The 114505-nt window shown below is 54.5% G+C and carries 98 protein-coding genes and 1 pseudogene; 40 read left to right on the plus strand and 59 right to left on the minus strand.

Annotated elements, in window-relative coordinates:
- The coding region (locus ACRRUX_RS12830) for a recombinase family protein (RefSeq protein WP_432530902.1) at positions 1 to 1310 on the minus strand (1310 nt) is incomplete at its 3' end.
- Positions 1311 to 1369: 59 nt separating this feature from the next.
- On the minus strand, positions 1370 to 1648 hold the full coding sequence (gene ppiC / locus ACRRUX_RS12835; protein ID WP_432530904.1) for a peptidylprolyl isomerase PpiC: 279 nt from the start codon (positions 1646 to 1648) through the stop codon (positions 1370 to 1372).
- 918 nt (positions 1649 to 2566) lie between these two features.
- Here ppiC and ACRRUX_RS12840 point away from each other — a divergent pair.
- Positions 2567 to 3223: a DNA-methyltransferase gene (locus tag ACRRUX_RS12840; protein WP_432530906.1), complete on the plus strand. Its 657-nt coding sequence runs from the start codon at positions 2567 to 2569 to the stop codon at positions 3221 to 3223.
- A gap of 148 nt (positions 3224 to 3371) precedes the next feature.
- On the opposite strand, the gene tldD is transcribed toward ACRRUX_RS12840, so the two are convergent.
- From tldD to ACRRUX_RS12995, 31 genes are all read right to left on the minus strand, one after another.
- Positions 3372 to 4820 carry a metalloprotease TldD gene (gene tldD, locus ACRRUX_RS12845; RefSeq protein WP_432530908.1) on the minus strand — a complete coding sequence of 483 codons (1449 nt, stop codon included), beginning with the start codon at positions 4818 to 4820 and terminating at the stop codon, positions 3372 to 3374.
- Between the two features lie 30 nt (positions 4821 to 4850).
- Complete coding sequence (locus tag ACRRUX_RS12850) at positions 4851 to 5708, minus strand: carbon-nitrogen hydrolase family protein (protein ID WP_432530911.1); 858 nt, start codon at positions 5706 to 5708, stop codon at positions 4851 to 4853.
- Positions 5632 to 9810, minus strand: a complete 4179-nt coding sequence (locus ACRRUX_RS12855) for a YhdP family protein (protein ID WP_432530913.1) — start codon at positions 9808 to 9810, stop codon at positions 5632 to 5634. Before ACRRUX_RS12855 ends, ACRRUX_RS12850 begins: the two co-directional genes overlap by 77 nt.
- Positions 9810 to 11318 (minus strand): ribonuclease G, encoded by a 1509-nt coding sequence (gene rng, locus ACRRUX_RS12860; protein WP_432530915.1) that lies wholly within the window; start codon positions 11316 to 11318, stop codon positions 9810 to 9812. Before rng ends, ACRRUX_RS12855 begins: the two co-directional genes overlap by 1 nt.
- A gap of 114 nt (positions 11319 to 11432) precedes the next feature.
- Positions 11433 to 12032, minus strand: coding sequence for a Maf family protein (locus tag ACRRUX_RS12865; protein ID WP_432530917.1), 600 nt, complete (start codon positions 12030 to 12032; stop codon positions 11433 to 11435).
- Entirely contained in the window at positions 12033 to 12521 is a 489-nt protein-coding gene (gene mreD, locus ACRRUX_RS12870) for a rod shape-determining protein MreD (RefSeq protein ID WP_432530919.1), read from the minus strand. It lies immediately after the preceding gene.
- Positions 12518 to 13393 carry a rod shape-determining protein MreC gene (gene mreC / locus ACRRUX_RS12875; protein ID WP_432530921.1) on the minus strand — a complete coding sequence of 292 codons (876 nt, stop codon included), beginning with the start codon at positions 13391 to 13393 and terminating at the stop codon, positions 12518 to 12520. Before mreC ends, mreD begins: the two co-directional genes overlap by 4 nt.
- Positions 13394 to 13428: 35 nt before the next feature.
- Positions 13429 to 14478 carry a rod shape-determining protein gene (locus tag ACRRUX_RS12880; protein ID WP_432530923.1) on the minus strand — a complete coding sequence of 350 codons (1050 nt, stop codon included), beginning with the start codon at positions 14476 to 14478 and terminating at the stop codon, positions 13429 to 13431.
- 360 nt (positions 14479 to 14838) lie between these two features.
- Positions 14839 to 18375, minus strand: a complete 3537-nt coding sequence (locus tag ACRRUX_RS12885) for a DUF6701 domain-containing protein (protein ID WP_432530925.1) — start codon at positions 18373 to 18375, stop codon at positions 14839 to 14841.
- A 284-nt stretch (positions 18376 to 18659) separates the two neighbouring features.
- The gene (locus ACRRUX_RS12890) at positions 18660 to 23111 is read right to left on the minus strand and encodes a DUF6701 domain-containing protein (protein ID WP_432530927.1); all 4452 of its coding nucleotides are present in this window, start codon (positions 23109 to 23111) and stop codon (positions 18660 to 18662) included.
- Between the two features lie 113 nt (positions 23112 to 23224).
- Positions 23225 to 27454: a DUF6701 domain-containing protein gene (locus ACRRUX_RS12895; RefSeq protein ID WP_432530929.1), complete on the minus strand. Its 4230-nt coding sequence runs from the start codon at positions 27452 to 27454 to the stop codon at positions 23225 to 23227.
- Positions 27455 to 27524: 70 nt separating this feature from the next.
- A complete protein-coding gene (locus ACRRUX_RS12900; protein WP_432530931.1) occupies positions 27525 to 27983 on the minus strand; it encodes an MSHA biogenesis protein MshP in 459 nt (152 codons plus the stop codon).
- 7 nt (positions 27984 to 27990) lie between these two features.
- Complete coding sequence (locus ACRRUX_RS12905; RefSeq protein WP_432530933.1) at positions 27991 to 28836, minus strand: PilW family protein; 846 nt, start codon at positions 28834 to 28836, stop codon at positions 27991 to 27993.
- Complete coding sequence (locus tag ACRRUX_RS12910) at positions 28836 to 29345, minus strand: type IV pilus modification PilV family protein (protein WP_432530935.1); 510 nt, start codon at positions 29343 to 29345, stop codon at positions 28836 to 28838. Before ACRRUX_RS12910 ends, ACRRUX_RS12905 begins: the two co-directional genes overlap by 1 nt.
- Positions 29332 to 29826, minus strand: coding sequence for a pilus assembly FimT family protein (locus ACRRUX_RS12915; RefSeq protein ID WP_432530937.1), 495 nt, complete (start codon positions 29824 to 29826; stop codon positions 29332 to 29334). Before ACRRUX_RS12915 ends, ACRRUX_RS12910 begins: the two co-directional genes overlap by 14 nt.
- Before the next feature lie 144 nt (positions 29827 to 29970).
- Positions 29971 to 30486 (minus strand): type II secretion system protein, encoded by a 516-nt coding sequence (locus tag ACRRUX_RS12920; RefSeq protein WP_432530939.1) that lies wholly within the window; start codon positions 30484 to 30486, stop codon positions 29971 to 29973.
- Positions 30487 to 30562: 76 nt separating this feature from the next.
- Positions 30563 to 31174: a pilin gene (locus ACRRUX_RS12925; RefSeq protein ID WP_432530941.1), complete on the minus strand. Its 612-nt coding sequence runs from the start codon at positions 31172 to 31174 to the stop codon at positions 30563 to 30565.
- A gap of 70 nt (positions 31175 to 31244) precedes the next feature.
- Positions 31245 to 31772 carry a hypothetical protein gene (locus ACRRUX_RS12930; RefSeq protein WP_432530943.1) on the minus strand — a complete coding sequence of 176 codons (528 nt, stop codon included), beginning with the start codon at positions 31770 to 31772 and terminating at the stop codon, positions 31245 to 31247.
- Positions 31773 to 31775: 3 nt separating this feature from the next.
- Positions 31776 to 32999 (minus strand): type II secretion system F family protein, encoded by a 1224-nt coding sequence (locus ACRRUX_RS12935; RefSeq protein ID WP_432530945.1) that lies wholly within the window; start codon positions 32997 to 32999, stop codon positions 31776 to 31778.
- Positions 33000 to 33001: 2 nt separating this feature from the next.
- Positions 33002 to 34741, minus strand: a complete 1740-nt coding sequence (locus tag ACRRUX_RS12940; RefSeq protein WP_432530947.1) for a GspE/PulE family protein — start codon at positions 34739 to 34741, stop codon at positions 33002 to 33004.
- Complete coding sequence (locus ACRRUX_RS12945; RefSeq protein WP_432530949.1) at positions 34738 to 35964, minus strand: tetratricopeptide repeat protein; 1227 nt, start codon at positions 35962 to 35964, stop codon at positions 34738 to 34740. The genes ACRRUX_RS12940 and ACRRUX_RS12945 overlap by 4 nt, the downstream gene beginning before the upstream one ends.
- A complete protein-coding gene (locus tag ACRRUX_RS12950; RefSeq protein WP_432530951.1) occupies positions 35961 to 36860 on the minus strand; it encodes an ExeA family protein in 900 nt (299 codons plus the stop codon). The genes ACRRUX_RS12945 and ACRRUX_RS12950 overlap by 4 nt, the downstream gene beginning before the upstream one ends.
- Positions 36861 to 36863: 3 nt before the next feature.
- On the minus strand, positions 36864 to 38561 hold the full coding sequence (gene mshL / locus ACRRUX_RS12955; RefSeq protein WP_432530953.1) for a pilus (MSHA type) biogenesis protein MshL: 1698 nt from the start codon (positions 38559 to 38561) through the stop codon (positions 36864 to 36866).
- A 10-nt stretch (positions 38562 to 38571) separates the two neighbouring features.
- Entirely contained in the window at positions 38572 to 38910 is a 339-nt protein-coding gene (locus ACRRUX_RS12960; protein WP_432530955.1) for an MSHA biogenesis protein MshK, read from the minus strand.
- Positions 38897 to 39541, minus strand: a complete 645-nt coding sequence (locus ACRRUX_RS12965; RefSeq protein WP_432530957.1) for an MSHA biogenesis protein MshJ — start codon at positions 39539 to 39541, stop codon at positions 38897 to 38899. Before ACRRUX_RS12965 ends, ACRRUX_RS12960 begins: the two co-directional genes overlap by 14 nt.
- Positions 39538 to 40155, minus strand: coding sequence for a fimbrial assembly protein (locus ACRRUX_RS12970; protein WP_432530960.1), 618 nt, complete (start codon positions 40153 to 40155; stop codon positions 39538 to 39540). Before ACRRUX_RS12970 ends, ACRRUX_RS12965 begins: the two co-directional genes overlap by 4 nt.
- Complete coding sequence (locus ACRRUX_RS12975) at positions 40152 to 41033, minus strand: MSHA biogenesis protein MshI (protein WP_432530962.1); 882 nt, start codon at positions 41031 to 41033, stop codon at positions 40152 to 40154. The genes ACRRUX_RS12970 and ACRRUX_RS12975 overlap by 4 nt, the downstream gene beginning before the upstream one ends.
- Positions 41034 to 41271: 238 nt before the next feature.
- The gene (csrD, locus tag ACRRUX_RS12980; RefSeq protein ID WP_432530964.1) at positions 41272 to 43170 is read right to left on the minus strand and encodes an RNase E specificity factor CsrD; all 1899 of its coding nucleotides are present in this window, start codon (positions 43168 to 43170) and stop codon (positions 41272 to 41274) included.
- A 518-nt stretch (positions 43171 to 43688) separates the two neighbouring features.
- Complete coding sequence (locus ACRRUX_RS12985) at positions 43689 to 44936, minus strand: malic enzyme-like NAD(P)-binding protein (protein ID WP_432530966.1); 1248 nt, start codon at positions 44934 to 44936, stop codon at positions 43689 to 43691.
- 416 nt (positions 44937 to 45352) lie between these two features.
- Positions 45353 to 45568, minus strand: coding sequence for a 50S ribosomal protein L31 (rpmE, locus tag ACRRUX_RS12990; RefSeq protein WP_432530968.1), 216 nt, complete (start codon positions 45566 to 45568; stop codon positions 45353 to 45355).
- Between the two features lie 142 nt (positions 45569 to 45710).
- Positions 45711 to 46454: a hypothetical protein gene (locus ACRRUX_RS12995; RefSeq protein WP_432530970.1), complete on the minus strand. Its 744-nt coding sequence runs from the start codon at positions 46452 to 46454 to the stop codon at positions 45711 to 45713.
- A gap of 72 nt (positions 46455 to 46526) precedes the next feature.
- Here ACRRUX_RS12995 and priA point away from each other — a divergent pair, with 72 nt between their 5' ends.
- On the plus strand, positions 46527 to 48719 hold the full coding sequence (gene priA, locus ACRRUX_RS13000) for a primosomal protein N' (protein WP_432530972.1): 2193 nt from the start codon (positions 46527 to 46529) through the stop codon (positions 48717 to 48719).
- A 179-nt stretch (positions 48720 to 48898) separates the two neighbouring features.
- Positions 48899 to 49075, plus strand: coding sequence for a hypothetical protein (locus ACRRUX_RS13005; RefSeq protein WP_432530974.1), 177 nt, complete (start codon positions 48899 to 48901; stop codon positions 49073 to 49075).
- Between the two features lie 173 nt (positions 49076 to 49248).
- On the opposite strand, the gene ACRRUX_RS13010 is transcribed toward ACRRUX_RS13005, so the two are convergent.
- The 3 genes from ACRRUX_RS13010 to ACRRUX_RS13020 all read right to left on the minus strand — a co-directional run bounded on the left by ACRRUX_RS13010 (position 49249) and on the right by ACRRUX_RS13020 (position 51249).
- Positions 49249 to 49911 carry a DedA family protein gene (locus ACRRUX_RS13010; RefSeq protein ID WP_432530976.1) on the minus strand — a complete coding sequence of 221 codons (663 nt, stop codon included), beginning with the start codon at positions 49909 to 49911 and terminating at the stop codon, positions 49249 to 49251.
- 259 nt (positions 49912 to 50170) lie between these two features.
- Complete coding sequence (locus ACRRUX_RS13015; protein WP_432530978.1) at positions 50171 to 50821, minus strand: DedA family protein; 651 nt, start codon at positions 50819 to 50821, stop codon at positions 50171 to 50173.
- A 59-nt stretch (positions 50822 to 50880) separates the two neighbouring features.
- Positions 50881 to 51249 carry a hypothetical protein gene (locus ACRRUX_RS13020; RefSeq protein WP_432530980.1) on the minus strand — a complete coding sequence of 123 codons (369 nt, stop codon included), beginning with the start codon at positions 51247 to 51249 and terminating at the stop codon, positions 50881 to 50883.
- A 382-nt stretch (positions 51250 to 51631) separates the two neighbouring features.
- On the opposite strand from ACRRUX_RS13020, the gene argS reads away from it, so the two are divergent.
- The 6 genes from argS (at position 51632) to ACRRUX_RS13050 (ending at position 59128) form a co-directional block, all read left to right on the plus strand.
- Complete coding sequence (gene argS, locus ACRRUX_RS13025; protein WP_432530982.1) at positions 51632 to 53395, plus strand: arginine--tRNA ligase; 1764 nt, start codon at positions 51632 to 51634, stop codon at positions 53393 to 53395.
- Between the two features lie 3 nt (positions 53396 to 53398).
- Entirely contained in the window at positions 53399 to 53977 is a 579-nt protein-coding gene (locus ACRRUX_RS13030; RefSeq protein ID WP_432530984.1) for an SPOR domain-containing protein, read from the plus strand.
- A gap of 172 nt (positions 53978 to 54149) precedes the next feature.
- Positions 54150 to 54674, plus strand: coding sequence for an ATP-dependent protease subunit HslV (hslV, locus tag ACRRUX_RS13035; RefSeq protein ID WP_432530986.1), 525 nt, complete (start codon positions 54150 to 54152; stop codon positions 54672 to 54674).
- Positions 54675 to 54698: 24 nt separating this feature from the next.
- The gene (gene hslU, locus ACRRUX_RS13040) at positions 54699 to 56030 is read left to right on the plus strand and encodes an HslU--HslV peptidase ATPase subunit (protein WP_432530988.1); all 1332 of its coding nucleotides are present in this window, start codon (positions 54699 to 54701) and stop codon (positions 56028 to 56030) included.
- A 205-nt stretch (positions 56031 to 56235) separates the two neighbouring features.
- On the plus strand, positions 56236 to 56838 hold the full coding sequence (locus tag ACRRUX_RS13045; RefSeq protein ID WP_432530990.1) for a histidine phosphatase family protein: 603 nt from the start codon (positions 56236 to 56238) through the stop codon (positions 56836 to 56838).
- Positions 56839 to 57319: 481 nt separating this feature from the next.
- A complete protein-coding gene (locus tag ACRRUX_RS13050) occupies positions 57320 to 59128 on the plus strand; it encodes a tectonin domain-containing protein (protein ID WP_432530992.1) in 1809 nt (602 codons plus the stop codon).
- Between the two features lie 118 nt (positions 59129 to 59246).
- Here ACRRUX_RS13050 and ACRRUX_RS13055 read toward each other — a convergent pair whose 3' ends face one another.
- The 3 genes from ACRRUX_RS13055 to ACRRUX_RS13065 all read right to left on the minus strand — a co-directional run bounded on the left by ACRRUX_RS13055 (position 59247) and on the right by ACRRUX_RS13065 (position 64149).
- A complete protein-coding gene (locus ACRRUX_RS13055; RefSeq protein ID WP_432530994.1) occupies positions 59247 to 60230 on the minus strand; it encodes a diguanylate cyclase in 984 nt (327 codons plus the stop codon).
- Positions 60231 to 60541: 311 nt separating this feature from the next.
- A complete protein-coding gene (locus tag ACRRUX_RS13060; protein WP_432530996.1) occupies positions 60542 to 60898 on the minus strand; it encodes a DP-EP family protein in 357 nt (118 codons plus the stop codon).
- Positions 60899 to 60921: 23 nt separating this feature from the next.
- A complete protein-coding gene (locus ACRRUX_RS13065; protein WP_432530998.1) occupies positions 60922 to 64149 on the minus strand; it encodes a winged helix-turn-helix domain-containing protein in 3228 nt (1075 codons plus the stop codon).
- A 183-nt stretch (positions 64150 to 64332) separates the two neighbouring features.
- Between ACRRUX_RS13065 and ACRRUX_RS13070 the strand changes: the two genes are divergently transcribed.
- On the plus strand, positions 64333 to 64716 hold the full coding sequence (locus tag ACRRUX_RS13070) for a gamma-butyrobetaine hydroxylase-like domain-containing protein (protein WP_432531000.1): 384 nt from the start codon (positions 64333 to 64335) through the stop codon (positions 64714 to 64716).
- A 148-nt stretch (positions 64717 to 64864) separates the two neighbouring features.
- On the opposite strand, the gene ACRRUX_RS13075 is transcribed toward ACRRUX_RS13070, so the two are convergent.
- The 3 genes from ACRRUX_RS13075 to ACRRUX_RS13085 all read right to left on the minus strand — a co-directional run bounded on the left by ACRRUX_RS13075 (position 64865) and on the right by ACRRUX_RS13085 (position 66946).
- Complete coding sequence (locus tag ACRRUX_RS13075; RefSeq protein ID WP_432531002.1) at positions 64865 to 65947, minus strand: MJ1255/VC2487 family glycosyltransferase; 1083 nt, start codon at positions 65945 to 65947, stop codon at positions 64865 to 64867.
- 34 nt (positions 65948 to 65981) lie between these two features.
- Positions 65982 to 66446 carry a phosphatase PAP2 family protein gene (locus ACRRUX_RS13080; protein WP_432531089.1) on the minus strand — a complete coding sequence of 155 codons (465 nt, stop codon included), beginning with the start codon at positions 66444 to 66446 and terminating at the stop codon, positions 65982 to 65984.
- Positions 66447 to 66706: 260 nt separating this feature from the next.
- Positions 66707 to 66946, minus strand: coding sequence for a YgjV family protein (locus ACRRUX_RS13085; RefSeq protein ID WP_432531004.1), 240 nt, complete (start codon positions 66944 to 66946; stop codon positions 66707 to 66709).
- A 276-nt stretch (positions 66947 to 67222) separates the two neighbouring features.
- On the opposite strand from ACRRUX_RS13085, the gene rraA reads away from it, so the two are divergent.
- The 13 genes from rraA (at position 67223) to ACRRUX_RS13150 (ending at position 78664) form a co-directional block, all read left to right on the plus strand.
- On the plus strand, positions 67223 to 67708 hold the full coding sequence (rraA, locus tag ACRRUX_RS13090; RefSeq protein ID WP_432531006.1) for a ribonuclease E activity regulator RraA: 486 nt from the start codon (positions 67223 to 67225) through the stop codon (positions 67706 to 67708).
- Positions 67709 to 67850: 142 nt separating this feature from the next.
- The gene (locus ACRRUX_RS13095) at positions 67851 to 68852 is read left to right on the plus strand and encodes a formimidoylglutamase (RefSeq protein WP_432531008.1); all 1002 of its coding nucleotides are present in this window, start codon (positions 67851 to 67853) and stop codon (positions 68850 to 68852) included.
- A gap of 274 nt (positions 68853 to 69126) precedes the next feature.
- Complete coding sequence (gene ubiE, locus ACRRUX_RS13100) at positions 69127 to 69882, plus strand: bifunctional demethylmenaquinone methyltransferase/2-methoxy-6-polyprenyl-1,4-benzoquinol methylase UbiE (RefSeq protein ID WP_432531010.1); 756 nt, start codon at positions 69127 to 69129, stop codon at positions 69880 to 69882.
- A complete protein-coding gene (locus tag ACRRUX_RS13105) occupies positions 69882 to 70502 on the plus strand; it encodes a ubiquinone biosynthesis accessory factor UbiJ (protein WP_432531012.1) in 621 nt (206 codons plus the stop codon). The genes ubiE and ACRRUX_RS13105 overlap by 1 nt, the downstream gene beginning before the upstream one ends.
- A complete protein-coding gene (gene ubiB, locus ACRRUX_RS13110; protein ID WP_432531014.1) occupies positions 70499 to 72148 on the plus strand; it encodes a ubiquinone biosynthesis regulatory protein kinase UbiB in 1650 nt (549 codons plus the stop codon). Before ACRRUX_RS13105 ends, ubiB begins: the two co-directional genes overlap by 4 nt.
- Positions 72149 to 72211: 63 nt before the next feature.
- On the plus strand, positions 72212 to 72487 hold the full coding sequence (gene tatA, locus ACRRUX_RS13115; protein WP_432531016.1) for a Sec-independent protein translocase subunit TatA: 276 nt from the start codon (positions 72212 to 72214) through the stop codon (positions 72485 to 72487).
- Between the two features lie 6 nt (positions 72488 to 72493).
- Positions 72494 to 72928 (plus strand): Sec-independent protein translocase protein TatB, encoded by a 435-nt coding sequence (tatB, locus tag ACRRUX_RS13120; protein WP_432531018.1) that lies wholly within the window; start codon positions 72494 to 72496, stop codon positions 72926 to 72928.
- 3 nt (positions 72929 to 72931) lie between these two features.
- Positions 72932 to 73681 (plus strand): twin-arginine translocase subunit TatC, encoded by a 750-nt coding sequence (gene tatC / locus ACRRUX_RS13125; RefSeq protein ID WP_432531020.1) that lies wholly within the window; start codon positions 72932 to 72934, stop codon positions 73679 to 73681.
- Positions 73682 to 73728: 47 nt separating this feature from the next.
- The gene (locus tag ACRRUX_RS13130; protein ID WP_432531022.1) at positions 73729 to 74238 is read left to right on the plus strand and encodes a hypothetical protein; all 510 of its coding nucleotides are present in this window, start codon (positions 73729 to 73731) and stop codon (positions 74236 to 74238) included.
- A 2-nt stretch (positions 74239 to 74240) separates the two neighbouring features.
- Positions 74241 to 75041: a TatD family hydrolase gene (locus ACRRUX_RS13135; protein ID WP_432531024.1), complete on the plus strand. Its 801-nt coding sequence runs from the start codon at positions 74241 to 74243 to the stop codon at positions 75039 to 75041.
- A gap of 41 nt (positions 75042 to 75082) precedes the next feature.
- Positions 75083 to 76930 carry a sensor domain-containing diguanylate cyclase gene (locus tag ACRRUX_RS13140; protein WP_432531091.1) on the plus strand — a complete coding sequence of 616 codons (1848 nt, stop codon included), beginning with the start codon at positions 75083 to 75085 and terminating at the stop codon, positions 76928 to 76930.
- Positions 76927 to 77937, plus strand: coding sequence for a porphobilinogen synthase (gene hemB, locus ACRRUX_RS13145; RefSeq protein ID WP_432531026.1), 1011 nt, complete (start codon positions 76927 to 76929; stop codon positions 77935 to 77937). Before ACRRUX_RS13140 ends, hemB begins: the two co-directional genes overlap by 4 nt.
- Before the next feature lie 193 nt (positions 77938 to 78130).
- Positions 78131 to 78664, plus strand: coding sequence for a thioredoxin family protein (locus ACRRUX_RS13150; RefSeq protein WP_432531093.1), 534 nt, complete (start codon positions 78131 to 78133; stop codon positions 78662 to 78664).
- Between the two features lie 70 nt (positions 78665 to 78734).
- Here the strand turns inward: ACRRUX_RS13150 and ACRRUX_RS13155 are convergent, their stop codons facing one another.
- Entirely contained in the window at positions 78735 to 79664 is a 930-nt protein-coding gene (locus ACRRUX_RS13155) for an exopolyphosphatase (protein ID WP_432531028.1), read from the minus strand.
- Positions 79665 to 80984, minus strand: a complete 1320-nt coding sequence (rhlB, locus tag ACRRUX_RS13160; RefSeq protein ID WP_432531030.1) for an ATP-dependent RNA helicase RhlB — start codon at positions 80982 to 80984, stop codon at positions 79665 to 79667. It abuts the gene before it with no gap.
- A gap of 255 nt (positions 80985 to 81239) precedes the next feature.
- On the opposite strand from rhlB, the gene trxA reads away from it, so the two are divergent.
- The gene (trxA, locus tag ACRRUX_RS13165) at positions 81240 to 81566 is read left to right on the plus strand and encodes a thioredoxin TrxA (protein ID WP_432531032.1); all 327 of its coding nucleotides are present in this window, start codon (positions 81240 to 81242) and stop codon (positions 81564 to 81566) included.
- Positions 81567 to 81787: 221 nt separating this feature from the next.
- Positions 81788 to 83053 (plus strand): transcription termination factor Rho, encoded by a 1266-nt coding sequence (gene rho / locus ACRRUX_RS13170; RefSeq protein ID WP_432531034.1) that lies wholly within the window; start codon positions 81788 to 81790, stop codon positions 83051 to 83053.
- Between the two features lie 547 nt (positions 83054 to 83600).
- On the opposite strand, the gene ACRRUX_RS13175 is transcribed toward rho, so the two are convergent.
- Genes ACRRUX_RS13175 through ACRRUX_RS13185 form a run of 3 tightly spaced genes read right to left on the minus strand, consistent with a single transcriptional unit; the run spans position 83601 to position 87118 of the window.
- Positions 83601 to 84338 carry a fumarate reductase iron-sulfur subunit gene (locus ACRRUX_RS13175; RefSeq protein ID WP_432531036.1) on the minus strand — a complete coding sequence of 246 codons (738 nt, stop codon included), beginning with the start codon at positions 84336 to 84338 and terminating at the stop codon, positions 83601 to 83603.
- Positions 84335 to 86332 carry a fumarate reductase flavoprotein subunit gene (locus tag ACRRUX_RS13180; RefSeq protein ID WP_432531038.1) on the minus strand — a complete coding sequence of 666 codons (1998 nt, stop codon included), beginning with the start codon at positions 86330 to 86332 and terminating at the stop codon, positions 84335 to 84337. The genes ACRRUX_RS13175 and ACRRUX_RS13180 overlap by 4 nt, the downstream gene beginning before the upstream one ends.
- Before the next feature lie 60 nt (positions 86333 to 86392).
- Positions 86393 to 87118, minus strand: coding sequence for a fumarate reductase cytochrome b subunit (locus ACRRUX_RS13185; RefSeq protein WP_432531040.1), 726 nt, complete (start codon positions 87116 to 87118; stop codon positions 86393 to 86395).
- A 340-nt stretch (positions 87119 to 87458) separates the two neighbouring features.
- On the opposite strand from ACRRUX_RS13185, the gene prmA reads away from it, so the two are divergent.
- From prmA to fis, 3 genes are all read left to right on the plus strand, one after another.
- Positions 87459 to 88340, plus strand: a complete 882-nt coding sequence (prmA, locus tag ACRRUX_RS13190) for a 50S ribosomal protein L11 methyltransferase (protein WP_432531042.1) — start codon at positions 87459 to 87461, stop codon at positions 88338 to 88340.
- 149 nt (positions 88341 to 88489) lie between these two features.
- Positions 88490 to 89485 (plus strand): tRNA dihydrouridine synthase DusB, encoded by a 996-nt coding sequence (dusB, locus tag ACRRUX_RS13195; protein ID WP_432531044.1) that lies wholly within the window; start codon positions 88490 to 88492, stop codon positions 89483 to 89485.
- The gene (gene fis, locus ACRRUX_RS13200) at positions 89478 to 89783 is read left to right on the plus strand and encodes a DNA-binding transcriptional regulator Fis (RefSeq protein WP_011761333.1); all 306 of its coding nucleotides are present in this window, start codon (positions 89478 to 89480) and stop codon (positions 89781 to 89783) included. The genes dusB and fis overlap by 8 nt, the downstream gene beginning before the upstream one ends.
- 60 nt (positions 89784 to 89843) lie before the next feature.
- On the opposite strand, the pseudogene ACRRUX_RS13205 reads toward fis, so the two are convergent.
- A pseudogene (locus ACRRUX_RS13205) lies at positions 89844 to 90297 on the minus strand (ADP-ribosylglycohydrolase family protein).
- 175 nt (positions 90298 to 90472) lie between these two features.
- Here ACRRUX_RS13205 and ACRRUX_RS13210 point away from each other — a divergent pair.
- On the plus strand, positions 90473 to 90883 hold the full coding sequence (locus tag ACRRUX_RS13210) for a helix-turn-helix domain-containing protein (RefSeq protein WP_432531047.1): 411 nt from the start codon (positions 90473 to 90475) through the stop codon (positions 90881 to 90883).
- On the plus strand, positions 90873 to 92978 hold the full coding sequence (locus ACRRUX_RS13215; protein WP_432531049.1) for a VIT and vWA domain-containing protein: 2106 nt from the start codon (positions 90873 to 90875) through the stop codon (positions 92976 to 92978). Before ACRRUX_RS13210 ends, ACRRUX_RS13215 begins: the two co-directional genes overlap by 11 nt.
- Positions 92979 to 93059: 81 nt before the next feature.
- Here ACRRUX_RS13215 and ACRRUX_RS13220 read toward each other — a convergent pair whose 3' ends face one another.
- Positions 93060 to 94373, minus strand: coding sequence for a PD-(D/E)XK nuclease family protein (locus ACRRUX_RS13220; RefSeq protein WP_432531051.1), 1314 nt, complete (start codon positions 94371 to 94373; stop codon positions 93060 to 93062).
- Between the two features lie 50 nt (positions 94374 to 94423).
- Positions 94424 to 94972, minus strand: a complete 549-nt coding sequence (locus ACRRUX_RS13225; protein WP_432531053.1) for an opioid growth factor receptor-related protein — start codon at positions 94970 to 94972, stop codon at positions 94424 to 94426.
- Positions 94973 to 95212: 240 nt separating this feature from the next.
- Between ACRRUX_RS13225 and deoD the strand changes: the two genes are divergently transcribed.
- Positions 95213 to 95917: a purine-nucleoside phosphorylase gene (gene deoD, locus ACRRUX_RS13230; RefSeq protein WP_432531055.1), complete on the plus strand. Its 705-nt coding sequence runs from the start codon at positions 95213 to 95215 to the stop codon at positions 95915 to 95917.
- A 56-nt stretch (positions 95918 to 95973) separates the two neighbouring features.
- Positions 95974 to 97140, plus strand: a complete 1167-nt coding sequence (tsgA, locus tag ACRRUX_RS13235; RefSeq protein WP_432531057.1) for an MFS transporter TsgA — start codon at positions 95974 to 95976, stop codon at positions 97138 to 97140.
- Positions 97141 to 97226: 86 nt separating this feature from the next.
- Here tsgA and ACRRUX_RS13240 read toward each other — a convergent pair whose 3' ends face one another.
- Positions 97227 to 97907: a Crp/Fnr family transcriptional regulator gene (locus ACRRUX_RS13240; RefSeq protein ID WP_432531059.1), complete on the minus strand. Its 681-nt coding sequence runs from the start codon at positions 97905 to 97907 to the stop codon at positions 97227 to 97229.
- 94 nt (positions 97908 to 98001) lie between these two features.
- Entirely contained in the window at positions 98002 to 98673 is a 672-nt protein-coding gene (locus ACRRUX_RS13245; protein ID WP_432531061.1) for a hypothetical protein, read from the minus strand.
- Positions 98674 to 98919: 246 nt separating this feature from the next.
- Between ACRRUX_RS13245 and ACRRUX_RS13250 the strand changes: the two genes are divergently transcribed.
- Both ACRRUX_RS13250 and ACRRUX_RS13255 read left to right on the plus strand, forming a co-directional pair.
- Positions 98920 to 99408, plus strand: a complete 489-nt coding sequence (locus tag ACRRUX_RS13250) for an AlbA family DNA-binding domain-containing protein (protein ID WP_432531063.1) — start codon at positions 98920 to 98922, stop codon at positions 99406 to 99408.
- A 350-nt stretch (positions 99409 to 99758) separates the two neighbouring features.
- Positions 99759 to 100514 (plus strand): outer membrane protein OmpK, encoded by a 756-nt coding sequence (locus ACRRUX_RS13255; RefSeq protein ID WP_432531065.1) that lies wholly within the window; start codon positions 99759 to 99761, stop codon positions 100512 to 100514.
- 357 nt (positions 100515 to 100871) lie between these two features.
- Here ACRRUX_RS13255 and ACRRUX_RS13260 read toward each other — a convergent pair whose 3' ends face one another.
- The 6 genes from ACRRUX_RS13260 to lptM form a co-directional block, all read right to left on the minus strand.
- Positions 100872 to 101600: an HAD-IA family hydrolase gene (locus ACRRUX_RS13260; protein WP_432531067.1), complete on the minus strand. Its 729-nt coding sequence runs from the start codon at positions 101598 to 101600 to the stop codon at positions 100872 to 100874.
- Complete coding sequence (gene xerC / locus ACRRUX_RS13265; RefSeq protein WP_432531069.1) at positions 101597 to 102490, minus strand: tyrosine recombinase XerC; 894 nt, start codon at positions 102488 to 102490, stop codon at positions 101597 to 101599. The genes ACRRUX_RS13260 and xerC overlap by 4 nt, the downstream gene beginning before the upstream one ends.
- A 10-nt stretch (positions 102491 to 102500) precedes the next feature.
- Positions 102501 to 103139: a DUF484 family protein gene (locus tag ACRRUX_RS13270; RefSeq protein WP_432531095.1), complete on the minus strand. Its 639-nt coding sequence runs from the start codon at positions 103137 to 103139 to the stop codon at positions 102501 to 102503.
- A 26-nt stretch (positions 103140 to 103165) separates the two neighbouring features.
- A complete protein-coding gene (gene dapF / locus ACRRUX_RS13275) occupies positions 103166 to 103993 on the minus strand; it encodes a diaminopimelate epimerase (RefSeq protein ID WP_432531071.1) in 828 nt (275 codons plus the stop codon).
- A gap of 61 nt (positions 103994 to 104054) precedes the next feature.
- Entirely contained in the window at positions 104055 to 105299 is a 1245-nt protein-coding gene (lysA, locus tag ACRRUX_RS13280; protein ID WP_432531073.1) for a diaminopimelate decarboxylase, read from the minus strand.
- Between the two features lie 6 nt (positions 105300 to 105305).
- Positions 105306 to 105449: an LPS translocon maturation chaperone LptM gene (lptM, locus tag ACRRUX_RS13285; protein ID WP_432531075.1), complete on the minus strand. Its 144-nt coding sequence runs from the start codon at positions 105447 to 105449 to the stop codon at positions 105306 to 105308.
- A 78-nt stretch (positions 105450 to 105527) separates the two neighbouring features.
- Here lptM and cyaY point away from each other — a divergent pair, with 78 nt between their 5' ends.
- Positions 105528 to 105860 carry an iron donor protein CyaY gene (cyaY, locus tag ACRRUX_RS13290; RefSeq protein ID WP_432531077.1) on the plus strand — a complete coding sequence of 111 codons (333 nt, stop codon included), beginning with the start codon at positions 105528 to 105530 and terminating at the stop codon, positions 105858 to 105860.
- 68 nt (positions 105861 to 105928) lie between these two features.
- Here the strand turns inward: cyaY and ACRRUX_RS13295 are convergent, their stop codons facing one another.
- The gene (locus ACRRUX_RS13295; protein WP_432531079.1) at positions 105929 to 108424 is read right to left on the minus strand and encodes a class I adenylate cyclase; all 2496 of its coding nucleotides are present in this window, start codon (positions 108422 to 108424) and stop codon (positions 105929 to 105931) included.
- Between the two features lie 193 nt (positions 108425 to 108617).
- Between ACRRUX_RS13295 and hemC the strand changes: the two genes are divergently transcribed.
- The 5 genes from hemC to ACRRUX_RS13320 form a co-directional block, all read left to right on the plus strand.
- A complete protein-coding gene (hemC, locus tag ACRRUX_RS13300; RefSeq protein ID WP_432531081.1) occupies positions 108618 to 109550 on the plus strand; it encodes a hydroxymethylbilane synthase in 933 nt (310 codons plus the stop codon).
- A 2-nt stretch (positions 109551 to 109552) separates the two neighbouring features.
- Entirely contained in the window at positions 109553 to 110269 is a 717-nt protein-coding gene (locus ACRRUX_RS13305; RefSeq protein ID WP_432531097.1) for a uroporphyrinogen-III synthase, read from the plus strand.
- A 57-nt stretch (positions 110270 to 110326) separates the two neighbouring features.
- Entirely contained in the window at positions 110327 to 111499 is a 1173-nt protein-coding gene (locus ACRRUX_RS13310) for a uroporphyrinogen-III C-methyltransferase (RefSeq protein ID WP_432531083.1), read from the plus strand.
- On the plus strand, positions 111496 to 112662 hold the full coding sequence (locus tag ACRRUX_RS13315) for a heme biosynthesis HemY N-terminal domain-containing protein (protein ID WP_432531085.1): 1167 nt from the start codon (positions 111496 to 111498) through the stop codon (positions 112660 to 112662). Before ACRRUX_RS13310 ends, ACRRUX_RS13315 begins: the two co-directional genes overlap by 4 nt.
- Positions 112663 to 112963: 301 nt before the next feature.
- Positions 112964 to 114505, plus strand: a 1542-nt coding sequence (locus ACRRUX_RS13320; protein WP_432531087.1) for a retention module-containing protein, incomplete at its 3' end; no start/stop codon positions are given.

A 114505-nucleotide genomic window follows, 5' to 3' on the forward strand; every position in this document is an offset into this window, starting at 1 on the left:
CGCACCTCAAGTTCAAGGTCTTGCAGCTCTGCTTCCACCTTCGCTACCCGCTCCTCAGCCTCTTGCAGCTTGCGCTGGGCTATCTTACTACTGACCATCAGGGTTAATGCGGTGTAGGCGGTCTCAGCCTCAGCTATGGCTGTCTCCAGGTTAACCCTGCAACTCTCCAGTTCCTGCCGCTTCAGTTCAATGACAGAGGTGTCAGCACCTATCACTGATGACCAATCCATTGTTTTAAGTCCGTACAGAATAATTGTCTCGGTTTGTCGGTACGACCAAGTAGGGTTAGTACATCCTCTGGTATGGAGGTCTGAGCAGCGCAAATGCGAGTACCGCTTCCCCTTGATGACTGAAGAGTTCAAACCCATACCTGAACCACATTCACACCTACAAAGCCCCCTGAACAGGTTCGCCATAGGCTCATTAGGCATGACACCTTGCTTGGTTGCTTTAGCGGCCTTGAGGCTCTGGCACTTGCTCCACAGCTCTTGGTCAATGATGGGAGGATAGAAGTTGGCAATCGGCTCACCATCAGGTACATCCTTGCCATCCACTCGTTTCAACGGCTGGCAGTAACCCAATGGAGATTTACTCTTGAGAATGTTATTGACTTTGGAATGTGTCCAGCCCTGAGTTTTCCCCCAGTAGGGTACTCCCTCCTCATTGAGCTTAATGGCAATAGGCTTAGTGCTATAGCCGTTGGAGTACATGGTAAAGATGCGCCGGACTATCTGGACAATCTCAGGCACTAGAAGAAACTCAGTCTTATCCTCTGAGACCTTGAGCCAAGCAGGACACTTGCGAGTGACAATCTTCCCCTGACGCATCAACTCTTTGTTCTTGGCTTTGGCTGCCCGAATGCGCTTACTCTTGGTCTCTGACTCTTCATGCGCTCGCTGAGCAGAGATACCCCAGACCATCAAGTCCACAAACTTGTTACTGCTGTCACTGGTATAAAGGCGGTTGTCGCTGAGGGTAAACACTTGAATGCCCATATCCAGCAGGTCTAGCATCAAGCGTATGCTCTTATCGACTTCCTGTCGTGAAAGGCGGTCTACGTTTTCAACGATAAGTACAGAGCCACGGGCAACCTCCCCACCTTGCACAGCGTCAATGAAGGCTTTCAGTGCGCCTTCAGAAGCATTTACCCCCTTCCAAGCACTGACACCCATATCAGCATAGCCTTTGCTACTCAGCGTCCATCCATGTACTTCACAGGCGTGCCTGATTGCATCTTCCTGTCGGGTTTTTCCGTGTCCTTTGAGCTGTCTCTCTGTACTTAATCTTGTGTAACTATATGCGGTAACCATCGGTGATTCATTGAACTGCCTTTGACTAGGGTCGGAATTATGCAACGGCAGAAAGTTTGTTAAAAGCGGTAAAGCACTTTTACCACATGCCAGCCGAATTTGGTTTTCACCAGATGTGGCGTCAGCAACTCACCGGTAAAGCAGACTTTATCGAACGCAGGCACCATCTGGCCCTTTTTGAACTCGCCCAGACTGCCACCCTTCTTGCCCGATGGGCAGGTGGAGTGACGCTTGGCCAGCACATCAAATTTCGCCCCTTTGTTGAGCTGCTTGATGATGTCTTCGGCAAGCTCCTGATGCTTAACCAATATGTGTAATGCTGCTGCGGTTTTTGCCACGATGGAACCTGTCTGTCTTTGTCGAAATTGGGGGAATTATACCCTTTGCCAAGGGGAGGCTCTAGATACGCTTCGCTGTGGTTTTACTGCTCCAGTGGCCTGGAACTTTTGGTTCTAAGGCAAGCTTCGCTTGCCAGAACATCGTGGGCTTCCAGCCCACACCCGGGTCAGGGGCGTTGCTCGTCCAACGCCCCTAACAACCCCAAGGACGCCCCAACCAACGCTGACAACTCCTCAGGCTTATGTCGAAAATTGGCTAACGTGACAGACGCTCGATTTACATCCCTGTAAATCCCTCCAGCTCGACTATCCTGTCTCGCGCTCGTAAGCACATCGCTTCGCGATACTCACCCATGAATCGACTGAGCCTGCGAGGAATCTGCCGGACAGGAAGTCCAAATGCCATGAAAGGCATGGATGCTTGAGAATGGCCATGTCGAAGCCACGCCATTTTCATCAACATTCTTCGGCGGCACCGACGGGGAATGGTGTACTCCACTAGTGCTGAGTCAAAATTATGCTTGCTTCATAATTTCGCCTGATATGTTCAAATATCAGACACTAATCTCAATCCGCCTCACTCCACCTGTTTAAGATGAATTCTTATACGTCATTCATGGAGATAGATATGGCATGTAGCTGTTGTAACAACCGTCTTAATATTGGAATGATCCACAAGACTGACCCAAGCACGGGACAAAAATTTAAGTCTTGCCCTCATTGCTCTGCAGCCAATGGAGGTGAGCATGTATTTCATCCCTATCCTTTGTCTTTCGGCAAAACACCCGCAAGAGTTACAGCCAGGAACCCTGATGGCTTCCAAAGCTATTGTGTTGATTGCAGGAGACTTGATAAAGGTGTAGCTTCTCAAGTTTTCACGCAAGGACGCACTTGTAGCAGTTTGATCTAAAGGCTTAGATGCAAGTATTTAAAGATGATGCCGTAAATTGGCTATCAACGCTTGCTACCGCGAGCGTTGACCTAATAATCACTGATCCACCATATGAATCCTTAGAAAAACATCGAAAAATAGGGACGACCACGAGACTAAAAGTAAGCAAATCATCTAATAATCAATGGTTTGAAATATTTCCAAATGCTCGATTTGAGAGTTTGTTGGCTGAAATCTATCGCGTCTTAAATACGAATGCTCACTTTTACCTATTTTGTGATCAGGAAACGATGTTCGTCATAAAGCCTATAGCAGAAAAAGTTGGCTTTAAATTCTGGAAGCCAATTATTTGGGACAAAGTCAGTATAGGTATGGGATATCACTACAGGGCACGCCACGAGTACATATTATTTTTTGAAAAGGGTAAAAGAAAACTCCATGATTTGAGTATTCCTGACATTCTTACCTATAAAAGAGTTTATAGAGGGTACCCCACTGAAAAGCCGGTACAACTAATAGAAACTTTAATTTCTCAAAGCAGCTCAAAAGGAGAGGTAATTGCCGACCCGTTTTTTGGTTCTGGTGCAACACTAATTGCTGCAAAAAACTTGGGAAGAAACTTTATCGGTGCAGATACTTCAGATTCAGCACATGCTCATTTTGCAAAACGGCTAAAAGAATAATAACTATCAGCCAATGGCCGGGAGGGATTTTTTCTTCTGGCAAGGAAGATGGCCTCGACGTGTAGTGGGCTACACGAGGGGCCACCAACACAGCCAGGGGGAAAAATAGCCCCGGCTGTGCAGACATACGCCACTTAAAAGCAAAGGCTTACGCCGTACCCCCAACAGTTAACAAGTCTAACTTCAAAGTAGGCTGGCCGACGCCGACTGGCACACTTTGCCCGTCTTTACCGCAGACCCCGACGCCTTTGTCCAGTTCCAGATCGTTACCCACCATGGAGATCTGCTTCATGGACTCTGGGCCGTTGCCGATCAGGGTTGCGCCCTTGATTGGCTGGGTGATCTCACCGTTTTCAATCAGATAGGCTTCTGATGCGGAGAACACAAACTTGCCTGAGGTGATATCCACCTGGCCGCCACCGAAGTTGGGGGCGTAGATGCCCTTTTTCACCGAACCGATAATCTCTTTGGGATCAGACTCGCCAGCCAGCATGTAAGTGTTGGTCATGCGCGGCATGGGCAGGTGGGCATAGGACTCACGACGGCCGTTGCCGGTCAGCGCTGCGCCCATCAATCCGGCGTTGAGCTTGTCCTGCATATAGCCTTTGAGGATGCCGTTTTCAATCAGCACAGTTTTCTGGGTTGGCGTGCCTTCATCATCTATGCTCAGTGAGCCGCGACGGTTCACAATAGTGCCATCATCCACCACAGTCACCAGCTCGGAAGCCACCTGCTGACCCACCATGCCGGAGAAGGCGCTGGAACCTTTACGGTTAAAGTCGCCTTCCAGACCATGTCCCACAGCTTCGTGCAGCAGCACGCCGGGCCAACCGGCACCCAGTACCACGGGCATTTCACCGGCCGGAGCATCCACCGCAATCAAGGCGACCTGAGCCTGACGCACCGCCTCGCGGGCATGGGCAAAACACTCTGGCAGACCGTCATCGCCGGTTTGCATAAACACTTCATAGCCATGACGGCCACCGCCACCGGCTGCGCCGCGCTCACGCTTGCCCTGATCTTCCATGATGATGGAGCAGTTGAAACGCACCAGCGGGCGCACATCGGCGGCCAGAGTGCCATCGCTGGCAGCCACCAGCACTTCTTCATGCACGCCGGACAGGCTCACCACCACCTGAATGATGCGACTGTCGAGACTGCGGATGTAGGCATCGGCCTGACGCAGCAGGTCGATTTTTTTATCCTGCACCATGGCGGCAATGGGATCGGCACTGTCGTACAGGGCATTCACACCACGGCGCTTCCACGCCTGCACTTTGCCGCTCTGACCACTTTGGGCGATACCGCGGGCCGCAATAGCGGCCGCTTTCAGGGCATCCGGGGTAATTTCATCGGCATAGGCAAAACCGGTTTTCTCGCCGGTAATGGCACGCACGCCAACGCCACGCTCAATGTGGAAGCTGCCTTCTTTGATGATGCCATCTTCCAGCACCCAGGACTCATGGCGACTGCCCTGAAAGTAAAGATCAGAAAAATCAATCTGGTGCTGATGGATAAGATCCAGATACGACTGCAGATCGTCCAGCTGCAATCCTTGCTGTAACAGACTTTGTCCTACTTGCGTTAGAAATGGCATCGACTCTCTCTTTAATCCACGTGGGATAGGTTATTCATTTACGCCCGTATTCAGTTTGGGCGCCTTAAATCTATTATGGCTGACAATCGGCATGGCTTTACGCACCCGTGCCAATTCAGCAAAATCCAGTTTGGCCTGCACCCAGCCTATGCCCTGTGGCAGCTGTGCCAGAATGCGTCCCCAGGGATCGACTATCATGCTCTGCCCCCAGGTTTCACGGTTGCCCTGATTGTGCCGTCCCCACTGCCCGGCGGCCAGCATAAAGCACTGACTGTCGAGCGCCCGGGCCTGTACCAGGGTTTGCCAGTGGGCTTCGCCTGTGACGGCAGTAAAGGCCGCCGGCAGCGCAATAATTTCGGCACCGGCCAGCCGCAGGGCGCGGAACAGATCCGGGAAGCGCACATCGTAACAGATCGCCAGTCCCAGCTTGCCAAAGGGGGTATCAATCACGCTAATCTGCTCACCGGGACAGAAGGTATCGCTTTCCCGGTAACTGCGGGTGCCGTCTTCCACATCCACATCGAACAGATGCATTTTGTCATATTGACCCTGCACCTGGCCTTTGTCATCAAACAGATAGCAGCGACTGTATACCCGGCCATCAGCGGCCAGCGCGGGAATGGTGCCGGCCACCAGCCAAATTTGAAAGCGGCGGGCATAGTCTGCCAGTGTGCGCCTGAGCAGGCTGTCGTGACCGCTGGCAGTCAGCTCTCCGGCGTGGGCCAGTTGCTCACCTTCATGACCGCCAAACAGGCACACACACTCAGGCAATACCACCAGTTGTGGCTCGTCGGCCTGCCGGGGTAACTGGTTAAGCTGCGATTCGAGCTGCTGAAGATTGGCGCTGACGTCCCGACTGCTTTGACACTGCAGCAAACTGACCTGCATCTTGCACTCCCTGTGCAGCAACACCGCGGTGGATGGGGATCACCCTGGCCTGCGCATTGCCGCCATTATTTTCTCTACGTCCAACGGGCTTCACATCATCTGTCCCAGCGGGCTGGCCGGTAATGGACTGGGTACTGGACTGCCCGCTACTGGATTGGGGCGATACCGACGACTCGGTCCCGGCCGGCTCAGTGGCCTGCCGCCGGGGCAGTACAGATTCAGGAATTTCAATTTCCTTACTCTTGCGCTCCAGCTCTTCCAATTTGGGATCTGACATGGTGCCGGTCAAGCGAAAGCGAATTTCGGAAATCACCTCGATCACCGGCTCCAGCACTTTGGTCAGGGCAAAGGCACCGACACCCAGCGTCCAGGCACTGGTGCTGAGCAGCACCACAGTCGGCACACTGGAGGCCAGCTGCGGCACAAAGCTGATGTCATAGTTCAGGCTTTCTGTGCGCAGATCCGTATAGCCGCGCACCTTCATGTTGCCGGCCACCGCATCCATCTCGGTATCTGTGGTTTTCACCACCCCGTTATCTATCTGCAGCGTACCACCAAAAGAATTGAAATACAGTCCCTTACCAAAGACGTCAGAGAAATCCAGCGACAGCTTGCGCAGCAGTGAGTCCATGCTGAACAGGGAGAAGATGCGGGCGCCTTTGTCGCTGATCTGCGACATATGGCCCTTGCCCAGATCAAACCTGACATCGCCGTTGAGGCTGGCCACAGTGAAATCATAGGGCGCGCCCTGCCAGTTGAGATTGGCCGTCAGCATCAGGGATGACTCCTTGACGCCGGGATCTATGCCCAGCCGCTCAGTCAGCGCATCGAAGTTGTCGGCCTTGAGCGTGAGCGAAATATCGGTCAGGTTGCGGCCATCGCCATGCAGCCACTTGCCCTTGCCATTGAGGGTGGCCGCCGGTGAGCTGAGCGACAGCGTCTGGATCTCATAGCCTTCAGGCGCGGGTGTGCCCTGCAGCACCAGATGCCCCAGCGGCTTGTCGTCAAACCTGAAATCATCCACATCCGCCGCCAGCGGCGGCAGATGAGTACCGCCGAGCGTCTCCCCGTCAGTCTGCTGTTGCTGTCCTGTCTGAGACGACAGATACAGACGCGAAGCCACCAGTTTGATGCCTTGAGTGCTCCAGTCAGGATAGAAATCGACATGTCCGGCGAACTGGGGCGATTCTCCCTGTATCCGCCAGGCATTATCGGTTGGCGCAGCCAACAGCTTCAGGTGCGTCAGCGTTTGTCCTAGCAGTTGAAGCTCGCCGATGTCACCGGCAATACTCTGCAATGGCGGAAACAGTGAAGATGATGTGTCAGCCGAATGCTGAGTCGGAGCGGCCCCATCTCCCCGGGGCGTCGCGGCAATATCCTCACCTTCCAGGTTTATTACTGTATCAGCAGCGGGCAGAAAGCCTTCGATGATGGGCATCCACTCATCCATGTCCGCCTGAGCCAGTGCCAGCTGGATATGCCCCTGCTGCTTACTCAACGCATCACCCGGCTGAAACAGTCGTCCCAACAACAGATCATAGTGAGCAAGGCCAGAACCGGATTTGCTGTTGAAACCACCCCAGAACTCCGCCTTCTTGCCAATACGGATCCCCAGGTTGGTCTCGCGGTTATCGCCGACCAGTTCAATATTCAGCGGCAATTTAGTGTCAGCCGCCTTGTTGAAGGGGGCAGGCAGATCCAGGGTGACACCGGTTAAATTGGAGCCGACACGCGCCTGCAGGCGATAACCGCCATCGTCAAAAATCATGGTCAGCTTACCTGCCCAATCGGCGCGGCCATGGTAGTAATCACTCAGCGGGTTATCCAGCTCCTCGGGCAGCTTGTTCAGTCTCCAATAACCGGACAGATCCAGATCGAGCGCATAATCCTTGCCGCGGGATTCGCTGGTAAAACTCAGTTGCAGCGGCTGACGATAGAGTTTGGCCTGCAGCCCCTGAGCCGTCACCCTGTCGTTGTGAAATGCCACCTCACCGCTGACATTAGTCAGCGCGATGCCGGGCGAAGATACATACAGCGGATTGTCCTTTAACTGCACCGAACCCAGGATTTGTTCACTTGCGCCATCATAGAAGGGAATGGTCAAATCCAGTTTAACGCCGATATCACCTGCAAGCTGCACCACATCCAGCGTGGAGCCGACAGTGTCTTTCAGTGGCGAGGCGTTAATCACCGCCACGCCATGTCTGGCCGCAGTGCGCAGATCGGCCTTAACCCCCAATTCGGTATGTTCACCCATATCCGGAATAAACACATGGGCGCCTTTGGCGCTAACATTCAGCAATTTGCCGTTTTGCACCCAAATATCCATACGGGCATTTTCAAACAGGGCATACAGATCCAGCTCGGTTACCGCCGGCCAGTCTGGCTGGAATTCAAATTCCGCCTTATTGAGATGGAAGCCCGCCTGAAACACCCCACTGTGGTCATCATAAGGGAAACGGGACAACTCGCCATTCCACACTACTTTGGCGTCTTTGCTTTCGCCTTTTATCAACGCCTCTGACAAGTAGTCCACCAGATCCTGCCCCATGGCATCTATCGGGTAATAACGGTCTGCGTGAGCGGCATTCTTGATGTTGACATCGGCAGCCAATGCCAGCAGCGGCTGATCCGCCAGCTCCAGCCGGGTGTTGGCGACCAGATGCAAATCAGCATTGTCCAGTACCAGATTTGGCAACAGCAATGTTTGACTGGCACTGTCAAATTGGCCCTTGAGCGGCTGCAGATCAAAAGTCAGTGGCTGGCTGAAACCGCCGTTAAAATCGACGGTCAGCGGCTGTGCTGGCAGTGCAAAATAGAGCTTTCCGTCCTGCCAGCCCAGCGTGGCCGTTAAGCCAGACAATCCGGGCACAGATTCTGTGGCAGACCATTGCAGCTGCTCCAGTGCCAGTTGCACCCGGGGAGATTGCGCCAGCGGCCAGTACAGCGACAGCGGGCCTATTTCACCATGGGGAGCCATCTGTTGATATTGATGCAATTCATCCAGCGAGATCCCGGGGATCAGCGGCAGCAAAGGCAGCAACCGCTGCGCCAACAAAGGCGCGGTATGCAGCGACAGGGCGTCGCCCTGACGGATAAGGCTAAGCTGGGGATCCGGCCAGGCCTGCCCGTTGGTTTCCAGCTGCAGATCTTTACTGAAAATTTGCCAGCCCTGCTCAGACGGCACCCAGCTCAGCTCCCCGCCCTGAATACTGAATTGCTGCTTTTGCTGATTGAGCTGCCACTCCAGATAGCTGGGGGCAAATGCCACTATGCCCGAGGTGATACGGCGCTGCCCCAGCTCCAGCCAGGCCTGCAGATTGACCACACCTTCAAGTGGCAGACTGGCTTTGGGATCGTATGGATTGGGTCTACGGGAAGCCCACTCACCCAGATCCAGCGCCTGGGCAGCCAGGTACGCCTGGCCGCGAATGGAATCAGGACGGTTGCCATCACCTTTGAGATCGAACATCAGGGTCAGCCGTTCTTTATCAGAGGCGTCCTTGTCCAGATATAAGGCGCCCTGTCCCTGATGCCTGCCATTGGTGTTCAGCCAATGCAGATCCTGCAGAAAGATAGGACTTAGATCCTCAGTGGGACTGCGCAGTTCCAGCGACAACCGGGAGATAGAAAACTGCTGCAGCTGCTCCAGCAGCAGCCGGTACAGCCAGTCGAGATTGGCACTGCCCTGCTGGGCGGCGGACAATTGCTTGAGGCGCTCAAGATCCAGCTGCACCCGCACACCATCAAACAACACATCTTCAATTTGTGGGCTTAAGGTGACCAGACTTTCCCAGAAATCCAGCTTCACCTGCACCTGTTCAACATCCAGGGTCAGCGGTAATTTGTCCTGCACCGGCAACACCAGATCCCGCACCGTCAGCGCCGGACCAAAGGCCTGCCACTGCGCCTCCAGCTGACCGACTTCCACCCGAATGCCGTAGTCTGCCTCCAGCATCTGCACCAGATCCTGACGCACATTATCCAGCTGCGGCAGCAATCCCCGAATAAGGCTGACCGTCAGCGCAAAAAGGATCAGCGCTACCGCCAACAACTGGCCGCAGAGTCGGGAAAAACGGGCAAAAGCGGAAGATTGGCTCACTAAACCATTACCACATCATATTTGTCCTGCGCGTACATAGGCTCACTCTTCACCCGGATGCGCTTGCCGATATACACCTCCAGCTCAGCAATTTGCTGGCCATTGTCGCTGCACAGCTGATCATGGACGGCTGGCGAGCAGTACAACATAAACTCATCTACTACATAGGCGCGATCCAGGCGAATAAGTTCCCGCAGGATCTCATAAGAAACGGTTTCCACCGTTTTCAGGCTGCCGGTACCGCGACAGGCCGGACACTCTTCACACAGTACATGCTCCAGGCTTTCGCGGGTGCGCTTGCGGGTCATCTCCACCAACCCCAGACCCGAGAACCCACTGATATTGGTTTTCACCCTGTCCTGGGCCAGTGCAGACTGCAGGCTGTCCAGCACCCGCTGCTTGTGTTCTTCGTTCACCATATCGATAAAGTCGATAATGATAATGCCGCCCAGATTGCGCAGTCGCAGCTGCCGGGCAATCGCCTGGGTGGCCTCCAGATTGGTGTTGAAGATGGTGTCTTCCAGATTGCGATGGCCCACAAAGGCACCGGTATTGATATCCACAGTCGTCATGGCTTCGGTCTGATCGATTATCAGGTAGCCACCGGATTTGAGCTCCACCTTGCGATTCAGTGCCCGTTTGATCTCGTTCTCGACATCATAGAGTTCAAAAATGGGGGATTTGCCTGAATACAGTTCAATACGACCGGCCATTTGCGGCATAAATTCACTGGCAAACTCAGTCAGCTCATAGTGAGTGGTTTTCGAGTCCACCTGCACCCGATCCAGATCGGCGCCGACAAAATCCCGCACCACCCGCACCTGCAGCGGCAAATCCTGATACAGCAGGCTGATGCCCCGGCGCTTGCGCCGCTCGCTGACCTTGGCCCATACCCGGCGCAAAAAGGCGGCATCCTGGGACAGCTCTTCTTCGCCCACACCCTCGGCCGCGGTACGGATAATAAATCCGCCGTCGTCATCCACATAAGGCAGAGTAATACGCTTGAGGCGGGAACGTTCCTCTTCAGATTCAATGCGCTGGGATACGCCCACATGGCTGGATCCAGGCATGAACACCAGATAACGGGAAGGCAAAGTGATATCAGTGGTCAGGCGCGCGCCTTTGGTACCCAGGGGATCTTTCACCACCTGCACCATGATGTCCTGCCCCTGGCGCACCAGCTGGGCAATGTCGCGCACCACAAAGTTGCCCTTTTCGACGTCGGCCACACACTCGGTATGAGGCACTATGTCAGAAGCGTGCAGAAAGGCGGCCTTGTCCAGACCGATATCCACGAAGGCGGCTTGCATGCCCGGCAATACCCGGGTGACTTTACCTTTATAAATGTTGCCCACCAGCCCCTGTTTCATATGGCGCTCGACATGGACTTCCTGGAGGACGCCGTGTTCGATCAGGGCAACCCTGGCTTCAAACGGCGTTACATTGATAAGCAGTTCTGAGCCCAGTTTACGGGCTGGTATTTGATTATTATTGCGGCTGCGATCCACGACTCACCCCGGCGGGTGCCCACTTGGGCTGTCAAATTCATTATCTGACCGGCGACAGATTGCGCCGGTATTTATTCGTATAATTGTGCCGTGATTGGTCGAAAAATCCCACCGTCACAGCGTAGAAAAGCGTTTCAACAGGTTTCGGGTTTGCACCAGAGGCAAACCCACTACGGCCGAGTAGCTGCCATCGATAGCATCGACAAAGCTGCCGCCAATCGCCTGAATGCCATAGGCTCCAGCCTTGTCCATCGGCTCGCCGGTAGCGATATAGGCCTGAATGTCAGTATCCGACAGTTCACAAAAGCGCACCAGGGTGCACACCAGCTCAGACAGCGTCTGACTGCCATCAGTCACTGCTACCGCCGTCATCACAGTATGCTGACGACCTGACAGCTGGCGCAGCATAGTTGCGGCATCTGCTTCATCCACCGGCTTGCCGAGGATCTGCCCATCGCACACCACTATGGTGTCTGATCCCAGCACCACCGGCGCAGTCATCTGAGCGCACAGTGCCAACCCGGCATGGGCCTTTTCCCGCGCCAGACGCACCACAAAATCCTCAGGCCGTTCTCCGGCCAAATGAGATTCATCAATATCCGGGGCAACCAGCTCAAATCCCTGCTTCGCGGCACAACAGTCTGTCCGGCTGAATAAGGCCTGTGCGAGCAACTCGCGACGGCGGGGCGATGTAGAAGCCAGTACCAGCGTCATTTATCTCACCTTGTAGTGGCGTCGCAGACGACGCAACATCATAAAAACCCAGGGCCACAGCAACAGGCTGGAAACCGCCGGCAGAAACAGCCCCACATTGAAATGCGCGGCATCAATGACAAACTCGGCCCAGAACACCACCAGATGATAAAAACTCACCAGCAGGGCGACCACAAAGGCCTGTTGCCACAGGGGGAAATTTCGCAGCCTCTGGAAATGCAGCACCACCACATAGATCACCAGTGAAAACGCCAGCGCGCGAATGCCCAGCACTGAGCCCAGCAGCACGTCCAGCGCAATCCCCATCATAAAGGCGGTCAGGATATTGACCCGGTGAGGCAGCGCCATGGCCCAGTAAATCAGCACCAGCAGCAGCCAGTCAGGGCGCCAGCTCTCCACCAGATTGGGCAGTGGCATAATCTGGAACATCAGTCCCAGCAGCATGGTGAGCCACACGAGCCAGCGGCCGTGTGCAGCCTGATAACTCATGATTTCACCTCAGCATCGGCAAGGGTTTCGGGTTCAGCAAATACAGGAGTGCTACTGTCTTCCAGCTCAGGCCAGATGAGCAGCACATAACGAATGCGATCAAGCGCCGCCAATGGCCGGGCAATCACGCTGGCATAGGTCTGCCCATCGTCTTTAATCACCTGAGTGACCCGCGCGACCGGATAACCCTCCGGAAAACGCTGCCCCAGCCCAGAGGTCACCAGCAGGTCGCCGACCTTGATGTCGGTACTCTTGGCCACATGCTTGAGTTCAATTTCATCCAGCACCCCTGTGCCATTGGCCACCAGGCGCACATCGTTGCGCGCCAGTCTGACCGGCAAGCCGTGGCTGGCATCGGACACCAGCAGGACCCGGCTGGTCAGCTTGGATACCTGAGTCACCTGCCCTACCACACCAAAGGCATCCACCACAGGCTGGCCGACAAACACGCCACTGTCGCTGCCCTTGTTGAGCACCACATAGTGACGATAAGGGTCGCTGGCGACTTCCATCACTTCGGCCACCATCTTGCGGGCGTCCATGTGAACCGGGGAGCCCAGCAGGGCACGCAGGCGATCGTTTTCCTGACGCAGTTGCTCGAAACGCTGCAACCGCTCACTCATCAGCAATTGCTGACGCATCAGCTCTTTGTTCTGCTTTTCCAGCATGTTGCGGGTTGCCAGACTTTCGGCAGACCAGTCCAGCAAAATGCCCGGCACATTGGCCAGGTACTGCAGCGGACTGAGAACGGAAGACAGAGACTGACGCACAGGCTCGAGCCTGTCGTTGGCCAACATCAGCACCACCGACAGTACAATGGCCAGTGTCAGTCTCAATTGAATAGAGATACCGCGGACAAAAATAGGCTTCATAGAACGACAAGGGCGGTTTTCACCGCCCTGGATTCTCAGATCTCTTCGGAGAAGAGGTCACCGCCGTGCATGTCGATCATCTCGAGCGCACGACCGCCACCACGGGCAACACAGGTCAGCGGATCTTCCGCCACCATCACCGGAATACCGGTTTCCTGCATCAGCAGACGGTCCAGATCCCGCAGCAATGCGCCACCACCGGTCAGCACCATGCCACGCTCGGAAATGTCGGCCGCCAGTTCCGGAGGAGACTGCTCCAGCGCCACCATCACAGCACTGACGATGCCGGACAGCGGCTCCTGCAGTGCTTCAAGGATTTCGTTGCTGTTGAGGGTAAAGCTGCGCGGTACCCCTTCTGCCAGGTTACGGCCGCGCACTTCGATTTCCAGTACTTCGTCGCCTGGGTAGGCAGTACCGATGGTGTGCTTGATACGTTCTGCGGTGGCTTCACCGATCAGACTGCCGTAGTTACGGCGCACATAATTGATAATGGCTTCATCAAACTTGTCACCACCGATACGGACAGAAGATGAATACACCACACCGTTCAGCGAGATGATGGCCACTTCAGTGGTACCACCACCGATATCCACCACCATGGAACCGGTCGCTTCAGAAACTGGCAAACCCGCACCGATAGCCGCCGCCATTGGCTCTTCAATCAGATAGACTTCACGGGCGCCGGCACCCATGGCAGATTCTTTGATTGCACGGCGCTCAACCTGAGTGGCCCCTACAGGCACACACACCAGCACGCGTGGGCTTGGACGGAAAAAGCTGTTGTTGTGCACTTGCTTGATGAAGTGCTGCAGCATTTTTTCAGTCACATAGAAATCGGCAATTACACCGTCTTTCATCGGACGGATGGCCTGAATGTTACCGGGTGTACGACCCAGCATCTGCTTGGCTTCGGTACCTACGGCAGCAACGGATTTCTGTCCATTGGCGGTACGCTCACCACGAATTGCCACCACGGAAGGTTCATTCAGGACAATGCCTTCTTCACGCACATAAATCAGGGTATTCGCGGTACCCAAATCGATCGACAGATCGTTGGAAAAAACGCCTCGCAGCTTCTTGAACATGTATCTAGCCTGTAATCGGTGGATTCTTGAGAATTCAAACCCGCTAACTTTATCAATGCGCCCCTGTTTCCACAATAGCGCAGAGGTTAACAATCCATAATGAGTTAAATTTTTTTGCGCTTGCACGCCGTAATTCCGGCAAGCTCGAATTTTTCGACACTTTTCACTGTTCAGGGCGGCTGGACAGGGCGTCAAAACCCGGCACAAATGCCAATGGAATGACACAAAAAACCATGGTCACTCAAGTAACAAAGTCAGGCAGTTTGGCCATTATCCGGATCTTTGGCATGAATACCTCAAAAGCGTAAGAAATCCCATAGAAGCGATGCCCGACATACTCCTTTGCCACGGTATCGAAACTCACAGTACTTCGCGGTGGAATATCACCTTGTCGTGACCACGATGTCGGCCAAAAACGGCGCTGGCCCGCGGGTCCTGCAAGCGTGTCGGCGCATCCCCCTGCCAGTTCCAGTACCACTTGAGCCAGGGCGCAACCGCCACCGGCGCAGTAACTTTACCGCGATATGGCGTGCTGCTGCCGCTACTCAATGCCAGCCACTGCAACTCAAAGCGTCCGCGAATCAGCGCGCCACGGCCGTCACGGCTGATGGCTTGCCCGGGTATCAGCGCCGGTTGATACCGGTAGCCCAGGGTGTCGTCAGTATGCTGAAGCGCCAGCGCACTGTTTATCTGGCCGCCACTGCCTGGCTGCACCCGGGAGCACTGGTCATCGGTATTCACCCGCCAGCCATTGTGCCAGTATTCGGCGGCCAGAGGCATGCCAAGGGTCGCGGCTTCATGACCATAGGTATTGTGCAGTGTTACCCGGCCATGGCGCAGATCCAGGGTATTGAGCTGTTTGGCCGTCATGCCGCCAGCAGCGCCGGCCAGCTCGGGATTCATGTCGGCATCGCGGATACTTCCCAGTCCCCCATCACCATCCAGCACGGTCAGGCCAATGCCAAGTTGACTGAAAGGCCCATCAGCATGGGGAGGTAAGGTGCGGCTGAAACTGACCGCAGAGCCGCTCACCCCGGCCTTGCCGACCTGCCAGAGCAAACCGGGCAAGGCGCTGACTCTGGCACTGAGATCGACGCCGTTGTCAGCGTTCTCGGCAACCAGCATCCCCTGAGCCCGGGCCAGCCAGCCCTGATAGTTATAAGTCTGCTGTCCGGCCGTGTTCTGGGCAGTGAGTGTCATCGACAGTGGCATCGGCTGATCCATATAGCTGAATGCCGTACCGCCGCTGAAGGCACCACAGGTGGGCATCAGCTCCACTCCCGACACCTGATACCAGGCAGGCACAAAACGTCCCAGCGGCAATGACTTGGCCGCCTGGACAAGCAATCCTGAGTCCAGATAGGTGACGCCATCCGGCAGCCCAGCACTGAGGTGATACACCCCAACTTCGGTTTGACTGATCTGCAGCTCTGTTGCACTGCCGCTGCCATGGTCATAGGAGCCGGGACTGACCACGCCGTCCAGCCAGCTGGCGTTACGTTCCGATTCAGGAATATAGGCCCGGGCAAACTCGCTGTGCAGCTCAATACCGTCATAGGCAAACGAGGGCGTGACTGCCGCCTGGCAAAGGGGCGCATTAACGCCTCCCCAGGCATGCGCCGACACCGCCAGCGGAAACTCGCTGCCCGCTGTGATGTAGGCAGGATCTGCCAGCGCCCGGTATTCAGCCTCTGCCGGGGCACTGACACAAAGCGCGTAGGGCACAAATTTGAGGTTGCCATTGACGCTGCTCATCACCAGCCCTTCATCCTCGCCGGTTCCGGCATAGCTGGCATTGAGCGACAAATGGCCGGCATCGGCAAACTGCAAATCCAGAGTGGCAATACCCTCGGCATCAAAACTGAGGTGGTGAACGCTGCCGGCCGGTGCAACTATCTGGCGACCCGCAGTCAGCTCAGCTCTGGACACGACAGGCGTCAAATCTTCACGACTGAGCGTCAATGGCTTGGTTTGCCCGCCGAAGGTTGGCTGGCACTCAAGGGCGCTGTCACTGCGACGTACCGCCTGAATACGGGTCGTCAATGTCTGACCGGCATAAGCTGATTGATCATCAATCAAAAAACCGGCTTCGGCAAAACTCAGGGTACAGGCCGACGTTGATGCCGCACCGCCATTGGCCCGGCACAGGGTTCGTGCCAGCACCGGGCTGGTCGCTGTCGTCGCGTCGATGGTCAGAGGTGTGGACGGGAGATGGCTGAGCAGTACCTGTGCTTCACCATTGAGCTCAAGATTGGCGGGAGTCCACTTTGCCTGCGGCGAACTGGCACTGAGCGCCACCCGCACCGGTGCCGGGTAGAGACTGCTGCAATCGGCGTTGTCACAGGCTTTTACCGTGACCGTCAGCGGCGCACAGGCCAGCGGGCTGCCGCTGTATGACAGTTCAAAATGATGCACCGGTGCCAAAGGAGCATCGGTCCACTCAAACGCCACATACCCAAACCCTTCACCAACATGCTGCCGATCGACGTCGTTATAGAGATCTTCGTCATTCACCATCGACAGGCTGTCGCGGCTCAGGCGACAACGACGCAGCCAGCCGCCATCACCACCGTGACGACTCTGTTTACCGGCAATCACTACCGGACTTGACTGAAATGTCTGCTGAAAATCATTGAGAAAACGGCATTGTTCCGTCAGCGAAGTGATCTGGTTACTGGGGGTTGTCCGTCCCCGGCCAAATTCGTAACGGAGTGACTTGCCGTTCAGCATCAGCGTCCCCTTACCCGCAGCAAGCGCCATATAGGCTACCGGTACGTTGTTGAGGCTGGCAGCCCCACCTGGCCTGCACACCAGCGTATTGGAGCTGGTGACGTCACGCACCTCGGAAGTATCCAGCGCCACATCCAGCCCGGTTGGCGACACCTGCGCCAGCGAGGTCAGCCAGCAGTTCTGGGTATCATCCTGACGCTGGGTGAGAAATACATTGTATCGCCCCGATGACGTTACCGGCATCCAGGCATCGCCTCCCAGTCCCAGAGCCCGCTGCGCCGACAGCACCCCGGCTTTGAACTGTGGCCCCTGCGGCAGGTTATATTCGCCGCGGGAGACCGCCAGCCAGTCTACCTGGGTCATGGGCCTGACAGTGCCATTTCCGTGACGTCTGGGCGCAGCATATTGCTCGTAGGAAAAACCGAATCTGTCGATGTGAGTCAGTTTGAGGGTTGCAGGCAGATCGCGTTCTGGCTCGGTCTCGCTGATGGTTGGCATCAAAAACACCAACGGCTTAATGCCCTCAGGGAAAGGGATATCGAACACCACATTGCCACTGCCGGTCTGTGTCAGGCTGCGCCCATATTCAACATGAACCGGAGGCTGTACGTCACCGTTTTCACACATACCGCCAAAATCGGCGTCTTTGATGGCCTCGTCTTCAAAATCAAAATTCTTTTCGCCGAAATCCAGACTACCACCTGCGGCCAATCCCCCTTCCAGATCAACGTTACCGCTGATCTCCGCATCTCCCCTGACGTACAGGATCCCGTCAATCTCCGGAGTGCCGGTGATCGTCAGATTGCGCTCAACATAGATAATCAGGTGAGATTCGTCATGGCTGGCATTCAGAGTTGAATTGGCCAGCTCCAGTCGCTTGAAATAGAAGCGGGTTGTTTTCTGTGGTGTGGTTACTGACACCCAGTGCTTGAATACCCCCTCCTCATAAGCATAATCCCCGGCATTAAAGCGGGCCGCGAACCACTGACGCTTGCTGGCCGAGGGCCTGTCGGTGGTACAAACATTCCCCCCCAGATGTTTGTCATCAACACATTCAAGATAACTGCCGGATTGAGGTGGCCAGACATGGGCCGGCGGCTTGAGGGCATCGCCGTGGTTACCCGTCGGCGGATTGGTAAAAATATCGCTGCACTGCACCACTGCCATTGCGGTAACAGGGAGCAGCCCCAAGAGCACTGTTATTATTGTTATGCAAAACCGGGGAGACACCATCACCTCTCTGGCAACAGAAAGGTGACTGACAACCAGCGGCCAGACCTTCCATAAACTGCTTCAAATCAATTGGATAAACTTCGCGAGCAATTGTCTCTGCCCACTGTGGATTGTCCAGCAATTTATGGTGCACAAGATCAAAAACAGATTAAAAAGTCGCCCCAGAGGCCCCGCCCCGACATCCCGCTGTAACGAGGTTGTCGGAGCGTCTGCGGACGCTAGTTGATCTCGTGCCAGTAGATCACTTTGTCATCGCCACGGTAACGACCGAAAAACGCACTGGCTCTGGGATCGCTGTTCTCCTGCGTCACGCCATTGCGCCACTGCCAGTAGTACTTGAGCCAGTGGGGAACCGCCAGCGGCGCACTGATCTCGCCCTGATAGTAACGGCTATCGGCATTGCCTCCCGGGTTAAAACGGTTATGCCAGACAAGCGAGAAGCGGCCATCGCGGAAATGACTCTGACCGGCAGGCAAACCACGACTGATATGCTGCCCTTTCTGCAGCGGCGGACGATACTCAGTCGCCTTTTGAGGCAACCCCGGACTTTGCAGGCTGGTGCACTGATCCAGCGGGTTGGGCAACCAATGCTGCCCGTTCCAGTATTCGGCCGTAACCGGCATGGATAAATTGGCATTTTGCGGGCCGTAGACGTTATCCATCCGCACCCGGCCAAAGCGCATTTTCTGACTGCCAAGACTTACCGCATCACATCCCAGACTGCGACAGTCACCCTGCACCGAGCTATTCATATCAGCCCCGGTCATTACGGCCAGACCACCATCGTTATCCTGTATGCGAACCCCCACCGCCAGCTCATCGAAAGGCCCGTCCACTGCCGGGGCCTGTGGCCGGTAAAATTCCGCGGATGAGGATGCCGGCAGCACCGCCTGTCCCTGTTGCCAGGTCAGCGCAGGCAAACCTGTCAGTCTGGCGTCCAGCGGCTTGCCGTCGTCGGCATTCTCCGCCACCAGACCCGCCGTCGCCCGGGCGAAAGCACCGGTGTAATTGAATGTCTGCTGATAGCCCATATTCAGGGCAGTGGCTTTAAAGCCAACGCCAAAAGGTTGCTCCATATAACTGAAGCCGGTATTGCAGCCCGGGCTCAGAATGCCTTCGGAAAGCCGGAATCCTGCGGGAATAAAGCGTCCCAGTGGCGGCGTTGCCCCCGTACCTATCGGTAACCCGGCATCCAGATAATAGACAGGACGGCCATCCGAAGTCGTCGGATTGCCCGCGGTAAAACGAAATACCCCCACTTCATCAATCGCCTGCTCAACCTGAGTCGCCATTCCCATGCTCATATCCCTGGCAGTCACATTCAGGTTTCCGGAATGGCCCCCCGCTGGTGCCACCAGCTCACTGCCAAGGGCAATGTCAGCCATTTCAAAGGCCGGGGTCAGTGGATTGTCACAGTAATTATCATCCCGGTCGCTTTGCCAGCCATGAGCAGAAAGACTTAGCGGAAACCCTTCCCCGGCACGCATAAACGCTCCACATTTAGCGGGATCGCCCACACGGCATACCGCCCCGGCCGGTGGTGTGAGGCACAAACCGGCCGGTACACTGCGTACGCTGCCATTGGTACTGCTCATCACCAGACCACTGTCCTGTCCGCTGCCCCGATAGGTGGCATTAAGACTGAGCCAACCGGCATCCGGGTAGGTCAAATCGAGATGTGCCACGCCATAACGATCAAAGCTGACATAGGCCGACACTGGCGCTGAGGACCCTTTGGGCAAACGTGCCAGAGTACTTCCCTGCTGCCGAACAGTGAACGCATCATCACTGCTCAGCAGCGGTGGATGTCTGGGCTGATGATAGTCGGCAGACAGGGTCAGTAATTTGGTTTGATTACCAAAAGCCGGCTGACACTGAAGACTGTTGTCGGATTTTTTTACCGCCTGCAGACGCATGGACACCGGCCTGCCGGCATAGGTCACCACATCATCGAGCAGAAAACCGGCCTCAGCGAAACTGAGCTGACAACTGGACTGACCGTTGCCACCGAAACACAGCGTCTGACTGTAAGGCATGGTGGAAGGATTGGAGTCACTGACGCCCAGGGTGACCCGATCCCGCGGATCGGCACTGGTCTGCCTCAGATACAAACGCACCTGACCGCCGACGAACCGCACCGTGTTGGTGCCCAGCGGCTGCTGATTGGCTCCCAGCCAGGTGACCGAGCCGCCATTGCGGGGAGTTAAATCGGCGCTGACCTCTGGCATGAACAGCTCGCTGCAGCTGGCGTTGAGACAGGCTTTCAACGTCACCGTCAGTGGCGCACAGGCCAGCGGTGATCCGGCATATTCAAACTCAAAATGGTGGATCTCCTCCTGCACCTGCGACGATTGAATCGCACATACCTGGAAGTTATCGATCGCATGTTCGTTATAGGCCTGCCCGGTAGAGCCGGTCAGGGAGATATAAAACTCCTCGGGCCTTTGTCGCTGACCGGCAACCCGGTTGCTGATGTCAAAATTACTCAGAATACGCTGCTGTCGGCCGCCGCTGGCCAGCGCCCGATCAACGGACACAAAACTGGCATCCGCCTGACGGGTATCAAGTAAAAAGGTGTAATGATCGCCAGGACCTGGATAGCTGCTGTCGGCCAGCTCCAGCGGCGGCGACAGTTGCGCCGTGCTGCTGTCATTACCCGGTGCACCGCCCAGATAGGCATAGCCGGTGTTGTATGCGCCCCGCAGCGCTACTGAGTTGGGCCGGGTTCCCGGCCCTCCCACCTTGCCGCCTTCTGCGCTGGAAAAATTACCCCAGGAATCGAGGGCAATCCCCAGCCAGCCGCCATGGAAACCAGGATACTGGCGACCGTCGCGGTTTCGCTGGGCGTAGCCCAGTGCTCCGCCGAAGCCACCGGGAGAAGGTGACTGACGGGCATCGGAAAATACCACGGCCATACCATCACCACCGCGTCCGCCCCCACGGTGCCAGGCGTAATAGTCGAAGGACACCCGAATGGCGTTGGCATTAGCTGGGAACAGGTAACGATACGTCAGTGATGCCGCCTGATCAGCCCGGTTCTGGGTAATCACCAGCCGGCCGTTGCGGATTTGTGGCATGGCTGAGCCCGGCAGATTGGCAGATACCCAGGATTCCCCCAAATCATCCCGGGAAAAGTTATCTATCGGCAGACACTCCATCCTGGCCTCGGACGGCTTTTCCAGCGCCACAAAGCTGAATGTCTCGGCGCGGTGCTCACGGTTCAGATAGGCGCTTTCATCGACCACCATACTGACCTGCTGATCATTGAGCTGACAACGCCGCAGCCAGCCACCATCGTTGTCATGGCGGCTGCCCAGCCCCCCGACCAGCACCGGCGCTTTATCAAACCAGTCGCGGGCCAAATCTGTGATATGACCGCACTGCTGCGCCAGTGATTGACGACGATTACCGGTTGCTGTCTGGCCGGAACCGGCCTGAAAACGAATCTCTCCCTGAGGGGTGAGGAAAGTGCCCTTGCCCGGCGCCATCGCCAGATAAGCAACCTGTTCGTCGCGCAGGTGATTGAGATTCACCCCGCCCGGATAACAGATATTGCCCCGGTTCGCCCCGGACGTTTCCATGGTCAGCCAAAGCTCATTGGAATAGGCTGAGGGACGGGCCCCAATGCTGGTCAGCCAGCAGGGGTTATTGCTGGTTTGCAGCTGGGTCAGCACCGAGGTCAGCCCGGGATCGAGCCAGACACTTTCGTAACTGCCACGGCTGCCGGCGCGATTGGCCTCATCCAGCTCTTCGGTGCCGGCCACCAGCAATTGTTTACCGGTTGGAGTCTCTATCCAGTGACGCCCGGGTAATACCGCGATCCAGTCTACCGGGGTCACCAGCGGACTGCCGCCACCACCCGGCGCTGTTTGTGCCTGATAACTGAAGCCATAGCGATCGACACTGGTCAGGAAGGCCGCCGCCGGTGCACTGCGATTGGTATTGTTTTGCGGCACGGTCGGCATCAGAAATACCAGCGGCCGGGTGCCCGCCGGGAAAGGCGTTTCAAATGTCACGGCGGACGCTGTGGCATGACCAAACTGCAGCGGCAGGGCATTCCCCACCGCAGACGGGCACAGCGGACCAAAATCAGCCTGCTCTACCGCCCCCAAATCCACATCGACTCTATCAACCCACCAGGGAGCCATGGCGCCACCGGTTGCCAGACCACCGGTAATTTCCGACGTCACATCAATATCTGCCGCGCCGGCCACATACACTATGCCATGGATCTTGCTGCCACGGCGCATGGTCAGGTTACCGGCCACATAGATCACCAGATTGGCCGCATCGCCATAGCCGTAATCCACATTGAACCAGGTCGCATCCAGATACAGATTGTCGAAATACAGGCGCACAGTCGGTCCCTTGGGTTCGACTGCAGAAATGCCACTGAAATGGCCGCTGCCGAAACGGTAATCGCCGGGAGACAGCTCGTCAGGAAAGGTATCCGGGCAGGATGTCAGGGTACTGCAACTGATATTGCCCAGATTACGCAGCCCACCGGGCAGCTTTAATGCGCCCTGATGTAACCCGGTGACGGGATCGGTAAAGATCTGTTTGCAGGCGGGCAAAGGCGCAGCCACCGCCGGCACCAGTGTTGCCAGCAGGCTGCACAGCCCAAAGAATCGAATGAAGAATACCGCAGGAAATGGCCACAAACTGCCCATAGGGTCACGCCTTTATGCAGGAATGCTACTGAATATCAGGATGATTATCCAAAACTGCAGATGAGTGTATCACAATGTTACACAAGCTACTCCTGCAGCGGTTCATTTGGCAACTATTGCTCCCGCCAGTGCAGGCGTTTGTCATGCCCTCTGTAGGTCCCGAAATAAGCGCTGGCCCGGGGATGATCATTGACCTGCGGGCCACTGCCATCCCAGTTCCAATAATATCTGAGCCACTCGGGTGTTGTCAGCGGAGCCTGCACTGCGCCGCGATAAGGCACACTGCCACCGGATTGCCACAGCAGATTGAATCGCCCCTGGGCCAGTGTGCCACTGCCCTGCCGGCTGACCGCCTGTCCGGTCTGCAGATCCGGCGTGTAACTGTGCCCGGTGACATCGTCCACCGCTGACAGCAGTGCCGGATTGAAACTGCCACTGCCCGCCCCTGCGGCGGTGCAGGAGTCCAGCTGATTCACCGCCCAGCCACTTCCCAGCCAATACTCAGCCCTCAGCGGCATACGCAAAGTATCGGACTCAGGGCCATAAACATTGTCCATCGCCAGCCGGCCAAACAGCAGTTGCTGTGAGCCCAGCTGCACGGCAGTGCAGCTGCTGCCAAGGCAACCGCCGGCACTGCCGGCATCCATATCCGCATTGGCCATAACCGCCAGACCATCAGCGTCATCAATGATGACACCGATATCTGTGGCGAAATAAGGCCCGTCTACCAGAGGTGGCGACAACCGCTGCAGACTGACCTGATGATTCACCACTGTCGCAGCCCCCAAGACCCAGTTCAGCGAAGGTACGCCACTGAGACGGGTTCCCAGATCGAGGCCGTTGTCATTATTTTCAGCCGTGAAGCGGACGCTGGTGTTGGCAAAGTTGGTCGCCGCCGAAGTGCCGCTGACGAAGTTTCGGGTAGGCTGCTGCTGCAGATTTCTGGCGGTAGCGACAAAACCGGTGGCAAAGGGTTGCCCCAGATAACTGAAGGCGGAGGTGCCACTGCCACAGGCCGCCGCCAGACTTTGCGAGGACAGCAGAAAATCTGCCGCCACAAAACGCCCGACCGGCGCACTCTGCGCGGCAGCGATATCGGCCACCGCAGCTGTGCTGCCCAAGTAATCTGCAGGAGGCGTAGCAATAAATCTGAAGACCCCGACTTCGCTGACCGATTGCTGCAGCTGACTGATGCCACTCGCCGAAACCGTATGGGAATAACCTGTCAGACCGGTGAGCCCGTTGACACCGCCCAGTGGCGCAACCAGCTGCGCGCTGAGCTGAATATCATTCTGGGCATAGTTGGGTGTGACCGGGTTATTGCACAGCTCGCCATCATCGTTGGCTACCCAGGAGCGCCCGGACACACTGAGGGTAAAGTTTTCCCCGGCGCGCCTGAATGCAGGACAGCTGCCATCGGCGGCGCTGCAGCTGGACTCAGGTGACACACACAGGCCTGCGGGCGCGCTCACGAAACTGTCTGACCCCGTCAGTACCAGTCCTTCATCCTCTTCACCAACCGAACCTGCATATCTGGCATTAAGGATAAGCCGTCCGGCATCGGCATAATCCAGAGTCAGCTCAGCCTGTCCCCGAGCATCAAAACTGACGGTCAGTGGTGTCGCTGCTGCGGCTAAGCGTCCTATCACGCTGCCCTGCAGCGTGACTCCGGGCGGCGCGCCTGCCGGAACGGGAGAGGCCGGCGAATCGTACTGACTCCAGAAGGTCAGCGGCTTGGACGTGCTGACAAATGCCGGCGCACACGCCAGCGACTGATCCGATGTCCGCACCGCACTCACGGTTGCGGTCACGGCTTTTCCGGCCAGTTTGTCCGGCACCTCAATAAGCAGTCCACTGTCAGCAAAGCTGAAGCTGCACTGCAAAGCCGATGGCGCAGCGCCATTGCGGCTGCACAGGGTGGCGTGGGCAGCCAAAGGCGTTGAGCTGCTGACCCCAATGGTCAGCGGAGAGGCACTCAGTCCCTGCAGGCTGACTTCAGCCGTGCCGTTGTTAAGGGTTACGGCACTGCTTTGCCAGCGGGCCGCACCGGGATCATCCACCGACAGCAGCGCACTGACCGGCTCTGTCACCAGCTGTGAGCAGGACTCGTCGGCGCAGGCTTTAAGGGTGATAATTTCCGGCGCACAGGTCAGCGGCGACGCTGAATAGTGAAACTCAAAATGATCCAGATCGACACCGAAATCATTCATCCGAATTGCACAGACCTGCAGATTGTCCAGCTCATGATTGTTGGTCGAGCCACCGGTTGAACCGGTGAGCGACAACAGAAAGTCTGCCGGAGGCAGCCCCTGTCCAGTGCGGCTCTGGGCATTAAATTCTGGCACAAGATTAACAAAACCACTGCCGTTGTGGGTATCGCGCTCAACCGATACCCGGGTGTTACCGGCAATACGGGAATCCAGCGTTACCCGGTACCTGTGGGCAGGGCCGGGCGTGGAGGTGGAACGAACATCCAGATGGGGAGATAAATTGGCGCTGGTCCCGGCCAGATAATTGTAGGACGACGCCTGAGAGCCGCGGATTGTCACGGCCTGAGGCCGGAACCCCGGCCCACCAACCCGGCCTTCGGTGGGATTGGCGAAATTGCCCCACTCATCCAGCCCGATCCCCAGCCAGCCTCCGGCAAAGCCGGCATCGCCATTATCCCGCTGGGCATACCCCAGAGAACCACCGAAACTGCCGGGGCTGGGTGCCACCAGCGCATCGGAAAAAATCACCGCCACGCCATCGGCACCATTACCTGAATAGCGCGACCAGGCGTAGTAATCAAACTCCACCACCACCAGGTTATCCGCTGCCGGAAACTGCTTTTGCAGTGTCAGGGCGTTGGCCTGATTGTTGATATCTTCAGTCACCCGCAACCGGCCTGCGACCAGATTGGGTGGAGCTCCCCCGGGAGTAACGATCACATCCCAGCTGTCGTCTATAACGCCATCGCTGAAAGTATCTGAAAAACAGGTCAGTACAGAGGGATCTTCGCTGTCGCCAAACGCCATCACACTGTAATTTTCCTGGGGATGATTGCGTTCTGAATCCCAATACTGATCTTCATCCACCACCATGGAAATGCTGGATGCCGTGAGATTACAGCGCCTGAGCCAGCCTCCATCCGTACCATTGCGGCTGGTTTTCTTGCCCACGGCCACCGGCGCTGCGGAGAAACCGTTGAGGGACGACAGCGTACTGCATTGTGATGATGACTGGGTACCACTGCCGGTATTGAAGTTGGCAAAGTGGTATTGAGTGTCCCTGCCGGACAGGCTGGCGCTGCCACTGCCGCTGGAGCTTGCCAGATACGCTATGGTTTCATTGGCAAAATTGCCGGGATATACATAACCCGGCAGGCAGTAACCATTGCCATTCCACACATCCGACAGATCCAGCGACAACCGCAAACTGCCGCTGCCCAGCAACCCGGTGGAGGTTAACCAGCAGCGATCGTTATTACCGCTCTGCAGCTGATGTAACGCCAGGTTCATGCCGGCATTCAACGACACGGTTTCGTAACTGGCCTGATATTCAGACACTGATTTATTGGTCGATACACTGCCCGCCTGCAATACCCTGCCGTCGGACAACGTATGAGTTCCCGGCGTCGCCGCAATCCAGGACACATCGCCCATGCTTGCACCGACACTGTAGGAGCCGGGTGGCTGCAATTGACTGAAACTGAATCCGCTGGCGCTGACACTGGTCAGAAACAGTGATGCCGGTCCATCATTGGCCGGAGCCGTCGGGGTTATGGTGGGCATCAGAAACACCAGCGGGGTCACGCCATTGGAAAATGGACGCTCAAAGGTCACGCTGCGACCGGCAGTCGTCCCGAATTGCAGCTCAGGCGTCGTTGTTGTTGCGCCGCAGATGCCGGACAGATCAGCCTTATCAATCGTATCCTGTGAATAAACCAGATTAGCCTGCCCCGAATATTTCAGGCCACCACCAGCGGCCACTACCCCATCCAGGCTGGCCTGTCCGCTGTAATGAACATTCCCGGCCACATAGATAATGCCATTAATCTGATTCTGTCCTGATACACTCAAATCACCACTGACGTAAATAAACAGATTTTCCGCTGCCCCCCCAACATTCAGGCGGGCATTGGTCAAATTGAGAGAGTTGAAAAACAGTCGGGCAGTAGTGCCGGAAGCGGTCAGCGAGGAGCCGTTGGAAAAATAACCCTGGTTATAGTCATGGTCGCCAACCGTAAATTGGCAGGTGGATTTTCTGGGACAGGTGAAGTTGACCAATGGCGGGTCCATCACTCCCGGCGGCGGCACAATAGTTTCAGTGGCCGCCTCCCCAAGAGATGGATCCTTAAACACATCATGACATTGCGGCAATGCAGAGACACACGGCACACACAACAAACTCCCGATTAATATCCCTATCGCCCTAAGGCTGATCCACACGTGCCTGCACCTCCACCATACGATTGACCCTCAAACAATTGCTGTCACCGTCAGTGCCGCCACTGCATTGTCCGGCCTGACACACGGCATTGCTGGACAGGGTAAACTGGTGCAGCGTCTCGCCGTTGAAATTGACAGTGACCTTGCTGCATCCCAGCGTGACCTGACAGCCACTGAAGCCAGGCAAATCCGGAGGCGTCCAACGGCCGGAAACCGCAGCGCAATCAGTGGCACTGGTTCCTCCCGGCGGAAACAGTTGTGCCAGCGCGGCATCGGCACCACTGTTGGCTGCCAGCAGCGCCCGGGTGCCCCACACCTCGAGATTCACATTGTCATCGGCATCACCCAGCACCCGGATAAGGGCGGCAGTCAGCACAAACATCACTGTGATGATAAAGATACCTATGACCAGCGCACTGCCGGTTTGCCGGGTTCGTTGCATTCTGCGCTCAGGGAACATTGACCACCTGCACCTGTTGTTGATATCTGAAAGTCTGCCCCGCTGCCTCAAACTCGGGTGTCAGCATCACTATAGCGTTATTGACCAGGGTAGCGGGCTCCAGCCTTATCGGTGCATCTGATACCAAATCATTGGTGATGCCCTGTGCCATCAGCACCCCGCTGCCCATGGAAGATGGCGGCAGCTGACCGGGATGATTGATGCCATAACCGGAATAGTAGAACAGATTGACGCTGCTGCCCGCCAGCACAAAACAGTAACTGATGGGCTCTGAGACCAAAAACAGCCGTTGTCTGGGAGAGCCTTCACTGAACTGCACGTTACGCCTGAAAGTATAGGTAGTGATATTGCCCACCGGAGCGGACACGGCACTCAGGCCAAACAACTTGCCGGTTGACGCATCCGGGTTGGTATAGACATCGGCAGGTACCAGCGGATAAATCAATGCCATCATGCTGTTGTTAACCGCCATAGGCGCCACAATCGCCTCACCGGTGTTGGCTGGCACATCCGGATACACTGGCATGGACAGATAGTTGCTGGCCGCCTGGATGGGAACAAACTCAAGGCACTGCCAGCTGCCGCCTGTGTCATCTTTTTTCACCCGCAGGCTATTGGGGGCGGCGTTGCGAATATCACGGGTCATACGCTCCAGCGCAAACCGGCTCTGGCTGAGCACCTGATCCACTGAAGTCGAATCCAGAAAGATGCGGGTTCCGAAGATAATAAAGCTGGTTACCCCGACGGCCAGTATCCCCAGAATGATGATCACTGTGACCATTTCGACCAGGGTGAAACCGCTTTGTCTGAGCCGCTGCCGCAGTTTGCGCGTCATCAATAGTTGCTCCTGACACCGTTGAAACTGATCGCCTCCCCGGCGGGAGTGGTGACTGTTACACTGATAAGCCGGGTCACATCGCCACTGGTCACGGTGACCTGCAGGCCGTAACCCGGATAGATATCGGCATAGGTCTGGGTCGAATCCAGCATCAACGAGTGCTGGTTCATACCGTTGTAATCATCAATATCATCCCAGTCGTTACGATTTTCACCCGCCTCGGGGCCAGGCGTCGTGGTACAGGCAGGTAACCTGCCGGTGCCACAGGGCGTACCGCCGTTGGCATCGGTATTGTCGTCATAACGCTTGCCCCAGATTTCATTCATCACAGAATGCCCAAGCTCGGCGCTGCGCACCCGGTACAGGGTATCGGCAGCGCGATCGGCCTGGGGAAACAACATGGTGGCCAGCATCATCAGCGCCACGGCCAGCACCATCATGCCGATCACCAGCTCAATCAGGGTAAAGCCTCCACTCCGGGAGCCACAAATTCTAACTGCCCGCATGGATATACCCCTGAGACTCAATGGCGACTTTGGTGTCATCATCGGCAGTGATCTGGATGCAGTTACCGGCACACAGATTACCGGCGCCCCAAAAAGCCTGGCCCTGACGATTAAAATCCAGAAAGAAGGGCGAATTGCCGCCGGGCAGCAAACTCAGGGCTGCTCCGGTGGGTAACGCCTGCAATTCATCGCGGCGCTCCACCGTGCCGCTGCAAAGATTACCGCTGCGACCGGCATAGTGAATGAGTTGATAACCGGCGGAAGTGGCATTGAAGCGATAGCAGCGGTCGGCATTATTCATGGCCATTAATTGCGCCCGGCGCAGCTCGCCAATGACTTCATCCCGCACTGTGTAACCACTGACACTGCTGGAGGATATCAAACGCGGCAATACAGTGACCGATAGAATGGCGATCAACAATATCGTGACAACCAGTTCAATCAGTGTGAAACCTGACCGATATTTGCCCAGTGGGGACACCGCCGCCCTCCTTATCGTTCCATTTCCATGATTGCTTTCACAAGCAACTGACAGATATGTAAAAACATCTCAGTAGAGTATGACAAACTCAAGCGTCACAGACAAAAAAGGCCTGCTGGGCAGGCCTTTTGTTCAATACTCTGATTAGCAACCAGAGTCTTGGATCGTGATGACTGGAGCAGCACCTGCTGCAGTAGCAGGAGTGTAAGTCAGCTGACAAGTATTGCTGCTATTAGGAGCTCCAACCTGATAAATAGTTGAAGCAGCATCAGGAGTTGCGCCTGCATTAATAATCCAATCTGCAGTAGCGGCAGCATTACCGGTTGGAGGAACCTGCATAGAGACGTCGGTACCGCCAGTCAATGACGCCAATGATGAATTCATATAGCCATAACGTGTTGCGATATCGTCTGTTGCATCACTGGGGGTGCCTTTAATGTCTACAGTACCAGTTGCCTCATTCTGCTTACCCTGCAGCGCAGCCTTGGAGTACACCAGACTGTTGGCGCCCTGAATCGCACCTTTCAGACCATCCAGTGCCGAAGCACGGGCATCAGACTGCAGGTTGATAAACTTGGGTGCAGCGGTTACGGCCAGAATCCCCAGAATGATGATCACAACAACCAGTTCGATCAACGTAAAACCTTGTTGTCTTTCCATATTAAAACCTTCTCTTTATTTAACAGCCACCGCTGTGACTCATTGCCAAATACTAAAAAACTGACTGCAGGCACTGTTAGTTGGTAAAACTCAGCACCTGACCTGTACCCGGGTTATACACCACACCTTTGCCAAGTGTGAGATCCAGGGTGCCCTGAGGGATACCTGTAGCAGGATCCAGCTTCAAAGACGCCACCTGGTGGTATACACACAGATCCAGATTATTGACTGTTTCGCCATCAATGGTGATACCGCTGCCACCGGCACCGTCAATCACTTTGACAACGTATCTTTGATCCCTAGCATCTTGATTGTATAGCACATTCCTTGGCGCATTTTGCAAAACATTATTAAATACCTGCTGACATGAGGTATTGGTCATCTGGGTCGCGTTGGTCACCTGAGTGCCACCGGTTACAGCGCCTGTGGGAAAACCAAATCGACCGTCCAGAGTGACCCGGCTGCCATCCAGTACCACGTTGTCATTGTTGCGACCTTCGACTTCCCATTGCGCTCGCACAAAGCCAACTGCAGTGGCAAGACCACCGGCTACCCCGTCGACGCTGGCGTTCTCTGCATCGTCTGTGACATTCAGAAATCTGGGGATGGCTGTTGCAGCCAACAACCCGAGAATCACGATCACGATAACCAATTCGATCAGAGAGAAACCCTGTTGTTGTCTCTTCATCCTTCCCCCAATAGCGATAATCCCGCACATTTTACCAATAAATCTCACATTAAAAAGCAAATTGTGACCATTATCGGTCACTCGTCAAAAAATTGACCTCTCCGCTGTCCAGTCGATAGCTTAATCGACTGCCATCACCAGCGATAAACCAGCAGGCGAAAGATTCACCATCAAACTGCACCTGCAGCTCCTGACCATCAGGCAGCACCCCCAGCAATTGATACCAGAGTCGCGCACAACCGGCAGCGGAACGCTCATGGGGCAGCGGCCATCCGCCAGACGCCATCAATACTTCAGAAGACTGGGTATTCTCCAGTGTCAGCGCCGCACTCGCCTGCGCCGAAGGTATATCCACCTGTTTGACCCAGGAGAGCAACATTCTGGGCGGTTGTCCCTCGCCAAGCCATTTTGATCTGGTCATCGCCAGCACATTGAGCAGCCTGGTCTGTTCCACTTGCAGCCCCTGAGCCACAATCCCGGGCACGGCCTCAAAATAGCGATATCCCAGCACAGCCAATACCAATAACAGCAAAATCACAGCCACCAGCTGCCGATATACTGTTTGCAGTCGGCCGCCGGAGTTTTCCGAGGAATCCATGGCTCACCCACCGCCCTTGACGACATTGAGCATATCCCACATCGGCAGGTAAATACCCAGCGCCAGCACCAGCACAATACCGGCCACAATGCCGATAAGAATGGGCTCAAGCTTGGCCGTCAGGTTTTTCAAATCGTAATCCACTTCACCTTCATAGAAGTCGGCGGCATCATTCAACAACTGATCTATCTGCCCGGTTTCTTCACCAACGGCCACCATCTGCAGCACCAGCGGGGTAAATAACTTGCTCTGATTGGACACCCGCAGCATAGAGTCACCGGATTCAATACCCTTACGCATATTGACGATACGGTCGTGCATATAGGCGTTGTCCACCGCATCGGCCACCAGACTGAGCGCCTGGGTCATGGGCACACCGGCGCTGATCATCATGGCAAAACTGCGGCAATAACGGGCGAGGGTTGAGCGCTCGATGATCGAGCCTACCGCGGGCATATGCAGCTTCCAGCGATCCCACTTCTTTTCACCTTCCGGCGAGTGCATCCAGTAGCGAATGCCAAATACCGTGCCAACAGCCACAATCAGCATCAGCGGCCAATAGTTAACAAATACTTCCGAAGTTCCTATCAGGATCCGGGTCGGCAATGGCAACTCAGCACCAAAACGGGCGAACATGGTGGCGAATTTGGGGATCACGAAAATATTCAAAATCACCATGGCAATGGTGATGGCAAACAGCACAAATATCGGATATCGCATCGCGGCTTTAATCCGCTTGCGGGTTTCTTGCTCCCGCTCGATATAACCGGACAGCTGCTTGAACGCTTCTTCCAGCTTACCTGTGTTTTCCCCCACATGAACCATGGAGATAAACAGTGTGTCAAAAACGTCTCGGTGCTGGTTCATGGACGCTGACAGCGGCCGACCAGAGGTCAGCTGCTCGGTAATATCATGCAGCGCGTCTTTCATCCGTTGTGAATGAGCCGTTTCAGCAAGACCCGCAATCGCCCGCAGCATAGGAATACCGGAGCGGGTCAGTGAATACATCTGGCGGGTAAAGATTTGCAGTTCATCCAGACTCACCCGACGCGCGCCGATCAAGGCTTTCAGATCGATTCCCTGACCTCCTTTGATCTCCCTCAACTCCAGCGGAATAATGGCGCGCTGCAGCAGCACATCAGCGGCAGCCGCTTCATTGGCCGCTTCCAGCTGGCCCTTGATGGTCGCTCCCTGTCTGTCCCTGCCGCGATAACTGAACCTGGCCATAATCAGCTTTCAACCTCAGTCTCTTCCAGCACTTCTGTACCTGAGTCTTCCACCAGCTTGGCGACCTCACTGACAGTGGTCATTCCCTGTCGGAGATATTGCAATGCCGACTCTGACAGCGGGGTAAAGTTGGAGCTGTCCTTGGCTGCCCGGGCAAAATCCTGCGGATTGCCCGTACGCATGGCATCTACCATGGCTTCATCCAGCTCCAGAATCTCAAAAATACCGATCCGTCCACGATAACCACTGCCATTGCAGCTCTGACAACCCACGCCCTGACGGAGCGGTGCCGATGAAAAATCTTCGTTGGTGATGCTCGACAGCCAGGCTTTGTCCTGGGGCGTCAACTCATAGGGCACCGCACAATTCTGGCATACCCGGCGCACCAGTCGCTGGGCAATGATCACCCGCAAGGCGCTGGCCACCAGGTAGGGCGCTGCGCCCATATCCAGCAACCGCAAGGCACTGGTAACCGCATCATTGGTGTGCAGTGTCGACAACACGAAGTGACCGGTCAGTGCGCCCCGCAGACCAATTTCCACGGTTTCCTGATCCCGCATCTCACCCACCATGATGATGTCAGGGTCCTGACGCAGCGTGGTTCTGAGGACGTTGGAGAAGTCCAGGCCAATCTTGTGGTTAACCTGCACCTGGTTGATCCTGGGCAACTGATATTCCACCGGATCTTCAACCGTGATGATTTTGCGATCCGGGGTATTGAGTTCACTCAAAATGCCGTAAAGGGTTGTGGTTTTACCGCTACCGGTTGGCCCGGTCACCAGCAACATCCCGTGGGGACGACGGATCTGCCTGCGCACCCGGCGCAGAATATCCTGGGGCATCCCGGTTTCATTCAGAGTCAGCAACCCCGCCGACTGATCCAGCATACGCATTACTACGGATTCACCGTGATAAATCGGCATGGTGGAAATACGCACATCGATGGAGTGGCCCTTGATATCCACGTGAAAACGCCCATCCTGAGGCAGACGCTTTTCAGAAATATCCAGTCCAGCCATCAACTTAAGGCGCAATACCAGTGCGGCTGCAATATTGGATTCATTCAGCACGTTTTCGTGCAGCTCACCGTCGATACGTTGCCGGATACGCAGCACTCGCTCACCGGGTTCGATGTGAATATCCGAGGCCCGCATCTGTACGGCATCCTCAAAAATCGAATTCAGCAGTTTAACGACTGTGGTTTCGTTATCACTGTCGGTCTGGGTCAGCGAGCCAAGATCAAACATATCATCGGCGGCGTATTCCTGTTCCAGCTTACCAGCCATCGCAGCGATATCACCGGTACGGCGATACAGAGTGTCGAAGGCATTCATCAGCTGGGCTTCGGTCGCCACCGCCAGCGACAATGTTTTGGGTGCCAGCAGCACTTCCAGATTGTCGATGGCCTGCAGATCGGCCGGATCGCTCATGGCAACCAGCACGCTGTCACCCCGGTCTTCCACCACCAGCGCCCGGTATCGACGGGCCTGCACTTCCGGCAGCAGATTCACCACTGAGCTGGGAATGGTACGACGGCTGACATCCAAAAAGGGAATGCTCAACTGTTGCGACAGGAATTTCAGCAGCTGCTCTTCCGTCAGACAACCAAGGGTCACCAAGGCCCGTCCGAGCTTCTGTCCGGATTTCTTCTGTTCAGCCAGCGCCTGCAGCAATTGATCCTCTGTGATGATCTGCTCCTGAACCAGCAGATCCCCCAGACGCATTTTCAATTTAGGCTTCATTGCACTGCTCCCAACTGCACTAATCTTTGCTGTATAAATGCCACCGCACTGTCAGACAAACCGGCGCTGGCCAGCGCCTGCTGATACTCCTGCGCCGCTTCCTGATAGTTCCCCTGCGAGTCAATGGCATAGGCTCTGGCCATCAACCAGCGACCACTGCCGGGCTGCAGTTTAAGCAACTGGCTGTAGGCCTGCTGCGCCAGATCATAGCGGTTCAGCGCCTGAGCCAGATCCCCGAGCAGCGCCCATTTCTCAATGGCTTCAACACCTGAGGCCTGCATCACGGCAGCATTGTCATAAGCAGCCTGTAACTGACCGGCGGCCTGATAAACCCGCGCCAACAACAGTCGGTAATGCTGATAATCGGGATACACATCAATCCCCTGCAACAGAGTTTGTGCAGCATTTTCCATCAGCCCCTGTCCATAATAGACTGCGGCCAGATGTTCCCGCGCAGTGTGCAGCGCCGGGTTAAACTCCAGCGCTTTTAAATACTCCCGTGCAGCCTGGTCGAAGTTGCCACTCTGCTCGGCCTTGTCCCCCAATTCAAAACGCTTTTGCGCGAGCTCAGTGCCTGACATAGCCACTGGCGTCACTGCCATGCTGCCAGCTCTGGGAGTGTCGGCTTTTTTGCTGTCGCGCACATCAGTGCGGGAAGCTGAAGTCACCGCAGGTTGCCTGCCTGCCCCGCCGGTATTGGCATGTACCTGAGGGGGGTGAGCGTCACGGGCAACGCCAGAAGCTGCAACGGAGGAAGATGAAACCGGTGGCTCGGCCTGCAGCGACTCTGTCACAGTGGGATGTCCCTCTGATGCGCCCGGCACCGGCTTGATGTCATCGACCTGACGTGCAACCTGTTGCTGTACATCGGTTTGTTCAATCGGTAATGGTGAATCAGGCTGGGCCTCAGACTGACGCTGCAATTGTGGCTGAGGGGCTGACTGCGCCGGCAGATCCTGTGAAACCGGAGCTTCTGCTCCGACAGCTGTCTGCAGCGGCTCAGCTTGCGACTTGTCCGCCTGCGGCAAACTGCGGGCCATTTCCTGCCACAGATACAGGCCGGTCCCGATTGCCACAAGTATCAGCACCAGCAGCAATACCCATAACAGGCGCCGTTGAGGTGGTTTGGGCAAACTGGCCGGACTCAGGTTATCCAGATTGGTGACCTGATGTTGTTGCTGTCTGGATTCCAGATCTTTCAGCATCTGGTTGATTACACTCATATGCCTGTCACGCTCCACACAATGGCAATGGTCAGCACACCCAACAGGGCCGCAAAGCCTGCCAGTACGGCCGGATGAATATGCAAACTGGCATCTTCAGTATCGTTAATCGCCCCTTTGACATGACGCACCCGCACCCTGTCATCGCCTTCGCCGTAACTCAGCATCAGGGCTTTGTGACTGAGGATATTGATCAATCTCGGGATCCCTCTGGAGGCGCGGGCGATCAGCTGACTCTCGCGTCCGGAAAACAGCGGTCGCCCCTGATAACCCGCCACATTCAGCCGATGATTGATATACCCTTTGGCTTCCTGCGCCGTCAGCGGGCGCAGCTTGTAGCTGAAGGTGATCCGTTGCCTGAGCTGGCGGAACTTATCCTGCGCCAGCCGCTCATCCAGCTCGGGTTGGCCAAACAGCACGACCTGTAACAGTTTGCGGCTCTCGGTTTCCAGATTGGTGAACAGCCGCAGCGCTTCCAGACTGTCATCCGGCAAGGCCTGCGCTTCATCCAGCACCAATACCGTGGTCAGTCCGGCGGCGGCATTTTCCACCAGCTTGTGCTGAATAAGCTGGGTCAGCTGCTGCTGATCCACCTCTTTGCTGTATTCAACTCCCAGCTCCATGGCCACGGCCCATCTCAGCTCAGCCGGAGTCAGGTACGGATTAGGCACATAAGCGCAACGGAACCGCTCGGGCAACTCATTAATCAGCTTTCTGCAAATCAGGGTTTTACCTGTGCCCACTTCACCGGTCACCTTGATAAACCCCTCACCGGTTTGCAGTGCAGCCTGCAGAACCTGCAACGCCTCTATGTGAGGTGCCAGCCCAAAGAAAAAACCGGTATTGGGCGTCAATGAAAATGGGCTTTCAGTGAGTCGGAAGTGCTGCAAATACACGGCTTACTGCTCCTGAGTCTGCTGCTCTGGCGGTACCTGCTGCTCTGCCGCCGGATACCAGCGATCCAGCAGATCCCGGGTACGCTGCAGCTCTTTCTGCCAGGTATCCTTGCCCACCACTGTTGGCTTGAGCAAGATCACCAGTTCCGTTTTCTTCTTCTGCATCGCCTTGTTTTTGAAGGCTTCACCCAGCAAAGGAATATCACCCAGCAGCGGGATCTGCGACACGACTTCGGTGTTGTCAGACTTCATCAGACCACCTATCACCACCACATCACCTGAGCCCGCTTTAATCACGGTATCAGATTCACGGATTTCGCTTTCAGCCAGCGGCAACTCAAGAGTGCTGCCACTGATCTTGATCTGCTTTACCTGCTCGCTGACATTGATTACCGATGGATGGATATGCAGCAACACACTGCCCTGCTCATCAATTTGCGGTGTCACATCCAAAGCAATCCCGGAGAAGAATGGCGTCAACTCCACATCCGGAGTCGTGACCGGTGTCGCCGATGCCACAGTGGTCGATGACACATTGGTGACGAAGTACTCGTCTTTACCAACCTTAATCACCGCCTTCTGGTTGTTGGTTGCCGTCACCCTTGGACTGGACAGCACATCCACATCGCCCTGAGTATCAAGCAAGCTGATCATGGTGGTGAAATCCTTGCCGGATACCTTGAGCGAGGTAATGCCCCCCAGCGTATTGGTGATCATGTCTCCCAGCGTTGCCGGAGTATTGCCAAACTCAATATTGGTACTGCCGATGTGACCGATCACATCCTGCCATTGAATACCCTGCTGATAACCATCAGACAACGTGACTTCCAGCACTTTGGCTTCCAGAATGACCTGACGCTGCAGATGACTTTCTGCTTTCTGCAGGAAACTGCGAACTTCGCGGATCTCATTGGGATAAGCCCTGACAGTAACCAACCCCGCCTGAGGTGACAGCACCACCTGACGACCACCGCCCGTGCTGCCGATAATAGCAACCAGGGTCGACTGCAGCTCGCCCCAGAAATCAGTGTCTGTCTTGGAGCGAATGAAGGTGCCATTGGTGTCCTGACTGTTGGAACCATTGTCACTGCCACCGACATTGTTGCTCAGATTATTGCTGGAGGAGTTGGTGTTGCTGGAATTGCCATTATTGTTGTTATCGGAAATCCGACCGGCACTGACAGAAGTAATACTCAGCCCCTGACGCTGCATGTACAGATAGTTCAGCGGGAAAGTCTCGGTACGCATGCCCGCAGGATAAACCCGCAAAATATTGCCTTCGACTTTGACATCAAAGCCATACATATCTTCCACCACCTGCAGCGCTTCACTCAGTGTCACCTTCTTGAGCGACAGGGTAATATCACCGGTGACATCCGGGTGAACCACTACACTCAATGGTGAGCCCTGCACCAGACTGGCAAAAAACACCCGCGCATCAACATTGTTGGCAGACACATCAAATCGTCTTTCCGATGGCACTCTGGCCACCTGATTTTGCAGCAATCCTGAAGTTGCCAGCTCGCGCTTGACGGCATCAGGCATCACAGGAGGAGGAACCTGCGCCGTGCGCTGAGTTTGCTGAGCGGTCATCATCTCTTTGACCGCCTCTTTGGCCGCCACCGGCTGCGGACGATCAACTGTCTGACACCCCGCCAGCAACAGGGGGATGATTAAAAATGAATACTTACTTGAAATCATGCGGTTAACCCTATTTTTCAGTGACAGAGGTGAACAATACCAATTTACGTCCATCGTCGAGAATCACCTGATCACGGCGGATCTGACTGATCCTGACGCCCTGTACACTGTCTCCCCTGTGATAAATTCTGTTATTGATAACGGCAAATGCCTGCTGACCATTCCAGGTGATGGAGTTGAGTACCAATCTGGCATCACCGGCATTCGCAGCCGGAGCCTTACCGTCAGCACCAAACACCACCGCAGGCCGGGTCGGATCCCTGAGCGTCTGTGACACAGCCGGTGTGGACATCACAGTTCCCAGCACCAGCGTTACTCCCAAGAGTGAAACAGCTTTAGTAGGCAACACTGATATACTCCTCGTTAACACTCAGGGTATAAAACTCCAGTGAGACCTGAGCCAATGGGTACTCTTTCACCTGATAATCCAGCTGTTTCCAGTAAACCTTTTGCGGCAGTTTTTCCACCGTCTGCAGGAAACGCAAAACATCAAAATACTTGCCCTGTATATTGAGCTTCGCACCGTGGCTGTAGAGATTGATCTTGCTTTCCGCATCGCCACTGAGCAAAGGCTTGGGCGGCATGGATTCAAATCCGGTTACCGTCACGCCTTTGGCACTGGCCATCATGGTATTGAGCAAGGCAGGCATGACATTGGAAGGCACAACATTGTGGCTTTCCAGACGCAGCTCCACATCCGTCAACTGCTGCTGCAGGTTATCCAGCCGCTGCCGGAAAGGCGCGTTGGGATCTTCCGCCAGACGGGACTGATACATAGCGATCTGTTGATCTGAAACCTGGTTCTCTCTGGAGACCGAATCAATTTCCCGCGACAGTTTGGTGTGTTCAGCAAGCATGCTTTCCAGCGGCATCAGAAAAATCATTGCCAGGATCGCCAGCGTGGCGGCGCCAATCAGCCCGCGTTCACGGGCCGTCAGGCCATCAAATTTATCCCTTAACTGGTGCCATCTGTGTTTCATTCGGCCCCCTCGCTCTTGGCTGCAGGCTTGGCTTGGGGCTTACTGCTCAGCACAAAGCCGATGGGCTGCCCCTCACCCCGCTCCATATTCATGGCGGAAAATGCATACCCTCTGAGCGCGTGTGTGGTTTTCAGCTGCTCAATCCAGAAAGGCACGGTTTGCGCCTGCACACTGTATCCCTCAAAGCTAAATCGCTGATTGGCCGCCTGAATGCGGGTCAACCAGAGTTTGGGAGCCTGCACACTGGCCAGATCGGTCAGCAGGCCGGAAAAGCCCTGGCTGGTGATATCGCTGCGGCGATCCAGCTCTGCCAGCAGTTGTTGCTTCAGCAGCAGGCGCTCATCCACACCATTGACCTGATCGACCAGACGGGGATCCGGTTTGTGCTCGGCAATACGTTGCTCCAGCTGTTTTTTCTGATCCTGCAACTGATCGCGGCTGTGCTGATGCGCCGTCAGCTGCTGTTGCAGCTCGCTGTTTTGCCAGAAGTACCAGAGGTTGCCAAGACCACCCAACAGGATAATCAGCAGCGACAACTGAACGACCCGCTCAAACGAAATCAGCAGCTTTGGCGGCAACAAATCCGCTGTCAGCAGGTTGATGCGCGTTTTCATTGCCCACCCTCCCGAGACCATTCATCAAAGGCATATTGCGCCATCGAGATACCCACCGTAGTGCGGGGCAGGGCCGTCACCGGCTGGTTAAAGTTGGCGCCAACCTGCTCTGCCAATGCCTCATTGGCACCATCAATCAGAATATCAACAGCGGCCACCGGCGGCTGACGCAATTGGCTTTCGAAATAGTCCATGGAACGCTGCAGTTCCAGGCTGAGGTTATCAGCAGCACCGTAACCCAGATCCTGCGCGGAGATATGATGAATATCGGAAAATCCCCGTACCCGGCGGTGCATACACAGCTCGCCGTCACGCACTACGGTGAACAGCAAATCCTGATCCCGATAATGGCTGATGATCAACCTGGCCTGAGGTTCTTTGGGGATCGCATGACACACGGCCAGCTCTTCAATACTGATGCCTTCCAGCGTCATACCGGCTTCCATAACGCCATGCACCAATTGTTGCAGCGCGGATTTGTCGAGTACCACCACGGATAACTTGGGTTGATTGGGCAATGCAGATTCGAAGTAATCCAGATGCAGGTTCTGCACCGGCAGACTGACCATGTCCTTAACCGCCCACAGCAGGCTGTTGGCAATCTCTTTCTCATCACCTTCAGGACGGTCCACGGGTAACAATTGGTACCAGTGGGCACTCAGAACCAAACGCAGAGTGGCGTGACCAAACTCTCTGGCAATTTTGCCGAAGATATCTTCCCAGTCACCTTCAAGAGCGAATTCCATTTCAACCGCTGGCTGCTGTGCCGTAGCAGGCTGGTGCACCCAGACAAGATCCGGCGCCAGATAAACTCCCAGAACCTTCCCCTCGCTGCGTTTATTCCACCACGCAAAACGATTGAAAATATTGATATTCATATACTTATTCTACTGTCCAGTAGTGATAACCAGAGACTTGGACGTCTCCTGTCCCTGCTTCACAATTCTCCCGAATACCACTTTCCAAACCGATAACGGATACCGTGATAGATGACTGACAGGAGAAGTGAGCTTTGGGTTTTATGAATTGACTACTAATGAAACGATCTAACTGTAAGTTAAGCGGATTTTACAACCATCGCCAGTCAAATTACTAATTTGGCTTGCCCCGGAAAGCTCATACTGCGACGGGGGGACCAAAGAATCGTCCCTGACCACCGCTGACCCCCAAAATCTGCAGCGTTTGCCATTCTTCGAACAGCTCGACACCTTCGGCCATTACTGTAACATTTGTTCGGTACAAACCACCAATTAAACTGCGCACAAACAATTGATTTTCTGGCCTGAGATGAATTTGCCGTACGATTGACCTGTGTAACTTAATCAGATCTACCTGATACTCGCTCATATAGTGGATACCGACCACATCCTGACCGACATGATCAGCGCACAATCGCGCTCCCATTGACTTCATCATCTGCAACACAGAGGCGAACGTATCTGCGTGCCGGACCATTACTTCTTCCGAGATTTCGACGATAAGACGCTGGGTACGACTTCTGTGCTCCAGCAGGTAACTGGTCAGCCAATGCACAAAGGCTTTACTCTGAAGAGAATCCAGACTCAGGTTAACGCTGAACTGAGCCTCGGGATATTTTACGGCCAGCTCACCCAGTACATGTTCCAGCAGCTGGCGTTCGATTCTGGGCATCAAGCCGACCTTATTGGCCATAGGAATAAACAGATTGGCGCGGATCACATTACCCTGCTGATCCTTGATGCGGCTGAACAGCTCGGTATGCAGCACATTATTGTCGATATCCATAACCGACTGACCGTAGGCGTAAACCCGCTTGTGGGCCAGTGCGCTCTCCAGCAATGAACGCCAGCGCACTGAGCCTTTGGCGAACTCTTCATCCACCGCGCCCTTGTCATACATAAACCAATTGGAAGCATCCTGAAGCTGAGCAGCTTTCAGTGCCATTTCCGCTTCGTCCATCAGCTGAAACCTGGGATCACCTTCGCGAAAATAAGCGGCGCCAATGTAACAGCGGCCCTTCTTCGCGGTCACCACATCCAGTTGGGATACGCATAACCTGAGCAACCGCTCGGCCAGTTGATCGGCCTCCGCCAGTGATAATTGCGGTACCACCACGGCAAACTGGTTACTGGCCCGGCGTGCCAGCAGGCTGTTGGGCTGCACGCTGAGCACCTTGTTGATACCGTCGATCAGGGTATCCAACAATTCGTTGAGCTCTTCGGTGCCATGCAGCGCCTTAACGTGTTCCAATCCCTCCAGCACGATCAGATATAAAGTCCCCGGTACGATCATGCGCTGCTGATAACTTAGTGCCTCCAGACGGTTATTGAGAAACAGCCGGTTGCCCACCCGGGTCTGGGGATCCAAAAAAGTATTGGTTCGAATGAACTGATCAAAACGGGTTCGCTCGGCGCTGGCATCTTCCAGCGCATTAAGCAATTCAGTCAGCGCCTTGTTAATCAGCCGGGGCTGACCATTGCCCTCGCTTTGCAACGCCGTCTGATAATCCCCCGACAGGATCAGCTGGCTACGGGTAGACAGCTCTTCAATGCCCTGCATCTGCCGGCGCAGCCACAAACGCCCCCAGCTGACCAGCAGCATCAGGAACAACAGGGTTACCAGGATGATCGCCATTTCCTGCCAGTCAGGAGCGATCAGGATATAGGGGCGGGGTAACTCCAGGCACATCTGCAAATCCGGAGACTGAGACAATTGCTGCCGGTACAGTACAGGAGAGTCTGACTGCTGCTCCGCCTGATAGTTATAAAGCGCCTTACCATTTTCAACTAAATCAAATGATTGGGCGTCATAAGCCTGAAGAATAGAAGGCAACCACTTATTGAGGTGCTCAAGGCGCTGTTGTTGATATTCTACCAACAACAAAGACTGCAGCTCAGCAACCTGATGCTGCTGAAAGCGCGAGGTAAGGTGAACATAGCTGAAGAAGGAAAACAGCATAAACAGGAAGGCGACAGCCACCAGCGACACTATCCAGAAGCTCACCAGTTTTTTTGTCAGTATGCGTGTCAACTTCATGCTCAGCGTCTATCCCTGTCACTTGAATAGTGATTACAGTCAATATAAATGCGTCTGACGGTTCATTACTCCGGTCAGCGCCAAAAAACGTCGACAAACATGCACCCGACAAATCAAATACCTTATGCGGTATCAATTCAATCTCTGCTGCAAACGGCGCTGTGATTGGCGATATCCCTGCAGCCGGATTGAAGAAATCTGATTATTTCGAAGTACCCGTCAAAAGGCAACCAGACACCCAAAAAAGACAGTCTGCGGTATGGATTGTTTATTTGTCAGCGCCGTAAACCAAAGAAGATGCGAATCTCCCGAGCAGGCGCTTACCCAAGACATACAATCAGCAATACAGAATCTCGGCAGATCTGCATGCATCCTCTGAGGTGCAACACCCAAAACGATGCAGCAGCACTCAGGCACCCGTAAAAACGACTGACTGCCGCCGTTTCCTTAATGTTTCGCAAAAATAAAAACAGGGACCTTAAGTCCCTGTTTTAAATCGCACCATCATGATGGCAGGATTAATCCATGTAGCCCTGTGGCAACTCAGTCAACTGCGCCACACCGGATGCAATGGCTGCTTCAGCAACCGCTTTGGCAATGCGGGACAGCAAACGTGGGTCCATTGGCTTGGGCAGCACGTACTGAGCACCAAAGCTCATTTCAGTGACGCCTTCATAGGCAGCCAGTACCGACTCAGGCACAGGCTCTTTCGCCAGCTCGGCAATGGCGCGCACTGCGGCAATCTTCATTTCGTCGTTGATACGGGTAGCACGAACATCCAGCGCACCGCGGAAAATGAACGGGAAGCACAGTACGTTGTTCACCTGGTTGGGATAGTCGCTGCGACCTGTTCCCATGATCAGATCCTGGCGTACAGCATGAGCCAGCTCAGGTTTGATCTCGGGATCCGGATTGGAGCAGGCGAAGATCACTGGTTTATCGGCCATCAGTTTGATGTCTTCGGCAGTCAGCAGATCCGGACCGGACAGCCCCAGGAATACGTCAGCACCGGCAATCACATCCTGCAGAGTGCGCTTGTCCGTGTTGTTGGCAAACAGCTGCTTGTATTCGTTCATGTCATCACGACGGGTATGCAGTACCCCCTTGCGATCCAGCATATAGATGTTTTCACGCTGGGCACCACACTTCACCAGCATGGTCATACAGGCGATAGCAGCGGCGCCAGCCCCCAGACAAACAAACACGGCCTTGCTCAGTTCTTTGCCCTGAATTTCCAGCGCATTGATCATACCGGCAGCGGTCACAATCGCGGTGCCATGCTGATCATCGTGGAATACCGGGATCGCGCAGCGCTCAATCAATTCGCGCTCAATCTCGAAACATTCAGGTGCTTTGATATCTTCCAGGTTGATACCGCCGAAGGTATCGGCGATCGCTTCAACAGTATTGATGAACTCTTCAGTGGTACGGTGCTTCACTTCGATATCGGTCGCATCGATATTGGCGAAGTGCTTGAACAGCAGCGCTTTACCTTCCATCACAGGCTTGGACGCCAGCGGCCCCAGATTTCCCAGACCCAGAATAGCAGTCCCGTTGGAGATCACCGCGACTGTGTTGCCTTTGTTGGTGTAACGGTAGGCATCAGCGGGGTTGGACGCAATTTCACGTACCGGCTCGGCCACACCCGGGCTGTATGCCAGCGCCAGATCCTTACTGGTGCGGGCAGGTTTGGTCAGGCAAACAGCAGTTTTGCCCGGTACAGGGAATTCATGATAATCGAGGGCTTGTTGACGAAGGTCTGTCATTTTTATTTCCTGAAAAACAACTTGTTTTAGCGAAGAGTTCCGCCCCGGTCGCCTGAGCCGACTCGCCCGGCAGCGGCGCCGACAGTCAACCGGAGATTCAGGCGCACAACAATACGCCAAACGCCACCCCATTTAAACAAAATATTGTGAAATATGAGTGTTGCACAAAAAAATAAAGTTAACGGCGAATTTACAGGATAAATATCGTAATAAGTTATCCATTTACAGCAGAGTTAATTGTAGGAAAGCTACCAACAGATAGCGATTATTTAGGGGCTTAGAGCGGATTTGACCAAATTTATTGGTAAATTTACGAGATATGCGGGAAATTGGTCTGACAAGTGCCAAATTCGCCTGTTACAGGCACAAAAAAGGCGCCGTAAAGGCGCCTTTTAAAGAAATCATTGCAATCGCAATTACTTCTTACCACCCAGCATGCCGAAGCGCTTGTTGAACTTGTCGATACGACCACCGGTATCAACAACTTTCTGGGTACCAGTGTAGAATGGGTGACAAGCACCACACACGTCCAGGTGCAGATCTTTACCAACGGTAGAGTTCACCTTGATAACGTTACCACAAGTACAGGTCGCAGTGATTTCTGCGTATTCAGGATGGATACCTGGTTTCATTGGGATTACCTCAATTTAAGGCCATGTCGCTCTTCCAACCCGAAGTCGGACACCACATGCAGTTAATGACATATGTTCAGGGCGCAGAATAGTACAGTATCTCGCCAAGGGAAACAAGCAGATTTTCAGCCCTGCAAGCCGGTCAATTCGCACCGCTCAATTGCTCAAAAGTCCGCCTTGCCTGCGCCTTATCACCAAAGCTGTCCCACAGCCCAGGTGGCGGACAACCAAGTGAGGCACCATCTTTCAACCAATTGATATTATTGCGGTAAAAAGCTTTTTTATTGGTTTCATAGAGCGCCAGTATCGCGCCATAAACATGAGTATTCCACTGCCTGGCGTAACGATTGCCGATGCGCCAGAGAGTCTCTCCCGGCGTGTAATCTATGGTGCAATTTTGAGCGCCCGGATCATTTTCAGATCTCACAGGATCGCCGACGATCCCATTGTCTCTCCCACTGGGGCTGTCACTGATCAGGGTCACTTCATCCGGCGATAGCGGCAACATATTGTCGGCCATCTCCGGAAGCTGCCCGCCGGGAAACAACGACAGCTGAGTCAATGGCTGCCACCGGTCAATAATGTAGACTCTGACACCTATGTAAGCATTGGGATCGTTCACAGGTTCAAAACCAAGCAGCCGCAGCAGATAACTGCTTTCCTGCTTTACCATCAATTTTTCAGGACCGGACGCCTGGAACAGCACAAACTCCAGCCTGTTGATATCCCGTGGCTCAGCGACCAGGTTGATACGCATGTCAACCGCTTCACCTCTGGTAAATTGCAATTTATTCAAACTGATATGTTTTATTTCAGCCTGCACAAATGCCGCGGGGAAGCATCCCAGCAGCAATACAGCCATACCTACAGCGATACTCTTGAGCATGAGTCTTCATCCTTCACAAATCATTCCCTTAGGGTAAACTAAGCTGCCATCCTGTCATGAATTTACGCCCATATGCCCCTGTTTGTAGAAGTCGCCCTGCCGGTCCCGTTAAGACGCGATTTCAGTTACCGTCTGCCGGAACATTTCCCCACCCCGGCCATCGGCGCAAGAGTCAGGGTTCCCTTTGGCAGACAACAGCTTATCGGGCTGGTCAGCGGCATCACTGAGCAATGCGACCTCGCCCCAAAACAAATCAAGTCTATCAGCGAGTTACTCGACAACGAAGCCCTGTTACCTGAGCCGCTGTATAAACTGACCCAGTGGGCCGCCCGTTACTACTTCTGCAGCCACGGACAGATGCTCAGTCAGGCTATCCCGGCGGCGTTGCGCAAAGGTGCGGATGCCCGGCGAGAATCCATCACCCAACTGCAGCTGACAGAGGCGGGTAAAGCTGCAGAGCCGGCGTCGCTGAAACGAGCCCCGGCGCAGCAAAAAATCCTGCTTGAACTGGCCAAATCCCACCTGACAGATGAAGAGTTCAATGCGCTGGAGCTGAGTAAAGCCGGGCTCAAGGCATTGGTCGATAAAGGATGGGTAGTGAAACATCAACTGCAGCAGAATCCGGATCTAAGCTGGCGTCAGCAGCTGCAAATGGATGAGGAGCCCCACAAACTCAACAAAGAGCAGGCTGTGGCAGTCGCCGCCATGACCCAGGCCGACAATTTCAGCTGCACCCTGCTGGAGGGGATTACCGGATCGGGCAAAACTGAGGTTTATCTGGCAACACTCGAGCATCACCTCAAACAGGGCCGACAGGCGCTGATCCTGGTGCCGGAAATTGGCCTGACGCCGCAAACCATCAACCGTTTCCGCCGCCGTTTTCGGGTCAAAGTTGCCGTCATCCACTCAGGGCTGACCGACAATGCCCGCCTCAATGCCTGGCGCGATGCCCGTTGTGGCGAAGCCGCCATCATCATAGGCACCCGCTCGGCACTGTTCACCCCGATGAAATACCCCGGCATCATCATTCTCGATGAAGAGCATGATGCCAGCTTTAAACAACAGGAAGGCGTGGGTTATCACGCCCGGGATCTGGCGGTGATGCGCGGTCATCTGGAAGGCATTCCGGTGATCCTCGGCAGTGCTACCCCCTCGCTGGAAACCCTGAACAATGCACTCAGTGGCCGTTACCGTCATCTGACCCTGAGCAAGCGTGCCGGCGCCGCGCAGAATGTGCGTCAGGGCATCATCGACATCCGCAGCCAGCCGCTGACCGCCGGTCTGTCACAGCCGCTGATCAATGAGATGCAGCTGCATCTGGATGCCGGTAATCAGGTGCTGCTGTTTCTCAACCGCCGCGGATTCGCACCGGCGCTACTGTGCCATGAATGCGGTCATCTGCACGAGTGCGATCGCTGTGATGCCTTCTTTACCCTGCACCAACAGCTGGGCGAGATCTGCTGCCATCACTGTGGCAACCAGTATCCCATCCCGCGCCAATGCCACAATTGCGGCAGCACCATGCTGGCCGGTCAGGGAGTGGGCACCGAGCAATTGGCCTCTGTGCTGGAAAAGCTCTTCCCCAAACATCCTGTAGTACGTATCGATCGCGATACCACCCGCCTCAAAGGCTCGCTGGAGGAGCATCTGAATGCCATTCATCGCGGCGAGTACAAGATTCTGGTGGGCACCCAAATGCTGGCCAAGGGCCACCACTTCCCGGATGTGACTCTGGTGGGTCTGCTGGATGTGGATGGCGCCCTGTTCAGTGCCGACTTTCGCGCACCGGAGCGCTTTGGCCAGCTGTATACTCAGGTAGCGGGGCGAGCCGGACGGGCGGCCAAACCCGGCACTGTGCTGCTGCAAACCCATCAGGGCGACAACCCGGTATTGAGAGATCTGATGCAGCGCGGCTATGGCGAGTTTGCCCGCAGCCAACTACAGGAGCGACAACAGGCACTGCTGCCCCCGGCCTGGCATATGGTGCTGGTGCGCTCTGAAGCCCACAATCCTCAGGATGCCGATGAGTTCTTATCGCAAATGGCCGCCATGCTCCCCAGAGACAAGGACTTTGAAGTCATTGGCCCGATGCCGGCGCCACTGGACAGGAAAGCCGGTAAATTCCGCCGTCAGCTGATGTTCCAGGCCAAAGACAGAGGCCGATTGCAGCAGGAAACTGAGCGTATGCTGGCTCAGGTTGACTCGCTCGCCAGCGCCAGAAAATGCCGCTGGAGTATTGACCGGGATCCTCAGGATTTGCTCTGAACCAATCAGCCGGTGGAATTGACCGCTTCAGGCTCCTGCCAAGCCAGCACAAACCAGTCGTTTGAACATAATGAATTACTGATATTCGTTATATAAATCATCACTTTCGGCGATACCGATGAGATGCTAGCTTTAACCTGATGAGATGTCTGCTTCGCAGAAGGTGAAGAATGGAAACAATGAAGTTTTGGCTGCCCACAATCCTGGGGCTGTTGACCATGATTGCCGGTATGTATCAGATTGGATTTATGTTTGGTTATGGTGAACTGTCGGTTCCAAGACTGGCCACCGCGGTGGTCGGTATGCTCGGCGGTTACCTGTTTTTCCAGCGTATAAAGCAATTACCGGAAAAATAAGTTGCTGCGAATCCCCGTTGCCGCAGCTGCACGACACTGAGTAAAAGCCAGCTCCTGTTCGCTCTTCCAGTGGCACGGGCCTTTACACCCGCTAACGAAAATAAAAAAGCGCCCGGGGGCGCTTTTGGTGTTATCCACGACCGCAAAACACACTTGTGCTCTCCTTTGCGTGGCTAAGCTGACTTCTTTTTGGATCTGCCTCTGAACTTGTAAATCAGCCAACTGCTGACCGCCAGACACAGGGTAATCACAGGGGCCGCCATCAGGATCATGGTCACCACTCTGCTGACATTTTCCGGCAGCGACGGCAACAGGTATCCCAATCCTACCAGCAAACAGCCCCAGATAAAGGCACTGAACCAGGCAAAATACTGGAAAGCCCGCCGACGTTGCAGACGCATTCCCATCATGAGTGGCAACAATGAACGCACCACAGGAATGAAACGGGCGGTAAACAGCGCGACCAGCCCATGGCGCCTCAGCAGCTTGTCGACCGTTTGCAGCTTGTCCGAAGGCACGGAATCGACCCAGCGCTGCACCAGCGGCAGGCGGTTGAGCCATTTGCCCTGCAGATTGGCCAGCCAGCTGCCCAGCGCTGCGGCGACAATGATAATGCTCAGCATCAGCAGCGGATCAACCACTCCCACAGCACCCAGGGTACCAGAGAGGATCACCACTGAATCACAGGGCAAAGGCGCAGCTGGAATAAAACCACTTTCCAGCAAAATAAGGGTACCGACACACAGGTAGATCAGCAGCGCACTCCCGGGCGCCATCAGGGTGGTAAAGTCCTGATGCCAAAGGGCTGATAAGACGGTTTGCAGGGAGTCCAACATCTTTTACTCCGATGATAAAACACGGGAAAGTGGCTCACGCCAAAGGCACTGCCACCAGGCAGCGCGAGGCTAAAGGATACACCCAATCACGCGCATCCCGGTGCGACATTTAATGAATTTATGGCAATGTTTGCCGATAAAAACAGCAGCCAAAGCGCAGACAGCGGCGGCTGTATGCACCTTAGTATCAAGATTAATTGTTAATCTGGCATTGCAGGACGCCACATACCGGCAAATCCCGGGCGAGCAGAGGCGCCGCTTAACGAAACCGGCGACGCAGTTTCAGGGCAATCCAGCTGGTCACAGCCACGCAGAAGGTGATCACCGGCGCCGCCATCAACCCCATGGTCACAGTCTTGCTGATAGGCTCTGGTAACGATGGCAGCAGATATCCCAAGCCCACCAGCAGTACAGTCCAAAGCATGGCGCTGAGCCAGGAAAAATAGTGGAACCTGGGCGCTTCTTTGACCCGCATGCCCATCATCAGCGGCAACAGCGAACGCACCACAGGCACAAAACGGGCGCAAAACAGCGCCACCAGTCCATGGCGGCCAAGTAAGCGGTCGACCAGCTGCAGTTTCTCAGACGATACAGAGTCCACCCAGCGCTGGACTATAGGCAAACGATTGAGCCAACGCCCCTGCAAATAGGCCATCCAGCTGCCCACTGCTGCGCAGACAATAAGCAATATCAGCATCAACAGTGGATCAATAACGCCCACCGCAGCCAATGTGCCGGACAGCACCACCACTGAATCACAGGGAAATGGAGCAGCGGGAATAAAGCCACTCTCAAGAAAAATCAGAGTTCCGACGCACAGATAGATAAGGGTCGCACTGCCTGGGGTCAGCAGCGCATTGAAGTCCTGGTGCCACAGGGCAGCCAGCACGGTATAGATGGAGTCCAGCATGTTAAGCTCCGAATTACAAACAGGCAGAAGTCAGCGAATCAAACTAAAGAAGCCGTCTGTCATTGGCGTGACTGGATAAACCTGAATTGCAGATTCAACTCCTGCCATCCTCCCAGCCTGAGACTACTGAATCTCAGATAATCCCGTGGCCAGCGCAGGTGGGCGGACGCAGTCATCACAACCGGCAACAGCAATAACATCAGAGGTAAGGGAGAAGGCAGCGCCAGGCCTCCGGCGATATTGCCAAGCCAGTGTCGTTTGGGCGCCAGAGTTACGTGAGTCTCTGGCGTCAGCCGCAGTTGCAGTGTCTCGGCCGCAGGCGCGGTCACACTGGCGCCTCGCAGGCCTGACAATACGCCGGCCTGCGCCGTTAACAGCACCGCCAGCAACAGCAATAATGAGCAGCCTAGAAACAAAGGACGTAACATCAGTCCGGACAATACCTGAAGGGATGAGTCGATTTTTTACTGGCAAGCCAATGAAAACGCAAGCTTTGAAACGCAAAAGCGGCGCAGGCTGAAGCGCTTTGCCGCTAATTTAATGGAATCCCCCCACGCGCATAACAATCCACTTCCAATTGTGACAGTCTTCCACGGTTTGTCGTTTCTGTAAGTCAGCGGCCCGCGAATACAGCGCTATGCACATCAGTACAATAAAAATTCATGTCAGAGATAGCATTTGTTCGCCACTAACCGTTAGAATGAGCGGTTATTCGGTAAGGAAAGTGTAACCAGTCCGGAGCAGTTCCGAACAGGACCTGTTGACGCTTTCCACAATTATCAAGCCATAAGTTGTCGGTAAAACTACGCCATGAAATCACATATCCAATCGTTACTCGAACAAACTGTCGATTCCCTGAAACAGCAAGGTATTGTACCGGCTGATTTTGCGCCGCGAATCCAGGTGGATCGAACCAAGGATAAGAGCCACGGAGATCTGGCAACCAATTTGGCCATGATGATGACCAAAGCCGCCGGCAAGAACCCACGCGAACTGGCGCAGCTGCTGATCGACAATCTGCCAACGTCCAGCCATGTGGCCAAAGTTGAAATCGCCGGCCCTGGTTTTATCAACTTCTTCATCGACGAAAACGCGCTGGCCAATCAACTGATGGCGGCGCTGGCCGATGACAAACTGGGTCTGGCACTGCCTGCCGCCCAGACGGTAGTGGTTGACTACTCCTCCCCTAACCTGGCCAAAGAGATGCATGTTGGTCACCTGCGCTCCACCATTATTGGTGACGCCTGTGCCCGCGCCCTGGAATTCCTGGGTCACAAGGTGATCCGCCAGAACCACGTTGGTGACTGGGGTACCCAGTTCGGCATGCTGCTGGCCTATATGGAAGAGCTGCAGGCCGAGAAAGGCGAGCAGGCGGAGCTGGAACTGTCAGATCTGGAAACCTTTTACCGCGCCGCCAAGCTGCGCTTCGATGAGTCTGCCGACTTTGCCACTCGCGCCCGTCACCTGGTGGTAGAGCTGCAGTCCGGCGATGCTTACTGCCTGAAACTGTGGAAAGAGTTCAACGACATCTCCCTGAGCCACTGTCTGGATATTTACCAGCGTCTGGGTGTCAGCCTGACCAAGGCCGATGTTCACGGTGAGTCGGCTTACAATGACGATCTGGCGCAGGTGGTCAAAGATCTGGATGCCAAAGGCCTGCTGTCTGAAAGCAACGGCGCCAAAGTGGTGTTCCAGGATGAATTCCGTAACAAGGAAGGCGAGCCTCTGCCGGTGATCATTCAGAAAGCCGACGGCGGTTACCTGTATGCCACCACGGATCTGGCCGCTATCCGCTACCGCGCCAACGTGCTGCACGCCGATCGCGCCCTGTACTTTGTGGATCTGCGTCAGGCGCTGCACTTCCAGCAGGTATTCTCGCTGGCCAAGACCGCAGGTTTCGCCCCTGAATCCATGAGTCTGGAGCACCTGGGCTTCGGCACCATGAACGGTGAAGACGGCCGTCCCTTCAAGACCCGTTCCGGCGGCGTAGTGAAACTGGTGGATCTGCTGGATGAAGCCAACAGCCGCGCGCTGGAACTGGTACGCAGCAAGAATCCAGACATGGATGAGCAGGAACTGGCCCACATCGCCAAAGTCGTGGGTACCAGCTCAGTAAAATACGCCGATCTGTCCAAGAACCGCGCCAGTGACTATATCTTCAGCTTCGAGCAGATGCTGAGCTTTGAAGGCAACACAGCACCATACCTGCTGTACGCTTACACCCGTGTCGCCGGTATTTTCAAGCGTGCGGAAGGCCAAGATGAAATGTTAGTCGCCAAGCTGTCCGGCGCCAGCATCAGTCTGGAGCATGACAAAGAGAAAGATCTGGGTAACAAGCTGGCACAGTTTGGCGAAATCCTCAGTCGCATGGTCAGCAAAGGTCACCCACATGTACTGTGTGGCTACCTGTTTGAACTGGCCGGTGCGTTCTCCAGCTTCTACGAAGCCTGCCCTGTGCTGAATGCCGAAACAGAAGCGCAGAAGCACAGCCGTCTGCTGCTGAGCCAGCTGACCGCCAAGACCCTCAAGCAGGGTCTTGATCTGCTGGGCATCGAGACTCTGGAGCGCATGTAATCCATGACCCGGGACTACGCCAATCGTAAACCTCGCAGTCCAGCCAAGCCCCGCACCACCCGCAAGAGCACCAAGGCAGCGCCCGCCCGGCGCTTCCCGGTGGTGTTGGCGGCGATAGTGGTTTTCGGGCTGGCCAGCTTTGGTTACTTTTTGTGGAGCATCTACGGGAGTTCGGATTCGGCACCCGCCAGCCAGGTCGAAACGCCTGCGCCCAAGCCTAAACCGGCACCGAAAAAGGACCCGGATGCCCTGCCGCCCAAGCCCAAGGATGAATGGACCTATCAGACTGAGCTGGAAAACAAAGAGGTGGTGGTGGATTTGCCCCAGCAGCCTCAGGCTCCCAGTCGCCCCTACCAGATGCAGTGCGCATCGTTCAGGGTGAAATCCCAGGCCGATGAGCTCAAGGCGATGATCGCCTTTCAGGGGCTCGAAGCCCATGTGCGTCAGGTTCAGGGCAGCAGCGGTACCTGGTACAAGGTGGTGCTGGGTCCCTACGACACCAAGCGTGCCGCCGAGCGTCAGCGCCATGTGCTGCAACGGGCCGGTATCAATGGTTGCCAGATCTGGCTGTGGGAAGGCTAACTCACTTATTCCACTCTGGAATTGCTTTTCAGCCCCGCATCACGCGGGGCTGATTTTTGTGCACAGGCGCAAGCGCTCGCGGTAACAAATCACTTTTCCCCTTGTATTCCCCAAAGACTGTCCCCATATCCTTCTCAACGCCGTTTTACTGGCAACTGAAGAGGATCCTATCGTGACCACAATCGTATCTGTACGTCGTAACAACCACGTGGTTATCGCCGGTGATGGCCAGGTGTCCCTGGGCAACACTGTGATGAAAGGCAACGCCAGAAAAGTTCGTCGTCTTTACAACAACAAAGTATTGGCCGGATTTGCCGGTGGCACCGCCGATGCTTTCACCCTGTTTGAACGCTTTGAAGCCAAGCTGGAGATGCACCAGGGTCATCTGCTGCGCTCAGCCGTAGAGCTGGCCAAAGACTGGCGCTCCGATCGCGCCCTGCGCAAGCTCGAAGCCATGCTGGTCGTGGCCGACCATGAAAGCTCGCTGATCATCACAGGTAACGGTGATGTGGTACAGCCAGAGCACGATCTGCTGGCCATTGGCTCAGGCGGTAACTATGCCCAGGCCGCCGCCCTGGCACTGATTGAGAACACAGAGCTGAGCGCCCGCGAGATCGCTGAAAAAGCGCTGACCATAGCCGGTGATATCTGTGTCTACACCAACCAATTCAAAACCATTGAAGAACTGTCTTACTGAAGACAGAGCGTTGAGGATGTAATCATGTCTGAAATGACCCCCCGCGAGATTGTCCATGAGCTGGACGCCCACATTATCGGTCAACAGAAAGCCAAACGCTCTGTCGCCATCGCGCTGCGTAACCGCTGGCGCCGCATGCAGCTGGATGCCGGACTGCGTCAGGAAGTGACCCCCAAGAACATCCTGATGATAGGCCCTACCGGCGTGGGTAAAACCGAAATTGCCCGTCGTCTGGCCAAGCTGGCCAAAGCGCCGTTTATCAAGGTGGAAGCCACCAAGTTCACCGAAGTGGGCTATGTGGGTAAAGAAGTGGAAACCATCATCCGCGATCTGACCGACGTCGCCATCAAGCTGACCCGTGAAGAGCAGATGGTCAAATGCCGCAGCCGCGCCGAAGAAGCCGCTGAGGAACGTATTCTGGATGCACTGCTGCCCAAGCCAAAGAATGACTGGGACAACGACAGCCAGAGCGAAAGTCAGTCCAATACCCGCCAGATCTTCCGCAAGAAACTGCGCGAAGGTCAGCTGGATGACAAAGAGATTGAAATCGATATCGCTGCGCCACAGATGGGCGTGGAGATCATGTCACCACCCGGTATGGAAGAGATGACCAGCCAGCTGCAGAGCCTGTTCCAGAACATGGGCCAGGGTGCCAGCAAGCGCAAGAAGATGAAGATCAAAGATGCCCAGAAGCAACTGGTCGAAGAGGAAGCAGCCAAGCTGGTGAATCAGGAAGATCTGAAAGAGCAGGCGATCGAACTGGTGGAGCAGCACGGCATTGTGTTCCTGGATGAGATCGACAAGATCTGTAAGCGCGGCGAAACCTCAGGCCCTGACGTGTCCCGCGAAGGGGTACAGCGCGATCTGCTGCCTTTGGTGGAAGGCTGCACAGTCAACACCAAGCACGGCATGGTGAAAACTGACCACATCCTGTTTATCGCTTCAGGTGCGTTCCAGATGGCCAAGCCATCGGATCTGATCCCTGAGCTGCAGGGTCGTCTGCCTATCCGGGTGGAACTGGATGCCCTGAGCGCCGAGGACTTCAAACGCATTCTGACCGAGCCACACGCCTCGCTGACCGAGCAGTATGTGGCGCTGATGGCCACTGAAGGTGTCACCATTGAGTTCGCCCAGTCAGGTATTGACCGCATTGCCCAGGCCGCCTGGCAGGTGAACGAGCGCACAGAAAATATCGGTGCCCGTCGTCTGCATACCGTGATGGAGCGCTTGATGGAAGATATCTCCTTCGAAGCTTCAGATAAGTCCGGCAGCACCTTTGTGATCGATGCGGACTATGTCAACGCCCACCTGGATAATCTGGTGCAGGACGAGGATTTGAGCCGCTTCGTGCTCTAATCACTGCGTAAAGTTTGTTCCTGTTAGCGCGGGAAACCCATCGGTCAGCTCATACGGAACTGAGTGACTGGCAGAAAAGCCGGGGAATCGTCCCCGGCTTTTTGCTGTGTGCTGTTTGAGATTGATAGCATTTCAAGGTGTTGCCATTGAGCTCTTGCTGGGCAGCAGTTACTCTGCTCTCCCCTGTTAAGCTATGCCCCAACCTATGAACAAACAAATTTATATTCTGCGCCACGGTCAAACCCGGTTTAACGCCGAAGGTCGCCTGCAGGGCCACTGCAACTCGGCACTGACTGCCCTTGGGGAATCCCAGGCGCTGGCACTTGGCAGGGCGCTGTATCGGCATCTGCAGCAAAGTGGGGAAACTGCGCAGCAATGGCAGGTGATCGCCAGCCCGCTTGGGCGCGCCATACAAACGGCACAACGGGTATGTGAAGGCCTGGGGCTGGATGACAGCGCTATTCAAACCGATGAGCGGGTGATGGAAGCCCGGCTGGGAGACTGGGAGCAGCAGGCCATTAATGACATCATGGCGGCACATCCACAGCTTACCGGGCGGGCTGACTGGTATTTACAGGCGCCCAATGCCGAGTCCCTTGAGGCCATCAAAGCACGGCTTGAGAGCTGGCTTGCCGATCCTGCCACTCCCCAAAAAATCATACTGATCTCCCACGGCCTGACCGGCCAGATCCTCAGAGGCAAGCTCGGTGGACTGACTGATGCCGCCATGTGGCAACTGGACAGGCCGCAGGATGCCTTTTACCTGTACAGCCAACAGCAACTGAGCCGTCATCCGGTATCACAGTGACAGGCTCAACACTCTGGTCCCATGCGGTGCAATGCTTTGAAAAAACGTATAAACCAGCAATGCCGTTTAAATGTGAGTAATTACTGACAGCCACATCCTTGATGCTGCAGATTTATTGAGCACAAAAAATTAATCAAAGTGTTTACTTTTTGATCATATTTATAATATATATGGTCGATGCGGTGTCAGAAATTCGTCGTTGTGCCGTTACCCAGCTTCATGAAATTGTGAGGCAACCCCAGGAAGAACAGGTCCTGTGCCAGGGTCAACGGCGCTGTTGAAGCTCAATTCAGCAAACCTGCCCCAGGCAAACGGCAACCACCCCGGAAAACATTTTCCGGGCGATAACAGGGAATAACCAGAAGCAGTCTATGGCGTCATCATGTGCCCAATGGCGACTGAGCTTCGCCGGCCGGATGCAGCCAGCCCTGCCACCACGGACATGTTCTACCTTCCTTACCCACAGGTCTGGAGGACGACCATGAAAAAGTACTACAAAGCACTTGCGTCACTCCTGTTGCTGGCCGGATTCGCCAGCGCAGTGCAAGCCGAAATCAAGCCCTATCCTGCCGGGCTTATCATGAGAGGTAAATACGATGGCAACCAATGCGAAGCCCCCCGAGGCAACATGGCTGCCGGTTACTGTCAGGTTTTCTGGCGAGATATCGAACCGGTCAAAGGTGAATTCCACTGGGACGTGATCGACGATGCCATCACCACTGCCGAGGAGTTCAACGCAGCACGGGGCCTGTCCAACAAAGACGGTTACAAGGTGATGATCCGTATCCGCACCGGCATCTATGCACCGGACTGGGTTAAGAACGATCCGGAAATCGGCAAAATCACCTGGTATTTTAAAGATACTTCTGCCAATCAAACCTTTGATTTACCGTTATTTTGGGTCAAGGCCTATCAGGACCACTACGCCGATCTGATGACTGCAGCCGCCAATCGTTATGATGACAATAACGTGGTTGGTGGCGTGGCCGCCTCCATGTGTATGACGGTCCATACCGAAATCATGTGGAACCGTACCGGACGTGATGAGGTTCGTGCCACCAACATGGCAGCCATGCGGGCCCTGGGAACCGATAAGCGCTACACCAACGAACGGGATATGGCCTGCCTGAAACGTCAGGTCCGCATCCACGCCAACAAGTGGCAAAACACCCCGACCCTGTTTGGCAGCCACCTGTATCAGGTGTATGACTACAGCAATGGCAGTAAATCCAGTGATACCACCAAAACCCGTGAACTGTTCGACTATTGCCGTTCGGATTCCTGGTTGGGCAAGCGCTGTATTCTGGGCAACAACAGTCTGCGTCATGATGAAGTCAACAACGACGGCTCCATCAACCAACTGCTGTACGAAGTGGCTCAGGCGGGCGATCCTGTGTATTTCCAGACCAATGTGTTTAAAAGCGACTCGGCCAACTACTTTGGACTCAACGAGCTGAAGGGGGCAATGCAAAATGCCATTGACTGGGGCGCTATTGCCGTTGAAATCCCCATGGAATGGGACTGCAGCAATTACTTCAACAAAACTGGCTGTACCGATGCAGTCATCGCCCAGCGACAGGAAGAATTTCATCCCTATCAGGCACAGTTGAAAAATAAATTCCGGCCTGCCGATGCAACCTACACCAACCGTTATGTGTATACCCGTCATGAATTGTCGGGTGCTGGCTGGGTACATAATTCCGGGGCACTGGATCAACTCTCTTCCACCAGCAGCGGTGAAGCCTGGGGCATAGCCAATGGCGGTATCTGGTTCCGCCCCAGTCAACATGCAAACTGGCAGTCGATATCAGGCGCCCTGACCCATATTCAGGTGGCAGGCAAAGGCCGGGTTGTTGGCGTCAACAGCAGTGGCAATCTGTACCAGCGCAACCGGGATAACGGCAGCTGGACCAGCCTGACCAGACCAACACTCAACGCAGGCGAAAAGCTGACCACAGTGGATACCACAGATGATGGTCAACTGTGGGCAACCACCTCCAGCAATCGTGTATTCAGACGTACCGCCAGCGGTGCCTGGTCGCTGGCCCCAGGAGGTTTAAAACAGGTGTCTGTCAACGATGATGGCACTGAGGTATGGGGAATTGCATCTGACGACACCATCTGGCGCTGGAATGGCTCAAGCTGGAGCCAAATCGGTGGCTCTCTGAAACAGATTTCAGCGGGTACCGCAGGCAATGTGTGGGGCGTCAACAGCAACAATACGGTTTATCGCCGCAAGGGCAACAGCTGGCAGTCAGTGGGACAGATGAGCACAGTATCCGCCCGTTAATCACACTGGCAGATGCCGCTACTTACCCAAAAAAAATAGCCGTCCGGCGCAAGTCAACACACTTCCCCGGACGGCCGTGGCAATACGCAACGAGGCGTAAACTGTCTCTCAGGGATGATTAACAGGGACAACTGGTAATACGATCGCGACCCTCTTTTTTGGAGCGATACAAGGCGGTATCGGCACAGCACAGCATGGCAACCGGGGTGGGGAAGTTATCACCCTGCTCGGTGGCTATGCCCTGACTGACGCTGACCATGGTCTCAACCGGCAAGCCATACAAACCAAACTCCAGTGCGCGCACCCGGGCGCGGATCCGCTCGGCAACTTCTCTTGCCTGGCTTTCGCTGCAATCAGGCAGGATCAACGCAAATTCTTCGCCACCGTAGCGGGCCGCCAGTGACTGGTGATTGGGCAACTCACCGGCGATAATGCGGGCAATCCGTTTGAGACACTTGTCACCCTGAATATGCCCATGCATATCATTGAAAGACTTGAAATAATCAACATCGATGATCAAAGTGCTGATGGGCAGCCCATCGGCCATACACTCCTGCCAATGGGATTGCAGGGCTTCATCAAATGTCCGCCGATTGGCCAGGCCAGTGAGCGGATCAGTACTCGCCAGCAGTGACATCTGCGCCAGCGCCCGTTTCTGCTCACTCAAATCCTGCAGTGATAACACAAACAGCTCGCCGATACAGGACACTGACAAAAACACTGGCAGCGAGCCGCCGCACACCTGCTTGAGCATGATTTCCCGCGGACCATGTTGATGAGGCATCACAACGCCATCCCGGCGTACCATCATGCTCTGGTATTCCGCATCGAAAGGCGCCGGTAGCCAGGCTTGCCAATACCCGCCGGGAAATGCTTCACAGGAATCGCCCAATAGCGCAGCGGCCGCCAGATTGACACTCAATACTTTGCCATCCCTGTCCACCAGCACCTTGGCATCCTGCATCTGAGCCAGCAACTGGGTGAGTTCATTCTGCAGCGGGCTTACCCCAAAATCACCGCTCCTCAGATGATTTAATCTGGGGCGAAATGGCGTCACATTGGCTGTGGTTATCTTGTTATATTTGGCGTTTAGTACACTCATGCCCGGCTCCCTGTCGCACACTTTCCCGAATTGGCAAGCCCAGTGTATGACGCCACTATATCTTGTACCTTCCGGCAATCTTGATTTTTAACCAACTGTTTTTAAACGAAATAAATTCAACTTTAAAAGCGAGATGGAGCCTGTAGTAAGGTTGCTGGCGGATAAAATGAGGTATTGGAAGTGAGGTTTGAAGGAAGAGAGGGACAGAAAACTGATGGTATCGATGACGATTTGCTCTTATAAGATGACTATTTGCCCTAAATAAAAGTGCCGGAAAGACCGGCACCCAACTACACATATACACCCGCGAATCAGAACGTTAAGCTGTGGTTTTTTTTATCAATCACGACTGGATCCGGGCTGTTTAACAACAAGCTCTGGCCCTGGATGTTAAACAGCAATCTGAATCCAGTTTGTCCATTCACCTGGTCGGAGTCATGCAATGTCAGAATGTTTGGCGTTACGCTGACCGAGTCAATCACGCCATCAAAGGGGTTGGCAAATGAGGCACCGGCAAAGCTTAAGCCTTTACCTGTCTGGTCATTCAGGCTGTAGATAATCTGAGTATTTTCCTCTGTTACCACTACAGTGCCTGGTGGGTTATAAGTAAACAGTGGAACGCCAGCCTCATCCAAAGTAACAGTTACGGTAATTTCTGTTTGTGCCATTTTTTTCTTCCTTGTTGTTGAAACTATAAATACACAAAAGGCAACTCGCCCTGTCTTGCCAGTCGCTGTTTCAGCGACTCAAGCTTTTGTCCTTCTCCCAAACACTCAAGCGCCTTGATATAGGGCGCCAGCAATCTGGGCTCCATTGATTTATCAATCATGGCTGACAAGCTGGCCTCGACCTCAAGGCAAAGCGCTTTTGACACCTGAGAGAAATGGCTTTGCTCTATGGTAAGCAGGAGCATTTTTGCTGCAGATAAGTCACTGAGAAGACTGGTATCAGCCGATGTTTCGACATGCAGCTTGGACAGCAAATCTACCGCTAGATGACTTGCTGCCAATGCCTCAGTATCATCACCACTGAGTAGGTATTGTTTGGCTTTGGCATAGCTTAGCAATGCTTTAAGCTTGTCCTGCCTTGCAGCAGACAACTGAGTGGTATCTATATTGAGTCGACGCTCTATATCACTGATAGCATTAAGGTCTTCAAGGGGTATCAAGCCATGTAGCAACCGAGTGACTTCCAGCACAGCCAGTTCATAGACCCATAACAAATTGTTCGGATCTTCCTTTAGTACCTCGTATCGGAGTGCAAAAGCTGTATTTAAAGCCAACTTTCCTTTCTGCACTTCACTCTTATAAAAATACAGGTCTGCCAGCCTCTCAAGCAGATAACTGCGGCGATCTTTGATATAGGCGTCCTTATCTCGCTCAAGGGCTGCATCAATCTGCTCGTAAAGCTGTATCCCTGCACTTATTTGCCCCTGATGCACTTTGGACGTCGCCAACCAGGATTGAGTGTTGGCGGTATTGGCCAACAACTGCTCATTATCAGGTTGTAACTGCAACAAGCGCTCTTGAGTCACCAAAGCCGTCTGAAAATTGATTGTGGCTGAGTCGAAATCCATGCGCTTGAGTGCCAGTGAGCCTAAGGAGCTTTGGGCATAGGAGAGCTCCAGCAGCGCATCAAAATCCTGCGGCGCTGCAGCTACCATGGCCTCGCTGTGCTCAAGATAAGCCTCAAACCAGGGTCGGGTGGCGTCCCAATCCGATTGATCATACGCCAGTTGCCCCAGCCAAAAGGCGTTGGCGCCCAGGGTTTTAAGCAGGCTCAGGTTCTGTGGCTGCAGGGCAAGCAATGGCAACAGTTGCTCGCGGGCAGTGAGCAGCGCGGCTTTGGCCTCATCGGTTTGGCCACGGGAATAGGCCACCTCGCCTATCGCCTCCAGCGTCTGGCCATGCTGGAATCTGGCGTCGAAGCCCACGCCCTCATCCCAGTCCGGGCGGCTGAAATACTCCAGCGCCTTGTTACTGATGCCATCGAGCAGGTCCATACGGCCAATGCCCCTGAGCTTGTCGGCAAAATCCCCCACCATAAAGCCCAGCAGGTTTTCCGCCGCGTGGCGCTTCTCGGTGGCTTTAAGCTCAGCCTGCTGACTCTTCCAGCTCATCAGCACCGACAGGCTGGTCAGCAGCAGCAGGCTGGCGGCAATCCCCCATTTACTGATGGTCCAGAGCGCATGTTTGCGCTGTGACAAGCGGATATAACGCAGCTCGTCATCAGTGAGGCTAAACAGCGGGTCATCCCGCAGGGCCTGCGCCTCCTGCAGGGGTTTTCCGGCAGGCAGCAGATAAGCGCGGCTGTGGTTCTCTTCCTGCCAGCGCCTTGCCTGAATCGACAACCGGGCTTTGACTTTAAGACTGTGCTGATGCTGCGCTATCCAATCTGTGGCTCTGTGCCAGCGACGCAGCAGGGCTTCGTGGGCGATACGGAAACTCCGCTCTCCCTGATACAGGTGGGTAACGAACAGACGGGCATTGACCAGTGCATCCACCAGCGCATGTTCGGCAGGGGTTTTAAGCGCATCGAAGCGACCGGATCGACTGGTCAGGGCATCGTCTTCTTCACGCAGACTGACCAGCAGCGACAGGATCCGAGGCAATGCCGCAACCTGTGCACAGCTGCAATTTGCCAGTGTCGCCTCCGCCGCCTGACCTATGGCACCTTCCAATCCACCCAGCTGCCGATATCGGCTTAGCTGCAGCAGCTTGTCTTTACGCCCCAGATACAGGGTTTGCAGCGTGTACTGCAACATGGGCAACACATCAGGTGAGCTGACCGCTTCTTCCACCAGCAGCTCATCGAGTGACAGGCCGGTTTGCGGACAGATCTCCCACTGCAGACCAGCGGCCTGGGCCGGCAATCGGATCATCCGGGCCAGTTCGGCGCGCGATGGCAATGCCAGATCAAACTGGGCACCCCGGGCCCTCCCCTCAGACAAACTGGGAAAGCTCACCAGCTGGGGATAAAACTCATTGCGACAGGCGCTGAGCACCAACACCGCCCCGCTGCCAGCCAGCTGCTCCAGCAGCGCGATAAAAGCCTGCCGACGGTCCTGATTGTGGGCATCCGCGCTGAGCAGCACCTCCAGACGATCAGCGATCAGCGCAAATCTGGGCATATCCACGCCGGTACGTGGTAAACGCCGTTTCAGCTCCTGTAACAAGGCTGTGGCATTGGTCTGCAACTTCTCCGACAGGGTGAATGCACTTTCTCCCGCAAACACAGACTCGCCATCCAGCTCCCAGTCCAGCATGGCGCTGGCTGCCGCCATAAACAGCATGCCAGGTTCAACATCGGCAAAATCCAGCGTGGCATGATCCACTATGGCAACGCCGCGATAACCCTGAGGCCGGGTCAATGCCGGCAGTACACCGGCTTGCAGCAGTGAGGATTTGCCACAGCCACTGGGGCCGAGTACCAGACAAAATGCGCGGCCATAGCGCACCTGGCGGACAATGCGTTCTAGCAGTGCCTCCAGCGCCTGCTCGCGGCCGAAAAATACCTCAGCGTATTGCTCAGTGAAGGCCTGCAGACCGGGAAAGGGGGATTGCTCCTGCCAGCCGGGAGCGGCTGGCGCGACCGGAAGCTGTGGGTATTGCACGCTGGCCAGCAGCCGATACCCCTTGCCGCGAATGGTGTCGATATACTCAGGGGACGCAGCACTGTCACCCAATGCCCGGCGCAGTTGATTGATGACTTTGTGCAGCGGATTATCGCTGGTGTCCAGCGCAGGCCAGACACTGTCGAGAATGGTTTGGGTTGTGACCAGCTCGCCGGGATGACGGCTCAGCAACAGCAGCACCTGCATGGCCTTGGGTTCAATGGATTTGCTGCGCCCGGCGCGCATCAGACTGTTGGTTGCAGGCGAAACCTGCCACTCTCCCAGTTCAAACTGTTCCCCATCCATGCCGTATCTTCCTGTTGTCGAAGGCTTATTTATACCCCAACAGATCACAAAAGTTAACCAAACAGACAACAGGTGAAACAATTTGAAAAATCTGACACGGCCTGAGGCCACAGCAGGCGACAAATCGCCATCGAGCCAATAGAATTCAGCTTGTGATTAAGCCAATCCCGGACACACTGCATTATGAATACTCATCCCAATGTCACTGCACTGAAACTGAAAAAGAAGTCCCGCCTGCTGGAGATCAGCTTCAGCGACGGCAGTCAGCACAGCCTGAGCTGCGAATTTTTGCGGGTGCACTCCCCGTCTGCCGAGGTCCACGGACACGGCAATCCGGTGCTGGTGACCCACAAGAAAGAGGTGAATATCAAGGCGATCGAGCCCGTGGGAAACTATGCGGTCAAACTGATCTTCGATGATGGACATGACACCGGCCTCTACTCCTGGAAAGTATTGTGGGACCTGGCAAGCAACCAGCCGCAGCTGTGGGAGCAATATCTGGCCCGTCTGCGCGCAGAAAAAGGCTCCCGCGAGCCGCTTATCGCCATGAATATCAAATACAGCTGAGCAAGATGCCTATCAGCCCCGTGCACTGCGAATACTGACAGCCTCTAAAGGCACTACGCAGTTTGAAGTCAATGGTCCGCACCATCGTTAAAGGCGAAGCCAGCGTTAAAGGCTAAGCCAGCATTAAAAGCTAAGCCAGCATTAAAGGCTAAGCCAGTCCACAGTCGGCGATGGCCAGGCCATCACGGCGCGAGTGCCAGCTGTCCGGCAGGGACACGCCAGCCCACAACTCCCGGCACAGGGGGGCCGGGTTATGCCAGTCCCCCGCCAGCAACCACTGCACCAGCTTATCCCCGACCTCGGGGTAATTGATGGGCGCAGGCCCCGGGCGCTTGAGCCAGCGACCAAGCGTGCCTGAATCCAGCGTCATCATGGTCTCAGCGGCCCCCAGCAGCTCCAGCGCCGCGACATTCGACAGTTGTTCAAACTGCCCCAGCACCGGCTTGACCAGCAACTTTTTCCCCAGCGTCAGCGCTTCACTGGCCAGCTCGAAACCGGCGTTGGCAATCACCCCGCCGCAACTGGCCAGCTGCGCCTTGAAGCCCTCTCTGTCGAACCCATGCCATTGAATGTGCCTTGGCAAATCGTCAGGCGCCGGCGCCCCATGGTAGACCTTAAAACAATAGCCAGAGCAGGCAGCCAGCAAGGCGGCAATATCCCGGGGCGACTCAAATGGTAGATAGACCAGAATATGGTGTACAAACTCCTGATGCACAGGGCTGACCTCCACAAAAGGCGGCAGAATCGGGAAGCCAAAATGATGCCAGTGACAGCCCAGTGCCACCTGCACCGGCGCAAAATAGTTGAGCAGGGCGTTGTTAATCCAGTTGTCTGCAACTTTGGGGACAGGGTATTTCAGTGCAGCCTGATGACTGATACCAACTGAAGGAACCCCTTGCTGGCGCGCTGCCCACGCGGAGATGGGCTCAAAGTCATTGAGTACCAAATCGTAACCAGACAGATCCAACGTGCGGATCTCCTGTGCCCAGCGCCAATCCAGGTTTTTCAGTACGGTACTGAGCGGTTTGACGGCCCCCCGCGCCGACACAAAAGTCAGGCCACGCATCACCCGATAATCGGCAAATGGCTGCATATCAAAGAATTGCTCCGGGGATCTGCCGGAAAACAGATAATCCACCGACACATTTTGTCTGGCCAGCGCTTTGGCCATCACCCGGGCCCGGCTTAAATGGCCATTACCGGTCCCCTGCACTCCGTACAATATTTTCATGTCATTCGTCCCTGATTGATGGTTGTCGCCGCACTCAAAGTGCCAGCAAGGTGACCGGCACCAGTTGCAGCGCCAGAGTTCCCAACGCGGCACCGGCCAGTACATCCATGGGATAGTGAACTCCAAGTCCAATGCGGGCGACTCCCACCAGAAAAGCCCAGATAAACACCAGCACGGCAGCGCCTGGATAGACAGCCAGCACCGCACTGGCAAATACCCAGGCTCCTGCCGTGTGCCCCGAAGGCAGGCTGAATCTGTCGGAAGGTTCAAAATCGGCTTTAACGCCAAGCGCCTGATGGCAGGGACGAGTGCGGCGAATGCTGTTTTTCAGCAGCCAGTAGAGGGGCAGTTCGATAACAAAGGCAGCCGCCAGCAGCAGGAAGAAACTTTTGCCCTGCTCGTCGGCGAACAACAGCAACAGAGCACTAATACCGTAAAGCGGACCATCGGCTGTGGCCGATACGCGTCTGAGCGTTTTGCGACAATCCAGTCGCATCATCACGCCGACGATAAGCAGGAACAGGCGTCTGTCCTGCTGGCTGAGTAATCTTGCCGGAGTCAGAAATGTTAGCCGCACTCAAGCCTCTCCATCTCTATTGATTCCCGCACAGGCTAAAATTCGACCATGAACGGCAGATGACAGCCAGACGACAGAATCGTGAATTGAGCGCACCAATGCGTTACGGGACAGCGGCAGAAGCAAAACAGCTGCGGCCGGCTGGCCGCAGCAAAGAAGGGAGCAGACAGAGCGGCGGATGCTCAGGCCCGGGATGCCCTGGCGGCTTTAGCCCGGTAAATCTTGAGCAGATGGTAAATATTGATACAGGCGACAAAGGCATTCATGCCCGCCACCGGCCAGGCGCTAATGGCCACACCGTAAATCACAAACAGAGTGCAACCGCTAAAATTCAACCAGCGCAACCAGATAATGTCTTTCATCATCAGGGAAATCGCCACCATCACCGAGGCGGCATAGCCGATAATCTCAACCGTATCCATAACACCTCCTGTGTGTGATAGCTTCGTCTGCAGTCTATCAAAGGGATGAACAAAAATCCCCCGTAAGTCCGGTTTGCCCGAACAGATTCTGCTGCGACTATCTTTAAACCCGGAGTAACCAAGTGAAATACAAAAACAAATCCCGGCTTCGAATGATTGAGTGAGCTGCCGCACAAAATACCGGCAATAGCGTGATTGATAAGGCTTTAATTTTCGAGATTCCCTTATATACTGCGGTAATACCCATTCTCAGGGTGCGTCAAACAGGAGTGCTTTATGGAATACAACACCTCAGAACTTTGTGACATGTTCCTGGACGTCGTTGACGTCGTTGAGCCTATGTTCAGCAACTATGGTGGTTGTAGCTCATTCGGTGGTGCCATCAGCACCGTGAAATGCTTCGAAGACAATGGCGTGATTGCCGATGTACTGGCAGAAGACGGCGAAGGCCGGGTGCTGCTGGTCGATGGCGGCGGCTCGCTGCGTCGCGCCCTGCTGGATGCTACCCTGGCGGAAGTTGCCGTCAACAACAACTGGGAAGGCATCATTGTCTACGGCAGTGTGCGCGATGTGGATGCGCTGGAAGAGTTTGATATCGGTATTCAGGCCATTGCCTCTATCCCGGTGGGCGCTGACAGCAATGGCATCGGCGAAGTGGATGTGCCGGTTAACTTTGGCGGCGTGACCTTCCTGCCCGGCGACCATGTGTATGCCGACAATACCGGCGTGATCCTGTCACCTGAGCCGCTGGATATCGAGTAAGCTCAGGCAATCATCACTCGCCCCGCAGGCTGTGAATCAAGGGAGCACCATCGCTCCCTTGGTATTTTTATGCCTTGTCATCCCACCCGGGCGAGGTGAAAATAGCGCCACTTGCCACTGAATTATTCATGGATTGGCCTCAATGGATTTGCTCACCCTTTGCTCTCCCGCGTATCTCAATGCCCTGTTATCGACCCGCCCGGGTGAAACCAAACTGGGGCAGAATCTGCAGTTGCTCGACCAATTCTCTGCGCAGGCACTGTTACAGGCCAAAGCCAATGGCGCCCGTTTTGCTCTGCTGGGGATCAGTGAAGACATCGGCCCCCGCGCCAATTTAGGCCAGGGCGGCGCCGATGACAGTTTCGCGCCGGCCATCAGGTACTTTGGCAATCTGCAGGCCAATCGTTTTTTTGATGGCCGCCAGTGTCTGCTGGTTGGCGACATTCGCCTGCCCAACTCAGAAACATCGCTGGACAGTTTGCGCGACAGTGTGGCCAGACTGGATGAAGCCGTCACCGAGGTCATCACCGCCCTGCTCAATGCCGGACTGGAGCCTGTGGTGATCGGCGGAGGCCACAATAATGCCTTTGGTCTGCTGCGGGCGCTGGCACAATCGCACGGCGCAGGCGTGGCAGCGGTGAATCTTGATCCCCACTGCGATTTTCGTCCGTTGGAAGGCCGCCACAGCGGCAATGGTTTCAGCTATGCCGCCAATCAGGGCTATTTGAGCCGCTACCATGTGCTTGGGCTGCATGAGCAGAAAAACAGCGAAGCCAGTCTGGCACAACTTGAGGCATTCGGCGGCAGCTGGCACAGCTTTCAGGATATCTGGGTGCGCCGCCGTATAACGCTTCAGCAGGCGCTGAATGATATTAGCGCAGTCAATCAATCACTGCCGTTAGGGCTGGAGCTGGATCTGGACGCCATCAGCGAACTGCCCTCCAGCGCCATCACCTTTGCCGGTGTGCCGCTGCTGGATGCCTGCCACTATGTGTCTGTGATGGCCAGTCAGTGTCCCTGCCATTATCTGCATCTGGCGGAATCTGCACCGGCCAGACACCCGGCCGGAGTGGATGCCGGCAGGCGGGTGACGGGTCAGGCGATAGCTGAACTGCTGCTGGCTTATATGAGCGCGCGGCCGTGATGGCCATGCTGCGCAAGCGTCTGAAAACTGTGTATCTTACTTATCGCTAATTATGCCTTCTTGGTTATAATGCGGCTTTCGTTGCCCGCATGGCCGTCGCGGTTTATCGCTCATGATTTACGCGCCATGCTCAAAAGGCAGCCAAAGACAGCGATGCTGTCATAACAGGACAGTTAATTACCACTTCGATCACAGAGTGAGTGGCCAAGGTTACCCGGACTATCCCCTTTGGCATAAACTCGCTCTTCAGTATCGATACAACAGGAAGCATTCAATGTCTGAGGACAAGCAATCCAGTACCCACTTCGGATATAAAACCGTAGCGACAGAGCAGAAGGCCGATCTGGTTGCCGACGTATTTCACTCGGTTGCCGCCAAGTACGACATCATGAATGATGTGATGTCCTTCGGTATCCACAGACTCTGGAAGCGTTTCACCATTGAAACCGCTGCTGCCCGTCCGGGCATGAAGGTGCTGGATCTGGCCGGTGGCACCGGCGATCTGACCGCCAAGTTTTCACAACTGGTGGGCGATAAAGGTGAAGTGGTGCTGGCTGACATCAACGACTCCATGCTCAAGGTTGGCCGCGCTAAACTGCGTGACCGCGGCATTGTCGGCAATGTCAACTATGTGCAAGCCAACGCCGAGGCACTGCCTTTCCCCGACAATCACTTCGATATCATCACCATTGCCTTTGGCCTGCGTAACGTCACTGACAAAGACAAGGCTCTGCGCTCCATGCAGCGCGTGCTCAAGCCGGGCGGAAAACTGCTGGTGCTGGAATTTTCCAAGCCTCAGCATGAACTGATGCGCAAGGTGTATGACCTGTACAGCTTCAAGGTGTTGCCGAAAATGGGCGATATAATCACCAAGGATGCCGGCAGCTATGAGTATCTGGCCGAGTCCATCCGCATGCACCCGGATCAGGAAACCCTGAAACAAATGATGATCGATGCCGGTTTCGAGCAGGTGGACTACACCAATATGACCGACGGCGTAGTCGCGCTGCACAAGGGATACAAGTTCTGATGCTGCAATGGGAATGGCCTTTGCTGCTGTGTGCCACCATTGAGTCGGCACTTAATCAGATGATTGCACAGGCCCCCCAGGAATATGCCAGGGCAAAACTGGACGGCAAACTTGTCCGTATCAGGCTGACACAGCTGCCTTTTGCGCTGACGCTGGTGTTCACCCGGCGTCAGGTGCAGGTGCAGAGTCGTCACGACGGAGAGGTCAGCGTCAATGTCAGCGCCGATGCAGCAACACTGGTCAAACTGGGCGAAGGCGCGCAGCTGACTGAACTTATCAAGCAGGACAAGCTGCAGCTTGAGGGCGATCTGGCCACTCTGCAGGCACTCAGCCAGTTTCTGCAGCAAAATCCGCTGGATCTGGCGGAGCCCGTGTCCCGCTATCTTGGCGATGCACCAACTCACAAGCTGTTTGCCACCCTCAAATCCGGTCAGACACTGGCAAGTAAAGTACTCAGGGGCACCCGGGATCACCTCAGTGAACTGGCCATTGAAGAGTATCGGATCGCGCCGGGAAGACTGGAATATCTGCACTTCAAAGACCAGCTGGACGATCTTTGCCGGGATGTCGGGGACGTGCAATCCCGTATACAAAAACTGATGGACAAGGTAACACCATGACAGGCGCCAGCTTCCGCCGTGGCTACCAGGTAATCCGCACTGCGCTGCAGTACGGCCTGGATGAAATGCTGCCGGCGAAACTCACCCCCTGGTACTACAAATTTCTTAGAGGCAGTCTGTTCTGGCTGCGCAATCAACATAAAGACAAACCCTCCGGCGAACGCCTGAAACTGGCGATGCAGGAGCTTGGACCGGTTTACATTAAATTCGGCCAGATGCTCTCGACCCGCCGTGATTTGTTGAGTGACGAATGGGCCGAAGAATTGGCCATGTTGCAGGACAGAGTGCCGCCGTTCGATTCAACGCTGGCCAGAGAAGCGATAGAAACAGAGCTGGGACAGCCCATTGAGGCGCTGTTTGATGACTTTGACGATCTGCCGCTGGCGTCAGCATCCATCAGTCAGGTGCACACTGCGACCCTCAAGCGAACCGGCGAGGCTGTGGTACTCAAGGTGCTGCGTCCCAATGTCGAAGCTCAGGTTAAAGCCGATCTGCAGTTGATGACCCAAAGTGCCCGGGTGGTCGAGTGGCTGTTGGGTGACGGTAATCGGCTCCGGCCACTGGAAGTGGTGCAGGACTATGAAAACACCATTCTGGGTGAGCTGAATCTCAAGCTCGAAGCCCACAACGCCATGAAGCTGCGCGGTAATTTCCCCGATTCCGACGCCATCTATATTCCTTATGTGTACGAAGATCTCTGCTATCCGCGGCTGATGGTGATGGAGAAAGTGGAAGGCATTCCGGTATCGGATATCGCCGCCCTCAAGGCTCAGGGCACCAACCTCAAGTTGCTTGCCGAGCGCGGGGTCGAACTGTTCTTCACTCAGGTGTTTCGCGATAACTTCTTCCACGCCGATATGCATCCGGGCAATATTTTTGTGTCCTTCGAACATCCGGACAACCCTTATTACATCGGGCTGGACTGCGGCATCATGGGCACCCTGACGGAGGAAGATCAGCGTTATCTGGCGGAGAACTTCCTGGCCTTCTTCAACCGTGACTACAAACGCATTGCCCAGCTGTATGTCGAATCCGGCTGGGTATCGGCCAACACCGATATTCCCGCCTTCGAGCAGGCGATCAAGGCAGTATGCGAACCCATGTTCAACAAGCCACTGCACGAAATCTCCTTCGGCCATGTGCTGCTGGAGTTATTCCGCACCGCCCGCCGCTTTGACATAGTGGTGCAGCCGCAGCTAGTACTGCTGGAAAAGACCCTGCTGTATATCGAGGGCCTTGGCCGTCAGCTGTATCCTGAGCTGGATTTGTGGGCCACTGCCAAGCCGTTTCTGGAAAACTGGATGGCGCAGCAGGTTGGTGTCAAAGCCATGTTCAAAAAAGTGCAATCAAAAGCACCTTACTGGTCTGATAAACTGCCCGAATTGCCTGAGCTGATTTACGATAATCTCAAGCTGGGCAAGAAGTTAATGGGCAATTACCAACAGATAATAAATGGTTATCTTGCCTATCAGGAAAAGGCTCATAAAAGTAACTACCTGCTGATAACTTCTGCCGTTTTGGTGATCTGCGGCACGATATTGTTCGGTCAGATGGATACACTATGGCTTCCGTGCGCCTGTATTGTGACCGGCGCTGCAGTATGGCTTTTGGGATGGCGCGCCAGGCCTCGAAAGCGAAAATTTTAGCTAGCACTAAACAATCAAAGGTTCATAATAGAACCGATATTTAATCTAAGAGGATAGCTTCACATGGGTGGCATTAGTATTTGGCAACTTCTGATTATCGCACTGATCGTTGTACTGCTGTTCGGTACCAAGAAACTGCGTACCCTGGGCGGAGACCTGGGCGGTGCTATCAAAGGATTCAAGAACGCCATGTCTTCTGAAGACGAAAAGAAAGCCATTGAAGAGCAAGCAGCTCAACAGCCTGCACAGACCGCAGCTCAACAGCCTTCTCAAACTGCACAAACCGCGCAAACTGCTCAGCCAGCTCAAAAAGCTGAAGAGAAAAAAGAACAGGCGTAATTTTCTATGTTCGATGGTATCGGCTTTATGGAGCTGCTGCTCATCGGTATTATCGGCCTGGTGGTACTGGGCCCTGAAAGATTACCGGTGGCAGTGCGCTCAATCACAGGTTGGATCCGTGCGATGAAACGCATGGCAAACTCAGTGAAAGATGAGTTGGAACAAGAGCTGAAAATTGAACAACTGCACAGTGATCTGAAACAGGCAGAGTCCAAGGGACTGTCGAATCTGTCCCCTGAGTTGCAGGAGTCCATTGAACAGCTGAAGCAGGCCGCTCAGTCGGTGAATCGCCCTTATCAGGTTGACGACATGCTCGACAGCCAGAAAAAGCAAACCACCGACACCACTGCCGTGGCCGCGAACACCACTTCATCCGCTCAGGTTAGCCAAACCAGCACTGATGCTGACGCTACAGGCAATAAACCTCAAGCAAACGGATAATCGATGTCGCAACAACCTTTAATCGCACATTTACTGGAACTGCGCACCCGACTGCTGCATGCAGTCGCGGCTGTGATGCTGGTATTTATCTGTCTGGTTTACTGGGCACAGGATATCTACCACTACATCGCCACGCCGCTGCTGGACGTAATGCCCCAAAGCGGCAGCATGATCGCCACCGACGTGGCAGCGCCCTTCTTCGCCCCTTTTAAGCTGACGCTTATCCTGTCGTTTTTCATCGCTATTCCTTATGTTCTGTATCAGATTTGGGCCTTTATTGCGCCGGGACTGTACAAACATGAAAAACGCCTGGTGGTGCCGCTGCTATTCAGCAGTACTCTGCTGTTTTATCTGGGCATGGCGTTCGCTTACTTTGTGGTGTTCCCGGTCGTGTTTGGCTTCTTTACCAGCGTGGCACCGGAAGGGGTTAACATTGCGACAGACATCAACAGTTACCTGAGCTTCGTTCTCAAGCTGTTCTTTGCTTTCGGTTTGTCGTTTGAAATCCCGGTTGCTGTAGTGCTGCTTTGCTGGGCCGGAGTCACCACAGTGGAAGACCTGCGGGAAAAACGCCCCTACATAGTCGTTGGTGCGTTTGTGGTTGGTATGCTGCTGACACCGCCTGATGTGATCTCCCAGACCATGCTGGCTGTGCCTATGCTGCTTTTGTTCGAAGGCGGATTGCTTGCTGCCCGTTTTTATACTAAAAAGGACAGCGAAGAAGAGTCCGACGAACAAGAACACGCCAACTGATCCGGCCCAGGCGGATCTTGCGGCCATAAAACAATAAGGATGCTGTTATGCGCTTTGCAGGGATTTCCGCTGTTTGCCTTTTGCTTTCCACTCAGGCTGTTGCCTCAGTGGAAAGCCAATTAACTCAATGTGCCGCCATTAACGATAAGCTGGATAGACTTATCTGTTATGACAATCTGGCCGCCACAATCACTCAAGATTTTCCACAGGCAGCTATCACTGCCACATCCTCATCTGTACCCGCCGTCCAGGCTGCAAGCCCTGCCGCACCGGTAGCTGTGGTTGCGGTCGAAGAGCAATTTGGTCATGAAAACAAAGCCAAACAGCAGGTGCAGGAGATCGAGAAGCTGTATTTTGAAGTCGCCAATGTCGACAAAGACGCCTACGGCTATCTCCTGTTGACCTTCACCAATGGTCAGCAGTGGAAGCAAACCGAAAGCCGCCGCTTTAAAATCAAAGCAGGCGACACAGTATTCATTGAGCGCGGCGCACTGGGGTCATTCCTGCTGGGTGCGGATGACCGCAACAGCAGTGTCCGGGTCAAACGTATCAAGTAAATATGTCCAGCCACATAGACATCGCTGTCAATCTGATTGGCAGCGCCCTTGAATCCAATATCGATACCATTATCGCTGAGGCAGAATCTGCCGGCGTCTCCCCTTTGATAGTGATTGGCAGCGATCTGCCTGAAAGCAGGCAGGCCATTGAAATCTGTCAGCGTTTTTCAGGCTTGCTGTACAGTACCGCCGGAGTACATCCACACCATGCCAGCACCTGGCAGTCAGACAGTTACGGCACCAATCGCGAACTGTGCCTGCATGATTGCGTCGTCGCGGTTGGCGAATGCGGACTGGATTATAACCGGGATTTTTCCCCCAGAGACATGCAGCGTCAGGCGTTTGCCGATCAACTGAAACTGGCAGCAGAGCTGCAAATGCCGGTACTGATGCATGAGCGCGATGCCCACGATGACTTTCTGGCGATACTGAAAGAGTACCGCCCGCATCTCATCGATGCAGTGCTGCATTGCTTTACTGGTAGCCGTGCGTCGCTGGAAGCCTATCTTGAGCAGGATATTCACCTGGGGATCACCGGCTGGGTCTGCGATGAGCGCCGCGGTCAGGAGTTGGCGGACATAGTGCCGCTTATCCCGGATAACCGCATCATGATTGAGACCGACAGCCCTTACCTGCTGCCGCGCTCAATGCGCCCAAAACCCAAATCCAGCAAAAACCTACCCAAATACCTGCCTTACATTGCAGACTATATCGCCGCCCTGCGCGGTCAGGATGCCAGCCAGTTTGCGCGCCAGACGCTGGCCAACAGCCGTCGTTTTTTCCGGCTGGAGGCTGCAGAGTGAAAGCAGTAAGTCGATTGCTGACATGGCTGTCATTACTGCTGATGACGTCCGCTCAGGCAGACAATGTCCTGCATCTGAATGAATATTCTGAGCCGGGGATCAGTCTCAATAGCTGGATTCAGGTGTGTGAACTGGATGCACTGAGTCTCAACGAGCTGATGCAACTGCCCGAAAGTGACTGGGGCGCACTGGACACCAGCATCACCCAGCGGATCGGCGTCAGCCAGTTGTGGTTTCGCCTGACCGTGGACAACGCCAATTTATATCAGTTGCGGATACTGGCGCTGGATAACCCGCTGCTGGATCGCATTGAGCTGTTTCATCTGAATGACGGTCGCCTGATCGATCATCTGGTAACCGGGGACAGCCTGCCCTTTGCGCAGCGACTCATTCAGAGTACGGCATTTTTGTATCCGATGGAGCTGCAGCCCAACAGTCAGCATACTCTGTATATCCGCATTGATTCCCGTGGCTCGTCGCATCTGGACTTTCAGCTATTGTCGCCGGCGCTGCAAATTCAGCGCACCGAATCCAACTTCCTGCTCAGTGGCATTCAGCTCGGTGCTCTGGCAGCCATCGGTCTGTTCGCCCTGTTTGTCGCCTATACCTCACGCTCGTACAGCTACGCCTACTATTCAGGTTATGTACTGTCGATGACTCTGCTGGTTGCCGCCATTCATGGCTTTGCCTTTCGCTTTCTGTGGCCGGGAATACCGCAATTACAGATCTATGCCATTCCATTTCTCATCCCCATAGTGATGGCTTTCGCGGTCATGTTTACCGAGAAGGTATTACGGCTCAAGCGGGTCAGCATTCGCCAGTTGCGCCTGTGCCGGAGCACCGCGGCCATGGCGGTACTGTTGAGCGTGATATCACCGTTGATGAGTTACGATCTTGCCATCCGGCTGCAGATCCTCATGGTACTGGGTGTCAGCAGCATGTTGATGGTGTTTGCCATGAGGCAGGCACTGCAGGGCGACAAGCTCGCCAAGCTATACAGCATTGGCTGGTGCACCATGCTCAGCAGCGCACTTTATACCGGCATGTTGTATCTGGGATTGCTGCATGCTGACTTCAAACCCCAGCTGCCGGTAATGATTGGCCTGACCTTTGAAGTGTTGTTTATGGCGGCGGTACTGGCAGTACGTTACAACGATGAGCGCCGCGCCAAACAGGATATGCAACAAAAGGCACTGGAGCAGGCGCAGCGACTGAAGGAGCTGCGTGAAGAGGCGCTGAGGGATGAAGAGAAAACCAAGCAGAAGCTGGAGCGCATGGTACAGGAGCGCACACTTGAGCTGGAAATCACCTTAAGAGAACTGAACGAAGCCAACCAGAAGCTAACCGAGAAAGCCACGGTAGATAGCCTGACCCAACTGAAAAACCGCCGAGCCTTTGACAAGCGCCTGATTGCCGAAGGCCGTATCAGTCGTCGCCAGCAAACTTCCATTGCACTGTTAATGGCCGATGTCGATGGTTTTAAAGGGATCAATGACCACTACGGCCATCTGGCCGGTGATGAAATACTACGCCACGTGGCAGAGTTACTTCAGTCACAACTTAAGCGTCCAAGTGATCTGCTGTCACGTTTTGGCGGGGAGGAGTTTGCTATCATACTGCCCAATACCTCTGCCGAAGGTGCACTGCAACTGGCTGAACAGATACGCCAAGCGGTAATGAATGCAGATATTCGTTGGGAAGATGTTCGCATCCCACTGACCATCAGTGTGGGCGCCAGCGCAGCTGTCATCGAATCTGATGAGCACCCGACAGAGTTACTAGAGCAAGCGGATAAGGCCCTTTATCAGGCCAAACAGAGCGGCCGCAACAGGGCATGTCTTTATTCGCCACAGGATACGAGAGTCACCGAATTCAGGAGTCGAATGTGAATATCATTACCAGTGCTTTCCCCAACCGCAGAATGCGCCGCATGCGCAAGCACGAGTTCAGCCGTCGCTTGATGGCCGAAAACCAGCTGACGGTTAACGACCTCATTTATCCTATGTTTGTGCTGGAAGGCAACAATCGTACCGAGCAGGTTGCCTCCATGCCAGGTGTTGAGCGTTACTCCATCGATCTGCTGCTCAAGGAAGCCGAAGAACTGGTGGAGCTGGGCATTCCAATGATCGCCTTGTTCCCGGTAACTCCCGCTGAAAAGAAAACCCTGCTGGCGGAAGAAGCCTACAATCCCGATGCACTGGCGCAGCGCGCGGTACGTGAACTGAAGCGTGAATTCCCGCAACTGGGCGTCATGACTGACGTGGCACTGGATCCGTTCACCACCCATGGTCAGGACGGCATCATCGATGATACCGGCTATATCCTAAACGATATCACCACTGAAATTCTGGTGAAGCAGGCGTTGTCCCATGCCGAAGCCGGTGCCGATGTGGTCGCCCCATCTGACATGATGGATGGTCGTATCGGTGCCATCCGTCAGGCGCTGGAAGCGGCAGGCCACGTAAACACCCAGATCATGGCTTACAGTGCCAAATACTCTTCCAATTACTATGGTCCATTCCGCGATGCAGTGGGTTCTGCCGGCAACCTCAAAGGTGGCAATAAGCACAGCTATCAGATGGATCCGGCCAACAGCGATGAAGCTCTGCATGAAGTGGCACTGGACATCCAGGAAGGTGCCGACATGGTAATGGTGAAACCTGGTATGCCATATCTGGATATCGTTCGCCGGGTGAAAACTGAACTGGCCGTACCGACCTTCGCTTACCAGGTCAGCGGTGAATATGCCATGCACATGGCTGCTATTCAAAATGGCTGGCTGTCCGAAAAAGCGGTGATCATGGAGTCTCTGCTGTGCTTCAAGCGCGCCGGCGCCGATGGCATCCTGACCTATTTCGCCAAACAGGCCGCTCAATGGCTGAAAGAAGGCAAATAGTTCAGCACTGACAGAAGACGCCGCCCGGTACTGCCGAGGCGGCGTTTTTGTATGCCGTCAGACCACCAGGACCCAGTTCAATTAATGTTTTATAAACAAAGTGATCCAGATAACATTCGGCGCGATTGCCACTGGGCAAAAATCCTTCTGCATGATTGGATCAGCGGTATGTAAAGTAAGAGGTTCTGATATGATGACAAACGCGGTAAAGGCACTGCTCGCCACCACAGCACTGTTTTTCAGTGCCCAAAGTCTCGCGGCCGGTGGCTGTGGTTTTGAAACGGAAACTCAGGGGCTCATCGCCACCTGTACCCAAGAGGAACAAGAATTGATTCTGACCGGCATAATCGAACCAAAACAACTGGTAACAGAAGATGATTTCAGCGAAGGCTACCAGAGCTATCAGGTAGATGAGCAGACTCTGGCGGCCTTGAAAGCCGTCGATACGCCAACAGAGATCGTGGTCATCATTGGCACCTGGTGTCCGGATTGTCACCGGGAAACTCCACGCTTTATCCGTATCATGGAAGAGCTCAACAACCCCAATATCACCGCCAGATACATAGGCGTGGATCGTCAGAAGCAGGATCCTGAAGGCCTGGCTGCACAGTATGAGTTTACTCGCATCCCCACCTTTATCGTGCTGCAGAATGGTAAGGAAGTGGGTCGTATCGTTGAGCGTCCAACCGAAACGCTGGAAAAAGATCTGGCCAATATTCTCAACTGAGCTTGCGTTACACGCAGATCAAAAAAGGCCGCTAATGCGGCCTTTTCGGTATTCGACGGTAAGCTAAAGATCAGCCAGCGGCAGAATAGCTTAAATTCTCAGCAAGCTGCTGCAATACACCTTCACGCAACGCGCCACCGGATAAATGCAGCTTATCGATATGCAGCTGCTCAAACAGCGCAATCAGAATCGCCACACCGGCCGCAAAAGTCGGCACACGCTCAGCATTCAAGCCTTTAATACCGCTGAGTTTGATATCTGTCTGCGCCAGAATTTCTGTACGCAAAGCAAACAACACCTCTTTGGTGATGATCTGCGGCTGCTCGCGATGGGCCAACAGCTCCATTACAGACTGCACTGATCCTGACGCCCCAACCACACCATTCCAGCCAAGACGCCGCAAATCCAGCTCTTTATCGCCGAGGATCCGAATGGCATCGACCGCCGCATCTTCAAAATTCTTCAGGCTGTGGGGAAATTTATCGAAAAACTGGCGGGAGCTGGTGACACAGCCAAAGCCGACGCTGGCTTTAAACAGCACTTCCATGCCTTCGCCGACAATAAATTCAGTACTGGCACCACCGATATCCACTACCAGACGACGACCGCCACCAGTGGTGTTGGCCACCATGCCCTGGTAAATCAGCTCGGCTTCACGCATCCCTGAGATCACCTCAATCGGGCATCCCAGCAAAGGCACGGCACGCTGACTGAACTCATCGGCATTATTGACACTGCGCAGTGTCGCGGTTGCCACCGCGGCGACGTTGCGTCTGTCAACTTTGTGATGATCCAGCATGCGGCCAAACATGGCCAGACAATCCAGACCACGTTCCATTACGGCATCGGCCAGACGACCATCTTCACCCATTCCCTCGGCCAAACGCACTTTACGCTTGTACTTGGCGATGATCTTGGGTCTGTGCCCCTCTGTGCGGGCCACCAGCATATTGAAGCTGTTTGACCCCAGAGTTATAGCTGCATAATTGGTCTGGCGCATTTACGAGTGTCTACGGGTCCTGTCATGACGTGGAGGACGACCGCCACTTCGATGTGCGCCCTGTTGTCTTGGCGCACCGGTACGCTCACGCATATTGCGCGGAGCAGTGCTGTGTTTACGATGGATCTTCACCGCCGGAGCCAGATCCTCCAGCAACGCATCTCTGTCATAGTTGCTGACAGGAATGGAGTGCTGAATATATTCCTCAATGGCAGGCAGGTTCAGGGCGTATTCTTCACAGGCAAAGCTGACAGACACCCCTTTCTGACCGGCTCGACCGGTACGACCGATACGGTGGACATAGTCTTCACAGTCATCCGGCAGATCATAGTTGTACACGTGGGACACATCAGAGATGTGCAGGCCACGGGCAGCTACGTCAGTGGCCACCAGAATATCCAATTGTCCCTTGGTGAATTGCTCCAGAATACGCAGACGTTTCTTCTGCGGAACATCTCCGGTCAGCAGACCCACACGATGACCATCGCCTTCCAGCGCCGCCCACAGCTTCTCACACATGTGCTTGGTGTTGGCAAACACAATGGCTTTGTCCGGCCAGTCTTCTTCAATCAACGTCTGCAGCAGACGCAGCTTGTCTTCCATTGATGGATAGAACAGCTCTTCTTTAATATTGCGGGAAGTTTTCTCTTCCGGAGCGATCTCAACCTTTTCCGGGTCGTTCATGTGATCGTAGGCCAGCTCCTGCACTTTCATCGACAGGGTGGCAGAAAACAGCATATTCAGACGGCTTTTGGCATCCGGCATACGGCGGAACAGGAAGCGGATATCTTTAATAAAGCCCAGATCAAACATACGATCGGCTTCATCCAGCACCACAGCCTGAATGGCTGACAGGTTAATCACCCCCTGACGCACATAATCGATAATACGACCAGTGGTCCCGATCAGCACATCAACCCCTTTCTCCAGCACTTTCATCTGGGCGTCATAACCTTCCCCGCCATAAACGATGCCAACCTTGAGTTTGGTATGCTTGGACAACAGCGTGGCATCTTTGGCAATTTGAATCGCCAGTTCACGGGTAGGCGCCATGATGATGGCACGGGGTTGATTGGTTTGACGACCTTCCGGCTCAGCAGTGGTCAACAGGTGGTTAAAAGTAGCAACCAGAAACGCCAGGGTTTTACCTGTACCTGTCTGTGCCTGACCTGCGATATCTTTTTGCTGAAGGAGAATTGGCAGCGACAGTGCCTGAATCGGAGTGCAATACTCAAAGCCGTTTTCGGACAGTGCCTTAAGCACCTGCTCTTGCAGAGGGAACTCGGCAAATTTTTGTTTGGATAAATGTGTTTCGCTCATAGCGCAAGCATACCAGTTAGGGTTGCAATAAGATACTCGATCGTTTGAAATAGCGGCAAGTAAAACAAGGCGTAAGCCAAGGACGGGGCATTCAGTAAAGCTGAGTGCTGACCAGGTCAGGCATCATCACCAGTATCGGTGTTGAAATATTGATTGAGTCCCCGTTCCCGGGCTTGAAATGCCAAAAAACGTCCCCAATATACAGGGTATGCCAATCACAAACCAGCGATGGCACCACATAAACCGGAGAAGATCATGAGTGACAAAATCGTAACCCTGAGCGACGACAGCTTTGAAAATGACGTACTGAAATCAGAACTGCCTGTACTGGTAGACTTCTGGGCTGAGTGGTGCGGTCCATGCAAAATGATCGCTCCAATCCTGGATGACGTTGCCGGCGAATACGAAGGCAAACTGACCGTAGCCAAACTGAACGTTGATCAGAACAACGCTTCTCCAGCCAAGTATGGCGTGCGTGGTATTCCAACCCTGCTGCTGTTCAAAAACGGCGAGCTGGTTGCCACCAAAGTGGGCGCGCTGTCCAAGACTCAACTGAAAGAATTTATCGACGCGCAGATCTAATTGCGGCTCGTTAATTGACTTTTGAGTCAAACGGCACAATTTTCTTGGGGAAATTGTGCCGTACCTTCCGAAAAAATATGGACGCCTCCGTCGGTTAGTGCTACTTTAATAACCAGATTATTTCAAATAACCCATTCCTCTCCGTTCAATCCACTCACGTCATTACAATCGAAGCAGATTGAGCGCGATGAGCCTGTCGCGTAGTTACAAGACCCATCGAAATGAACTTATCAGAATTAAAAAACAAGTCGATTTCCGACTTAGTCGCTTTAGCCGATAGCATGAAACTGGAAAATATGGCCCGTGCCCGTAAGCAGGACATTATTTTCTCCATCCTCAAAGCCCACGCCAAAAGCGGTGAAGATATTTTCGGTGGCGGTGTGCTGGAAATTCTGCAGGATGGTTTCGGCTTCCTGCGCAGTGCCGACGGTTCTTACCTGGCAGGCCCGGATGACATTTATGTATCGCCCAGCCAAATTCGCCGCTTCAATATGCGCACCGGTGATACCATTTTCGGTAAAATCCGTCCGCCAAAAGAAGGTGAGCGTTATTTTGCCCTGCTGAAAGTCAACGAAGTTAACTTCGACAAGCCAGAAAACTCCCGCAACAAGATCCTGTTTGAAAACCTGACCCCACTGCATGCCGAAGAGCGCCTGCGTATGGAACGTGGTAACGGTTCTACTGAAGATATCACCGCACGAATTCTCGACCTGTGCTCCCCTGTGGGTAAAGGTCAGCGCGGCCTGATTGTAGCACCGCCAAAAGCAGGTAAGACTTTGCTTCTGCAGAATATTGCTCAATCCATCACCTATAACAACCCAGAAGTTGTGCTGATGGTGCTGCTGATTGACGAACGTCCTGAAGAAGTGACCGAAATGCAGCGTCTGGTTCAGGGCGAAGTGATTGCCTCAACCTTCGATGAGCCAGCCAGCCGTCACGTTCAGGTTGCTGAAATGGTGATCGAAAAGGCCAAGCGCCTGGTTGAGCACAAGAAAGACGTAGTGATCCTGCTGGACTCCATTACCCGTCTGGCCCGTGCTTACAACACTGTTATCCCGTCATCAGGCAAGGTACTGACAGGTGGTGTGGATGCCAACGCCCTGCACCGTCCAAAGCGTTTCTTCGGTGCCGCCCGTAACATCGAACATGGTGGCAGTCTGACCATTATCGCGACCGCGCTGATCGACACCGGCTCCAAGATGGACGAAGTGATCTACGAAGAGTTTAAAGGTACCGGTAACCAGGAACTGCACCTGTCCCGCAAGGCGGCAGAAAAGCGCGTATTCCCTGCTATCGACTTCAACCGCTCCGGTACCCGTCGCGAAGAGAAGCTGACCACTCAGGATGAACTGCAGAAGATGTGGATCCTGCGCAAAATCCTCAATCCAATGGATGAGGTAGCTGCAATGGAGTTCCTGATCGACAAGCTGGCGATGACCAAGACCAACGAAGAATTCTTCGAAGCCATGAAGCGCACCAAGTCTTAATCAACCGCTAAATGCCGATGAAAGCCACTCAATTGAGTGGCTTTTTTGTTGACGTTACAACTCAGCAAGCGCATCCAGATATACCAATTTCATTTCATAGTTGATCTGTATCAGCGGGAGTTCAATGCGCTTGAGGCAAGGTCACCAACCGCTCCCCGGCAACTGCTCCTGCGTTGCTCTACCTCCTGCATCCATGCAGTCGTGCGTTAATGACATTCGCCCCATCCCTGTGGCTTGCAAGCTGGCGAAGTCATAGTGGTGCCATGTCAGAACGGCTCAACGCATTGAAACCCGCACTGAGTGAGCGTGTCAGGCGTCCAGCTTGTGTGTTGCATTGCTTTCAAAGGGAGTCACCCTTACTCAATCAATGCGCCTTGAATCAGCATCCCTGACGCGCTCTGAATTGATCAGACTATTAATGAAGTTGGTATTACGCAGTTCTACCGGCGTTAATACAACGAAAAAAGCCACCCGCGAGGGTGGCTTTGACATAACGGAGTAAGATTATTTGCGGTAATCAGCGGTTTTTGGCGTGAATACCAGGCGCTCAGCAAGACACCAGAGTGGCTGACATCTTGCGGCGCAGATAGGCAATCTGCTGCATGTGTGGCAAGTCTTTCGGACAGTTGTCCTGACAGCCCAGCAGTGTCATGCAACCGAATACCCCATCCTGATTGCCTATCACATGATAGAAATCATCGGCACTGCGGGCATCGCGGCTGTCCAGCTCGAAGCGGGCGATCTTCATCAGGCCGACGGCCCCCACAAAGGTGTCACGCATCTGCTTGGTGGCGCAGGCTGACACACACACACCGCACTCCACGCAGCGCTCCAGCTCATACAGCTTGGCGGCCTCTTCCGGATCCATCGGCGCTTCCAGCACATGAATGTCCTGATCATCACCCCGCGGGTGCAGCCACAGCTTCAGACGCTCAGCAATTTCCCGCATAAACTTACCGGTATTCACCGACAAGTCACCAATCAGCTCAAAGCCAGGCAGTGGCATCAGGGTAATGGTCGGGTCGCTAAACTTGCTGGTCAGGGTACGGCAGGCCAGTGTCGGCATGCCGTTAATCACCATGGCGCAGCTGCCACAGATACCGGCACGGCACACGAAGTCAAACTGCAGTGAGCTGTCCTGCTCTTCGCGCAGACGGTTCAGGGCGATAAACACTGTCATTCCCGGCGTTTCATTCAGCTGATAGCTGACCATTTTCGGCTTGTCGCCCGGCTGTTGCGGGTCAAAACGGAAAATTTTGAAGGTAAGGGTACGGCCCTGACTCATGAGTTTTTCTCTCCAACATGGGCTGACAGCTTGTCGATCAACCGCTCGTTCTTTGGCATTAATTCTTCAGGTAATTCAAATGGCATCAGCGCCTGTTGTTGCTCATAGCGATCAGCATGCTCGCCCAGCTCAGCCAGCTTGATGGCTATTTCTGCCTCACGCTTGGCGGTGTCAGGGTGCGGGATGGTATTGTCGATACCATAGCCACGGTAACCGGGTGGCAGCTCCATCTGCATCACGTCCAGATCTTCATAATGAATTTCCGGCTCCAGCGCATTGGCATCCGGCCAGCGGCACAGGGTGCGCTTCAGCCAGTCGCGGTCGTTACGCTGTGGGTAATCTTCCCGGGCGTGAGCACCACGGCTCTCGGTCCGGGCCGCAGCACCACAGGCAACGGTCAGCGCAACTTTAATCATGCGGCGCACCCGCAGGGCTTCTACCAGCTCAGGGTTGGCATGACGCTTCTTGTTCTTGACGATAAGGTTGCGACTGCGCGCCAGCAGCGCTTTGAGGCCTTCCACCGCTTTGTCCAGCTCGGGACCATTACGGAAGATACCCACATAGTCCATCATGATGCGCTGCATTTCCTGCTTGAGCACATAAGGACTTTCACTGCCTTCACCGTCGATCAGCTCATCAATTTCGCTTTTGAGCTCACCCATGGCCTGCTCAACCAAACTGGTATCCAGTACCAGATCGTTGTTTTCACCAAAATCGGCCACGTATTTACCGATGATCATGCCGGCAACGACGGTTTCCGCCAGGGAGTTACCGCCCAGACGGTTAAAGCCGTGCATATCCCAGCAGGCCGCTTCACCTACGCTGAACAGACCTTTGAGCTGCGGACTTTCGCCTGTGGCATCAGTACGGATACCGCCCATGGAATAATGCTGAGTCGGGCGCACAGGGATCCAGTCCACCGCCGGGTCAATCCCCAGGAAGTATTCACAGATTTCCTGCACTTCACGCAGGTTGGTTTCGATATGTTCACGGCCCAGCAGGGTGATATCCAGCCACAGGTGCGGACCGTATGGCGAATCCACACCTTTGCCTTTGCGCATATGCTCTGTCATGCGACGGGATACCACGTCGCGGCTGGCCAGCTCTTTCTTTTCTGGCTCATAGTCAGGCATAAAGCGGTGACCATCGACGTCACGCAGCAGACCACCGTCACCACGACAGCCCTCAGTGGTCAGAATGCCCACAGGCACAATGGCGGTTGGGTGGAACTGCACCGCTTCCATATTTCCCAGGGTCGCCACGCCGGTTTCCAGCGCCATCGCCTGGCCGATACCTTCACAGATAATGGCATTGGTGGACACTTCATAAATACGGCCATAACCGCCGGTGGCGATGGTGGTGGACTTGGCGATATAGGCACGCAGTTCACCGGTGATCAAACAGCGGGCAATGACCCCATGACAGCGCTTGCCGTCGTGAATGATCTTTAAAGCTTCCATGCGCTCATGCACTGGAATGCCCAGAGAAATGGCTTTGTTGTCCACTGCGTACAGCAGCGAGTGGCCGGTGCCGTCGGCGGTATAACAGGTGCGCCACTTCTTGGTGCCACCAAAATCACGGGCGTTAATCAGGCCATGGGCCGCTTCCGCTTCTTCAATGGTCACCTTCTCGGCATTCACTACCACCTGACGTGGACCTTTGGTCACCCGGGTCCAGGGCACACCCCAGTTGGCCAGCTCACGTACCGCTTTTGGGGCGCAGTGAGCGAACATACGGGCGACAGTTTGATCGCAGCCCCAATCGGAGCCTTTGACTGTATCCTGGAAATGGACGTCTTCATTGTCACCCATACCTTTAACGGTATTGCCCAGGCTGGCCTGCATACCGCCCTGGGCCGCAGCCGAGTGAGAACGTTTAGCAGGGATCAGGGACAACACCAGAGTGTCCAGTCCCCGTTCTTTGGAGGCGATGGCAACCCGCAGACCGGCAAGGCCCGCACCCACCACCAATGAATCTGTATAGATAATTTTCACGCTTGTTCCTTACCGCAGCTTCCTGTGTGACAGGTCACTGCGCTATCACGGCTGAATGGCTTAGTTGGGTGAATAAGGTGTCACCGGCAAGCTCAATTCGCTGCCAATCAGCAAGTAACACATCAGGCTGGCAATCCCCAGCACCATCAGGTAAATCAGCAGCATATGGGCAAAGGCACGCAGCTTTTCACGCTGGAATGTCACGCCCCATTTCACTGCAACCCGGTACAGACCAAATACCGCATGCACTACCACAGCAGGCAGCAACAGGGCGTACAACAGCCAGGTGTTGTCGTGATACACCCGCTCGGCACTCATATTCGGGCCAATGGCCGGCGCTTGGATCATCTCAAACAGATGCACAGGCACGAGGAAGAACAGCGCAGCGCCGGTCAGCAACTGGAAGTACCAAATACGGGTATCGCGATGGTTGATAGTATTAAGACTGGATTGCAGTGCACGCCACTGACCCAGCTGGGTAGGAAAGCGTCGCAGTGCCGTCAGTGCATGCACCACGAACACCAGCAGCATAAACACAGAGATGATCTGGGTAATAATGGGGAAGCCCTTACCGTCATCACTGAACATGCTGCCTTCGAGGAGATGCACCACGTGATAGAAAGCATCTTTTCCCAGCAGAATGCTGGATTCAAAATGCAGGTGGAACAACAAAAATACGCCCATCAATACCCCGGTAGCACTCTGCAACCGATCGACCTTGGCCGACCAGTGATGCCCGAGCACCCGCGGACTGACGGGATTGGGTACATAGGTTTTGGTTGTCATTTTATATTTTTACATCAGATGTGGCCGAAACCGGCCTGATTTTGAGTAGGGAAGGTTAAGATAGCAGCGCCGATGTTAACCGTGGCGCAATAATGAACAAGTTGCGACACAGATCACCGAAGAGATGACTATTTTCAGAGAATGATCACGCGCCAGCTGCCAAATACCCCCACCGGACAGACCAATTAACCAATAAATTCATTTAGTTATCGAATATTAAATTCGCAAGTTTAAATTTCACCTCAGGATTATCCCGCCGTAATTCGCCGAATATTCGCACTGCCGTGCGCCTTGGGCTACAATACCGCCCCAATTTTCAAGATAGCCACAGGGGCATGTCATGGCCTGGATCCAACTGCGCATTCATACCGGCAAACAAGAAGCCGAACTTTTAAGTGATCTTTTGATGGAACTGGGGTCAGTGTCCATCACCTTTGAAGATGGCCAGGATGAGCCCATTTTTGAACCCAAGTTGGGTGAAACCCCACTGTGGACCGATACTGTTGTCATCGCTCTGTTCGACGCAGGCATGGATCTGCAACCTATTGTGGAAATGCTTAAAGGCCTGCCCTACATGGCAGCCGACTTCGCCTACAAGATTGAACAGATCGAAGACAAAGACTGGGTTCGCGAATGGATGGATGCCTTCCACCCAATTAAATTTGGTGAGCGCCTGTGGATTTGCCCAAGCTGGCGTGAAATTCCCGAGCCAGAAGCGGTCAACGTGATTCTGGATCCGGGTCTGGCGTTTGGTACCGGCACTCACCCCACCACCGCCCTGTGTCTGGAATGGCTCGATGGACTGGATCTGGCCGGCAAAGAAGTGGTGGATTTCGGTTGTGGCTCCGGCATTCTGGCGGTTGCTGCGCTTAAGCTGGGTGCCGCCAAAGTAACCGGTATCGACATCGACTACCAGGCGATTGATGCTTCCAAAGCCAATGCCGAGCGCAATGGCGTTGCTGACCGCCTGGCGCTGTACCTGCCACAGGATCAACCGGCTGATCTGCAAACCGAAATTCTGGTGGCCAATATTCTGGCCGGTCCACTGCGCGAACTGGCACCTTTGATCGCCAATCTGGTCAAGTCAGGTGGCAAACTTGCGCTGTCAGGACTGCTGCGCGAACAGGCCGAAGAAATCTCTGAATGCTATGCCCAATGGTTTGAGATGGATGAACCTGCTCACAAAGAAGACTGGACTCGCTTGACGGGTGTACGTAAATAAGCCAAACGAGGCTGCACAGCGCGTCAGCGTTGACTTCTCGACGATCAAAAGTCAAGAAAAAAAGTTGCGCCCAGGTCATTTATTGACCTTTTCAGAGAGTGCAAAAAGGCGTACTATAGCGCCCCTTTGATGAGCAAGGTGAAACAATCATGCAGATTGGACCCTATCAACTGAGGAATCAGCTGATCGTGGCACCAATGGCTGGTGTCACCGATCAAGCCTTCCGCAACCTCTGCCTCCGTTATGGCGCAGCCATGGCGGTGTCGGAAATGTTGCTGGCTAATCCGGATGTTTGGGACACGGATAAAAGCCGCCTGAGACTCAGTCATTCAGGTGAGGAAGGTATTCGCTCAGTACAGATTGCCGGGGCAGACCCCGATGCCATGGCCTGGGCCGCGCGCTACAACGTAGAGCAAGGTGCCCAGATCATCGACATCAACATGGGATGCCCGGCCAAGAAAGTGAATAAAAAGCTGGCTGGTTCAGCGCTGATGCAAAACCCCGACCTTGTGGAGCAAATCCTCAAAGCCGTGGTTGGCGCAGTAGATGTACCGGTTACGCTCAAAATTCGCACGGGATGGGATCCGGAGCACAGGAATGGTGTTCAGATCGCCCGTATAGCCGAAGACAGTGGCATTGCCTCACTGGCCGTTCACGGCCGGACCAGACAGTGCATGTACAAGGGTGAAGCCGAGTACGACACCATCAAGGCTATAAAACAAAGCGTCTCCATACCTGTGGTCGCCAATGGGGATATCACCACGCCGGAGAAGGCACGTTATGTGCTCGACTACACCGGAGTGGATGCCCTGATGATCGGCCGGGGGGCTCAGGGGCGCCCCTGGTTATTCAGAGAAATTCAACATTATCTGGATACCGGGGAAAAGCTGCCGCCCGTGACGGTGGAGGAAAAGCGTCAAGTGATGCTGGACCACCTGACCAAGCTATATACCCTTTATGGGGAGTTTAAAGGTGTGCGATTCGCCCGCAAACACATAGGTTGGTACCTGGATCAGGACGCACAGCGGGATTTTCGTGCCCAGTTTAATAAGCTGGAGACCGCGGCGGAGCAATATTCCCTAGTGGAATGTTTTTTTGAAGAATTTATTTCAGAATTAGACAAAGAGCAGATTACGAATGTTTGATCAGACAACTCACACAGAAGCCCATCCGCTTACCGTAGGCAAAATTGAAACTGCTAACGGCACCATTAAGCCTCAGTTGCTGCGCGACGCTGTAAAGCGCGCTGTAAGCAACTTCTTCGCTCAGTTGGACGGTCAGGAAGCGCAGGAAGTTTACGAGATGGTGCTTTGCGAAGTTGAAGCTCCACTGCTGGACATCATCATGCAACACACCCGCGGTAACCAAACCCGCGCAGCCAACATGCTGGGTATCAACCGTGGTACTCTGCGCAAGAAGCTGAAAAAGTACGGCATGAACTAATCAGGCGTTCTTAATGCTTTGATTTAAAAGGGCTCGTTGAGAAATCAACGGGCCCTTTTTCTATCCATGTACCCCCACATGTACCCCGAGAGATTTATTAGAAGAGAGAAATCGGCCATGGACTTCACACATCAAACTTCCATTGCCAGCACTGTACTCATCTTCACTGCCTGCATAAGGCTCTCCTGTACGTTCGAACGCGCTCAAGGCTTGTCTCACTGTCATTCCAATATCAAAGCAGTGACCAGTACGGGAGTTTTCCCCACAACGCTGCCAACGCGAGTAACGCACTAACTTGATCCACTAAATCGTTATCGCCACGCTCAATCAAACTATCAGCCAGAAACAGCATCATACTGGTGTCGTCAGTCCACTGCCCCGCCTTCAAACCAAATGGTCCACCACCCAACATGTCGGCAATGGGTAAGACCGATGCCTTAGGGGTAAACTCCAATGTCCTTCCCAGCGCATCCCCCAATGCCAAGCCCAACAGCGGTATCTCGGTAATGGTCATACAAACTGTGATCCTGAGGAAATATAAACATACCTGTCCTTACTTGAGTGGTCCTTACTTGAGTAACGGACAAGCCCAACTTAAAAAACGAAATGGCTTGCACCTGAATGCAAAAGATTTTATAACACCAAGAGTGTCACTAATGAGTGTCAATAAATGAAATTGGGAGAGAGATGTGACTCAGAAGTACTCGTTATCAGAACTCAGCGTGCTCAGTGAAACACCTGCTCGCACGATTCGCTTCTACATACAGAAGGGTTTGCTACCTCCCCCGGAAGGACAACGAAGAGGGGCCACATACCACCAGCAACATCTGGAACGCCTGGTCAAAATTCGCAATTGGCAACAAGCTGGCTTATCACTGCAAGCCATCACAGACCTGTTTGAGACTCAAGATGCTCCGCCGCCCCTGCCCCGGATCAACCAAGGCGAAATCCGGGTATGCAGTCACATCAATCTGGGCGCGGGTATCGAACTGGTTATTGACCCGTCACAGTGCCAGTTATCGCAAGCTCAGCTTCGCGCCCTCGCTCAAACCACTTTGGCAACGATTTCATCACTTAAGGAAGAGCATCATGAGCAGTAATGCCTTTTCGTCACCCCTGCAGCAATGGCAACTCACCCTGAATACCCATGGCCCATTAGCACTGAGTCGCATCTCACAGCATTTCAAACACACGGGTGATGACCCCATTGAACTGGTATATCAGTTTCCTCTACCTGCAGATGCAGTCCTTCAGGACATTGCTGTCATCATCAACGATGAGCGACTGACAGGCACGGTTTTACCGAAGCACAACGCGGTAGAAAGTTATGAAGAAGGTCTGGAAAATGGGAAGCGCAGCCTGCTGATTGAAGAAATTGAAGAGGGCTTCTATCAACTGAGTATCGGCAATGTTGTACAAGGTGATGACATCAGTCTTGAGATGACGGTAGCCAGTCTGCTGCAATATCAGGATGGGCGCTGGCACTACCGTCTGCCAACCGTATTGGGCATCAAATATGGCAATGCCCCGGTATTTGCCCTGCCACAAGGCAACTCCCTGTTTGCTGACTATGGATTCCAGTATCGCCTGGAGCTGCAAGATGCCTTTAATTTGCAGGCCAACGCACCACTGAGCCAGATAGATGACACAAAGTCCATCTGGCAAGGAGAGGCCAAATTGGATAAGCCTTTGTCGCTGAGCTGGCGAAGCGAGCTTAAGCCGCATCAGTGGCTTACCTGCGTGGGCACCTCAGACATTCCAGCCAGTGCTATCGGTCTTGTATATCCACCAGCCAACCTCTGCCAAACATCCGGCAGCGCCCGCCTGCAACTGCTTGTCGATTGTTCCGGCTCCATGTGTGGCTTACCCATGGCTCAGGCTAAACTTGGCCTGCAAAATGCGCTGGAAAAGCTCAACAAATCCGATTTAATAAACTTGGTCCGTTTTGGCAGTGACACAGAAGCACTGAGTCATCAGGCCCATCCTTACACTGGAGAATTTGCCAATACCTTACGTCAGGCCATCAATGCGCTTGAGGCCAATCTCGGCGGCACAGAGCTGCATAAAGCTTTGGTACTGGCTCAAGAACTGGCATTAAACAGCGGTGGCGGCGATATTTTGCTGTGCACAGATGGTGAGCTTTGGGACAGCGACAATCGCTTGCGCCAACTTACCTGCGAACTCAAGTCACAGGGCATTCGGCTGTTCACCATTGGCATTGGCAACAGTGCCAGCGAGCCGCTGCTGAGACGGCTTGCCCAAGCAACTGGTGGCAATTCATTAATGCTCAATCCCCATATCAACATGGCAGAGCAGCTTACTCAGCTCATCGAACAGTTACGCTCACCACGCCTGCAACTGAATCTGCCACAGCTGACATGGCAATCACTGCCAAGCGCTGTGTTCAGCGGCTGTACCACTGCGTTTTACCAAAGTGCCGAGGAACTTCCGCCTCAGCTCAGTGGCACTATTTCAAATCCGCAAGGCGAGCTAATACCAATGCAATGGCAGCAACAACAGCTCGAAGGAGAGTATGCTGACGCCCTGAGAAAGCTGGTGGCACAGCAGCAACTGCGCACGGCCAGCCCACAAGAGGCCGAAGTGCTGGCATTGAAACACCAACTGCTGTCGTCACATACCAGCTTCGTGTTGGTGCAGGAACAAGTGGTAACCGATGATCTCGCAACCACAGTCGTTATTCCACACATGCTGGCAGAAGGCAGTGTTTGCATGTCGGCACCAGAAGTGTACTGTGAGAGCGCAGCCATCATGTCATCCCCCCACTGTGAAGCGGCGCCAGGGGAAAGGCTAGATACGCTTGATATCCCGGCGTTTTTACGCAGTGACAGCATAACCGCTGAGAGTAAGCAGGCTCTGCCTTTACCGAGCTGGGTAGATATGATGTTCAGCAACATAAACGCCCTCGCTCCAGATACCGGATGGTTCCTGAAGGAACTGTGCATGCAAACCTTAATTGAGCTTGGTTTTCCTGAGCATCTGGCAAGATGCTTGAGCCAACTTGAAAGCCAACAATATCCAGTCCCTCATCTGTACATCGCCGTATTGGTCGATTTGGAAGCTCGCTCCAGCATCAAAGTGCCGTGTCTGCAGGAACTGACGCAATTTGCCGCTTGCATCAAGAGAAACAACTGTTCGTTGTTGAAGGTCTATCAGGACATTGGCTTACGCGAGTAACTTGTCACTTTATTCCCTTCTCCAGAGAGGAGGGTAAGCGTTCTTCCCTGGATGCGCGAACGCGGCCAGGCTTGCAAACACTCATGACGACAGCATTCCAGGAGTGAGCACATCATGGATTACTGGCCAGTCCTGCTCAAAGAAATCAGCCAGGCTGGCGGCAATACTATCCTGCAACTGTTGCTCATCCATTGAGTCGAGCTCAACATGACTGACAATGGTACGACTGTAAATGGTGGTGTATTCCCGGGTCAGGCTGATCTTGCGGGAATAAAGCGCAGTCCAGCGCTGCTCACCAACAGCCAGGCCATAGATCTCTTGTCTGAAGGCCTGATCCGCACTGGGGCCAATGATCAATTTCAACTGGATCTTTTTGGCCGACAGAGCGAATTCAAACAAAATCACCCGGCCGGTTTTGGTCCAGCTGGAACTTTGCATCTGCGGCTTGCGCGCATCCCAGCTCAGACAGGCATAACGGGCAAAACTGGCGGTGCTGATATCTTCCTGCCAGCCATGCTCAGCCAGATAAGGCGACAGCAGATCCGCCAGCAATTGTTGGCGGGCCTGATTGCCATTGGTTGCCTGAGGCCTGTGTTCAAAAATCAGATCCAGGGCTTTCTGGTGCTTTTTGTAAATGCGGCGGCATAGCTGCGCAATCTCAGTGTCTTCCATAAAGTATCTTTTAAACAGTGTGATGTAATGTTCAATGGCAATACTGGCGGCAGTGGGGATTTGATGGCCGTAGTCTGTCATCAGCTCCGTCAGGCAGGCGATAACCTGAGGATATCCGAGACTCAGCCAGCCTTCCCGACTGGCATCACTGCCATCCAGCGTCAGAAATACGAATACCTTGCGATATTCAGGATAGCGACGCGCCACCGTCTGTTCATAACGCGCCAGCTGCTCGCAGTGCTCACCGGCATCAATCTTATTTTCAATCACAAACAGCTGACGATTCTGCTCACTCACCAGCAACAGGTCGATATAGTCCTGCTCCCGCAACACCTGCAGATCGTCATAGTCACACAGATCGATATCCAGCAGCGAAATGGCATCGCTCTCCAGCTCAGCCAAACCATACAGCAACCGGGAAAACAGGGACTCAAAGAAACGCGTGCCCAGCCCATGATTTTCCCGCGGGTTAAGCAAGGTGCCCAGAAAATGCGAGTGGCGGATCTCCTGACGAACCATGCCCATGGCCTCAAACAGGTTGAAGCCGGATACCATGGCGCCCAGTTTATCCAGCTCTTTGCTGTCAAATATCAGTTCAGTCAACCAGCGATATTGCTCATCGGCACAGTGCTGCTCATTGCCATGGGCTTTGGCCCTGCCCTCTGCCGCGATGTGATCGCCACAGCTCAAGCTGGCATAGACGCCATCAGCTTGTTTACTCAAGAAGTCTCTCCTGCCCAGTCGGGTGAATTAATGGATACAAAATCGGCCCCTTAATGCTCCATTGTTTCATTCTGATCGAAATTGGCCCAGTGGCTAAGGGTTATCGCCCGTACTTCACCGCTCTCATAGTGCCGGGCATGATGGAGAATAAAATCACGTATGGCATAGGCCAGCGCCCTGTCAGTCAACAGCCAGATGGAACGCATGATGCGGGTCAGGCGCAGTTGATTGTGATCATGCCACTTCAGCCAGGGGCAGTTTTTGGGGATTATTTCCCCCGCCGCAAAAACCTGACTGTCTTCACGGCGCATACCATAGTACGCCAGCAGGCGATCCAGGCTTTTGAGGTGCCCAGCTTTAAGCGCCGGATCGGCAGCAAATGCCGCCACCGTAAATTCGTTGGCCAGCGGTGCATGACGATTAAAACGGGTGCCGGTGTCGATGGGAAACAGCAACTGAATATATTTATGGTCATGCTCCAGCCAGATATCGGCATACTGCTGATAAGTGTCAATGGTATTGCCTCTGGCGTCGGCAATCTCCCCCCTGAAGAACTTCACTGTCAGCTGCGCATCTCGTTGCTGCTCCGGTAATTCCATGGTGTATTCCGGCAGTTTCATAAATAACGAATGTTACCCGGTTCGCCGACCTGGCCTGCAGCACAGCAGACTGGACTTGTGAGCTGTGCATCGCATTGCCGGCACAATGACCTGGCGGTTGATAGCTACTCGCGGCGACGTGGTGCTTTTTGCCACAACCGGCAAAACCGGACTTTTGTCCTGATACTTGTTTTGCCCCCTCATTATCATCAGTCCGTCATTGAACATGAGGATTGACTTATGACTGCTCATATCGCGGGCACTGCTGCCGATTTCGCGCCGACCGTCATCATGCCGGGCGACCCACTGCGCGCCAAATACATTGCCGAAACCTTCCTGGACGACGCCAAACTGGTGACGGATATCCGCAATATGCTGGGTTACACAGGCTACTACAAAGGCCAGCGTATTTCGGTAATGGGCCATGGCATGGGCGTACCTTCCATGGTGTTGTACGGTCATGAGCTGATCAATGACTTCGGCGTGAAACGCATCATCCGCATCGGCAGTGTTGGTGCCACCCAGAAACATGTGAACATGCGCGATGTGATCCTGGCGCAGGCCGCCGGTACCGACTCGCCCACCAATGCCAAACGCACCAAAGGCTATCAGCTGGCCAGCTCAGCCACCTTTGAATTGCTGCATAACGCCTATCTGGCGGCCAAAGATAAAGGAATCGATGTCAAAGTTGGCAATGTGTTCACCGGCGATCTCTACTACGATCCCGACGATGAGTTGATCCCGCTGCTGGAAAAATTTGGCGTGCTGGGGATCGATATGGAAGTGGCGGGTCTGTATGGCTTAGCGCAGCAGTTCGGTATCGAGTCACTGGCGATTCTGACGGTATCAGATCACTGCATCACCGGCGAAGAGACCACTGCCGAAGAGCGCCAGCTGTCCTTCGACAACATGATTCAGATCGCGCTGGAAACCGCTATCAAGTAGTCCTCCGGAGGAGCCGCAGCGCGGCTCTTTTTGTTTGTACCCAAAAGACAATAATCATGAACAATAAAATCACCCTGACCGCCATCAGTTTTCTGGCGAACTTTATCATGGCGGGCTTTGCCACCCAGTTTGGCATGCTCATCGACCCTATCGCCCAAAGCTTCAATGCCGATGTCAACGAAGTGGCCGCCATCTTCTCCCTGCTTAACGGCGGCGCGCTGGCTGGCACCATTGCCGCCTTCTTCCTGATTGAAAAAATCGGTATCAAGCGCATTACCGTGCTGTGTTATGGCCTGGTCGCCGCGGCAGCAGCGGCACTGTATCTGGCGCCATCCCTGAATATCGTCATGCTGGCCATGACCATCATCGGCTTCTGCGGCGGTGTGGGCCTGTGTATCGCCGGCACCATAGTGGTGGCGGTATGGAAGGATAAAATCCAGAGCACCATGCTGGTGGTGCAGGATGCCACCTTTAACGTGGCCGGCGTGGTATTTCCGCTGATCACCACTTATGCCCTGACCAATGCGCTGAACTGGAGCCTGAGCTATCTGGCCGTGGGTTTGGTGGCGCTGGCGACCATGCTGCTGGCACTGTTCACCAACTTTGATGCCTGCAAAACCCACACCGCAGATGGCAGCACAGAAAAATCCGAATGGAACTTCGGCATCATCAGTGGCGGTATTGGTCTGCTGCTGGGCATGCTGGCGCTGTATACCTTCCTTACCTGGGCGCCCATGTTCGTCAAAGAGAAATTCAACATTCCCTTTGAAGAAGCCGGCAACATCATCACCCAATACTGGTCAGCGGCCCTGGTGGGAGCATTGGTATCGACTGTGATCGTCACCCGCATGCAGATCCAGCACTTCCTGCTGCTGATCATCTCAGGTGCGCTGGTGATCACCAGCTTGATTGTGTCTACCACTGAATTGGCATGGCTTGGCTATCTGACCTTCGCCTACGGCTTTACCTGTGCGGCGCTGTACAACGCCTTCATTGCCTATGGCGTGTCTTTCCTCAAACAGGCCAGCAGCAAGAACGTGTCTTACGTGCTGATCAGCGGCAGTGCCGGTGCCATGTTCAGTCCCGCCATCAGCGCCATGCTGGAAAAAATCGTTGGGTTGCAGACAGTGATGTACGCCATTCCGGTGATTTACGGCATCATTTTGCTGATGCTGCTGGCATCGATGAAATACCAGCGCGATGCGCAGGCGCAGCACGCCTGAGTCACTGGCTGACTAATGACCTCAATCCCCGCGACAGCAAGTGTGGGGATTGAGTCTGTAAGTGCATAAGTCATCAATATCAGTCGTCAGGATTTGTCATCGAGAAACGCTTTGAGTCCCGCCAGATCGCGGATCCTCAGACCGTCTTTATCCTTCTCAATCAATCCCAGACTTTCCAGTTCCTTCACCGCCCGGCGATAAACCCTGTCGGTGGTGGCAAAGCGCTCGGCTTCCAGATAGTTAAGCTGAAAACCATCTACCGGCTGATCGTTCAGATACTGATGGTAGATGTCATAGGCCAGGTTATAGCTGATGGGATACAACATGCGGCGGGCGAGGATCTCCACAGTATCCTGATAATCCAGCGCAATGGCAGCAGCAAACCCTAGTGACAGCGCCGGCTCCTGCTGCAGGCATTGCTGCAATTTGGCAATACTGATCACTGCCACGTCCAAAGGCTCCACCGCCTCTATGTTCATTTGACAGGGATAGCCGGTGAACAACTCCATCTCACCAAACAAATGTTGATCGCAGCTGAGAGTGCCCAGTGAAAAATTGCGGCCATTACGGGCCATCATGCCCATGGCAATGCGCCCCGCTGCAACCAGATACAGCTGCTCGACAGGCTCGCCCTGAGTCAGAATACGTTCATGTTTGTCGTACAGCCGACGACTGCTGATACAACTGAGGATTAACTGCTCAAGCCGTGCCCCATCCTGCTGCCACAAAGCCTCAAACCGCCCCTTCGCCAGCGACTGTAACTGCATTTCCACACCCCACACACCCGGCCCCGGTGACCGCCCCCGCTTTAGGTACCAAGTTGCCCGGTGAAATGCAAGCAGCCAGCCGGGATAATGCGGCTCAGGTGCCTACCACCGGGTATGCCGGTGGGCCCCAGAGGGTATCGGGATTATCCATCATGATGATGAGGATCGTGGGTACCAGCGCCGCCATCACCGCATGACAATCACGCATGGCGTCACGGTTGATGCCGCTGTGCCAGGTGGCACCACCATGAATCAGCTGATTGCGCAGGGTATACAGGCGATGGCAGATAATGCCCAGTACCTGTGCCGTCTGGCGACTGGCCATGGCCTGATGCACCGAGGTTTTGGCATTGTCGAAGCGGCTGCGCCACTCCAGCTCAGAGATCCTTTGCTGCTGGTATTCCCAGAACGGCTGGAAAATGTATTGGTTGTCCAGCAACACCCGGATTGGCCCGGAAAACTGCTGCCACACCAGCTTCTCCAATCGCCCGTGACTGTCGAGATCGACAATCTTTTCAAGAAATTGCCTGAATGCCTGAGACTCACCGCTGCGGTAAGCAGGCTCTGCCTCATAACCATAGGCAGCATTGAAGGCTATCCAGTAGAAGATAAACGCGCTGTCCACATCCTGATGATGCTGCTCGGCATTGTCGAGCCAGCTTAAACTGCGGTGCAGCCGCAACGACAGCGCCTGCGGATAACCGTCCCGCTGCGCCCTGTGCCTGCGTTTTAACGCCTGAAAGTCCACCTTAGATCTCCCTGTCACAATCCGTCCCTGAACCACAAAGAAATACCATATGGATAGAATTACTGCATGATATTTAAGCATTTTCATTAAAATCTGCGATAGCCATGCCATTTTGCTGACGACGGGGTTTGACTGTCATGCCGGCGTCGCTGGCAATTGTCATATGGGCGTGTTACACCTGAATCAGGGCTGTGCGCGCCATCGGCCAAGGCTGATGGCCGCGCTGTCAGTCATTGATGACGCTTGGCAGAGAAGGAAGCAGCTATGCAGTATCACACCTTTGTATTGGATGACCTGAGCACGCTGGCGGAGTCTGTGCAGGTCGAGTTCAAACTGGCCGGCGGCCGCGATGGTCAGGGCAAGGTGCCGGAGGATATGTGGGAGAGTTACAGTGCCTTTGCCAACACCATAGGTGGCGAAATTGTGCTTGGGGTCAGGGAGCATAGTGGCACCTTTACGCTGGAAGGTATTCCTCAGCCTGAACCCATGATTGAGTATCTGTGGCAGCACCTGAATGATAAAGCCAAAGTCAGCGTCAACCTGCTCAAACCCACCGATATCCAGATTATCCGTCTGGCTGAGAAGCAGGTGATCCGCATCCGGGTGCCCCAGGCTGAGATCCCGGATCGCCCGGTATTTATCGGCAACGATCCCTACAGTGGCAGCTATATCCGGGTTGGTGATGCCGACATGCGGGCCAGCCGCCGCCAGGTATCACAGATGCTGCGCCGGGCAAGGGAAGCATTACCCTGATGGCCTGATTGCATGGCAGTTTAGTCTCAGAGCAAAGCGTATATCTCCCTAAACTCAGCCCCGCTGATGCCATCAGCGCCATATGTGCCACATCCCTCAACAAACCACGCGGGCACAGCCGCCGCCCAAGCTCTCACTTAAGAAAATACGTGACCTGAGTCAACCATTCCGCAGCTTTGGATTGTGCCTATATTCCTGATTCAGCATTGCATTTACAGAACAAACAACAGGGTAAAATATTGACCGGGATCGCAACATCATATCGCTCAGGCTTTATAGTGACCCCGCTTTTCAATACCCGGACTTTCCGCTCTGACGGGAAGCAAAAACAATAAGATGAGAATGCCGAGATGAACACCAAAGCTGCATTATGCTCTGCCCTGTTACTGGCTGCCCCGGCCGCCCAAAGTGAAGAATTGATCCAGTGGTGGGATGCCAGTGTGACCGGCCTGTATGGTCAGGACTATGATTTGGCCCCCAGTGATGACCAAACCACTGTCACCTTTGAAACCGCCGGTGCCTGGAAATATGGCGACTGGTTTGCTTTCCAGGACGTGACCTGGTTTAACGGCAACAACGGTGGTCATGACGACACCACTTACGGTGAAATCACCACCCGCTTCAGCATGGGCAAGATCTTCGGTATGCAGGGCTTTGGCCCGGTAACGGATCTGTCGCTGGCGCTATCGCTGGAAGAAGGCAAAGGCGATGTGGAAACTCTGCTGTATGGTGTGGGTATGGATCTGGCGATCCCGGGTTTCACTTACTTTCAGTTGAACACCTTCCGCCGCGATGCACTCAACAGCAACAATATCTCTGATGGTTGGCAGCTGTCCCCGGCATTCCGGGTAGACATCCCGGTTGGCAGCAGCAAGCTGGTGATCGACGGCTATATCGACTGGGTATTCGCCACCGATGACGGCGCTTTTGAAACCAACTTCCACTTCAACCCACAGGTAAAATATGACCTGGGCCAGTTGCTGATGGGTGAAGCCAAGGCCAACAAACTGTTGGTCGGTGTGGAATACGATTTCTGGGACAACAAGTATGGTGTAAATGGCATTCAGCAAAACACCTTCTCTGTAATTGCCCAGTATCACTTCTAAGGAAGGTGCGAATAAGTCCCGTGCGTGCTCTGCGAGTGCTGACAGCTTCTAGATGCGCGGCGCAGTTTGAAGTTACTGGCCCTAGTCCTTATCGAGAACTGCAACAAAGCAGATAGAGCTGTCAGCCTCGCCTGAAGGGGCTTTTGAGCAATCACGATTTTTTGGGTATTCAGCTTTGGAAGGCAACCAGCCTTCCTTTATCTGAATACCTCGAACTCGCTTCTGCTCATAAGCCAGAGTGCCGCGAGGACTTGTTCGTATCTTCCCTAACTGTCATTTTGATGTGACGTTTGGAAAGTGTTGAGACGACAAGGCCCCGCATGGCGGGGCCTTGTGTTTTGGGCATGAGCAACCAGTTCAGGTCATTAGCTCACTCAGTTGCCTTAATTCCCTCAGTTCGCTCAATTCAATATGGGGCAGACACCCTGTCCCCGAAGTCAACGGCAGCGCGCCTGCCGCCGGATTGAGCCAGGCGGCCTGACATCCGGCCCGTCTTGCGCCCTGCACATCAGACTGCCAGCAGTCCCCCACATGCAATATCTCTGCAGGAGATACCGCCAGCTCCTGTGTCAGCAGCTTGAACATATCGGAATAAGGTTTCATTCTCAGCCCTTTACCCGGGTGAACAACCTTTCTCAGCAGCGGCGTCAAGCCAATACGATCGGCGTCCACATTGCCGTTGGTGATACCGGCCAGCAGATACTTTTCATCCAATTTCGCCAGCAAGGCCAACACCTCGTCTGAGACCCGAAAATCACTGCGGTGGTGCAGAAAACAGGCCATCGCCTGCTCCACTTCTTTTTTCAGCTGCTCGCCACCGTAGCCCCAGCTGATCAGCGCCCGGGTCAGCACGGCTTCACGGCAGGCGGTAGTATCGTGTACCAGTTCGGGTTGCGATCTGAGCACCAGACGTTTGCAGGCCAGCCAGTCTTCATCCTGCCATTCATGGGCGGCGGTGAAACGGCTGCGCAGATGATTGCTCAGGGCCTCTCTGGCGGCACGAATAACGGGGCGGTTGTCATACAGGGTGTCATCCAAATCAAAGGACAGCACACAGTAAGGCTCTGGTCTGATATAGATCTTCATTTGCTTCCCTTCTTCGCCCGCGGATGAGCGTCATCATAAACCCTGGCCAGATGCTGAAAATCCAGACTGGTATAAATCTGCGTGGTGGCCAGATTGGCATGTCCCAGCAATTCCTGCACCGCCCGCAGATCGCCGCTGGACTCCAGCATATGGGTGGCAAACGAATGCCTGAGCTTGTGGGGATGCACCCTGACGCCGGTGCCCTGCAAAGCCCCCCACTTGGCCAGCCGGGACTGAATACTGCGATGAGACAACCGGGCGCCGCTTTGTGCCACAAACAAGGCATCATCCTGGCAGGGGAAAGTGCCCCGCACGCTAAGCCAGGCTTCAAGCGCCAAGCTCGCTTTGCTGCCCACGGGCACAATGCGCTCTTTGCCGCCTTTACCCATCACCTTCACTTCGCGGTTGGCCAATGACAGATCCACCCGATCCAGTGAAGCCAGCTCAGCCAGACGCAAGCCTGATGAGTAAAACAGCTCCATGATGGCGTGATCCCGCAGCAGCAGTGGCTCATCCCCCTGCATATCCAGCAGCGCACTGACGCCATCGGCATCCATATTTTTGGGTAACGTCTTGTGTTGCTTAGGGGTTTTCAGGCTGCGTGCCGGCGAGGCAGCCAACACATTTTCCCGCAGCAAAAAATCATAAAACTGCCTCAATGCCGACAGTGACAGCGCGATTGAGCGTGGACTCAGTCCTTTGCGGTGCAATCTGGCCAGCGCCTGTTGCAGCTCATCGCGGTTGGCTGTCAGCAGCGAAAAGCCGTCTCTCAGAGATTGAATACGTTTGAGTTCAAACAGGTAATTACGGCAGGTGAGCGGCGACAGTTGCCGCTCGGCAGAAAGATAGTTGTGAAATTGTTCCAGCCAGTGGCTGTCTTTGTCTGTCATGGCACAACCGTCAGAGTTTGGGCAACAGATGGTCCAGCATTAACCTCAATTGATCCATCAACATATGGTCCATCTCCGGATGGAAATGACTGCCATCATGGCTGGCGATGGCAAAGATCACCCGGCCACAGTCATGGGACAGGCGGGTCAGCGCAACAGATCCCACATCGGTACCAAACAGCCGCTGCGACTCTTCCTGGGTCAGCCGCCCGAAGTAATACCCGGTTTCAAGCCGCTTACGCCAGATATCGGCCAGGGCACTGTCCAGATCATGCACGGTAATCAAACGCACATGGCTGAAACCATACTGGGACTGCAAACGGGCAGAGAGCAACTGACGCAACTCGCCCATATCCTCACAATCCAGCAATTCGCTGGACAGGGCGCAGTTGAAACGGAAAATTTTCTCGTTGCGTGACGCCATGGACAGCAACTGAGTGATCTCCTCCTCCAGTTGATTGACCCGGCCGCGCAGCAACTCCTGCCTGCGCTCAACCAGCGACACCACACCACGCTCGGCGTGGGGCAGCCTCATGGCGAGCAACAATTCAGGATAACGCTGAAAAAAATCGGGATTATCGAGCAGGTATTCGCGGATGATCGCTTCATCCAACATACCTGCATCGAGTTGTGCGCCTGCGCCGGTCATTTCAGGCACAGACTGCTTGGTATCACTCATAACTGAATTTGTCCGTCGTACACCTGCTCGGCAGGCCCTGTCATCCATAAAGGTTTGCCTTCACCCTCCCAGCTGATGGAAAGGCTGCCACCGGGTAAGTCTACCTGAACCTGTTGTCCAAGTTTACCCTGCATCTGGCCTACCACCACAGCCGCGCAGGCACCACTGCCACAGGCCAGCGTCTCGGCAGCGCCACGCTCATAGACCCGCAACTTGATGTGCTCTTTACTCAACACCTGCATAAAACCGACGTTCACACCTTTGGGAAAACGCTCATGACGGGTCAGCTGACTGCCGATACCTTCAACATCAGCCAGAGTGACGTCTTCAACATCCAGCACACAGTGGGGGTTACCCATGGAGACTGCGCCGCACAGGAAAGCCTGGGTTCCGGCCTGCAGCAAATAAGTCTTTTCCGCCTTCTTGGCTTTGAAGGGGATCTGCGCGGGCTCCAGCACAGGCACGCCCATATTGACCGTGACACTGCCGTCACGCTCTACCCTCAGCGTCATCTTGCCATTGGCGGTACTGACACGAATTTTATGCTTGTTGGTCAATCCCTTATTGCGAACAAAACGGGCAAAACAGCGAGCGCCATTGCCACATTGTTCAACTTCACTGCCATCGGCGTTGAAGATCCGGTAGTGAAAATCCAGATCCGGATCATAGGGCGGCTCAACCAGCAACAGTTGATCAAACCCGATACCAAAATTTCTGTCAGCCAGACGCTTGATCTGCTCAGGCGAAAAAAACACATTCTGGGTTACGCCATCGACGACCATAAAGTCATTGCCAAGACCGTGCATCTTAGTGAAATGGATCAAGTGAAGTTTCCTTTCGCACGGCCGCCAGCAGCGGCCGCTAACTCATTAACTTAGTGTCAGTTTACGGCAGCAGATGCTCACCTTGCCAGAGCTGGGTCAATTTTTCCCGCTCACGCACCAGATAGTGCTGAGCACCATCCACCATCACCTCAGCCACCCGCGGGCGGGAGTTATAGTTGGACGCCATGGCAAAACCGTAAGCACCGGCGCTGCGCACCGCCAGCAAGTCCCCGGCCTCTACATTCAACTGCCTGTTTTTACCGAGGAAGTCTCCGGTTTCGCAAACAGGGCCGACAATGTCGAAGGAACGGGTTTGGCCGCCGCGTGGGATCACAGGAATGATTTTCTGCCAGGCGCTATACAGAGATGGGCGAATAAGGTCATTCATTGCGCCATCGACGATGGCAAAATTCTTGTCGCTGTTTTCTTTCAGATACAGCACCTGGGTTACAAAGATCCCGGCGTTGGCAGCAATGGCACGGCCCGGCTCGAAAATCAGCTTAAGCTGACGACCGGCAAATTTGGCCAGCAGCGCCTTGGCGTAATCATCAGGATGCGGTGGGGTTTCTTCATCGTAGGTGACACCCAGGCCGCCGCCCACATCGAAGTGCTCAATCACTATGCCCTGCTCAGCCAGCCGATCGATCAGCGCCAGCAGGCGATCCACGGCATCCAGAAACGGGTGCAGTTCGGTCAGCTGGGAGCCGATATGGCAATCCACCCCTTTGACCTGCAGATGGGGCAAAGAGTGAGCCCGCAGGAACAGACCTTCCGCCTCTTCCATGGCAATACCGAACTTATTCTCTTTCAGCCCGGTGGAAATATAAGGATGAGTACCGGCATCGACATCCGGATTGATCCTAAGCGACACCGGCGCGATAACACCCAGCTCGCCGGCCACCTCGTTGAGGGTATCCAGCTCTGCCGCCGACTCCACGTTGAAACAGCAAATCCCGGCACGCATGGCCTGCGCCATTTCGTCGCGGGTTTTACCGACGCCGGAGAACACCACCCTGGCGGGATCTCCCCCGGCCTGCAGCACCCGCGCCAGCTCACCGCCAGAGACGATATCAAAACCACTGCCCAAACGGGCCAGCACATTGAGTACCGCCAGATTGGAGTTGGCTTTGACCGCATAACAGATCATATGGGGAACACTGGCAACGGCCCGGTCAAAAGCATGCCAGTGGCGCTCGAGCGTCGCGCGGGAGTAGAGGTAAAGAGGCGTGCCATATTGGGCAGCGATATCCGCTACCTGACACTCCTCGGCGCAGAGTACATCATCCTTATAAAGAAAGTGATCCAACTTCTTTTATTCCTTAGGGTTTTTCTGTTCTTTTTGTTCTACCTTGCCAGCCTGATTGTCCTGCATGGCAGGGGCTTTATACAGAGGGCCTTTCTGGCCGCATCCGACACTCACTAAACTAGCAAGTAATATCAGTAAAAACAGTCTCATTTTTCTCAATATCTGTGCTTATCATGGCAATGGACTTATAATCGCATCCAACAGCGAGAATGCAAAGGACAGTTACACATGGCGATGACAGATACCGAGTTCCACCAGTTGGCCGATGAGATGTTCCAGACCATAGAAAGTGCCATCGAGAATGCCATTGATGAGCAGGATGCCGATGTCGATGTGGATGCCAGCGGTGGCGTATTACAGCTGGAGTTCGACGATGGATCCAAAATCGTGATCAACAAACAGGAACCTCTGCACCAGATTTGGGTAGCCACCAAATTCGGCGGTTATCACTTCAGTTTTGAGAATGGTCAGTGGCTGGATATGCGCACCGATGCCGGTGAATTCATGCCATTCGTCAAGGCTTCCATTGCCCGCCAGAGCGGCATTCAGATCGAGTTCTGACAGCAATTGCAACATCAAAAAAAGCAGCTCAGGCTGCTTTTTTAATCTGCGAATCAATCTTATAAATCTCAAAACTCACGATTAAACTCGTGCCTGTCGACACCGAATGGCGATAGCGTCAACTCGCCATCGACCCGCTCAAGCCGGAAAAACTGCGGCATATTAAAGCGGCTGCCAGCAGTATGATGCTCACTGAATACAAACTGGTGACTGATGCGTTTAACCATCTCACTGATATCGGAGTTTTTCTGTAAAAAGTGTTGCTGCTGATTGTGTTCATCAAGCACAAATACATCCAGATCACGGCCATCCTGGCGCAGGAAATACTGAGTCACCCCACGGGTGGCATAATGCTGAATCGCTTCCGGCAAGGTCGCCAGCGGCTCATTGGGCAGATCCGGTCTGGGCAGCGATACCACATGGCCCTTCACCAGTTGCTGAAACAGCGAGCGGGCATCACAGAGGTCCTGCCACACCAGACCTGTGGTGTTATAAAACAGCCCGAAGCGACGTTTGCCGACATGCAGCGGCTGCATCAGAGTCGTGGCAGTCTTGCCGTGATGACTTAGTCTGGCCGCCTGACTGAGATAATTTTGTACCGTTTGCGCCAGCTGTGCTTTCAGTCTGGCCGAACAGCTCAGTACATTCAGCTGCACCTGCTCTCTGGAGCGCTTGAGACCCGGCGCCACAAAGGTCAGCGCCTGTAACAGCGCCAACTCTCCAGAATATTGATGAATGTGAAACTCACCCCAGTTATTGATCGACAGAATATCAATGGTCGCCAGCATATTTTGTCGGCTGCGGCCAAGTGACAGCACACTGGCATTGAGCCTGTCGATCATCATCTCCTGTCCCTGCCAGTGCGCAGTGGGATCCTGCTCCAGATTGAGCACAAACAGCACCTGGCGGAAATACCAGGGATGACACAAATCTTCTTTCGAAACTTTGACATCGCATTGCGACACCAAAGGCAACATTTGCCGCACCAACTGCTGCAGACGGGCATCCTGCTGCAGATTATCGGCCCGTTCCCTGAACCAGCGGGTTTGCGCCGTGGCCACACTGTTGATACACGCCCAGCAAAGCAGCGACGCCAGTGACTCGCCCTGATACAGCAATTCACCATCCACATCAGTGTCATTATCCATACGCAGCAACGACCAGGATTTATCCCGCACAATCCGCAGCCGCGGCTCTCCCACGCCCCGACTCCAGAGCAGATTGAAGCGCACCAGTTGATCGCTGTCGCCACTGAAATAGGTATGGAGTTTACGGGTCAGCATGCCGAGCTCATCAATCCGCATATCACTGCTGAGCTGACGGCTGGCGGCAAACTTCAGCAGCGTCTGATAGCTGCGGATCATCAGCTCATTGAGTTGTTTGTTGAACCAGCGCAGTTGCCCGGCATGCCAGTGCTCGGCGGCATCCAGGGTTCTGAGCAGCTGCTCGTCCCAGCCCCACTCCTGCACCAGACTTTTGAGCTTGTAATAACGCCAGTCCACCATCTGTTGCCGGGCCGTCAGGCGGACACCGCATTTAAGATAAAAACAGCGGCGAATAAGCTCCAGCCGCCGGGTATCCCCAAGGCCGGTCAGATAGTTCTCAATAAATTCGTAGAGTATGCAGTAAGGATCGTTGCCGGCAGAGAAGTCGCCGGCTTCGGTACGTTGCCAGAGTCGGTCGCTGAGCAGTTCAAGCGCCTGTCCATCGGCAGCATACGCCTCCAGCAACAGCACTTTAAGCAGCGCCTTGTGGGGGGCTTCCAGGCCTTTGTAAAGCTGCCATAAAGCCGCACCCAGATATTCCGACGCCAACTGCTGATGGACATCGCCCAGCAACAGCAGCCCCTCGGCCGGGCGCGCATCCGGCCACCAGGCGATCATCTTGCCGGCAAGGCAAATATGACTGCGATAAAACTCTTCCAGCAGCAACCAGCGCTGCGCCGTACCGCTGTGTTCATGGCCCATGGCTCTGTCCGGCGCATCATCATCCAGCCGGGTGGTGAATTGATGAGGGTGAACCAGATAGAAATTGGCTTCCAGCTGGAATTGCGCCAGCCACTGACTGATGAGGTCGGCCTTTTGCCGCAGCTGCTGCAACTCATAGTTACCCAGCTGCTCATGGTGTATCAGCCAGATATCCAGATCACTGAAACGGTTTTGCCCAAAACTGCCGGTGCTGCCCATGGTGTAAATCCCTTCCAGCGCAGGTAAACCAGCCTGTAATTCCGGCTGTGGCAGCCCCAAATCCGACAGTATGTCCGGGATCCGGTCATCCATCCGCAAACCGGCAATACCCTGCGGGCAAAAGGGCCCGTTATAACCGGGAAGTCCCTGCTGATGCACATGAAACAGTGTCGGGATCAGCTTGAGCAACTGCCGCTGCAGCGGCGACAGCAAAGCCTTGGCCCGGGCGAGACGAACGACATTGAGCCGGGCCGCCAGCTCCTGCTTACAGCGCTGTGTCCCACGGCAGGCATGAGAGAAATCGTCAGACTGGAGATAAGATGAGGCTGAGTGCAAATCCGACATCTCGCCATCATCAAACAAGCTACCTGTATCCAAATCAATTCCTTGGGAAAAGTTCACAGCCCAAATGCTAACAGGTTAGCCAACTCAGACAATAGAGTGAGATCAAGATCACACTAAATAGTGAACACAGGCAGTGCTTACTTCAAAGATCCGGCAGCCACGGCTTTCATCAGGCGGCATTAGTGTTTAGCATGTCGGCAACCAAGATCTCAGATGGATTTAGAGCATGTCCCAAAACCTGATTCGTATCGCCACCCGCAAAAGCCCTCTGGCCCTGTGGCAGGCCGAGTTTGTTAAAGCCGAACTGGAGCGCATCCACCCGGGCCTGACTGTTGAACTGCTGCCGATGAGCACCAAAGGCGACATTATCCTGGATACCCCTCTGGCCAAAGTTGGCGGCAAGGGGCTGTTCGTGAAAGAGCTGGAAGTGGCCATGCTGGAAGGTCAGGCGGACATCGCAGTGCACTCCATGAAAGATGTACCGGTAGAGTTCCCCGAGGGACTGGGACTGGAAGTCATCTGCGAGCGGGAAGATCCCCGTGATGCGTTCGTTTCCAACACTTACAAATCCATCGATGAATTGCCACAGGGCGCCGTGGTAGGCACGTCAAGCCTGCGCCGTCAGTGCCAGCTGCGTGCTTCTCGTCCGGATCTGGTGATCAAAGATCTGCGCGGCAACGTGGGGACCCGTCTGGGCAAACTGGATGCCGGTGAATACGATGCCATTATTCTGGCTGCAGCCGGTCTTATCCGCCTGGAACTGAGCGAACGTATCGCCAGCTTCATCAGCGAAGAAGCCTCTCTGCCTGCCAACGGCCAGGGCGCAGTGGGTATTGAATGCCGCACCGACGATGAGCGGGTAAAAGCCCTGCTGGCGCCGCTGGAGCACAAGCAAACCCGTTACCGTGTACTGGCCGAACGTGCCATGAACACCCGTCTGGAAGGCGGTTGTCAGGTACCTATCGGCGCATTTGCTACCATCGACGGCGACACTCTGCACCTGCGTGGTCTGGTGGGCAATCCGGATGGCAGCGAGATTATCCGTGGCGAAATCTCTGGCCCAACAGCCGAGTTTGAACAGCTGGGTATTGCTCTGGCCGACGAACTGCTGGGCAAAGGTGCCAAATCGATTCTGGATGCGGTTTACTGCAAGGCCTGATGATGAAGGTACTGCTGACGCGCCCCGAGGGGCGCAATCAGACCCTGTCTGCCGCGCTGTCTGAGCGCGGCATCGCTCATCTTATTTACCCTCTGATGGGGGTTGAAGCCACGCCACCAAGCCTGCCCCAGGCAACTGTTCTGGCAGCCGACATCATTATTTTCGTCAGTACCAATGCGGTGCATTTTGGCAGTAAAGCCCTGGGTCAACCCTGGCCGGCCAATGCCAGTTACTTTGCCGTTGGCAAAGCCACCTGGGACAGTTTTGCCAATGCAGGCATAACCGGCGCACGCGCCAGCGATGACAATCAGCAAACCGAAGGTCTGCTGGCCCTGCCAGCCCTTAATCAGGTCGCGGGCAAGCGAGTGGTGATTGTCCGCGGCAATGGTGGTCGCGAACTGCTTGGACAAACCCTGATGGAGCGGGGGGCACAGGTGGATTTCTGGGAAGTCTACCAACGTACCGGCCCACAGGCCGCAGACCCCGAATTGTGCCGCCAATGGCAGGCATTTGGGATAGATACCATACTGATCACCAGCCCTGAGATGCTCGACAGTCTTATCACTTTGGTGCCAAAAGAATTATTTCCATGGCTGAGTGCATGTCATATCATAGTACCCAGTAGCCGGGCCGAAGCGCAGGCCATTGCCAGAGGATTGACCCAGGTCACCAACGCCGGAGCCGCTCACGCGGAGGCCATGCTGGCGGCGCTGAGCTGACAACTTCCGGGTGGCAAGGTGCGCGGCCGTCGCATTTTCGTCATCAAGGACTGTTTCATGGACAACAAATCGCCCAAGTCCCCGGACGCTGAAGCTATTCAGGCCGACAGCGCCTATGTCACTGCCCTGGAGTCAGCCAGTGTTTCCCGGGAGCAGCCGCAGACAAGCGAGTCTGTCGAATCACCTCAATCTGTTACCGCCACCCGTCCTTCCCGTCGCTGGGGTCTGGGGCTGTTACTTATCCTGTGTATCCTGCTCACCTTGCTGGCGCTGGCCGGCAGCGCTTTTCTGTATGAGCAAATGAGCAAACAGCAGGCGCAGTTTACCGAACAACTGGCGCGTCAGGATCTGGCCATGCAGCAGGCACTTAAGGCCCCTGTCAGTCAGCTGGACACCCTCGCCGCCCGCCAGCAGCAAATTGATCGCAGTCTTGCCGCACTCAAACCGCTGCCTGAGCAATATCAGCAACTGAATGAACGACTTGCCAATCTGGCTGACAAGACACCAAGCCACTGGCAGGCTGCCGAGGCCAACTATCTGGTGACGATGGCCGGTCGCAAACTCTGGCTGGAAAAAGATCCCATGACAGCAGCTGGCCTGCTGGAAGCGGCCGATCAACGCATTGCCGCCATGCAGGACCCCGCCCTGCTGCCGCTGCGCAAAGCCCTCGCCAAGGACATTGCCGCGGTTAAAGCCATTCGTCAGGTGGATATCGCCGGCACAGTGTTTACCCTGGATGAGATCATCAACAATCTCGATAAGTTACCGCTCAACCGGGCGGAAATGACTGCCAGTCAGGCCGCAACAGACAACAGCCAGTTGTCAGATTCCCTGGCTGACTGGAAGAGCAACCTCGCCAAAACCTGGCAGGCACTGCTGGATGATTTCATTGTCATCCGCCCGCGCACTACAGATAAAGCGCCGTTGCTGAGTCCGGATCAACAATGGTATCTGGCCGAGAATATCCGCGGCAAATTACTGCAGGCACAGCTGGCACTTTATCGCGGCAATGAAATCAACTATCGCACGGCCATCTCTATGGCCCGCACCTGGATATTCCAGTACTACGATCTGGCATCGCCAGAGGTGGAATCCACCCTCAAAGCTCTGGAGGCCATGGAAACCCTGAAACTATCAACCATCAGCATGAATCACTTCGAATCATCGGCGCTGCTGAAACAACTGATTGAGCAAGGTGAGCTGCACAATGCAGCCGGGGAGTCACTATGATCCGGGCCCTGGCCTTTCTGATTATCATTCTGGCCGGTTTATGCCTCAGCCCCTGGCTGGTCGGCAATACTGGCTATGTCTATGTCGCGGCAGGCGACTACCAGGCGGAAACCAGTGTGGTGTTCGCCATTATGCTGTTACTGGTCGCCTTCGGTCTGATCCAGGTGGTTGAATGGCTGCTGATAAAGTTGCTGACGCTGATCTTTAACAGCCGCCTGTTACCGGAACGCTGGCGCCGCAATGCCGCCCGCAAACACACCCTCAACGGCGCACTGGCGTTGGCCGAGGAAAACTGGTCAGGCGCAGAGCAGGCCATGGCCAAAGGTGCCAAAAAAGGTGAACTGCCAGCCCTGAATCTGCTGGCGGCCGCACGGGCGGCTCAACATCAACAACACTATGAGCAGCGCGATGCCTATTTGGCTGAGGCAGAGAATTATCCTCAGGCACAGCAGGCAGTACAGACCAGCCGGGTGCGATATCTGATGCAACAGCAGGCCTGGGAGCTGGCGGCGGCAGAGCTGGAAAAATTGCATCCGGGCCCCCGCAGCAGTCAGCCGATACTGCGCCTGGCGGTGGAACTATACCGACATGAGCAAAACTGGGGCGCACTGCTCAAGCTCATGCCAACTCTCGAGAAAAAACAGGTACTGAACGCCAGCACTCTGAGTCGGCTAAACCACGAGATTCACCTGAGCCACCTGTCTGTCGCCGGTGATGCAGGATTGCCACAACTGGAGCTGGCTTGGGGCGACCTGCCGCGCCAGTCACAGCAAGACCCTGAGTTATTGGCAATATACTGTCGGGGACTGATGCGATTCAATCAAACTGACAAAGCCATAAAACTCATACTCAAAGCTTTGAAAAAGCAGTTTCAGCCGCAACTGGCATTGGTACTGGCAGAATGGGCGCCCTCCGATAATCATGCCGCGATCAAAGCCTTGACGGATATGGCTTCTACGCAGGAGAACAATGCCGCTTATCAGGAGGCAATGGCGAGGCTGAATCAACGTCAGCGTGAGTTTAAGCAAGCCAGAATACACTGGCAAAAGGTGTGCGAATTGTCACCCAGCCGTAACGCCTGGTTGGCCTTGGGAGAACTGCAACAACAGCTCGGCGATAACAGCGGCGCACTGCACAGCTTCCATCAGGCTGCAAAATTGTAAAATAAGTTAATATCAAAAGGGGAGCCAAAGCTCCCCTTCCTGCCTACAATCCATCCACAAAAACTACCTGAACTTCAATAAAACACAGTTTGTGCTGGCAAGCTCACTTTTTACGCAACTTAAGCTCCAAAGCAAGACTCAGAATCAGCATAACCAAAAATAAAAACAAATAAACACAATACTTTACGCTGCGTCAATAAATTGACCAAGCTTCCAACAAGGCAATACCATGGGATGCTGGTCAGAATTCTGCTGACCCCATCTTAAAAAACGGACTTTAAAGGCTGTTGGGAGCAAAAAAATGGGAACCTTCACCGCACCAAAAGCAGGCCTGTTGACTGAGGTTAATGGACGCATTTCTGTAGACACAGGAGAAACACAACTCCAATTGCAGGCGGGCCAACGAATCGAACCCGGCAGCAAATTGGTGATAGGTGACGACACCAAATTTGAAATTCAGTTTGATGACGGAACCTCAATCTCCAATCAAACCCTGAATACGCCCACCAGTAACGATGCCGCGACCGACGATGCACTGCAGGCAGAAATCAATGATATTCAGCAGCAAATCCTTGCAGGTGATGACCCGACAGAAGATTTACCTGAAACCGCGGCGGGCCAGGCTGGCGGGCAGGGCCACGATGGCTTCAGCAGTGTAGATCGCACCGGCAATGAAACTCTGGGCCGCGCGGGCTATGACACCAGCGCGACCACAATCAATCCAGGACTGGGCAATGAGGAATCACCGTTTATTGCCTCTATTGTAGAAAACCTATCACTGAATGTGTCTGCCCCGGACAACACCACGGATACCACACCGCTGATCACCGGCTCTACCAATGCCGCTCCCGGAAGCCAGGTAACCCTGGTCGTCACCGACAGCAATGGTAATCAACAGGTTATCTCAGCCACGGTGCAACCTGATGGCTCATTTTCCGCTGAAATCCCTCAGCCACTGCCGGACGGAGAGTACACGGTAGATGGCACAGTCGTGGATAACAATAACAACACTGCCAACGACTCAGACACCGGCAGCGTTGATATCGCGCCCCCCAGTGTAACAGTGCAAATTACAGAAGATGCCAACGATGATGGCTACATCAATGAAGCTGAGCTTAACGGTGAAGTGAACTTCACTGTCACCCTGGGTGCGGGCACTGCCTTGGGCGATACCCTGATAGTCACTGACAATCAGGGTAATGAACTCTTTAACGGCACCGTGACGCAGGACATGCTGGATAACGGCCTTGAGCTGACCACCCCAGCACCAGAAACCGGTACCAATCTGCAAATTACTGCCACGGTTACTGATCCCGCTGGTAACACGGCTTCCGGTGAAGATAGTGCGATTCTGGATTACGGCGATGGCGACGGCGCCCCAATGGCACCAACTGTGGTGATTACCGAAGATGCCAACAACGATGGTTATATCAATGAGGCAGAACTTAACGGTGAAGTGAACTTCACCGTCACCCTGGGTGCGGGCACTGCCGTCGGTGATACCCTGGTGGTGACCGACAATCAGGGCAATGAACTGTTCACCGGCACTGTCACCCAGGAGATGATCGACAACGGTCTTGAGCTGACCACCCCAGCACCAGAAACCGGTACCAATCTGCAAATTACTGCCACGGTTACTGATCCCGCTGGTAACACAGCGTCCAACTCGGACAACGCAAATCTGACCTCCGCGGCCAATGATGTAAATACAGTAGAAGAGGACAGTTCAGCCACAGGTAACGTGCTGGATAATGACGTCGGCAACTCTTCAGTCATCAGCTTCACCGTCGACATTGATGGCGAAGGCGACGGCGGCCAAATCAGTTTCAATGCCGGTGAGACG

The sequence above is a fragment of the Shewanella sp. GXUN23E genome (genome assembly GCF_050865035.1).
In the GTDB taxonomy this organism is placed as follows: domain Bacteria; phylum Pseudomonadota; class Gammaproteobacteria; order Enterobacterales; family Shewanellaceae; genus Shewanella.

Excerpts from the sequence above, each read along its gene's own strand:
- ACRRUX_RS12840 (WP_432530906.1), top strand. The coding sequence starts at position 2,567 with ATGCAAGTATTTAAAGATGATGCCGTAAATTGGCTATCAACGCTTGCT.
- tldD (WP_432530908.1), bottom strand. The coding sequence starts at position 4,820 with ATGCCATTTCTAACGCAAGTAGGACAAAGTCTGTTACAGCAAGGATTG.
- ACRRUX_RS12850 (WP_432530911.1), bottom strand. The coding sequence starts at position 5,708 with ATGCAGGTCAGTTTGCTGCAGTGTCAAAGCAGTCGGGACGTCAGCGCC.
- ACRRUX_RS12865 (WP_432530917.1), bottom strand. The coding sequence starts at position 12,032 with ATGACGCTGGTACTGGCTTCTACATCGCCCCGCCGTCGCGAGTTGCTC.
- mreD (WP_432530919.1), bottom strand. The coding sequence starts at position 12,521 with ATGAGTTATCAGGCTGCACACGGCCGCTGGCTCGTGTGGCTCACCATG.
- mreC (WP_432530921.1), bottom strand. The coding sequence starts at position 13,393 with ATGAAGCCTATTTTTGTCCGCGGTATCTCTATTCAATTGAGACTGACA.
- ACRRUX_RS12880 (WP_432530923.1), bottom strand. The coding sequence starts at position 14,478 with ATGTTCAAGAAGCTGCGAGGCGTTTTTTCCAACGATCTGTCGATCGAT.
- ACRRUX_RS12885 (WP_432530925.1), bottom strand. The coding sequence starts at position 18,375 with ATGGCAGTGGTGCAGTGCAGCGATATTTTTACCAATCCGCCGACGGGT.
- ACRRUX_RS12890 (WP_432530927.1), bottom strand. The coding sequence starts at position 23,111 with ATGGGCAGTTTGTGGCCATTTCCTGCGGTATTCTTCATTCGATTCTTT.
- ACRRUX_RS12900 (WP_432530931.1), bottom strand. The coding sequence starts at position 27,983 with ATGCAACGAACCCGGCAAACCGGCAGTGCGCTGGTCATAGGTATCTTT.
- ACRRUX_RS12905 (WP_432530933.1), bottom strand. The coding sequence starts at position 28,836 with ATGACGCGCAAACTGCGGCAGCGGCTCAGACAAAGCGGTTTCACCCTG.
- ACRRUX_RS12910 (WP_432530935.1), bottom strand. The coding sequence starts at position 29,345 with ATGCGGGCAGTTAGAATTTGTGGCTCCCGGAGTGGAGGCTTTACCCTG.
- ACRRUX_RS12920 (WP_432530939.1), bottom strand. The coding sequence starts at position 30,486 with ATGGAAAGACAACAAGGTTTTACGTTGATCGAACTGGTTGTTGTGATC.
- ACRRUX_RS12925 (WP_432530941.1), bottom strand. The coding sequence starts at position 31,174 with ATGAAGAGACAACAACAGGGTTTCTCTCTGATCGAATTGGTTATCGTG.
- ACRRUX_RS12930 (WP_432530943.1), bottom strand. The coding sequence starts at position 31,772 with ATGGATTCCTCGGAAAACTCCGGCGGCCGACTGCAAACAGTATATCGG.
- ACRRUX_RS12935 (WP_432530945.1), bottom strand. The coding sequence starts at position 32,999 with ATGGCCAGGTTCAGTTATCGCGGCAGGGACAGACAGGGAGCGACCATC.
- ACRRUX_RS12940 (WP_432530947.1), bottom strand. The coding sequence starts at position 34,741 with ATGAAGCCTAAATTGAAAATGCGTCTGGGGGATCTGCTGGTTCAGGAG.
- ACRRUX_RS12945 (WP_432530949.1), bottom strand. The coding sequence starts at position 35,964 with ATGAGTGTAATCAACCAGATGCTGAAAGATCTGGAATCCAGACAGCAA.
- mshL (WP_432530953.1), bottom strand. The coding sequence starts at position 38,561 with ATGATTTCAAGTAAGTATTCATTTTTAATCATCCCCCTGTTGCTGGCG.
- ACRRUX_RS12965 (WP_432530957.1), bottom strand. The coding sequence starts at position 39,541 with ATGAAACACAGATGGCACCAGTTAAGGGATAAATTTGATGGCCTGACG.
- ACRRUX_RS12970 (WP_432530960.1), bottom strand. The coding sequence starts at position 40,155 with ATGAAAACGCGCATCAACCTGCTGACAGCGGATTTGTTGCCGCCAAAG.
- ACRRUX_RS12975 (WP_432530962.1), bottom strand. The coding sequence starts at position 41,033 with ATGAATATCAATATTTTCAATCGTTTTGCGTGGTGGAATAAACGCAGC.
- csrD (WP_432530964.1), bottom strand. The coding sequence starts at position 43,170 with ATGAAGTTGACACGCATACTGACAAAAAAACTGGTGAGCTTCTGGATA.
- ACRRUX_RS12985 (WP_432530966.1), bottom strand. The coding sequence starts at position 44,936 with ATGACAGACCTTCGTCAACAAGCCCTCGATTATCATGAATTCCCTGTA.
- rpmE (WP_432530968.1), bottom strand. The coding sequence starts at position 45,568 with ATGAAACCAGGTATCCATCCTGAATACGCAGAAATCACTGCGACCTGT.
- ACRRUX_RS12995 (WP_432530970.1), bottom strand. The coding sequence starts at position 46,454 with ATGCTCAAGAGTATCGCTGTAGGTATGGCTGTATTGCTGCTGGGATGC.
- priA (WP_432530972.1), top strand. The coding sequence starts at position 46,527 with ATGCCCCTGTTTGTAGAAGTCGCCCTGCCGGTCCCGTTAAGACGCGAT.
- ACRRUX_RS13005 (WP_432530974.1), top strand. The coding sequence starts at position 48,899 with ATGAAGTTTTGGCTGCCCACAATCCTGGGGCTGTTGACCATGATTGCC.
- ACRRUX_RS13010 (WP_432530976.1), bottom strand. The coding sequence starts at position 49,911 with ATGTTGGACTCCCTGCAAACCGTCTTATCAGCCCTTTGGCATCAGGAC.
- ACRRUX_RS13015 (WP_432530978.1), bottom strand. The coding sequence starts at position 50,821 with ATGCTGGACTCCATCTATACCGTGCTGGCTGCCCTGTGGCACCAGGAC.
- ACRRUX_RS13020 (WP_432530980.1), bottom strand. The coding sequence starts at position 51,249 with ATGTTACGTCCTTTGTTTCTAGGCTGCTCATTATTGCTGTTGCTGGCG.
- argS (WP_432530982.1), top strand. The coding sequence starts at position 51,632 with ATGAAATCACATATCCAATCGTTACTCGAACAAACTGTCGATTCCCTG.
- ACRRUX_RS13030 (WP_432530984.1), top strand. The coding sequence starts at position 53,399 with ATGACCCGGGACTACGCCAATCGTAAACCTCGCAGTCCAGCCAAGCCC.
- hslU (WP_432530988.1), top strand. The coding sequence starts at position 54,699 with ATGTCTGAAATGACCCCCCGCGAGATTGTCCATGAGCTGGACGCCCAC.
- ACRRUX_RS13045 (WP_432530990.1), top strand. The coding sequence starts at position 56,236 with ATGAACAAACAAATTTATATTCTGCGCCACGGTCAAACCCGGTTTAAC.
- ACRRUX_RS13050 (WP_432530992.1), top strand. The coding sequence starts at position 57,320 with ATGAAAAAGTACTACAAAGCACTTGCGTCACTCCTGTTGCTGGCCGGA.
- ACRRUX_RS13055 (WP_432530994.1), bottom strand. The coding sequence starts at position 60,230 with ATGAGTGTACTAAACGCCAAATATAACAAGATAACCACAGCCAATGTG.
- ACRRUX_RS13060 (WP_432530996.1), bottom strand. The coding sequence starts at position 60,898 with ATGGCACAAACAGAAATTACCGTAACTGTTACTTTGGATGAGGCTGGC.
- ACRRUX_RS13065 (WP_432530998.1), bottom strand. The coding sequence starts at position 64,149 with ATGGATGGGGAACAGTTTGAACTGGGAGAGTGGCAGGTTTCGCCTGCA.
- ACRRUX_RS13070 (WP_432531000.1), top strand. The coding sequence starts at position 64,333 with ATGAATACTCATCCCAATGTCACTGCACTGAAACTGAAAAAGAAGTCC.
- ACRRUX_RS13075 (WP_432531002.1), bottom strand. The coding sequence starts at position 65,947 with ATGAAAATATTGTACGGAGTGCAGGGGACCGGTAATGGCCATTTAAGC.
- ACRRUX_RS13080 (WP_432531089.1), bottom strand. The coding sequence starts at position 66,446 with ATGATGCGACTGGATTGTCGCAAAACGCTCAGACGCGTATCGGCCACA.
- ACRRUX_RS13085 (WP_432531004.1), bottom strand. The coding sequence starts at position 66,946 with ATGGATACGGTTGAGATTATCGGCTATGCCGCCTCGGTGATGGTGGCG.
- rraA (WP_432531006.1), top strand. The coding sequence starts at position 67,223 with ATGGAATACAACACCTCAGAACTTTGTGACATGTTCCTGGACGTCGTT.
- ACRRUX_RS13095 (WP_432531008.1), top strand. The coding sequence starts at position 67,851 with ATGGATTTGCTCACCCTTTGCTCTCCCGCGTATCTCAATGCCCTGTTA.
- ubiE (WP_432531010.1), top strand. The coding sequence starts at position 69,127 with ATGTCTGAGGACAAGCAATCCAGTACCCACTTCGGATATAAAACCGTA.
- ACRRUX_RS13105 (WP_432531012.1), top strand. The coding sequence starts at position 69,882 with ATGCTGCAATGGGAATGGCCTTTGCTGCTGTGTGCCACCATTGAGTCG.
- ubiB (WP_432531014.1), top strand. The coding sequence starts at position 70,499 with ATGACAGGCGCCAGCTTCCGCCGTGGCTACCAGGTAATCCGCACTGCG.
- tatA (WP_432531016.1), top strand. The coding sequence starts at position 72,212 with ATGGGTGGCATTAGTATTTGGCAACTTCTGATTATCGCACTGATCGTT.
- tatB (WP_432531018.1), top strand. The coding sequence starts at position 72,494 with ATGTTCGATGGTATCGGCTTTATGGAGCTGCTGCTCATCGGTATTATC.
- tatC (WP_432531020.1), top strand. The coding sequence starts at position 72,932 with ATGTCGCAACAACCTTTAATCGCACATTTACTGGAACTGCGCACCCGA.
- ACRRUX_RS13130 (WP_432531022.1), top strand. The coding sequence starts at position 73,729 with ATGCGCTTTGCAGGGATTTCCGCTGTTTGCCTTTTGCTTTCCACTCAG.
- ACRRUX_RS13135 (WP_432531024.1), top strand. The coding sequence starts at position 74,241 with ATGTCCAGCCACATAGACATCGCTGTCAATCTGATTGGCAGCGCCCTT.
- ACRRUX_RS13140 (WP_432531091.1), top strand. The coding sequence starts at position 75,083 with ATGACGTCCGCTCAGGCAGACAATGTCCTGCATCTGAATGAATATTCT.
- ACRRUX_RS13150 (WP_432531093.1), top strand. The coding sequence starts at position 78,131 with ATGACAAACGCGGTAAAGGCACTGCTCGCCACCACAGCACTGTTTTTC.
- ACRRUX_RS13155 (WP_432531028.1), bottom strand. The coding sequence starts at position 79,664 with ATGCGCCAGACCAATTATGCAGCTATAACTCTGGGGTCAAACAGCTTC.
- rhlB (WP_432531030.1), bottom strand. The coding sequence starts at position 80,984 with ATGAGCGAAACACATTTATCCAAACAAAAATTTGCCGAGTTCCCTCTG.
- trxA (WP_432531032.1), top strand. The coding sequence starts at position 81,240 with ATGAGTGACAAAATCGTAACCCTGAGCGACGACAGCTTTGAAAATGAC.
- rho (WP_432531034.1), top strand. The coding sequence starts at position 81,788 with ATGAACTTATCAGAATTAAAAAACAAGTCGATTTCCGACTTAGTCGCT.
- ACRRUX_RS13175 (WP_432531036.1), bottom strand. The coding sequence starts at position 84,338 with ATGAGTCAGGGCCGTACCCTTACCTTCAAAATTTTCCGTTTTGACCCG.
- ACRRUX_RS13185 (WP_432531040.1), bottom strand. The coding sequence starts at position 87,118 with ATGACAACCAAAACCTATGTACCCAATCCCGTCAGTCCGCGGGTGCTC.
- prmA (WP_432531042.1), top strand. The coding sequence starts at position 87,459 with ATGGCCTGGATCCAACTGCGCATTCATACCGGCAAACAAGAAGCCGAA.
- dusB (WP_432531044.1), top strand. The coding sequence starts at position 88,490 with ATGCAGATTGGACCCTATCAACTGAGGAATCAGCTGATCGTGGCACCA.
- fis (WP_011761333.1), top strand. The coding sequence starts at position 89,478 with ATGTTTGATCAGACAACTCACACAGAAGCCCATCCGCTTACCGTAGGC.
- ACRRUX_RS13215 (WP_432531049.1), top strand. The coding sequence starts at position 90,873 with ATGAGCAGTAATGCCTTTTCGTCACCCCTGCAGCAATGGCAACTCACC.
- ACRRUX_RS13225 (WP_432531053.1), bottom strand. The coding sequence starts at position 94,972 with ATGGAATTACCGGAGCAGCAACGAGATGCGCAGCTGACAGTGAAGTTC.
- deoD (WP_432531055.1), top strand. The coding sequence starts at position 95,213 with ATGACTGCTCATATCGCGGGCACTGCTGCCGATTTCGCGCCGACCGTC.
- tsgA (WP_432531057.1), top strand. The coding sequence starts at position 95,974 with ATGAACAATAAAATCACCCTGACCGCCATCAGTTTTCTGGCGAACTTT.
- ACRRUX_RS13240 (WP_432531059.1), bottom strand. The coding sequence starts at position 97,907 with ATGCAGTTACAGTCGCTGGCGAAGGGGCGGTTTGAGGCTTTGTGGCAG.
- ACRRUX_RS13250 (WP_432531063.1), top strand. The coding sequence starts at position 98,920 with ATGCAGTATCACACCTTTGTATTGGATGACCTGAGCACGCTGGCGGAG.
- ACRRUX_RS13255 (WP_432531065.1), top strand. The coding sequence starts at position 99,759 with ATGAACACCAAAGCTGCATTATGCTCTGCCCTGTTACTGGCTGCCCCG.
- ACRRUX_RS13260 (WP_432531067.1), bottom strand. The coding sequence starts at position 101,600 with ATGAAGATCTATATCAGACCAGAGCCTTACTGTGTGCTGTCCTTTGAT.
- xerC (WP_432531069.1), bottom strand. The coding sequence starts at position 102,490 with ATGACAGACAAAGACAGCCACTGGCTGGAACAATTTCACAACTATCTT.
- ACRRUX_RS13270 (WP_432531095.1), bottom strand. The coding sequence starts at position 103,139 with ATGACCGGCGCAGGCGCACAACTCGATGCAGGTATGTTGGATGAAGCG.
- lptM (WP_432531075.1), bottom strand. The coding sequence starts at position 105,449 with ATGAGACTGTTTTTACTGATATTACTTGCTAGTTTAGTGAGTGTCGGA.
- cyaY (WP_432531077.1), top strand. The coding sequence starts at position 105,528 with ATGGCGATGACAGATACCGAGTTCCACCAGTTGGCCGATGAGATGTTC.
- hemC (WP_432531081.1), top strand. The coding sequence starts at position 108,618 with ATGTCCCAAAACCTGATTCGTATCGCCACCCGCAAAAGCCCTCTGGCC.
- ACRRUX_RS13305 (WP_432531097.1), top strand. The coding sequence starts at position 109,553 with ATGAAGGTACTGCTGACGCGCCCCGAGGGGCGCAATCAGACCCTGTCT.
- ACRRUX_RS13310 (WP_432531083.1), top strand. The coding sequence starts at position 110,327 with ATGGACAACAAATCGCCCAAGTCCCCGGACGCTGAAGCTATTCAGGCC.
- ACRRUX_RS13315 (WP_432531085.1), top strand. The coding sequence starts at position 111,496 with ATGATCCGGGCCCTGGCCTTTCTGATTATCATTCTGGCCGGTTTATGC.